At 37.6% G+C, this 115343-nt stretch carries 89 protein-coding genes and 1 tRNA gene (1 of these 90 running past the window's edge); 41 read left to right on the top strand and 49 right to left on the bottom strand.

Annotation, left to right across the window (positions count from 1 at the left end; translation table 11 throughout):
* Positions 1-71: 71 nt before the first annotated feature.
* Both CGC47_RS08700 and aspA read right to left on the bottom strand, forming a co-directional pair.
* Positions 72-147 (bottom strand) — tRNA-His (locus tag CGC47_RS08700).
* 180 nt (positions 148-327) lie between these two features.
* Entirely contained in the window at positions 328-1722 is a 1395-nt protein-coding gene (aspA, locus tag CGC47_RS08695) for an aspartate ammonia-lyase (protein ID WP_095900246.1), read from the bottom strand.
* 156 nt (positions 1723-1878) lie between these two features.
* Between aspA and CGC47_RS08690 the strand changes: the two genes are divergently transcribed.
* From CGC47_RS08690 to CGC47_RS08665, 6 genes are all read left to right on the top strand, one after another.
* Entirely contained in the window at positions 1879-2523 is a 645-nt protein-coding gene (locus CGC47_RS08690; RefSeq protein WP_095900245.1) for a Crp/Fnr family transcriptional regulator, read from the top strand.
* Between the two features lie 263 nt (positions 2524-2786).
* Entirely contained in the window at positions 2787-3335 is a 549-nt protein-coding gene (locus CGC47_RS08685) for an RNA polymerase sigma factor (protein ID WP_041999434.1), read from the top strand.
* Positions 3322-3795, top strand: coding sequence for a hypothetical protein (locus CGC47_RS08680; protein WP_041991367.1), 474 nt, complete (start codon positions 3322-3324; stop codon positions 3793-3795). Before CGC47_RS08685 ends, CGC47_RS08680 begins: the two co-directional genes overlap by 14 nt.
* A gap of 85 nt (positions 3796-3880) precedes the next feature.
* Complete coding sequence (locus tag CGC47_RS08675) at positions 3881-4984, top strand: hypothetical protein (RefSeq protein ID WP_041999431.1); 1104 nt, start codon at positions 3881-3883, stop codon at positions 4982-4984.
* A 317-nt stretch (positions 4985-5301) separates the two neighbouring features.
* On the top strand, positions 5302-6024 hold the full coding sequence (locus tag CGC47_RS08670; protein WP_041999429.1) for a head GIN domain-containing protein: 723 nt from the start codon (positions 5302-5304) through the stop codon (positions 6022-6024).
* A gap of 123 nt (positions 6025-6147) precedes the next feature.
* Complete coding sequence (locus tag CGC47_RS08665; protein WP_095900244.1) at positions 6148-8523, top strand: outer membrane beta-barrel family protein; 2376 nt, start codon at positions 6148-6150, stop codon at positions 8521-8523.
* 236 nt (positions 8524-8759) lie between these two features.
* On the opposite strand, the gene CGC47_RS08660 is transcribed toward CGC47_RS08665, so the two are convergent.
* The 5 genes from CGC47_RS08660 to CGC47_RS08640 form a co-directional block, all read right to left on the bottom strand.
* Complete coding sequence (locus tag CGC47_RS08660; protein WP_172458716.1) at positions 8760-10718, bottom strand: OmpA family protein; 1959 nt, start codon at positions 10716-10718, stop codon at positions 8760-8762.
* Between the two features lie 20 nt (positions 10719-10738).
* Entirely contained in the window at positions 10739-11662 is a 924-nt protein-coding gene (locus CGC47_RS08655) for a PorP/SprF family type IX secretion system membrane protein (RefSeq protein ID WP_095900194.1), read from the bottom strand.
* 104 nt (positions 11663-11766) lie between these two features.
* The gene (locus CGC47_RS08650; RefSeq protein WP_095900243.1) at positions 11767-21159 is read right to left on the bottom strand and encodes an Ig-like domain-containing protein; all 9393 of its coding nucleotides are present in this window, start codon (positions 21157-21159) and stop codon (positions 11767-11769) included.
* Between the two features lie 522 nt (positions 21160-21681).
* A complete protein-coding gene (locus tag CGC47_RS08645) occupies positions 21682-27156 on the bottom strand; it encodes an alpha-2-macroglobulin family protein (RefSeq protein WP_095900242.1) in 5475 nt (1824 codons plus the stop codon).
* Positions 27157-27257: 101 nt separating this feature from the next.
* Positions 27258-28148, bottom strand: coding sequence for a helix-turn-helix transcriptional regulator (locus CGC47_RS08640; RefSeq protein ID WP_095900241.1), 891 nt, complete (start codon positions 28146-28148; stop codon positions 27258-27260).
* 196 nt (positions 28149-28344) lie between these two features.
* Between CGC47_RS08640 and hemA the strand changes: the two genes are divergently transcribed.
* From hemA to CGC47_RS08625, 3 genes are all read left to right on the top strand, one after another.
* Positions 28345-29598 (top strand): glutamyl-tRNA reductase, encoded by a 1254-nt coding sequence (gene hemA, locus CGC47_RS08635; protein ID WP_041999582.1) that lies wholly within the window; start codon positions 28345-28347, stop codon positions 29596-29598.
* A 16-nt stretch (positions 29599-29614) separates the two neighbouring features.
* Complete coding sequence (hemC, locus tag CGC47_RS08630; protein ID WP_041999585.1) at positions 29615-30532, top strand: hydroxymethylbilane synthase; 918 nt, start codon at positions 29615-29617, stop codon at positions 30530-30532.
* Between the two features lie 417 nt (positions 30533-30949).
* The gene (locus CGC47_RS08625; protein WP_041988085.1) at positions 30950-31582 is read left to right on the top strand and encodes a 4'-phosphopantetheinyl transferase family protein; all 633 of its coding nucleotides are present in this window, start codon (positions 30950-30952) and stop codon (positions 31580-31582) included.
* Positions 31583-31657: 75 nt separating this feature from the next.
* On the opposite strand, the gene CGC47_RS08620 is transcribed toward CGC47_RS08625, so the two are convergent.
* Positions 31658-32479 (bottom strand): universal stress protein, encoded by an 822-nt coding sequence (locus CGC47_RS08620; RefSeq protein WP_041999588.1) that lies wholly within the window; start codon positions 32477-32479, stop codon positions 31658-31660.
* A 182-nt stretch (positions 32480-32661) separates the two neighbouring features.
* On the opposite strand from CGC47_RS08620, the gene rimP reads away from it, so the two are divergent.
* Genes rimP through infB form a run of 3 tightly spaced genes read left to right on the top strand, consistent with a single transcriptional unit; the run spans position 32662 to position 37236 of the window.
* The gene (gene rimP, locus CGC47_RS08615) at positions 32662-33129 is read left to right on the top strand and encodes a ribosome assembly cofactor RimP (protein WP_013996447.1); all 468 of its coding nucleotides are present in this window, start codon (positions 32662-32664) and stop codon (positions 33127-33129) included.
* Positions 33130-33143: 14 nt separating this feature from the next.
* Positions 33144-34382 carry a transcription termination factor NusA gene (gene nusA, locus CGC47_RS08610; protein WP_013996446.1) on the top strand — a complete coding sequence of 413 codons (1239 nt, stop codon included), beginning with the start codon at positions 33144-33146 and terminating at the stop codon, positions 34380-34382.
* A 25-nt stretch (positions 34383-34407) separates the two neighbouring features.
* Positions 34408-37236, top strand: a complete 2829-nt coding sequence (gene infB, locus CGC47_RS08605; RefSeq protein ID WP_041999591.1) for a translation initiation factor IF-2 — start codon at positions 34408-34410, stop codon at positions 37234-37236.
* A 69-nt stretch (positions 37237-37305) separates the two neighbouring features.
* Here infB and rlmB read toward each other — a convergent pair whose 3' ends face one another.
* The 3 genes from rlmB to kdsB form a co-directional block, all read right to left on the bottom strand.
* Entirely contained in the window at positions 37306-38049 is a 744-nt protein-coding gene (gene rlmB, locus CGC47_RS08600; RefSeq protein WP_013996444.1) for a 23S rRNA (guanosine(2251)-2'-O)-methyltransferase RlmB, read from the bottom strand.
* A 284-nt stretch (positions 38050-38333) separates the two neighbouring features.
* Positions 38334-39209 carry a succinate--CoA ligase subunit alpha gene (gene sucD / locus CGC47_RS08595; RefSeq protein ID WP_041913486.1) on the bottom strand — a complete coding sequence of 292 codons (876 nt, stop codon included), beginning with the start codon at positions 39207-39209 and terminating at the stop codon, positions 38334-38336.
* Between the two features lie 83 nt (positions 39210-39292).
* Positions 39293-40042 carry a 3-deoxy-manno-octulosonate cytidylyltransferase gene (kdsB, locus tag CGC47_RS08590; RefSeq protein WP_041999594.1) on the bottom strand — a complete coding sequence of 250 codons (750 nt, stop codon included), beginning with the start codon at positions 40040-40042 and terminating at the stop codon, positions 39293-39295.
* Positions 40043-40170: 128 nt separating this feature from the next.
* Between kdsB and CGC47_RS08585 the strand changes: the two genes are divergently transcribed.
* A complete protein-coding gene (locus CGC47_RS08585; RefSeq protein ID WP_041988074.1) occupies positions 40171-41088 on the top strand; it encodes an LLM class oxidoreductase in 918 nt (305 codons plus the stop codon).
* Here CGC47_RS08585 and CGC47_RS08580 read toward each other — a convergent pair whose 3' ends face one another.
* Positions 41089-42510, bottom strand: a complete 1422-nt coding sequence (locus CGC47_RS08580; protein WP_041999598.1) for an ATP-dependent DNA helicase — start codon at positions 42508-42510, stop codon at positions 41089-41091. It abuts the gene before it with no gap.
* A 122-nt stretch (positions 42511-42632) separates the two neighbouring features.
* Between CGC47_RS08580 and CGC47_RS08575 the strand changes: the two genes are divergently transcribed.
* The 3 genes from CGC47_RS08575 to CGC47_RS08565 are packed head-to-tail and all read left to right on the top strand — an operon-like array spanning position 42633 to position 44644.
* Positions 42633-43289 carry a hypothetical protein gene (locus CGC47_RS08575; RefSeq protein ID WP_041913484.1) on the top strand — a complete coding sequence of 219 codons (657 nt, stop codon included), beginning with the start codon at positions 42633-42635 and terminating at the stop codon, positions 43287-43289.
* Positions 43267-44100, top strand: a complete 834-nt coding sequence (locus tag CGC47_RS08570; RefSeq protein WP_095900240.1) for a DUF3822 family protein — start codon at positions 43267-43269, stop codon at positions 44098-44100. Before CGC47_RS08575 ends, CGC47_RS08570 begins: the two co-directional genes overlap by 23 nt.
* 4 nt (positions 44101-44104) lie before the next feature.
* Positions 44105-44644, top strand: a complete 540-nt coding sequence (locus CGC47_RS08565; protein ID WP_041999602.1) for an RsmD family RNA methyltransferase — start codon at positions 44105-44107, stop codon at positions 44642-44644.
* Positions 44645-44699: 55 nt separating this feature from the next.
* On the opposite strand, the gene CGC47_RS08560 is transcribed toward CGC47_RS08565, so the two are convergent.
* Both CGC47_RS08560 and CGC47_RS08555 read right to left on the bottom strand, forming a co-directional pair.
* Positions 44700-45533 (bottom strand): endonuclease/exonuclease/phosphatase family protein, encoded by an 834-nt coding sequence (locus CGC47_RS08560; protein ID WP_041999605.1) that lies wholly within the window; start codon positions 45531-45533, stop codon positions 44700-44702.
* 2 nt (positions 45534-45535) lie between these two features.
* Positions 45536-46219 (bottom strand): SDR family NAD(P)-dependent oxidoreductase, encoded by a 684-nt coding sequence (locus tag CGC47_RS08555; RefSeq protein ID WP_095900239.1) that lies wholly within the window; start codon positions 46217-46219, stop codon positions 45536-45538.
* A 230-nt stretch (positions 46220-46449) separates the two neighbouring features.
* On the opposite strand from CGC47_RS08555, the gene clpB reads away from it, so the two are divergent.
* On the top strand, positions 46450-49032 hold the full coding sequence (clpB, locus tag CGC47_RS08550) for an ATP-dependent chaperone ClpB (RefSeq protein WP_041999608.1): 2583 nt from the start codon (positions 46450-46452) through the stop codon (positions 49030-49032).
* A 95-nt stretch (positions 49033-49127) separates the two neighbouring features.
* Here clpB and CGC47_RS08545 read toward each other — a convergent pair whose 3' ends face one another.
* The 11 genes from CGC47_RS08545 to alaS all read right to left on the bottom strand — a co-directional run bounded on the left by CGC47_RS08545 (position 49128) and on the right by alaS (position 60135).
* Positions 49128-49874 carry a uroporphyrinogen-III synthase gene (locus CGC47_RS08545; protein ID WP_013996433.1) on the bottom strand — a complete coding sequence of 249 codons (747 nt, stop codon included), beginning with the start codon at positions 49872-49874 and terminating at the stop codon, positions 49128-49130.
* Positions 49875-49889: 15 nt separating this feature from the next.
* On the bottom strand, positions 49890-50468 hold the full coding sequence (locus CGC47_RS08540; RefSeq protein ID WP_231552256.1) for a DUF4271 domain-containing protein: 579 nt from the start codon (positions 50466-50468) through the stop codon (positions 49890-49892).
* A 96-nt stretch (positions 50469-50564) separates the two neighbouring features.
* Positions 50565-50966: a DUF4296 domain-containing protein gene (locus CGC47_RS08535; RefSeq protein ID WP_041999615.1), complete on the bottom strand. Its 402-nt coding sequence runs from the start codon at positions 50964-50966 to the stop codon at positions 50565-50567.
* Between the two features lie 6 nt (positions 50967-50972).
* Entirely contained in the window at positions 50973-52313 is a 1341-nt protein-coding gene (locus CGC47_RS08530) for a dihydroorotase (protein WP_041999617.1), read from the bottom strand.
* Positions 52276-53058 carry a polyprenol monophosphomannose synthase gene (locus CGC47_RS08525; protein WP_013996429.1) on the bottom strand — a complete coding sequence of 261 codons (783 nt, stop codon included), beginning with the start codon at positions 53056-53058 and terminating at the stop codon, positions 52276-52278. Before CGC47_RS08525 ends, CGC47_RS08530 begins: the two co-directional genes overlap by 38 nt.
* 108 nt (positions 53059-53166) lie before the next feature.
* Positions 53167-54177 (bottom strand): NAD-dependent epimerase/dehydratase family protein, encoded by a 1011-nt coding sequence (locus CGC47_RS08520; protein ID WP_042000755.1) that lies wholly within the window; start codon positions 54175-54177, stop codon positions 53167-53169.
* 56 nt (positions 54178-54233) lie between these two features.
* A complete protein-coding gene (locus CGC47_RS10800) occupies positions 54234-54485 on the bottom strand; it encodes a hypothetical protein (protein ID WP_052456140.1) in 252 nt (83 codons plus the stop codon).
* Between the two features lie 160 nt (positions 54486-54645).
* On the bottom strand, positions 54646-55350 hold the full coding sequence (locus CGC47_RS08510) for a class I SAM-dependent methyltransferase (protein WP_013996426.1): 705 nt from the start codon (positions 55348-55350) through the stop codon (positions 54646-54648).
* A gap of 13 nt (positions 55351-55363) precedes the next feature.
* Positions 55364-56500 carry an acyl-CoA dehydrogenase family protein gene (locus tag CGC47_RS08505; RefSeq protein WP_042000753.1) on the bottom strand — a complete coding sequence of 379 codons (1137 nt, stop codon included), beginning with the start codon at positions 56498-56500 and terminating at the stop codon, positions 55364-55366.
* A 41-nt stretch (positions 56501-56541) separates the two neighbouring features.
* Positions 56542-57411, bottom strand: coding sequence for a ComEA family DNA-binding protein (locus tag CGC47_RS08500; protein ID WP_042000751.1), 870 nt, complete (start codon positions 57409-57411; stop codon positions 56542-56544).
* Between the two features lie 87 nt (positions 57412-57498).
* Entirely contained in the window at positions 57499-60135 is a 2637-nt protein-coding gene (alaS, locus tag CGC47_RS08495; RefSeq protein ID WP_095900237.1) for an alanine--tRNA ligase, read from the bottom strand.
* Positions 60136-60282: 147 nt separating this feature from the next.
* Here alaS and CGC47_RS08490 point away from each other — a divergent pair, with 147 nt between their 5' ends.
* The 5 genes from CGC47_RS08490 to CGC47_RS08470 are packed head-to-tail and all read left to right on the top strand — an operon-like array spanning position 60283 to position 63436.
* Positions 60283-61260, top strand: a complete 978-nt coding sequence (locus CGC47_RS08490) for a M23 family metallopeptidase (RefSeq protein ID WP_042000749.1) — start codon at positions 60283-60285, stop codon at positions 61258-61260.
* Entirely contained in the window at positions 61261-61590 is a 330-nt protein-coding gene (locus CGC47_RS08485) for a MerR family transcriptional regulator (RefSeq protein WP_013996421.1), read from the top strand. It begins immediately after the preceding gene.
* A 24-nt stretch (positions 61591-61614) separates the two neighbouring features.
* Positions 61615-62211 (top strand): LemA family protein, encoded by a 597-nt coding sequence (locus CGC47_RS08480; protein ID WP_041988058.1) that lies wholly within the window; start codon positions 61615-61617, stop codon positions 62209-62211.
* A 2-nt stretch (positions 62212-62213) separates the two neighbouring features.
* Positions 62214-62657: a TPM domain-containing protein gene (locus CGC47_RS08475; RefSeq protein WP_042000747.1), complete on the top strand. Its 444-nt coding sequence runs from the start codon at positions 62214-62216 to the stop codon at positions 62655-62657.
* Between the two features lie 2 nt (positions 62658-62659).
* Positions 62660-63436: a TPM domain-containing protein gene (locus CGC47_RS08470; RefSeq protein WP_042000744.1), complete on the top strand. Its 777-nt coding sequence runs from the start codon at positions 62660-62662 to the stop codon at positions 63434-63436.
* Between the two features lie 408 nt (positions 63437-63844).
* On the opposite strand, the gene yidD is transcribed toward CGC47_RS08470, so the two are convergent.
* From yidD to kbl, 7 genes are all read right to left on the bottom strand, one after another.
* Positions 63845-64075, bottom strand: coding sequence for a membrane protein insertion efficiency factor YidD (gene yidD, locus CGC47_RS08465; RefSeq protein ID WP_041988056.1), 231 nt, complete (start codon positions 64073-64075; stop codon positions 63845-63847).
* Between the two features lie 45 nt (positions 64076-64120).
* Positions 64121-64594: a DUF302 domain-containing protein gene (locus tag CGC47_RS08460; RefSeq protein ID WP_052456139.1), complete on the bottom strand. Its 474-nt coding sequence runs from the start codon at positions 64592-64594 to the stop codon at positions 64121-64123.
* A gap of 115 nt (positions 64595-64709) precedes the next feature.
* Complete coding sequence (locus tag CGC47_RS08455) at positions 64710-65090, bottom strand: HU family DNA-binding protein (protein WP_013996414.1); 381 nt, start codon at positions 65088-65090, stop codon at positions 64710-64712.
* 883 nt (positions 65091-65973) lie between these two features.
* Positions 65974-67710 carry a TonB-dependent receptor gene (locus tag CGC47_RS08450; protein ID WP_095900236.1) on the bottom strand — a complete coding sequence of 579 codons (1737 nt, stop codon included), beginning with the start codon at positions 67708-67710 and terminating at the stop codon, positions 65974-65976.
* 24 nt (positions 67711-67734) lie between these two features.
* Positions 67735-70737, bottom strand: a complete 3003-nt coding sequence (locus CGC47_RS08445) for a tetratricopeptide repeat protein (RefSeq protein ID WP_095900235.1) — start codon at positions 70735-70737, stop codon at positions 67735-67737.
* Between the two features lie 150 nt (positions 70738-70887).
* On the bottom strand, positions 70888-72249 hold the full coding sequence (locus CGC47_RS08440; RefSeq protein ID WP_042000741.1) for an OmpA family protein: 1362 nt from the start codon (positions 72247-72249) through the stop codon (positions 70888-70890).
* Between the two features lie 101 nt (positions 72250-72350).
* Complete coding sequence (gene kbl, locus CGC47_RS08435) at positions 72351-73547, bottom strand: glycine C-acetyltransferase (RefSeq protein ID WP_044729694.1); 1197 nt, start codon at positions 73545-73547, stop codon at positions 72351-72353.
* 136 nt (positions 73548-73683) lie between these two features.
* On the opposite strand from kbl, the gene CGC47_RS08430 reads away from it, so the two are divergent.
* The 3 genes from CGC47_RS08430 to CGC47_RS08420 all read left to right on the top strand — a co-directional run bounded on the left by CGC47_RS08430 (position 73684) and on the right by CGC47_RS08420 (position 78070).
* Positions 73684-74808 carry a DNA polymerase III subunit gene (locus CGC47_RS08430; protein WP_042000738.1) on the top strand — a complete coding sequence of 375 codons (1125 nt, stop codon included), beginning with the start codon at positions 73684-73686 and terminating at the stop codon, positions 74806-74808.
* Positions 74809-74814: 6 nt separating this feature from the next.
* Positions 74815-75201: a hypothetical protein gene (locus tag CGC47_RS08425; RefSeq protein WP_041988047.1), complete on the top strand. Its 387-nt coding sequence runs from the start codon at positions 74815-74817 to the stop codon at positions 75199-75201.
* Between the two features lie 73 nt (positions 75202-75274).
* Positions 75275-78070: a 2-oxoglutarate dehydrogenase E1 component gene (locus tag CGC47_RS08420; protein WP_042000732.1), complete on the top strand. Its 2796-nt coding sequence runs from the start codon at positions 75275-75277 to the stop codon at positions 78068-78070.
* A gap of 75 nt (positions 78071-78145) precedes the next feature.
* Here CGC47_RS08420 and CGC47_RS08415 read toward each other — a convergent pair whose 3' ends face one another.
* From CGC47_RS08415 to CGC47_RS08400, 4 genes are all read right to left on the bottom strand, one after another.
* Positions 78146-78673 (bottom strand): thermonuclease family protein, encoded by a 528-nt coding sequence (locus CGC47_RS08415; protein ID WP_109861770.1) that lies wholly within the window; start codon positions 78671-78673, stop codon positions 78146-78148.
* Positions 78674-78853: 180 nt separating this feature from the next.
* Positions 78854-80086 (bottom strand): DUF3667 domain-containing protein, encoded by a 1233-nt coding sequence (locus tag CGC47_RS08410; RefSeq protein WP_082025313.1) that lies wholly within the window; start codon positions 80084-80086, stop codon positions 78854-78856.
* A gap of 109 nt (positions 80087-80195) precedes the next feature.
* Positions 80196-81494: a Fe-S cluster assembly protein SufD gene (gene sufD / locus CGC47_RS08405; protein ID WP_095900233.1), complete on the bottom strand. Its 1299-nt coding sequence runs from the start codon at positions 81492-81494 to the stop codon at positions 80196-80198.
* Positions 81495-81727: 233 nt separating this feature from the next.
* Positions 81728-82024, bottom strand: coding sequence for a thioredoxin family protein (locus CGC47_RS08400; RefSeq protein ID WP_013996401.1), 297 nt, complete (start codon positions 82022-82024; stop codon positions 81728-81730).
* Between the two features lie 236 nt (positions 82025-82260).
* Here CGC47_RS08400 and fbp point away from each other — a divergent pair, with 236 nt between their 5' ends.
* Positions 82261-83286, top strand: coding sequence for a class 1 fructose-bisphosphatase (gene fbp / locus CGC47_RS08395; RefSeq protein ID WP_095900232.1), 1026 nt, complete (start codon positions 82261-82263; stop codon positions 83284-83286).
* 55 nt (positions 83287-83341) lie between these two features.
* On the opposite strand, the gene CGC47_RS08390 is transcribed toward fbp, so the two are convergent.
* Together CGC47_RS08390 and gldJ are read right to left on the bottom strand one after the other, a co-directional pair.
* Positions 83342-84622: a UDP-N-acetylmuramoyl-tripeptide--D-alanyl-D-alanine ligase gene (locus tag CGC47_RS08390; RefSeq protein ID WP_095900231.1), complete on the bottom strand. Its 1281-nt coding sequence runs from the start codon at positions 84620-84622 to the stop codon at positions 83342-83344.
* Between the two features lie 76 nt (positions 84623-84698).
* Positions 84699-86351, bottom strand: coding sequence for a gliding motility lipoprotein GldJ (gene gldJ / locus CGC47_RS08385; RefSeq protein WP_095900230.1), 1653 nt, complete (start codon positions 86349-86351; stop codon positions 84699-84701).
* A gap of 360 nt (positions 86352-86711) precedes the next feature.
* On the opposite strand from gldJ, the gene pdxA reads away from it, so the two are divergent.
* The 6 genes from pdxA to pyk all read left to right on the top strand — a co-directional run bounded on the left by pdxA (position 86712) and on the right by pyk (position 92264).
* Positions 86712-87755 carry a 4-hydroxythreonine-4-phosphate dehydrogenase PdxA gene (pdxA, locus tag CGC47_RS08380; RefSeq protein ID WP_013996395.1) on the top strand — a complete coding sequence of 348 codons (1044 nt, stop codon included), beginning with the start codon at positions 86712-86714 and terminating at the stop codon, positions 87753-87755.
* A gap of 139 nt (positions 87756-87894) precedes the next feature.
* Positions 87895-88131, top strand: coding sequence for an acyl carrier protein (locus CGC47_RS08375; RefSeq protein WP_013996394.1), 237 nt, complete (start codon positions 87895-87897; stop codon positions 88129-88131).
* 100 nt (positions 88132-88231) lie between these two features.
* Positions 88232-89479, top strand: a complete 1248-nt coding sequence (gene fabF, locus CGC47_RS08370) for a beta-ketoacyl-ACP synthase II (RefSeq protein ID WP_042000757.1) — start codon at positions 88232-88234, stop codon at positions 89477-89479.
* Between the two features lie 8 nt (positions 89480-89487).
* Entirely contained in the window at positions 89488-90228 is a 741-nt protein-coding gene (gene rnc / locus CGC47_RS08365; protein WP_013996392.1) for a ribonuclease III, read from the top strand.
* A 129-nt stretch (positions 90229-90357) separates the two neighbouring features.
* Positions 90358-90819: an IPExxxVDY family protein gene (locus CGC47_RS08360; protein WP_013996391.1), complete on the top strand. Its 462-nt coding sequence runs from the start codon at positions 90358-90360 to the stop codon at positions 90817-90819.
* 2 nt (positions 90820-90821) lie between these two features.
* Positions 90822-92264: a pyruvate kinase gene (gene pyk / locus CGC47_RS08355; RefSeq protein ID WP_013996390.1), complete on the top strand. Its 1443-nt coding sequence runs from the start codon at positions 90822-90824 to the stop codon at positions 92262-92264.
* A 230-nt stretch (positions 92265-92494) separates the two neighbouring features.
* On the opposite strand, the gene feoB is transcribed toward pyk, so the two are convergent.
* From feoB to CGC47_RS08340, 3 genes are all read right to left on the bottom strand, one after another.
* Positions 92495-94612, bottom strand: a complete 2118-nt coding sequence (gene feoB, locus CGC47_RS08350; protein WP_095900229.1) for a ferrous iron transport protein B — start codon at positions 94610-94612, stop codon at positions 92495-92497.
* Positions 94609-94848 carry a FeoA family protein gene (locus tag CGC47_RS08345; RefSeq protein WP_041988034.1) on the bottom strand — a complete coding sequence of 80 codons (240 nt, stop codon included), beginning with the start codon at positions 94846-94848 and terminating at the stop codon, positions 94609-94611. The genes feoB and CGC47_RS08345 overlap by 4 nt, the downstream gene beginning before the upstream one ends.
* A 72-nt stretch (positions 94849-94920) precedes the next feature.
* Positions 94921-95595 carry an SCO family protein gene (locus CGC47_RS08340; protein WP_042000722.1) on the bottom strand — a complete coding sequence of 225 codons (675 nt, stop codon included), beginning with the start codon at positions 95593-95595 and terminating at the stop codon, positions 94921-94923.
* Positions 95596-95726: 131 nt separating this feature from the next.
* On the opposite strand from CGC47_RS08340, the gene CGC47_RS08335 reads away from it, so the two are divergent.
* The 5 genes from CGC47_RS08335 to CGC47_RS08315 all read left to right on the top strand — a co-directional run bounded on the left by CGC47_RS08335 (position 95727) and on the right by CGC47_RS08315 (position 100790).
* On the top strand, positions 95727-96053 hold the full coding sequence (locus CGC47_RS08335; RefSeq protein ID WP_013996385.1) for a nucleotide pyrophosphohydrolase: 327 nt from the start codon (positions 95727-95729) through the stop codon (positions 96051-96053).
* Positions 96054-96064: 11 nt separating this feature from the next.
* Positions 96065-97303, top strand: a complete 1239-nt coding sequence (locus CGC47_RS08330; protein WP_095900228.1) for a 3-phosphoshikimate 1-carboxyvinyltransferase — start codon at positions 96065-96067, stop codon at positions 97301-97303.
* A 180-nt stretch (positions 97304-97483) separates the two neighbouring features.
* Entirely contained in the window at positions 97484-97774 is a 291-nt protein-coding gene (locus CGC47_RS08325; protein WP_042000719.1) for an HU family DNA-binding protein, read from the top strand.
* 265 nt (positions 97775-98039) lie between these two features.
* On the top strand, positions 98040-99581 hold the full coding sequence (locus CGC47_RS08320) for an Rne/Rng family ribonuclease (protein WP_041913748.1): 1542 nt from the start codon (positions 98040-98042) through the stop codon (positions 99579-99581).
* A 180-nt stretch (positions 99582-99761) separates the two neighbouring features.
* Entirely contained in the window at positions 99762-100790 is a 1029-nt protein-coding gene (locus tag CGC47_RS08315) for an endonuclease/exonuclease/phosphatase family protein (RefSeq protein ID WP_095900227.1), read from the top strand.
* Here the strand turns inward: CGC47_RS08315 and CGC47_RS08310 are convergent.
* The 5 genes from CGC47_RS08310 to porK all read right to left on the bottom strand — a co-directional run bounded on the left by CGC47_RS08310 (position 100787) and on the right by porK (position 106555).
* Positions 100787-101830, bottom strand: coding sequence for an NAD(P)/FAD-dependent oxidoreductase (locus CGC47_RS08310; RefSeq protein WP_042000716.1), 1044 nt, complete (start codon positions 101828-101830; stop codon positions 100787-100789). The genes CGC47_RS08315 and CGC47_RS08310 overlap by 4 nt on opposite strands.
* Positions 101831-101903: 73 nt before the next feature.
* Positions 101904-102821 carry a type IX secretion system ring subunit PorN/GldN gene (gene porN, locus CGC47_RS08305; protein ID WP_041987679.1) on the bottom strand — a complete coding sequence of 306 codons (918 nt, stop codon included), beginning with the start codon at positions 102819-102821 and terminating at the stop codon, positions 101904-101906.
* Positions 102822-102839: 18 nt separating this feature from the next.
* Positions 102840-104396: a type IX secretion system motor protein PorM/GldM gene (gene porM / locus CGC47_RS08300; protein ID WP_095900226.1), complete on the bottom strand. Its 1557-nt coding sequence runs from the start codon at positions 104394-104396 to the stop codon at positions 102840-102842.
* Between the two features lie 30 nt (positions 104397-104426).
* Positions 104427-105113, bottom strand: coding sequence for a type IX secretion system motor protein PorL/GldL (gene porL / locus CGC47_RS08295; RefSeq protein WP_042000713.1), 687 nt, complete (start codon positions 105111-105113; stop codon positions 104427-104429).
* A gap of 68 nt (positions 105114-105181) precedes the next feature.
* Positions 105182-106555, bottom strand: a complete 1374-nt coding sequence (gene porK / locus CGC47_RS08290) for a T9SS ring complex lipoprotein PorK/GldK (protein ID WP_041913467.1) — start codon at positions 106553-106555, stop codon at positions 105182-105184.
* A 372-nt stretch (positions 106556-106927) separates the two neighbouring features.
* Between porK and asnS the strand changes: the two genes are divergently transcribed.
* Entirely contained in the window at positions 106928-108358 is a 1431-nt protein-coding gene (asnS, locus tag CGC47_RS08285; protein WP_042000710.1) for an asparagine--tRNA ligase, read from the top strand.
* Between the two features lie 48 nt (positions 108359-108406).
* Here asnS and CGC47_RS08280 read toward each other — a convergent pair whose 3' ends face one another.
* From CGC47_RS08280 to CGC47_RS08270, 3 genes are all read right to left on the bottom strand, one after another.
* Entirely contained in the window at positions 108407-109243 is an 837-nt protein-coding gene (locus CGC47_RS08280) for a formylglycine-generating enzyme family protein (protein WP_042000707.1), read from the bottom strand.
* 125 nt (positions 109244-109368) lie between these two features.
* Positions 109369-109884: an AAA family ATPase gene (locus CGC47_RS08275; protein WP_041990812.1), complete on the bottom strand. Its 516-nt coding sequence runs from the start codon at positions 109882-109884 to the stop codon at positions 109369-109371.
* A gap of 11 nt (positions 109885-109895) precedes the next feature.
* The gene (locus CGC47_RS08270; RefSeq protein WP_041990814.1) at positions 109896-111791 is read right to left on the bottom strand and encodes an amidophosphoribosyltransferase; all 1896 of its coding nucleotides are present in this window, start codon (positions 111789-111791) and stop codon (positions 109896-109898) included.
* A 335-nt stretch (positions 111792-112126) separates the two neighbouring features.
* Between CGC47_RS08270 and CGC47_RS08265 the strand changes: the two genes are divergently transcribed.
* From CGC47_RS08265 to CGC47_RS08255, 3 genes are all read left to right on the top strand, one after another.
* Positions 112127-113227: an OmpA family protein gene (locus CGC47_RS08265; protein WP_042000704.1), complete on the top strand. Its 1101-nt coding sequence runs from the start codon at positions 112127-112129 to the stop codon at positions 113225-113227.
* Positions 113228-113366: 139 nt separating this feature from the next.
* Complete coding sequence (locus CGC47_RS08260; protein ID WP_095900225.1) at positions 113367-114500, top strand: beta-ketoacyl synthase N-terminal-like domain-containing protein; 1134 nt, start codon at positions 113367-113369, stop codon at positions 114498-114500.
* Positions 114501-114560: 60 nt separating this feature from the next.
* A protein-coding gene (locus CGC47_RS08255; protein ID WP_042000701.1) for a DUF4982 domain-containing protein crosses the window boundary here: on the top strand, positions 114561-115343 show its 5' portion. It continues 1695 nt past the right edge of the window; the window shows 783 of its 2478 coding nt (coding positions 1-783); the start codon lies at positions 114561-114563; its stop codon lies beyond the right edge, outside the window.

Genomic DNA, 115343 nt, shown 5'->3' with positions numbered 1-115343 from the left:
TCCTAAAAATTTCTAACAGATAAAAATATAAGAAATCAAAAAAGGCTTACAATGATGTAAGCCTTTTTTATGGGTGGAATACCGGGCTCGAACCGGCGACCTTCGGAACCACAATCCGACGCTCTAACCAACTGAGCTAAAACCACCATTTGATTTGCAGGTGCAAAGATAATCTTTTTTTTCTATCTGCAAAACTTATTAAACAAAAAATATTTTATAATTTGATTTTTTTTACTCCTTTCATAAATTTTACCTCAAAACAAAAATATTAAAAAAGGCGATAGATTTAATAATCTATCGCCTTAAGACTAATTCTCTTTATGATAACTATATTCCTAACATATTTTTAGGATTTAAAATTTCATCCAATTTATCTTGCGAAAGCAATTGTTTTTCAAGCACCAAATCATAAACAGATTTTCCTGTCTCTAAAGCTTCTTTAGCTATTTTGGTACTATTTTTATATCCAATATAAGGGTTTAGTGCCGTAACAATACCGATACTGTTCATTACCATATTTCGGCATACTTCCCGATTTGCTGTGATTCCGTCAATACATTTTACTCGAAGTGTATCAATGGCTCTTTGTATAAATACTATTGATTCAATGATAGACTGGCAAAGCACAGGTTCCATTACATTGAGCTGTAACTGTCCGGCTTCAGCTGCAAAAGTTACCGTCAAGTCATTACCATATACTTTAAAGCAAACTTGATTAACTACCTCAGGAATTACAGGATTGACCTTCCCTGGCATAATCGATGAGCCAGGTTGCATTGGAGGTAAGTTGATTTCGTTTAGTCCAGCACGAGGTCCTGAAGAAAGTAATCTTAAATCATTACAGATTTTTGAAAGTTTTACTGCCATACGTTTTAAAGCCGACGAATAAATTACGTAAGACCCTGTATCGGGTGTAGCTTCCACTAAGTTGGGGGCAGAAATAAAAGGCTCTTGAGTAAGCTCAGCCAACTTTTCAGCACACAATTTCGCAAATTCCTTTGGTGCGTTAAGCCCTGTACCAATTGCCGTACCTCCCATATTGATTTCCAAAAATAAGTTGGCGTTATTATTCAAACGGGTAATTTCCTCTTCCATTGTAGCAGCGAAAGCCTCAAACTCTTGCCCTAAAGTCATCGGAACGGCATCTTGTAACTGTGTACGACCCATTTTGATTACATCGGCAAACTCCTCTCCTTTTTTACGAAAAGATTGCACCAACAACTTCAAATGCTCAATTAGTGTTTGATTCATTTTAATGATTGCCAACTTAACCGTAGTCGGATAAGCATCATTGGTGGATTGCGATAGATTTACGTGGTCGTTAGGGGAACAATTTTGATAATCGCCAAGTTCGTATCCCATAATTTCAAGAGCACGATTAGCGATAACCTCATTAGCATTCATATTTACAGAGGTTCCTGCCCCTCCTTGAATCATATCTACGGGGAATTGGTCGTGCATCTTTCCTGAAATAAGTTCATCACAAGCTTGAGATATGGCTTGGGTAATTCTCTGGTCAATCAAGCCTAATTGGTGATTGGTTTGTACGGCAGCTTTTTTCACATAGGCAATAGCTTTTACAAATTCTGGAAAGTCTCCCATTTTACTTCCAGAAATATAAAAATTATCTACAGCACGTTGGGTTTGCACTCCATAATAAGCCGTTGCGGGAACTTGCAAATCCCCTAATAAATCTGATTCTACACGATATTCTACTGACATTATTTTCCTTATTTTTTAATTCTACTACAAAGGTATTGCTCTTTTGAGTAATGGTTATAATTTTTAGGGTTAGTTTTTACACTCATTTACGTATAATTTCATACCTTGCCACGTGAAAAAAATCACACCAAAAGGTTAAAAATCCGTTGTGCTTTTATGTTATCGTCAGACATTTTTAAAAATCCGATTTTCAAAGTATTAAGTAGCAGAGAACGTGCCGTATTTCAAGCAAATACTACTTATTTAAAATTTGAAGAAGAGGAAATGTTTATCAAAGAAGGAAGTATGCTTTTTTCGGTGTACTTCATCGTACAGGGAATGGTAAAGGTTTGCGACCCCAAAAAACGGCTTTTCTGGATTTCAGGCACTAATGATTTTTTAGGGCTAATTTCTCTCTACACCGAAGAGCCCATTTTCTTTTCGGCTTATGCCACTAAAGATACTCATATCATACAGATTGATTTACACGTTTTTAAAAAATTCATTGCGACCAATCCGTTATTTTTAAACGCTGTATTTGCCCAAAATGCAACTGATTTTCGCAAAATCATTCAAAGTAGTATTACCTATAAAGAAACTAAAATCAGCGGAGCGATGGCTCATTTTCTGTTAGAATATTCTCAAAAAGGATTTTTAAAGCATCTCACACGTAAAGAAATGGGAGAAATGCTAGGATATTCGCGTGAAAATATCACTAAAATCATTCAAACTTTCATTCGCGAAGGTTACATTATTGAAAAAAACAAGCAAATTATCATTGCTAATCAATCGGCTTTGGAGCAACTCAAAAAATACGGATAATGTTTTTTCGTAGGATTAAGAATTATATTTTTGATTTTCAATGATTAAAATAGCTTTTTATTTAGTATATATTCAGTGGCGTAAATTTTTTGCAAGAGGTGATTATTTTTCGTTTGGTATCCTTTTAGTAGCTCTTTTCTTGTCTTTATATGCAATCTATCAGTTTGAATAGGCTTTTGATAAAGGAAAAAATTTTTCAAAAAAATCCTCTAATTTTGTAACAATCGTGTTTTGTTTGCATCTTTAAAACAAAAAGAAAGATTTTGACCAACCCAACTCAAATACTCATCGAAGCTTGTCGCCAAAACGACCCCAAAGCACAATTGGGGCTGTACAGGCAGTACGCTAAAGCGATGTACAACACCGCCTTGCGTATGCTCCAGCAGCAGGACAAAGCCGAAGATGCCGTGCAAGAAGCCTTCATAAAGGCTTTCCAAAAGCTGGACGAATTTCGAGGAGAAAATAACTTTGGGAGTTGGCTTAAACGCATCGTAATCAATGAGGCACTGATGATGATTCGGCAAGAAAAACAAATTAGCTATTTGGAAGAAACCTTCATCGACCCAATTGATGACAATGAGCAAGAAAAATGGAGCTTCCAAGAGGAAGAAGTAAAGATTTTACTTTATGCACTAAGTCTGCTCCCCGAAAAATTACGTGTTATCCTGAATCTTTCGCTCATCGAAGGATTTGATAATGAAGAAATCTGTGAAATTTTACATATATCCGATGGAAATTGCCGAACAACGCTTTCCAGAGCCAAAAAATCGTTACGTGAAACCATAGAAAAACTAAAAAATGAAAGAAAATAAATTTGACATATACGAACTTCCAAGCGGACACGAAGCCCGTTTCCTCGAAAAAATGGCAAAACGGCAATCAGAAACCGAAAAGCATCTCAAAATCAAACGACCAACGCTCAAAAAAGTGCTATATTGGAGTATATCTGTAGCTGCATCGGTTGTGGCAATACTTTTCTGGACTTCACAAAAGCCTCTAACGCTTCAAAATGTATCAGAAACAGCATACCAATCCGAGCAATACTATCTACCTATCATTCAGGAGAATATAAACATCATCAAAAATCATACAGAAAACAAAAAAATTACCGAAGATGCCCTCAAACAGCTCGAAAAAATGAATGCTGATTATCTTGTTATCCGAAATAAAATCATTAAAGAAGGACATAATAAACAATTACTCAATGCAATGGTTATCAATTTTGATACACAAATCAAATTTTCAGATAATGTGATAGCAATGATTCTCTAACAGATTTAAAAACAAGAAAAACATCACATAATCAAACAATAACATTTCAAGAAAACACAAAAACAATACATAAATTTCAAAAAATATGAAAAAGGTATTATTAATCATCGGTATTTTGTGGTTCGGAATTATCTCGGCAAGAGAAAATTCCCTACCTGATAGCAAAAATGACCTCTTTATAAGGTACAAACATACCGAAACAAAGACAATCCGCAAGGAATTTAAGGTCAGCGAAATGGCTTCACTTTTTATAGCCAACAAATACGGAACAATCACACTTGTAAGTAGCGAAAACAACAAAAATACTATCAATTTTGAAGTAGAAATTAAGGTAAGTAGCAATAATCCGAGCGATGCTCAAGAACGGATAAAGCAAATCTACGTGGATTTTTCAAATTCAAGCAGCAATTCCGTATCAGCAAAAACTATAATTAATGAAAGTTCATCGTTTTTTAAGAGTTTCGGACGTAAAAAATCCATCAGTTTTCAGATAAATTATAAAGTTTCACTCCCAGAAAGCGTAAAAATAGCACTGGAAAACGAATACGGAAACGTTTTTCTTAATAAAACGCTCAGTCCTTTGAAAATTGATGTGGATTATGGTTCAATCAACTTGGGGGAAATCCTTTCCGATGCTTACATTAACCTCGGATATTGCCAAAATTCCAACATCGAACAGATAAATAAGCTCAATTTAAACGCAGATTATTCGGGCATAACAATAAATACAGCAAACTATATCAGGGCAAAGTGTGATTATAGCGGTTTAAAAATCGGCAAAGTGAAAGAACTCATCGCCGAAGTTGATTATAACTCAATCCGTGTTGAAGATATAGAAAAAGGAGAAATTACTGCTGATTATTGTAGCGTTTCGGTTGGGAAAGTCTCCAAAAATATCACAATCCATTGTGATTATGGTGCTGTTAAGATAGAAAAAATCCTTCCTCAAACCAATTTTGTCAAAATTGATGCGGAATATGCAGCCGTTTTGGTGGGTTATCATCCAAATTGGGAGTTTCAATACACGTTTTTGAATTCGTATGGGAAAATCTCAATGCCGGAGAACCTTCCCTACACCAAAAAGAACATTCAAATGCTGGAAAGTTCAATTAGCGGACAGAAAGGCAACGGGAAAAATACATTTAACATCTCAAATGAATATGCAGGAACAAAAATCTATGAAAATTAGTATTCTATTTTTATGAAATTATATGCAATCCAACAGAAACGAAGCATCATCTGATAGAAACGAAGCATCATCCGATAGAAATAAACCACCATCTAATAGAAATGAAACATTATCCGATAGAAATGATGCACCATCTAACATAAATGAGTCATCATCTATAAAAAATGAAACTCAAAATAAAAAATAACTCATAAAAATAAGCACAAAACCCCATAAAAGCTATAAATTATCTCATTTTTTCAACTAAAAAACACTTCATTCGCTTCAAAATAGCAGAAAAACCATTTAAAATAATTAACCATTTAAATTAAAATAATATGAAACGATTTGCAACTATTCTATTTTTAGCTGTATTTTCAGTAAGTTACGGACAATGGTTTGGTAAAAAGACCATAAAAGATAACGGAAATATCATTACGAAAGAACGTCAGGTAGGCAATTACAATTCTGTAAGAGTAAAAGGCTCTTTAGATGTAATTTTACTTAAAGGTGAGGTAGGAAACGTACGTATCGAGGCTTCGGACAATATAGAAACTTATATTTTAACTTCCGTCGAAAATGAGGAAATCACCATCAAACTGAAAGACGACTTCAACTATAATTTAACACACAAATTACTGATATATGTCCCTGTAAACGAGCGATTGGAACAGATAATTTTATCCGGTTCAGGCGATATTTCAATGAGAGAACAGATAAATGTAGGCAATTTAAAATGCTTTCTGTCGGGTTCGGGAGATATTAACATTAATGTAAATGCCTCTCATCTGAATTTATCATTATTAGGTTCAGGCGATTTGATTGCTAAAGGAAATTGCCCAGAAATTGAAATTTCTTTAGTAGGTTCGGGTGATATTTCTACTGAAAACATCAAAGCTGAACGCGTTAAGGTTACTGTTTCAGGCTCAGGTGATGTAGATGTATATGCTTCCAAATCAATCAAGGCAAAAGTGTCAGGTTCAGGCGATGTTTCAGTAAAAGGCAAACCCGAGTTGGAAGATACACACGTTAGTGGTAGTGGAGAGGTCAGTTTTGAGTAGCAATTAAATCATTATCAGACTAAAAACATCGAAGATTTCAAAAAAGCCTTCGATGTTTTCTTAAAAAAGTAACTCGGTTTACACTCATTTTTTATCCAACAACTTAAATCAGAATAATTGCTTATGAAAAAATTCCTTCTCATTTTATATTTTTTAAGTGCTTTCTCTTACGGGCAAGATTTTTCGATTTCGGGCAAGGTAGTTGATGCTCAAACAAAGGAAGAAATGCCCTTTACTGAGGTAGCTCTGCAAGGAATATCCAACAAATCCGTTGAAATTGGCGTGGTTTCCGATGAAAAAGGACATTTCAGAATTAAAAACTTGCAAAAAGGAAAGTATTCAATCACATTTCACTTTGTTGGATACGAAAAATTCACAAAAGAAATCGACATCGAACAACATAAAACCGATTTAGGCGTAATTTCACTAAAGATAGCTTCTGAAAATCTGAGCGAAGTAGTCGTAGAGGGCAAACGTGCAGCACTTTCTTACAGCGTTGACCGAAAAACCATCAACGCAACTGCTTTTCCAGAGGCTTCCAACGCTATTGATTTGCTAACCAACGTACCTTCAATCCAAATCAGCGTCGAAGGCAAGATAAGTTATCGCGAAGGAGGTTCATTTAAGGTGTATATCAACGGAATAGCGGTAAAAAATGGCGAGGAACGTTTACGTACGCTTGAGGCTTCACAAATTGAAAAGATAGAAATCATTACCAATCCGTCCGCCCGATACAGCTCGGAAGGAACGGCAGGAATTATCCGTGTGTTGCTCAAAAAGAATCGTTTGGAAGGATATGCTATCAATGCTTCTGTGTTGGCTAACACCCTCGCTACAAACCAAATCAGTTTTTCGACAGATAAAAAGGGAAAACGAGGCGGTTGGCACACTTCCGCATATTTGGGACATTCAACCAACGCAAAAACGGATATGGAGACATTCAACCAATTGCAATCCAGCAATAAATTCTTTGAAATACACGAAATACGCAACTCTAAAAAACGAAATAGAAGTAATTTCTTTGAGTTTGGGTTCAATTATGATGTAACCGACAATGATTTTATTGATTTTTCGGTAAATCTGAAACCTTTACGTGACCGAGAAAGAGAAATCTCCTACATACGAACTACGGAAAGCATATTCGACCTAAATCGAAACCTAATCACTTCGGAAAAATCAACCAACAACAATAGTTATGCTTTTGATTATCAAATGGTGGGTGTGGATTTGGAATATAATCACTTTTTTAATAAAGATAAATCTCATTCACTGAAACTGACTTCGGGATACAATGTCTTCATAGGAAGTTCTGATTCTGAATATCGAAATGTGTGGACGCGTCCGTCAGAAACCATTGTCTTTGGAAGCATAGAAGCAGAAAAAAATGAAATCTTTACTTCTACGGAATTGGCTTACGAGTTGCCTCTGACCGAAAAAAGCAATTTGGAAGCAGGAATCGCCATAGAAACTGACTTCATTCCTGAAATTACCACAGAAAGCGGTATTTTTCACGGCGATAAAATAGGTATTCCTTCCTCCGATTTCCCAAGTAATCAGAAAATTAAATATGAACAAAACGAGTACGCCGCCTACGCCACGTTCAAAAGCAGTTGGAAGAAATTCGAATACAAATTGGGACTTCGGGTAGAGCATACACGACGTGATGTTTCCTACTCATACACCACCAACTCAGCGGTTCAGACTACCGATGTGTACCAAAAGAACTTTACCGATTGGTTTCCGTCCGTGCATTTGTTGTATAGTTTCTCGGACGATACACAATTAGCCGCCAATTACAGCCGTCGCATCCATCGCCCTGAATATTGGGCAATTACGCCCGTCTTTAAAATGGAAGACAGGTACACTTACACCAACGGAAACAGCCGTTTGCAATTCAGTTACACCGATGCTTATGAGGTGAATTTCAAAAAATCGTGGGGTAAGGATTTTCTTTCAGTGGAAGTTTTTGCACGTAATCAGCACGATTTCTTTGGGAATTATCGCCGTCCGTTTCGTGATAACATTTTGCTTATTACTCAGGAAAATTTGGGCGATTCGTGGTCGGTAGGCTCTGAATTGATGACAGGAGTGGATATTTTCTCTTGGTGGAATGTAAATGCTTCAGTGAGTGGTTTTTATTTCGAACAAAAAACAAACGTAGACGGCGTAAAAAATGATTTTTCACAATGGCGTTTTCACGGGAAGATGAACAACACGTTTAAATTTCCAAAGAATTTTTCTGCCCGATTGAATTGTGCGTTTCAATCTCCTATCACAAACCTACAATTTGAAAGCAATGCGATTTTCTTGGCTTCGGCTTCACTTACCAAAAGCTTTAAAGATAATCGTTGGCAACTGACACTTTCGGGCTGGAATGTATTCGACTCGTATCGACAAACCCAACAAAGAAACAGCGAAAAATTTGCTCTAAAGGCTCAAACCAGACACCAACCCTATGTGTCTTTTTCAGTGAAATATCAGTTCAATAATCAGAAGTAGTTGATACAGTTACGTCATATTAACAAAAAAGCTACTCCTAAAAAGACAACTTTCTATATATCAACCGGTATTTTCTATCTTCAAAAAGAGGATATAAATCCTCATCAAGGTCAAAAAAACCATAAAGCTTACCCAAATTAAGTTTAAAACCACACAGAAACATCTATATTATGATTCTATGTGGTTTCAATTATAATATTCGGAAAAATACTATTTCCTACCTTATCCCATAAATATTACTCCATACTCACGATAATAAACTCGCTTCTTCGGTTGGCTTGATGTTCCTCCTTGCTACAATCCACCCCATTGCTGCAATGGTTAGTAAGCTGACTCTCCCCATAGCCTCTTCCTGTTAATCGATCCGCACTGACGCCATTGGCAATCAACCATTTAATCGTAGATTTAACACGTCTGTCCGAAAGCGCCATATTGTAACTGTCCGAACCACGGCTATCCGTATGCGAGCGTACATCTATCTTCATCTTAGGATACTCCTGCATCACCTCCAATATCTTAGCTAACTGTACCGAAGCATCGTAACGAATATTCGACTTGTCAAAATCAAAATAAATGTTCTCTATCTTGAATACCTTAGCCAAATCATCCCCTTGCGTTACCTGAATCACCCGCGGTGTAAGCAATACCTCACAATAAAAATCCTTGTCCGTCTGCGATAACACCTTAACCTCTGCCGTTTCATAGCCCTCCTTAGCCCCTTTCACGTAGTAGTAAGGTTTGTAGCAATCCACTTCCTTAGCAAAGGCGAATGTTCCGTCTTGAGCACTTTGGATGCTGTCCAATGCCTCAAAATCAACCCCTGAAAGCGTCAATGAAGCATCCGACAATACCGCCTGTGTATGCGCATCCTTAACCACACCACGCATCAACTTCGTACAAGAAAAATATAACGGTACACGCTCATAAAAACTATAAATATCATCTTTACCCACACCTCCCGAACGATTCGAGGTTAAAAAGCCCACACGCGTGTCGCTGTCTATCACATAACAAAAATCGTCATCCGGACTGTTGGCAGGGCGACCAACATTCACCGCCTTACCTAAACTTCCGTCAGGGTGTATCTGTGCCGCAAAAATGTCCAAACCGCCCAAGCCCGGAAATCCATCCGAGGCAAAATAAAGGACATTATTCTTCGAGATAAATGGAAAAGACTCTCTACCATCCGTATTTACATTCTCACCTAAATTCTCCGGTTTACCATATCCTCCGCCTGATAAAATCTCCACACGGAAAATATCAGAAGCCCCACGGCTGCCTCGCATATTCGATGCAAAATACAAATACTTCTCATCCGGACTCAAAGCAGGGTGTGCCACACTATACACATTGCTGTTAAATGGCAATTCCACCGGTTTGCTCCAACGACCATTAGCGTCCTTGGTAGATTTCAATATCTTTAAAAGAATGGCATTATCACTATCCATTCCTACCTTCTTGTTGATGTAGTTATTACGCGTAAAATAAACCGTATTGCCATCAGCGGTAAAAACCGCCGTCGATTCGTTAAACTTCGTGCTTAACACCGAAGAAAACTCTGATTTTTTACTCAAAGCGATGCTATCGCGACGTGCCTCATACAAGTTGTAAAACGTCTCTCCCGTCCAATACGAAGTCGGTTTGAAAAGACTGTTGTTACTCGCAGCAAAAACCACCTTATCCCCATAAAATGCCGTACCATATTCCGAGTACTCCGTATTGATATCCACCAAATGCAAATCCATACGACCCGAATTCTTAGCAATCACCTGCTGATAATTGCGGTTCTCCTCGAATATCGTTCCGCGATTGTCTTCCTCCGTAAGGGCAATAAAGCGGTTCATCATCGCATCCGATTCCTCATAACGCTCTGCCGATTTAAGCGATTGCGCATAACGATAATAATACTCCGGCTTACTAATCTCATACTGCGAATTACCAAAAAGCTTTTCATACCAAACCAAAGCATTGCGATAATCCGCATTGAAATAATACGAGTTGCCCAAACGTTCCAACAACTCCTGATTCTCAAAACCCTTACGTGCTATACGCTCATAAATGCTAATGGCATCAACATAAGCAAAACTGTTGTAAAGCTTGTTGGCCTTTTCCAAATCCTTGTTCTGGGCATAAGAACCACTAAAGCACAACAGCCCAAAAAACAATACACTATATAATCTGTAACTTAATTTCATATCCTAACCTTTTATTACCCTTAGAAGAAACGAGGTGATACCACCTTCTTGTACGTCTTTATAAATTCATATCTTAAGAAGATTTCGTGAGAACCCGAATTATACTTCGACAATTCCGTAGTCTCAAAATCATAGCCATAACCAATAAACCAGCGGTCACTAATCTGAAAACCTGCCATAGCACTCACCGCTGCCGACCAGCGCCAAGCAGCGCCCAAGACAAATCTTTCATTAAACATAAAGTTCGCCGACAAATCCAACTGCAAAGGAGTACCATAAGCCAATTTAGACAAAGCCGCAGGCTTGAACTTTACAGAATCTGACAAATCAAAGACATAACCCCCTATCAAATAATAATGCTGTGTGTTCTTAAGTACAGAAATCGAACGATCATTACGAGAGTAAACATCCGTCTCCAATAGCGTCGGAACAGACAATCCCAAATACCAATTGTCCGAGTACCAGTACAATCCCGCCCCCACATTCGGAGAAAAAATACGATTATCACCTCCCGTGAATATATAATCCCCAGAATCCTGCAAACGCAACTTATTGTAATCAATATGGAAAAAACCTGCCGTACCCTTTATCCCAAAAGCCAACTTGCTGTTCTCCAAATTCAACGTGTACGAAAAATCAACCATCAAATTCGTGTCCGTCTGAGGACCTATCGTCTCGTGGTGAATCGACAAACCCAAACCAACATTCTTGTTCTTTATCGGCGTATGAAAACTCAAATTACTCGTCTTAGGAGCTCCGTCCAAACCTACCCATTGCGTACGATAAAGTCCAAACAAACTACCCACACCACGAGAACCCGTATAACCCGGATTAAACTGCATCGTGTTGTACATATACTGCGTGTATTGCGACTCCTGTTGTGAATATCCAAATACACTAAACATAAGCATTAAAATGAGTACAAATCTATTACTTCCCTTCATAACTGAATCTTTATTTCTTTTTTCCTTGTTCGATTTTTTTTCCTTTTCGTTTAGTTAAGCAAAGCCGAATGAAAAAACATCCGGCTTATGCTTATATATAAAAACTATCGCTTAATGTACAACCAACCCGCCTCACTATGCGTTTGATTTGAAGCATCGGTGTATTCCAATACATAGTAGTACGTGCCTTGCGGAAGTTTTTTATCCACATCTACCGTTACTCGTCCGTTAGAAATCCCTCTAAACAAGCGTTCCTTGTTGTTGTAACCTTCCGTTTCGAAGACTTTAACCCCCCAACGATTATAAATACGTACCTTATTTTTAGGATAACACTCAATACCGTCTATTACAAAACCGTCGTTAGTACCGTCTTCATTATTAGATAATCCGTTGTAGAAGTTCAGCGGACAACCCTTTATGATACGTACATAAATCTCAGCCGTAGCACAGCTACCCTTGCTCTTTTCACAGACCTCATAAGTTAGCGTATAAGTACCTTCCGTAGCTCCTTGTGGAATCGTCAAATGACCCGAACCATCTAAAGTCACTCCCGTAAGACCTCCATCAGATAACAGCGTAACACCACTCACCTGTCCTGAACTAATCGGTACTCCCAAATACGTATCATTGGTAAGTACACTACCCAATACACCTCCCACCATATTGCGAATTGGGGTGTTTGTAAAGTCATCATTATTAGCCACAATGCTCTCCGATTCATTTACCGTCAAATACACTGTAGCAACAGCGCAAGCCTCTGGTGTGCCATCATCACACAACTTATAAGTGAAACTATCTGGACCTACATAACCCATATTAGGCTTATAGCTAAAGGTTCCGTCGGCATTTAACACTACCACTCCTTTAGTAGCGCCCGACAATAATGTTGTCGTTTGACCATTTCCTTCAAGATCCACATCATTACTCAATACATTACCAGAAATCACTCTGTTTTTATCTCCGTTATAAGCATCATCATTAGCAAAGGTCGTATTGCTTGACGTATCGGATAAAATCAATACCCTTACCGTAGCTGTAGAACAAGCCTTATCCGTAGTGCGATTATCACATATCGTGTAAGTGAAACTATCTACCCCTACATAACCCGCATTAGGCGTGTAAATAAATTTACCATTGGACAACGACAAGCTACCATAAGACGTATGGCTCGGATGGCTCGTAATCTCAAAGGTATCCCCTTCCACGTCAATATCATTTGCCAATACCGAAATCAACACAGGAGTTCCTACCTTAGTGCGTACCGCATCATCATTGGCAAATACCGTATTAGCACTCGCATTAAGTTGCGCAAATACCCCTATCGTTAACGTTGCCGTAGCACAAGCTCGAGGCATCCCCTTATCGCAAACCTCATACTCATAAACCACAACTCCCGTAAAACCTTCCTTAGGCGTGAACACGTATGTACCATCCGAATTAAACACCAAACTATGACCCTGATGATTCGAAGCCGTTAGCAAACTAAATTCCAATGCATCCCCTTGAGGATCTTCATCATTAGTAGATACATTACCACTCACAGAAGTATTCAAATACGTATTGTTAATGTCAGAAATCGCCAATACCGTGTTTGATGATAATACCGTGATTGTTACCGTAGCTGCATCACAGTTCAACGGATTAGAGCCGTTCTCACAAATAGTATACGTCAATGTATATTCACCACTCGGTACATTATTAGCAACACTAACTTTACCATTCGTAGTATCTATGGTAATGCCCGTTGGGGTAATAAGCGGAGTAAGCGTTACCTGACCTACTCCTGTACCTATAACCACAGGCGTACCGTTGAGCTTGTCATTACTAATAACCGTCTGCGTAGTCGTGCCTCCCGATACTACCGGTCCTAAATCATCGTTATCAGCTACGATGCTGTTTTCAACCGTGATCGTTACCGTAGCTTCATCACAATTATCAGGGGTCGCTCCATTCTCACAAATCTTATACGTCAACGTATAAACTCCACTCGAAACATTCGTTCCTACCGTTACTTTCCCGTTAGTAGCATCTATCGTAATGCCCGTTGGGGTAACTATTGGAGTAAGCGTTACCTCACCCGTACCTGTGCCTATAACCACAGGCGTACCGTTGAGCTTGTCATTACTAATAACCGTCTGCGTAGTCGTGCCTCCCGATACTACCGGTCCTAAATCATCGTTATCAGCTACGATGCTGTTTTGAACCGTTACCGTTACCGTAGCATCATCACAATTATCAGGGGTCGCTCCATTCTCACAAATTTTATAGGTCAACGTATAAACTCCACTCGAAACATTCGTTCCTACCGTTACTTTTCCGTCGCCATTGAACGTAATGCCCGTTGGGGTAATGATTGGTGTAAGGGTCACCTCACCCGTACCTGTGCCTATAACCACAGGCGTACCATTAAGCTTATCATTACTAATAACCGTTTGTGTAGTCGTACCACCCGATACTACCGGTCCTAAATCATCATCTTCGGCGACTATGCCGTTTTGAACCGTGATCGTTACCGTAGCTTCATCGCATAAAGAATGTACTACTTTTGAACAAATTTTGTAATTAAAGCTATAATTACCACTTGGCGTTCCCGAAGCTACACGAACTATTCCTGTAATAGGGTCTAAACTTATCCCTGATGGTAATGTCCCTATTGGAGTTAAGGTTACGCTCACCGTTGAAGACAAAAATTCTCCATCATATTTGTCGTTGTTTAGCACACTACCCGTATTGCCCCCCGCCGACACCTCAAAATCATCATTATCAGCATTGATGTTTTTAACCGTAAAGAGTACTTTTGCCGAATCACAAATTGGTGGTGTAACATCTTTTTCACAAAGAACATAAGTGAAGGAATGTACACCCGTTGGAGTATCATTACCGATGGTTACAATACCGTTAGCATCAATGGTTACTCCGGTAGGTAATGCCGTATGCGAACTTATGGTAACGGTTTGCGAAGTTACAAAATGAGAATTTAGTCTGTCATTCTCAAAAATATCTATAGTATTGTTAGGTACTACACTGTAACCATTTAAATAATCTCCGTCATTATCGTCATAAGCAGAAATTATATTTCTAACTGTTAGGGTCACTGTTGCCGAATCGCATACATCGGGCAACACCTCTGAGCAAATCTGATACGTAAAGGTATAAACCCCACTTCTTACACTTTCTGTAATTTTAAAATCTCCTCCGGGTTCAATAGTTACTCCTGACGGTAACGGAGAGGTAATGGTTATTTTCAAATCGTTGTAATAGTCGAAGGCTTCTTCATTATTATACGTATCATTGTATAATATGTTATCTGCTATAAGTCCTGCGATATACGAAACTACATCGTTTTCCGCTTTAATATTTCTTACTTTTACCGTTATCGTAGCCGTATCACAAGGCGTATCGTTTACTTCTTCACAGATACGATAAGTAATCGTATATATCCCCGTAGGAACAGTGGAGTTAGTAAGTCGTATTTTCCCCGTTGCAGGGTCGATATTTACGCGAGCATCGGTGGTGCTCAGTTGCGTAATAGTAACATTAGCCGTAGTTGCCGAAAGCGTTCCTAGTACATCATTATCTAAAATACTGATAGCAGAAGTACGATGTGTACTTAATGCATCTACCTCAATAAGAGGGTCATCCACTGCATCAATGGTACACGTAGTATTGACCACAAAAGAGGTAGTTTCGGTACAAGTTCCGTTGGAAACCGTCATCGTATATGTAGTTCCAAAAGCAAAACCTGTAATGGTTGCCCCTGTATGGGTTATCGCTGCATCACTAAATGTGTAAGTATTAGCTGCATCATAGTTTGTAATGGTTACCGAACCACTATTTCCGCAAGTGGCCGTAACAGCATTTATGGTTGGGGTTGGTAAGGCTTTTACGGTAACAGTTTTGGTTTCTGTCAATGGTAATATACAAGTAGATTCTTGTGTTATTCTGATATCATCTATGGCTACATCATTCCATTTATCAGGGTACAATCTATTAATAAATTGTATTTTCAATTTGGTACTGTTCCTTGGATTTCCCGAAATTTGGAAACGATTCCATCGGTTTGGTAAAATATTTCCGTTAGGAATCGACGGAGTTTCATCCTGAGCCACTACCGTACCATTTTCATCTACCAAACGAACTCGTATCACTGGTAGTTTAGCATCTGGTGGTGCAGTCCATTGACTAAGACTGAAATAATAAAATTCAAGGGTTACTGGCGTATTAGATTCTATACCTGTTAGTTCTTTTTCATAGAACATCATATTAGGTACTCCTAAATTAGCTACCAAAAATCTTCCCTCATCATTTTTTCCGTTGGAAGTATGGTCATTGGGTCTTAACCAGCCATACCCCTGACTGGTAATATCGTCATACCAAGCACTATTTTTATTGGAAATTTCATAAGTATGAGCCCCAACATACGTAGAAACAAGAGCTCTACACTTTGGGAGTTTAACATCAGGACTACAAATCGCTGCCCCAATGCCAAAATCTTCATATAGTGCGTATTTCGTATTTTCTACAGAAACCAACGTCAAGGTTTGTGTACTTGTAACATTGTCTATTGTAACGTTATGGGTAGTAGCGGTTAAAGTTACGCTATGTAGCGTTCCGTTAAGGTTATAAGTTACGGTATCACTAACGTTTCCTGTTATGACAAACTGAGCAGTTCCACCCAAGCAAACCGCAGGGGTTAAGACTGTTACGGTTGGTGCCGTAGGCAAAGCTCTCACGGCTATTTTTATTGGCAGTTTATCACTCTCACAACCCTCTGCATTTACCTGACTCACATACTTGGTAAACGTTGTTTGGGTAGTTACGTTTAACGAAACACTTGGTGCGGTGGTTTCAAAAGTAGTTGAAGTTACCGTATCGTACCAACGTAACGTATGTCCTGCCGTTGGCGTTGCCACAAAGGTTGCTGTATCCGCGGAAGCACAAAATACCTGATTGGTAACCGCAGGAGGTGTCGGAACAGGAAGTGCTACCTTAGCTTGGAAAGGGGTAGAGGCTATTGTACAAGTTCCATTTCTAACTTCTAACTTATAACTAGTCCCGAGTACCATACCTGTAATGGTATTTCCAATTAGGTTAGCAGTGTTAGGGATTAAAGTATAGGTAAAACTACTATCATAATTGGTGATAGTAGCTGTTGTTCCGTTTATCCCACACAGCGCATCAGACAGGTGTACTGTTGGGGTTGGCAAATCGTTTACGGTAACGGTATAAACATTCCCCGTAGTTGGTATTGTTGGACAACCCGAAGCATTAGACACTGAAACCACACGTAGCACTTGGGTGGTGGTGGCATTACTTACCGTATGCGTATAAACACCACTTGTAGGTAAAGTGATGGTTGAAGCTACTCCATTTACTGTATAATGCACTTCTTCATTGGGGACTCCTGTGAAAGTAAATTTCACATCCTCACCACATTGAACTGATGATAAAGTAGTTACTGTTGGCACAGAAGCTGTCATTCCTTTAACTTCTACCTTTACAATATTCGTATACATAGGTACGTTACAAACATTTTCGACGGTTACCTCCACGAAGTAGTATTTTGCCCCCATACTTGCCGTAGATGGCGTATAGGTTGACGCCTCTCCCCTATTGAGCGTTTGAGCGTGTACTTGGGTAGCTCCTATCGTTCCGTTGTAGGTGCTTTCAAACCATTTGTAAATCATCTTACCTGCGGTTGGTGGTGAGGTTGAAGCCCCTAAAGCCGTTAACACCACCTGCTCACCCGAACAAACGATATGTGACACGGGTTGTGTAACAATATTAGTTTGATTGAAATTCAAGGTGATGTTTCTCCACGATGAAGGGCAACCACCATCTTCCATACGATAGCGATAAACTTCGGAAGTGGTAAGTGCATACGTATCAGGTAATTCTGATGAAGTTTCTACACCGCCTACCATACGAATTAGATAAACCTTTGGAGTTGAATAGCGTCCGAAAATTTGTTGTAGCCTTGCTCTTACATCTTGTACTGTTACTCCGTTGGCACAAGTATTATAGTTCAAATCCGCCAAACGAGGATCTTCTGTTCCGTCTGTTTTTTTGTAAGCCGCATTCTTGATAATTCTTACTCTGGCTATACTGGAACAATAATTGGCTCTATTTATTTTGTAAAAAATATCCCTACTGCCTGCAACAATGTGAAACTGATGAATGGGCGTATTACCTTGCTCATCGCTGAAAAACTCAATAACATCGGTGGTTCGTGCTGTATTTTGAACCTTAATATATTGTGTCAAATCGTTAAAATGATTCGCCTCAAAAGTTACAAAATTGGTTAGGTCACCCTCACAAACGTTAAAGGCAATAGCATTCGGAGAGAGGTCTTTGGGCGAAATATTTCGTTTAATCGTTAAAGTGGCGGTTTTGGTAGCCTCCAAACCACAAGCGTTGGAAATTGTATAGGTAAAGGTAAAGGTTTGTCCTTCCAATATGGGTATCATCTTGATGTGCAATGTCATAAGCCCGTTTTGTGAAACTGGATACGTTCCTGAAACCTCTCGGATAACACCGTTGGTATAGCCCGAAGCTGTCGCATTGTTATGCACTGTGGCAAATAAATTGGTGCGTATATCATAAGAAGCTTTTCCGTCTAATTCGGAAGCACACAACACCACATTGGTAGCATCACCTGTCAGTACAGGAACTGATGCGGTACTGCCCGTTAACTGCACCTGATATTCCGCAGGAATACACAAAGTGAAAGACGCATCTTTCGGAGCTACTCTTAATTTGTACTTATGAGCAAAATCAGTAGCTTGTAGATTGCTCACCTGCAAGGTAGGTGAATGGGATAAAATGGTGCTTGGGTCGTCTTCACGGAACCATTCATAAGTATAAGCTAACGACAAATCGGGTACGGAAAGGGTAGCCGAAGTGCCTTGGCAGTACTCGGTGCGGTCGGTGGTGATGACAAATGGCGTCATATTTCGGATTTCTACATCTTTGGTTTCCTGATTGCAGACATCTTCCACCGCAAATTTGTACGAAGCCGAAGGATTGGTTTCCGTGATAGTAAACTTCCCTGTGGTATTCGTAATAGGCACAAAAGAAGTATCCAAGGATCCTCCTACACTTCTGCTTAATATTTTATAGGTAAACGGAGGCGTTCCACCACTGGCGACCACCATAATTTGGTACTGATTCAACCCACAGGTAGCCCCTACGATATCCACCAAAGTAGGTAACTCCGAAGGAGCTTGGTATTCGCCTATCACTTTTAAACATTCTTCTGAATTATGAATAACATTAGTAAGCTCCACCACTCGATAACGGGAATAGAGCCTATATTTGTTATTTGCTAAACTTTTAGTTGCATTTTTCTTTTCACTTGATAAAAGATCACCATAAGGGGAGATATTAGGGTCAATCATATTTACCCAACGGGCTTGTGTCTTGTCATAACCTTGTAAGGAATATTTACGTTGATAGTTATCATTGGTTGCGTCATACAATTCCACCTGAACTTTACAACCTGTTACCATTGTAAAACGCACCTTAGGGTCGGGGGTTGGGAGGTGTACGGTTACTACTTTATTAACTACATCATCCTGACAATCAAAGCCTATTGCTGATAGAGTGTAAGTACCAAAGGGTAAATTGGTTATAATTCGTCCGCTTCCTAAGGTTATCAACTGGTCGTAGTCATATTCTTGGGGTACAGTAAATGTACCCGAAGTACCCGAAGCGGGCGTAAAGGCTGTAATACGGATTTTTTTAGGAATTTGTTCCTGATTAGCGGGTCTGAAAAGTATTCCATAACTTTCATTTTCACAATAATAGGTGCTATGAAACTGACTTGTATTGGGCACACCCACGGGATTTTGCAAATCGGTTACGGTAATTTGGCGTTGAACTTCAAAGCCACATTCTGCGTGTACGTAGGTGAACTTATAGTCTCCTAACAACAAATGAGGATAGCTCACTAATGGAAAAGCGGGCTTAGCTAACTGACCATATTTATAATATTTTCCTCCAAAGCGATGATTTTTTGTAAAACCTGCCGCCACGGGATCAAATCCTATGGGTGCTTCATCCAATACCATATATACAAATCTATGAAGCCATTCCACAGTGGCATAAATATAGGTTTTACCACAAGTGTCATACCCTTTATCAATTCTTGCCCAATGGTTAAAATCATCCTCTTTTGTTTTTACCTTCTCAATAAGAAGGGCTAAATTGTGTGTCCCACAGGCGGTGGTTACTTGGAAGTTGTGCGTCCAATTGCCTTTTTCAAACGGGATTTGCACTCCATCACCAAAGAAATTTTTATTACCTACTGTCGGTACATTGTGGTAGAAATAGACACTTTCTTGGTTATGATCATACCCTGCATAAGCTACTAATTCAGTTCGGTTGTTAAAACTACGGGTCATCGCATACGACACCCCACTAGGGGAAGTAAGCGTATAGGAGACCGTCATCGGGTAGGGAATAGCATCGGTATACCAATGGTTTCTTGCCATTTTTATACCACGTTGTAAACTAACAGCCCCTCGTCCACACTCATCAGTGGGTTTTATGTAAGAAGACCCTCCAATAGGTCCTATATAAAAAGCTTGACCATCAATTCTGAAACTTACGGTACGTCCTTGCCCACAGGCGTCTTTTACGTACATCGTGTAATTCCCCGCAGGTAAGTTTTCAAACACATTACTGCTTTGTTCGGGTCGGGTTTCAGGGCCAGAGGTAATTTTAAAAGTAAACGGATAGGACACCCCTTTGGTAATGTTTACAATGGCTCGACCCGTATTAGCCCCACAAAGTATAGGCTGTGCGGTGATGGCGTACTCAATTCCTGGCGGATTAGGTACTTTTGCATCTTTTACGGTTATCGTTTTTTCGTAGAATGTGTTGGAGTCCGTTTTCAACTCAGCACGAATAACATAGGTTTTTCCACCTTGTACGGTTTGCAAGTCGTTTCGGTCTGCGGTAGCGGTTTGAAAAGCGGTTTGCGTGGACAGTTTGTGATAAAAATTATAATTGTCGTTGCTATCGCCCATCATTTGGTAGTAAATTCCCCCTGAGTTATCGCAATACTCATCGCGCACACGGGTTTGCAAATGTACCTCCGTGATTGGTTTTACCTCAAAAGTAACATCATCTACTACCTTGAAACTACAACCACCTGCAATGGCGTGTACTTCAAAAGTGGTATTCTGGGTAAGAACCCCCACAGGAATGGTAACCATAAATAGCGTAGTGTCATAACTACCTGCAAACCACATTCCTGTGGCTTTGTTTATAGCAAAATAGGTTACACCGGTAGCCATACGCGAGTTATCCAAATAGATAACGGCATTACTACCCGATTCAATGGGTGAAAACACACTTGCCTTAGTCTGTTTAATCAGCCCATCAAAATACGCATCACAATCTCCCGAAGGCGTTGGTAAGGTCGTCGGAGGATTTCCCTGAGCCCACAGCATTGGGCTTACCAAAAAGAAAAATAGTTTGAATAATATTCGCATTGAGTTTAAAAATTAGTTCTTATTACTACAAAATGTATTAAAAGTATAGCTATACTCTATATAACACAAAATCCTTTTTTAAAACAAAAATACAATAATGAGCTTATATTGATCAATTAGGCTACAAATATACCAAAAAATGTTAACAATAAATAAATTTAAAAAAATAAGTTAAAAAAGATACAAAATTTCATTCCTATAGAAATAGAATAACATTTTTATAATCATTTTTTATGTTTTCACATATACATTAACGATAAATTAGCATTAAGGGTATGCATTGCGAAAGCGATGAAGTAATAGGGAAAGTAAAATCCCCCTTCCTCTGCCATATACTTATTTTCAAAGGATTACCCTCTTTAAAAGAAAATTTTAGAATGGGACAAATTGTATAAAGTTAGCTACATTTCTCAATGACTATATTTTCAAAGTAACTTCCTACTTTTTATTTTCATAAAAATAACCCCAAAACGTATTTTACATTTTGGGGGTATTCCATTTTTTTGAATTATTATAAAATCATTATTTTACAGTGACCCTTTTGCCCGAAGTACGGGTATTGTATCGGTTGTCATACATCGCTTCGGCAAAAGTACCTGGCAAGTAGTAGGCTCCTGCATATGAAGCATGTAGCTTCAAAACGATTTTCTTGGTTTCTCCTGCTTTAAGCGACATATAGAAATTGGCTCTATCATCACGGAAATCAGCATAATCAATGAGTGGAGCTTCGGTATTGTCAAAATCGGCATATCGCGTATTGATAATCTCCCAACCCGATGGAATGATTTGCGTTAAAGCTACATTTTCAACCCTTTCGTTGGTAATGTTCTTAATGCTAATGGTTGCCCAAATTTCGGTACCTTGAACCACCTCCGTCTCGTTAATGGTATTCCCTGAAGCGTTTTTGTAAGAGGTACTTACGGAAAGTCCGTTTTCCATAGCCAACTCTTTACCCACAGGTAACACTCCACTGGATATGAGCTTAACAAATAACGTTTGCTCGGAATCGTTTTTCACTTGCAAAGACGCATTTTCTCCTTTAACGTTCAACTCTTTGGATAGCATTGCCTGACTGGACGACAATTTTTCCGTTTTCCCATTGAGTGTGTACGAAGCGTTAAAGCTTTTACCGCTTTTATTTATTTGCACGTATTTTGCCATAGCATAAAGCGCATAAGCGGTAGTTTGCGTACTCATCCACTCAGAAGAAGATAGTTTTTCGGCAATTTCCAAAGCCCAACGGTTTGCATCTGTTTTTTTATCTATTAGTAAAGCCGTTTCCAAAGCCATCGCTTTATTTCTAACCTCCGAACCGTAGTAATAATTTCCGTCTAAACTAGTGTTTTGGAACAGTGCACCTGCTGTTTTCTTATGTCCCGAAACGGCATAAGCTGCTGCCAATAGGCGTTTTGCATTAGCCGAAATGTCTGCCGTTTCACGCAAACGATTCATCGCTGCTAAATCAGCGCTTCCAGCTAAGGCTAAGGTATATAAACGGTAGGCTTGAGCAAAATCATTTCCATATTCTGGTTTGAAACGCCATTGACGGGCTTCACTCTTTTGATAGTTCAACCACTTTGATTTACTTCCAGAAGGCAACGCAAATCCCTTTTTCTCGGCTTCAATGAAGAAGTGCCCTACGTACGAAGTACCCCAATCGTCCGCATAACGATTTCCTTTCCAATATGCAAATCCTCCATCGGAAAGCTGATTTTCAAAAAGTTTCGCAATGGCAACCGTAACGTTTCTCTGAATTTGTTGCGCTTTTTCATCTTCCATTTTTACAAAATCACCGATAAATAATTGTGGGAAAGCCCCCGAAGTGACTTGCTCCAAACATCCGTGCGGATACGTAATTAAATAATTCAAACGCTGATGTAAATTTACCCCTGGGAAACTTGAAATTTCCAATACGGTTTGATTGCTTCCTGATTCGCCAAACAAAGCCGCTTTTAAATCAACTTTTTGACCAGCAGAAATGGTAGCATTTTCAACTACATAAGTCACCGGATTAGGATTGTAAACATCCATTTCCACTTCATAGGTTGCCTTTTCATTACCCGAAGTCGCTACTATTTTTACCTTACCTATACCCGTTTGTGCAGTGGTTTCTAACTCAAAATACGCCATTTTTTCAGACGGATTATCGAAACGCAACGACTGTGAACGATTGCTAACCACTTTAAAATGATTGTTCGACTCTACCGAAATCGAAACATTTTTTACGTGGTTTTCCATAGCAAAAACAGTAACAGGGAGTGTAATTTTCTCACCCGGTACAGCTTTTCTGGGCAAAGAACCTAAAACCATTAACGGACTACGTACAGGCACCTCCGTTTTTTCGGCAAAACCATACGCATTTTCAGATACTTGTGAGGCAATTACCATCACCCTTGCCGAGCCAATATAATTTGGGATTTGAACCTCGTGAGCATCCGTTTTTCCTGCTTTGAGCTCAAAAGGACCTTTAAAGATGACAAAAGGTTTGAAACGATTGGCTTTTTGAGCCTCCGACCCCCCTAAATCTTCATCTCCACCTATACTAAGCACCTGATTTATAGTACCTCCGTAAGCTCCTATCACATCATTATAAACATCCCAAGTTTTTACTCCCAAAGCCGTTTTAGCGAAGAAGCTGTTCCAGGGATTCGGAGTTTTAAAACGAGTTAAATTCAAAAGCCCATCCTCTACAATAGCCAATGTATAAGTCATTGCTTTGCCCGACTTTTCACTCACCTTGATGGTCGTTTTCTGCTCAGGGCGCAATACCTCAGCCATTTGTATTTGAGGTTCAAGTTTAGTAGCTTTATCAACCACAGCAATGGGTAGAATGCCGTAAAGACGAATAGGGGCATCGTTTTTGGTATTTATATGTGGCTGTAAATAAGTTACATAAGCATACACATTAGGCGCCATTTTATTAGTTACTGATAGCTCAAAGGTTGTCTCCTTCTCAGCGGTCTCTACCCAATGCGTTTCCAGCACTTCACTTCCGTTTTCAATAGAAATAAAGGCACGCCCTCCTTTATCAGAGGGGAAAAACAATCGCGCTTTCTCATTTACACCATATTCTTGCTTATCCATACCTAAGGTAAGCATTGTGGCTTGCTCATTATTAGAGGTCTCTCTGGATTTTCCGTACCAATCTCCCCAATCAAAATAAATGGAAGTCCCTGCGTGATGCCCACTAGATTGGTCAGTAAGTAAAATGAAATATTTCCCCCAATCACCATCTGGAATGTTTAACTCAAACTGAGCTTTTCCATCGGAATTCGTATGGATTTGTTGGGAAGTATAAACAATATTACTTCGAGAACTACTATAAGTAGAAATATTTTGGTTAGAGGCATCCCACCACCAATTCCAACCTGTTTTATAAACCGTAACTTGTATTTTTTTGTTACGCAAAGGTTTACCATTTTCAGAAACCACTACAGTTTGGAAATTGTGTTTCTCATTGGTATTGTAATAATTGTATTTATTTGGGGTAGGTAGCGAAATACCCACATAACTTTCATAAGGTGAAAGGGTTGCCGAAGACACATCGGTGCTAAAATCACCGCCACTTTCGTTGGCTTTGGTAAGGAAATTTACCTTGAGCATTCCTGGTGAATTAAATTCTTCATTTTCAAAGACGAAATCAGCATTACCTTGTGCATCTGTTTTTCCGCTATAAATTGAAATTTCTTCACTTTCATAACGTTGAGCTTCATTATTAAAAATGAATTTTTCATAGCCCTTGAAAGTAGTTTTCATATTGTAAAGCTTCGCTTTCACATCAACCTGTGTATTTCCTGCTGGTGAGCCGTGTAACCACTTTACTGCCAAACTTCCTCTGCCACCTTCTGAAGAAATTTGTTTCCCGTTGAGGCTATTTTCAATCTTTAATCGGTTAGGTTTTATGGTTTCGATTTTAATTTGTTTGCCAAAGCGAGCCGCTCCTACAGCTATAGAAACATTCCAATTCCCGGTAGGTGCTTGGGGTGATGTCTTTAAGCTGAATTTGTAATGATTAGACGCGTTAGAAGGCTGCATTCGTTCGGTGATAACTTTTCCGTGCGGGTCAGTAAACACCAATTTGATAGGTAATTTCTCGGGTGATTTGGAAGCAAAATCATTCAAAACAAAGCCTACGTGGATACTATCACCAGGACGCCAAACTCCTCTTTCGGTGTAAATGTATCCGTTTAACCCTTTTTGAAGCCTTACTCCATCAACATCATATTTACTTACGGATTGTGCATAGTTATTGTCAATTTTAACATAAGTAGTATTGGCATCTTTCTTCACCACCGCAAAATAAGCATTGCGAGACAGATTTAGTGAAACTAAACCTTTGTTATCGGTTCTTCCTTCTTGAATTTTTTGCTGTTGATAATCATAAACTTCAACATTAGCACCGTGAACAGACTCAGTATTTATAATGTTATTTACCGCAAAAATAAAATTATTGGTTTGCCCTCTTTTAACGATCACCCCTAAGTCCGAAGCTAAAATATTAGTAGCCACCTGTTTGCCATAATAGTAGGCTTCTTCACACGGGTCATCACTGTCGTCCCAATAATAATCATAATCATCGTAATGACTAAAATAGTTATCCTTTTCTAAAGGTTCTTCATTGAAAGAAAGGTCTAATGGTTTTAGCTCTTCCCCGCATTGATATAGTGAGTAATTACGCTTGAAGTCAAGCTCTACTCTGTAAATAGCACCAGGTTCAGGAGTAATCAATGAAGACAAATCCAGAGCATACGTGCTCCATTGTTTGGAATTTTGCGCAGAGCCGTTATTCAGTACAATTACTTTTTTGGCAATGGGTCTTCCTACTCGAAGTAGTGAAGTTGCCGAACTTAAATCATTATCTTGTAAGAATTGTAATACGTTGTTTTCAAAAATACGATAAACGGTGGCGTCCACCGCACGCAAATTGATAGCTTTAAAATTGATTTTTAAATTTTCGGAACTGGGCAGAATAGTTCCATTACGCAGTAATTCTACTTTCGGTTTTGATTCCAAAAAAGAAACTTCAAAATCTTGACTTTCATTCAAACGTTTACCATAAACACTCTTAATTCCTTGGTGGACAGTAAGCTGATAATCTCCTATTAAAGGCGAATCGGTAAATAGTTTTAAAACATTTCCATTAACTCCGAAAGAAAGCGAAGCAAAGGCTTGTGTTTTAGTGTTTTTGAGTATCACCAATCCGTTAAAATTCTGATTTTTATCAAGAGGCTCGGAAAAGTTTATCCAATATTCCTTATTGGTATCAGAAGGATTAAAGGTTGAAATGACACTAAAATCACCATTGGCAGGAATGATTACCGAATGAGCTTCGGCATCGTCAGTTTTGACCCAATCGGTATTCCAAAGCAGTTTTAACGTCTGCTCTTCGCTGGTTCTTTGAATGCTATCCACAACGAAAGAAAAAACTCGTCCTGTACCTTCTTGAGCGAATTTTATCGGATAATTTTTATTGCCAATTTTCGCAACGAAAAAGTTTTTAGCCTCAGCACCAGAAACTTCATCAGTAGCCATAAAATTAGCGTTAAGAAAAAACAAGTTTTCATTATATGACTGTAAATCAAATCCATACATAGAAAAAACTTGTTCCATCGTTTTTGCTGAAAATCGGAATTCTTCCAAATTTTCAGCCACCGAAAATAGTTTTGCCAAATGAAAGGTGATTTGATATTCTTGTGCTTGTTCCAAACGTTTTTCAGGACGAAACTGCAACTTAGTGGACGAAACCGCAACAACTTCCCCTTTTACTTTAGGAGAAATTTCAAAAAGTTTTAAGTCTGAAATTTTTTTGAGTTTTTCCTCAGAAATTTCTTTGTTGAAAGTAATTTCAATAGGTTCTGCACTTGAGATAATTCCGCCAGTAAAAGCCGAAATATACTCCTTATACAGTAAAGGATCACTGTTTCCAGAGCCCTTACCTCCTCTATTACAGCCTACTAACACCACAAAAGCGACTAAAAAAAGAGCTATTTTTTTCATAAGTAAATTCTTTATAAAACTGGTGTAAAGGTATGAAAAAATTGCTCTTTACTAGGAAATTCAAAGTGATTTTTCTGTTAAAAATTTCAAAAGTAATGGTTTTACAAATTCATCAAGTATTTTTTGGGTGTAGTTCCGTACTTTTTTTTGAAAGCTGCAATAAAATGACTGGGGGTACTATAGCCCACTTTTAGGCTGACTTCATTGACGTTAAACTCATTGCTTTCCAACATCTTCCTTGCCAAATCCATTTTGTAGTCAAACAAAAAGGCATAAACCGAATCGCCATACACTTGCTTGAATCCTTCCTTCAATTTCTTGATATTCAACCCCACCTGATGCGCCAACTCGGGTAGCGAAGGCGGTTCTGCCATATTTTCTATGATAATTTCTTTGGCTTTCCTTATTTTTAAAATATTTTCTTCATCGGCAAGGAAAGGACATTGCTCAATATCGGTTTCGACAGAACGATTGAAATACAAGGTAAGCAATTCGTAAATCTTACTTTTAAGATAAAGAGGTTGCAGATTTTTCTGAAAATTAGCGTTAATCATTTGATGTAAAACCACCATAATAGAAGGTGAAACTTCATCTTCGGTGTAATATTTTTTATCTTTATTTTCTACTTTTAAAAAATCTACGTATTCAGCTTCATTAGAAAAAAGTGAATGAAATTTCTGTATCGAAATCAGTACTGAAACTACGCTTGATTTGGGTTCAATCTTCTGATGTAAAGGAAGTTCCTTTTGCGGATTATAAAGCAAAAGCATCTTACCTGCGGGTAACGACACTTGATACTGCCCCATATTGAACAGAAAATACGCTATCCCTTTAATATTGAAATGGAATTGAATATAATTCTGATAAACCTCGTGCTTGAACTCCACCATTTGTGCGCTATCATTTTGATTTTTTATAAGTACAATAGCATCGTCAATGATAAAAATTTCGGCAGTCCCTTGAGCGATATTTTTAAAAAGAGAAATGTTCATTAGCTACTTGTTTTATTTAGAAACATTCTATATTAAATCAATTACAAGCCTTGTATTTAGGGCAAAAGTAAGAAAACTTATTTATAATGATTCAAAAAAACGATAAAATTCACGATGCGTTAAAAAAAGTTCCTTTAGCGTTATTTCTTTTTTATTAAAGCCTCTAATTTTGCCTTCGAGTAATGATAAATTAGGTATGAATCAACATCATTTGTCAAAGAATAAAAGTTTTTATTGCGTAGGGCTAAGCTACAAAAAAGCAGATGCAGCTACTCGTGGGCTGTTTAGCTTATCGGCTCAAAATAAACAACTTTTATTGGAAAAAGCAAAATTCGAAGGCTTTGATGAGTTACTTGTGATATCTACTTGTAACCGTACGGAGCTTTACGGCTATGCCGAACATCCGTTTCAGTTGATTCAGTTGTTGTGTGAATTTTCTTGCGGTACGGTTGATGCTTTTCAGAAAATAGGCTACGTACGTAAGAATCGTGAAGCCGTTCAGCATCTTTTTGAGGTAGGAACAGGGCTTGACAGTCAAATTTTGGGTGATTTTGAAATTATTGGTCAGCTCAAACAAAGTTTCTCGCTTTCACGCCAATGTGGGGTAGCCAATGCCTTTACCGAACGATTGCTCAATAGCGTTATTTCCGCAAGTAAACGCATCAAAAATGAAACAGGGCTTTCCTCGGGGGCGGCTTCAGTTTCCTTTGCAGCTGTGCAATACATTTTACAACACATTCCTGAAGTTTCTCAAAAAAATATCCTGCTTTTCGGTTTGGGTAAAATCGGTAGAAATACTTGCGAAAATTTAATAAAACACACGCAAAATAAACACATTACTCTAATCAATAGAACCAAAGAAAAAGCCGAACAAATCGCTGGAAAGTTTAATCTGTTAGTTAAAGATTATAAAGATTTAGATACAGAACTAGCTAAAGCAGATGTTCTGGTAGTAGCCACTGGAGCGCAAACCCCTACCGTTTCCAAAGAAAATATTTCTGGCGGAAAAAAATGCCTAATTTTGGATTTGTCCGTCCCAAAAAACGTAAAAGAAGATGTTGAGCAAGTCGAAGGAGTAACTTTGGTGCATATGGATGCCCTCTCGCAAATGACCAGCGATGCAATGGAGCGTCGAAAAACGTTCATACCACAAGCGAAACAAATCATTAGTGAGGTTAGTAGTGAATTTTTCCAATGGTTGGACGGTCGTAGATTTGCTCCAGCCATACAAGCCCTCAAGTCGAAATTGGAAAATATGAAAAATGCAGAATTGGATTTTCAACGAAAAAAAATCGCCAATTTTAACGAAGAACAAGCCGAAATTATCAGCAACCGCATCATACAAAAAATCACTACTCATTTTGTAAATCATTTAAAAGATTCGGATACTTCGGAAGAGAGTGTGGCTTGGATGCAACAAGTTTTTCAGCTGGAAATGGCTGATATTTAACCTATCCGAATAATTTATGCAGAAGACAATACGAATAGGTACTCGAGATAGTGAGTTGGCTTTGTGGCAAGCAAATACCGTTAAAAATCAATTACAGAATTTGGGTTATCAAACCCAAATTGTTCCCATAAAGTCAGAAGGTGATTTGGTTTTAGACAAGCCCCTTTACGAAATGGGAATTACTGGTGTTTTCACCAAAACGTTAGACGTGGCTATGATAACAGGTAAGATTGACATTGCTGTTCATAGTATGAAAGACGTTCCTACAGCGCTACCCATAGGAATTGTACAAAAAGCCGTATTGCCTCGAGCCTCCGTACACGATATTTTAGTCTATAAAGATACTTTGGATGTTCTTGATAGGCAAACCATTATTGCCACAGGTAGCTTACGCCGTAAGGCACAATGGTTACACCAATTCCCTCATCATAAAGTAGTTGACCTACGTGGTAATGTAAATACTCGTTTACAAAAATTGGAAGAAAATGCGTGGCAAGGCGCTATTTTTGCTGCCGCTGGATTGGAACGCATCGGGAAAAAACCTCAAAAACATCAAGTGTTAGATTGGATGATTCCTGCCCCCGCACAAGGAGCTATGGTAGTGGTTGTAAATCAAAATGATACCTTTAGTTCAGATGCCGTAGCCAAGCTCAATGACCCTAAAACAGAAATTTGTACTCATATTGAGCGTGAATTTTTACGTGTGCTTGAAGGTGGGTGTACTGCTCCAATAGGGGCTTTTGCTCAAATCAAAAATGAAATCATATCATTTGAAGGCGCATTATTCTCTTTAGATGGCAGTGAAAAAATAGCGGTAAAAAAGGAAATCTCTATCAATAATTATTTTTATTTTGGAAAAACTTGCGCCTTAGAAATTCTTGAAAATGGAGGAAAAGCCTTGATGGACTCTATTTTTGAAGCAATGAAAAAATGATTTTTATCATATTTAGTATATTGACTTATAGGCTTTTTAGAGTAAACTCTTTTTGAACAATGATAAAATTGGGTTAAATCTGTTATAAAATCATAATATATATAAAAAGCTGAAAATCAGATATTTAAAAATAAATTTGTTTTTATCGAATCAAACCCAAAAACATAAAACACACATTTACAATTTATTACACGAAATGTTAATTCATTTTTACGCTCCTTTTTTTCACAAAAAAGAAAAAATCACGTAAAACGCTATAAATTGGGGAATAAATACGGTAGTTTAAGCTTTTATACATCCTTTTTTTAGTTAATAAAAGTTAAAAATTAATTTAAAAACATTTACTCTCTTGTAAGTCAATTGTATAGTAATCAGAAAATAGTTACCTTTGCCCTCTGAAAATTAAGAAAGTGAAATATGTTGTTATTGGATACGATTAATGTGGATAAGAATACACAGATTTACGTAAAAAAATCTGTGGAATCTTTGGAGGAATTGCAGCAAGAAGTGTCTTTAAGTAACGAAGAAGTGTCTAGGCTTGAACAGATAAAGCCTGAAACAGATAAAAAGAACTTTTTGTCTGTACGAAAAATACTTAAAATGAATGGTTATGCTCCTGGGGATTTGACTTATAATGAGCAAGGTAAACCATTGCTTAATGACGGTAAGTACATATCAATAAGCCACTCAAGAGATATGGTAGCTGTTGCTATTAGTAAAAATGAGGTAGGAGTTGATATTGAACTCAAACAAGACCGCTTCATTCAAATAAGCCCCAAATTTACACCGTGGAAGCCTGAAAACACATCGTTACTTAAGAGTAGTATTGTGCAAAAACTCACTATGATCTGGACGGCAAAAGAAGCCGCCTACAAAGCCTATGGTAAAGGCGACATTACAATAAATCAAATTCTGGTGAAGGACTTCTTCCCTAATGACACCAAAACAAAAGTAAAAGTGGCACCCAGTGAGGGAGAGGGTTCCTATTACAGAATTTCTTTTATGCAATTGGAAGACGACTTTGTATTGGCTTGTTGTTTACCCGCTTAAAAAACGATTACATTAAAAACTAAAAAAGTCAGTAATTTAAAAGTTACTGACTTTTTTGTCTTTCAATGGGTTATACTATAATTTTATAGTAAGTACAGGTTTAGTAGCGTGGTTTACCAAATCACCACTGATGCTTCCGTTAAAGAAGTGAGCGATGCCTTTTCTTCCGCTGGGGAACATACAAACCAAATCAATATCATTCTCGGCAACAAAGTTTAGAATTCCAGTTTCTATGCGGATATCATTGTAAACGTGAACCTTATAGTTTTTAAAACTTTCATTAGCGGCTAAAAACTTAGCTATTCTCTCGTTAATTTCATAGGTAGTTAAAAACTGATAAGGCGTATTGACAAAAACTAAATCAATTTGAGCATCAAACAACTTTGAAAATTCAATGGCTTTTTCAAAAGGTCTTATGAATCTTTCAGAAAAATCACAAGCAAAAACAATGCGTTTTACTTCTAATTTTTCTTCTGGGTCCTTGATAACCAAAACGGGAACAGAGGCATTTCGAACCACCTTTTCGGCGTTTGACCCCACAAAAATTTCCTTCAAACCCGAAGCTCCGTTGGAGCCCATTACCACCAAATCAATGTGATGTTTTTTTATCGCTTCTTCAACACTTGCTGCTAAAACGTTGGTTTCAACAATGTCTCGGATTTCAACCCCCTCGCTATCAAGGTCTTTCATAAGTTCTGCAAAACGTTGCTTTGACAGATTCAAAAAATACATCGCCTCAGGAATGGCTATTTGACTTTGGGTTGCCAAACGCATCGGAAGGTCAACAACGTGCAAAATAAAAACTTTTGCATTGTGCTTCTTAGCCAAAGAAATAGCTACTCGTAGTGAGGCATTTGATTTTTCAGAAAAATCGGTAGTTACAAGAATATTTTTCATAGCTGAATTATTTTTATAATTAAACAAATTGAACACCTTTTATCGACCATAAAGGTACGTAAAGTTTTGATAAAAAACAAAATAGTTTCTCAAATATTTTTGTAAATAAATAAAAAGCTGTATCTTTGCGCCATCAGAAGGAATTTTGAGGGGACGAGTAAGTCCCCTCTTTTTATACTATTATGGAATTTAAAAATAAGGTTAAACAACTCGTTGACAACGCACTACAAGAAAATCAAAGCTTGTTTTTGATTGATTTATCAGTATCGGCTGATTATTCGGTAAAAATAGTTATAGATGGTGATAAAGGTGTGGGTATTGACGATTGTATTGCACTAAGCCGAGCGATAGAACATAATTTAGACCGCGAAGAGGTAGATTTCTCTATAGAAGTAACCTCGTTTGGAGCTACTGAACCTTTTGTAAATGAGCGCCAATACCATAAAAATATCGGTCGTGAGGTCGAAGTAAAGACCACCGAAGGTAAAATTTACCAAGGTGTTTTAAAAAACATTACCGACCAAGAGGTATTGCTACAAACCACAACACGCGAACCTAAGCCCGTAGGCAAAGGTAAAATTACCGTTGTTAAAGAGCAAAAAATTGCACTCAATCACATAAAAGAAACAAAAGTTATCATTAAATTTTAATTTAAAATTGCAATATGGAAAATCTTGAATTGATAGAATCTTTTTCAGAGTTTAAAGACGATAAACTCATTAACCGAGAAACGCTTATGGCTATTCTGGAGGAAGTTTTCCGAAATACTCTGAAAAAGAAATATGGTTCAGATGATAATTTTGATATAATTATTAACCCTGATAAAGGAGATTTAGAAATCTGGAGAAATCGAATAGTGGTAGAAGACGATGAGGTAGAAGACCCCAATCAAGAAATTACCCTTACCGAAGCCCGTAAAATAGAACCCGACTTTGAGGTGGGCGAAGAAGTATCAGAAGAGGTAAAACTAAAAGACCTCGGGCGAAGAGCTATTTTGGCATTACGCCAAAATCTGATTTCTAAAATACACGAATACGACAGCACAACCATTTATCGCCGATTCAAAGATTTAATTGGGCAAATTTATGTGGCTGAAGTGCATCACATCCGCCATCGTGCGGTAATTCTTTTAGATGATGAAGGTAATGAAATTGTACTGCCTAAAGACAAACAAATTCCTTCGGATTTCTTCAAAAAAGGAGAACACGTTCGCGGAGTGATTGAGTCGGTAGAGCTCAAAGGAAACAAACCTGCTATCATTATGTCAAGAACTTCTCCTGATTTCTTGGAGCGCCTCTTTGAACAGGAAATTCCTGAGGTAATGGACGGACTTATCACCATCAACAAGGTAGTTCGTATCCCTGGAGATAAAGCAAAAGTAGCCGTTGATTCATACGACGACCGTATTGATGCCGTAGGAGCTTGTGTGGGGGTACGCGGTTCGCGTATTCACGGAATTGTGCGAGAATTAGGCAACGAAAACATTGATGTGATTAATTTTACGAACAACCCAAGTTTACTTATTACCAGAGCCTTAGCCCCTGCCAAAGTAAGTTCAGTAACTATCAATGAAGCTGAAAAACGTGCCGAAGTATTTTTACAACCCGAAGAGGTTTCAAAAGCTATCGGGAAGTCAGGGCATAACATTCGCTTGGCGAGTCAGTTGAGTGGCTATGAAATTGACGTATATCGTGAAGGAGTTACGATGGATGAAGATATTGATTTGGATGAATTTGACGATGAAATAGAGGCTTGGATTATTGAAGAATTCAAAAAAGCTGGATTGGATACCGCCAAAAGTATCCTTGAATTGGAGGTTTCTGACCTAATGAAACGTACCGATTTAGAAGAAGAAACCATTGTGGAGGTAATCAAAGTTTTAGAAGAAGAATTTGAAAAATAAATATTTAGGAGGTAGATAAAAGCTTATGAGTGAGGGTAAAGTTACAAGATTAAATAAAATTTTAAGGGAATTAAATATTTCCTTGGAAAGGGCTGTTGAATTTTTAGCATCGAAAGGGCACGAAATAGAAGCTTCGCCAAATACTAAAATTTCGGCAGAGGTATCGCAATTGCTTTCTAACGAATTCGATTCGGACAAAAGCAAAAAAGAAGCATCCAAAGAAATTGTTGAGGACAAACGCAAAGAGCGTGAAGCCATCCGCATCGAACAAGAAAAAGAAAATGAAGAGAAGCGCAAGGCTCAAGAACAGGAAGTTATCAAAGCTAAAGGCATACTTCCAGGGATAAAATCGGTAGGAAAGATCGACTTGAACCGTAAGAAAGACGAGGCTAAAGCCGAAAAACAACCTGAAGCTCCTGCTCAAACAGCTCAACAAGAAATAGAGCAAAAACCTCAACCCATTGAGGAACAACAAAAAGCTGAAGAAATTATACAACCAAAAATCGAAGAAACCCCAGAAGCACCTCAAGAGCAACCTAAAAAACAAAAACCTCAACCTCAAATCCCTCAAAATCAGAAAAAAGAAAAGGAAAATCCTAAAAAAGTTAAAAAAGAAGAAACTCAAGAGCCTACTGATAATAACGAAACTCCTGAAACTGGAGTTATTGAAACACAATATCAAAAACTTTCAGGTCCTACCATTGTTGGAGATAAAATTGATTTAAGTCAGTTCGAAAAGAAAAAAGGCAAAAAGAATAAAAAAGGAAACGCAAAATCAGGTACGGAAAATGATAAAAATACTGATGATGCGGAAAGTAAAAAGCGTAAACGCAAACGTATCCGTAAAGAAGAGGTAGCCACAGCAAACACTGGAGCAGGAAACCATAAGAAAAAGGACGGAAAAGAAGGCGGAAAAGATAAAAAAGGTAAGTTTTTTGCTAAAGTTGAACCTACTGACGAAGAAGTACAAAAGCAGGTGCGTGAAACTTTGGAAAAACTCCAAGGAAAAGCCAATAAATCAAAAGGCGCGAAATATCGTAGGGAAAAACGTGATTCCCACCGACTAAAAACGGAACACGAGTTGGCACAACTCGAACAAGAAGAAAAAATCTTGAAAGTAACTGAATTCGTAACTGTTGACGAAGTAGCCACGATGATGAATGTACCGATCAATAAAGTTATCGGTGCGTGTATGTCATTGGGTATTATGGTAACGATGAATCAGCGCTTAGATGCTGAAACACTAACCATAGTGGCTGATGAATTCGGTTTTGATGTGGAATTTGCCACAGCTGATATTGAAGAAGCTATTGCCACCGAAGAAGACCGCGAAGAAGATTTAAAACCACGCGCTCCGATAGTTACCGTAATGGGACACGTTGACCACGGAAAAACCTCCTTGTTGGACTATATTCGAAAGGAAAACGTAATTGCAGGAGAAAGCGGAGGAATCACCCAACACATTGGAGCTTACAGCGTTAAATTAGAAAATGGCGAACGAATTACATTCTTAGACACCCCTGGACACGAAGCATTTACCGCTATGCGTGCTCGTGGTACCAAAGTAACCGATATTGCCATTATTGTGGTTGCTGCTGATGATGATGTGATGCCACAAACTAAAGAAGCTATCAGCCACGCTCAAGCAGCAGGTGTTCCTATTATATTCGCTATCAATAAAGTAGATAAACCTACCGCAAATCCTGAAAAGATTAAAGAGCGTTTAGCAGGAATGAACCTTTTGGTGGAAGATTGGGGAGGAAAAATTCAATCGCAAGACATTTCGGCTAAAACGGGACTTGGCGTACAAGAACTTTTGGAAAAAGTATTACTAGAAGCCGAATTATTAGAATTACGTGCTAATCCCGACAAACTAGCATTAGGAACAGTGGTTGAGGCATCGCTTGACAAAGGAAGGGGGTATGTCTCTACCGTATTGGTAGAAGCTGGAACCTTGCGCGTAGGGGACTATGTTTTGGCAGGAACGAATTCTGGAAAAATTAGGGCAATGCACGATGAGCGAGGTAAAAAAGTTAAAACTGCTGGACCTTCAACCCCGATTTCTATTTTAGGGTTAGACGGCGCACCTCAAGCAGGAGATAAATTCTACGTGTTTGAAGATGAGCGCGAAGCAAAACAAATCGTAGCCAAAAGAGCACAATTGCTTCGTGAACAATCGGTACGCACACAACGACACATTACGCTTGATGAAATCGGAAGACGTATTGCATTGGGTGACTTCAAGCAGCTTAACATCATCTTAAAAGGAGATGTGGACGGTTCTGTAGAAGCCCTTACGGATTCTTTCCAAAAACTATCCACCGAAGAAATTCAAGTATCTATCATACACAAAGGGGTTGGGGCTATTACAGAGTCTGACGTATTGTTGGCTTCAGCTTCTGACGCTATTATCATAGGCTTTAACGTTCGACCTATGGCAAATGCACGTACTTTGGCTGAGAGAGAAGAGATTGATATCCGTTCTTACTCCATCATCTACGACGCTATCAACGATTTGAAAGATGCTATGGAAGGAATGCTTTCACCAGTGATGAAGGAAGAGGTTACCGGAACGGTAGAGGTACGTGAACTATTTAAAATATCCAAAGTAGGTACTATTGCAGGGTGTATGGTTACCGACGGGAAGATATTCCGAAACTCTAAAATACGTATTATCAGAGAAGGAGTAGTTATTTACACTGGTGAATTGGCTTCACTTAAACGCTTTAAAGACGACGTTAAGGAGGTTTCAAAAGGTTATGACTGTGGTTTACAAGTCAAAAATTATAACGACTTGAAAGAATGGGACGTATTAGAAGCCTTCCAAGAGGTAGCCGTTAAAAAGAAATTATAATCAATCATTATAAAAAACTCCCGTTAAGTTGCTCACTTAACGGGAGTTTTTCATTTGGATAATTTTCGTTTATTTGGAGATACGTTGTCGCAGTACTTCATACAGAAATACCCCACAAGCTACGGAAACATTGAGTGAACCGATTTCGCCCACCATAGGCAATTTCGCCTTCTCATCAGCGGTTTTCAGTAGTGCTGGAGCAATACCTACATCTTCTGCTCCCATAATGATGGCAATAGGTTCTGTCATTGATATATTATAAATAAGTTGGTCTGTTTTTTCGGTAGCGGCGATTACCTTAATTCCACTAGATTGTAAGAAAAACAAGGCATCTCTTAAATTTTCAACTTTACAAATGGGTACCTTAAAGGCAGCTCCTGCGGAAGTTTTTACCGTGTCGGCAGTAACAGAAACACTTCCTCTTTTAGGGATAATTATCCCTGAGACTCCTGTACAGAGAGCTGTTCGTATAATAGCTCCAAAATTACGAACATCGGAAAGATGGTCTAATACCAAAAATAGAGGGGAGTTCCCACTTTCAATGGTATTGAGTACCAAATCCTCAAAGTGATGATATTCAATGGGAGAAAGATTAGCAACCACCCCTTGATGATTCTTCTTAGTTAAACGATTTAACTTTTCTGTGGGTACATATGAAATAGCAATTTGTTCTTTTTCAAGGAGTTCTTTTAGTTGTTGGAATAATGTGCCTTTCAATCCTTTTTGAACAAAAATTTTATCAATTGTTTTTCCTGATTGTATGGCTTCAATTACGGCTCGAATACCGAAAATTTGATAGCTTTCTCTTTCCATAATGAATTGATTTTTTTTAAGAAGAGGTAAAGGTAACGATATTTCAGCAAATTTATAAGTAAGTTATTGTGAAATTCGATTTACGAAACTTACAAAATCGTTTTAATTCATAGTAAGCTAATTATAAAAGCATTAAAATAATTCTAACCACATTGTAAATGTAAGATAAACGTTTTGTTATCCTACTTTTACGTAACTTCTTCAAAATTTATTTATTATAAAAATGCCCCCAAAATTTTGGGGGCACTACATATAGGTTTTTATCCGTGTAATTTATGAAAATATTATTTTTTCATCACCTCAGCTACTTTCTCCCCGATTTTTGCAGGAGAATCAACTACGTGAATACCACAAGCTCTCATAATTTTCTTTTTTGCTTCAGCAGTGTCATCGGCACCACCTACGATGGCTCCGGCGTGTCCCATAGTACGCCCTTTAGGGGCAGTTTCACCAGCAATAAAACCTACTACAGGTTTTTTCGTGCCACTTTGTTGAATCCATTTGGCTGCATCAGCTTCTAATTGTCCGCCTATCTCACCAATCATAACCACACATTGAGTCTCAGGGTCATTGATAAGCAACTCAACAGCTTCTTTGGTAGTAGTACCGATGATAGGGTCACCACCGATACCAATGGCAGTAGTTATTCCCAATCCTTGGCGAACGATTTGGTCTGCAGCTTCATAGGTAAGTGTCCCTGATTTTGAAACAATTCCTACATTTCCTTTTTTGAAAATAAAACCTGGCATAATACCTACTTTAGCCTCTTCTGGAGTGATTACCCCAGGACAATTCGGACCAACCAATCGGCAATCTTTGTCCTTTATGTAATCCTTTACCTTAATCATATCTGCCACAGGAATTCCTTCTGTAATGGTGATTATAACTTTTATCCCAGCATCAGCAGCCTCCATAATGGCATCAGCGGCAAAAGCAGGTGGAACAAAAATGATAGAAGTATCAGCCCCGAGGCTTTCCACCGCTTCACGAACGGTATTGAAAACGGGTTTGCCCAAATGGGTTTGCCCTCCTTTTCCAGGAGTAATACCTCCTACTACATTGGTACCATATTCAATCATCTGCTCGGCGTGGAAGGTTCCTTCGCTCCCTGTGAAGCCTTGCACCACTATTTTAGAATTTTTATTAACTAATACACTCATTTGTCTTTTATTTGATTTAAGTAATGTGTTACAAGCAAAAGTATGTATTTCGCTGAGATTTCAAAAATAATATTCAAATATTTTTATTTTTTTTGATTTTGTTGTGTTTCTCTCCACAACTTTCTGGCTTTTATCAAGTCGGCTTCGGTATCGATACCTATGGTGGATTGCTTGGTGAGTGCCAGACGAATTTTAAATCCGTTTTCTAAATATCGTAATTGTTCGAGTTTTTCGGTTTTTTCGAGCATCGATTCGCTTAGTTGAGAGAATGCCATCAAAGCCGATTTACGATAAGCGTATATCCCGATATGTTTATGATAAAGCCCTGAATCGGGATCTCTTGGAAAAGGAATAAACGCTCGTGAAAAGTAAAGAGCATCACAATTTTTATTGACGACTACCTTTACATTGTTCGGATTGGAAATGTCTTCAGGGTTGTCGATTTCCTCCATAAGAGTAGCAACATCTACTTCTCTACACGAATCTTTTTTAAAAATATCTATCAGTAAACTTAACGATTCTTTTTGGGTAAAGGGTTCATCTCCTTGAACGTTTACAATGACATCTACATCTAAAAATTCACAAGCCTCTGCAAGTCGGTCGCTCCCACTTTGATGTTCTTTACGGCTGTAAATAACTTCTCCACCGTGCTCTTTTATGCTTTGCCCAATACGCTCATCATCAGTAACCACATAGACTTTATCAAACAATTGTGTGGCAACAACTGCCTGAAAAGTACGTACGATAACGGGTTTGCCCTCCAAGTCTTGCATCAGTTTTGCTGGAAATCGCGAAGCGTTGTAACGCGCAGGGATCATTGCTACTATTTTCATTATTGAGAATTTTATGACAAACAAAAATAAGTTTTTTTTTACATTTTAAGCTAAAAATTTGAAATATTTTAGCAATTAAACTGCTCTCATTTCGCGAATATGAAGTATATTTGTCGAAAATCGAGTCTATGTTAATTGATCCGCATCATCTTTCGGTAGGAATTATGTTTCCGATAGAAGCATACGAAGGAGCTGTTCCTAAAATGGAAAATCAAATAAAATTAGCCCAACAAGCTGAAGCTAATGGGTTTCACACACTTTGGGTTCGCGATATTCCTATCAACAACCCCGAGTTCGGAGATGCAGGACAAATTTACGACCCTTGGATTTATCTGGCTCACGTGGCTTCTTTAACCAAAACTATCAAGATAGGTACGGCAAGTATTATTCTACCATTACGACATCCGATATATGTGGCAAAAGCTGCTGCAAGTTTGGATTGTCTTTTCCCGAATCGGTTTCATTTTGGGGTAGCTTCGGGCGACCGACCCGTAGAATACCCTGCTTTTGACAAACCTTTCGAATTGCGTAGCGCTCATTTTTCGGAACATCTGAAAATGTTACGCGACTTTTGGAAGACTAGTTTCCCTGAATATAATAACGAATTCGGGACACTTCTCTCGGGCACAGGTGATATCATTCCTAAACCCTTACAAGGAACTATCCCTACCTATATCACTGGACACGCAGGAGGCATCAATTTAGATTGGATTGCTAAAAATGGTGATGGTTGGATATACTACCCCCGCGAATTTACCCTTACGGGAAAAATCGTGAAAAATTGGCAAGAAACCTTACAAAAAGAGGCGCTTCCCTATAAGCCTTATATTCAGTCGGTTTATATTGATTTGGATGAAAACCCCGATTTTGAGCCCTTACAAATCAACTTAGGCTTCCGATTGGGAAGAAACTACCTGATAGATATGTTCTTAACGCTGAAAAAATTAGGGGTTAATCACGCTATTTTGATGCTCAAAAATGCCACTCGACCTATGGATGTTATCCTTGATGAAATTGGAAAAGAAGTACTTCCGCAGCTACGATAACTAATATTCGTCATCTAACCAAAAATCTTCTTCCTTAAAGTTAATCAGATAGATTTTTTCAGTGGCTCGGGTAAGTGCCGTGTACAGCCATCGTAGGTAGTCTTCATTTACTCCGTCAGGCAGATAAGGTTTTTCAATAAAAACGTGTGCCCACTGCCCTCCTTGACTTTTATGGCAAGTAATCGCATACGAAAATTTGACTTGAAGCGCATTGAAGAATGTATTTTCTTTTACTTTCATATACTTTTTGTAAGCCGAGGACTCATCGGCATAATCTTCGAGTACTTCTTGGTAAAGGCGATTGGTGTCTTGAGCAGATAACGACGCCCATTCAGAGGCTAAGGTATCAAGCAGTAACACGGTATCAAAAGGCGGTTGATTGGGATAATCTATCAAACGGACATTTACCTCCGCAAACCGAAATCCGTATAAATCTTTATAAGTGTACACTCGAAGAACTTCCAAAGTATCACCATTGGCAATAAAATTCACCTGATTGGAACCTTTAAGCCAATAGTAATTATTTTTTACCACCATAAGCAAATCTCCTGAGGCTAATTCACTTTCCTGTCCTAAAATCACTTGACGTATCTGCTTGTTATACAGCACCGCACGCTTATTAGAGCGTACAACAATAGTGCTTTGCTCAACACCTTTAAGTGCATAACTATCTTGTATAGCTTCCTGTATTTCAACACCTTCGGTAAGCCAAACGATATCTTTAAACGGACGTATTTCAAAACGAAAATGGTTAGTAAAGTATTCAAAAAGGCATTCTCTAATCCGAGTGGCGTTATACAAAATTCCTGAATTTTTCTCTTGTCGAACTACCTCAGTAAGTTCAATATGAGTTACTTCTTTACCGTATCGTACTTCTAAGTTTCGGATATCCAAAGCAGGACTGGAAGTCATCGTAACGGGCGGAAGCTGTGCCGTATCGCCCATCAGAAGCAATCGGCAATTTTCTCCCTGATACACAAAACGCATTAAATCATCAAGTACTGAATCGCTACCTTCAAAACCGACATCAGCAATCATAGAAGCTTCATCTACAACAAATAACGTATTTTTATGTTTATTAGGCTTTAGCGAAAATAAAAGTCCGCCACTTTGATTTTTAGTATAATAAATATATTTATGTATGGTAAAAGCTTCTTGTCCTGAAAAACTGGTAATTACTTTTGCTGCCCTTCCGGTAGGAGCTAACAAAACGACTCTCTGTTTTATGAGCCCCAATTGAGCCGACAAACAATTGACGATGGACGTTTTTCCAGTTCCAGCAAATCCTTTCAGTAAAAAAAGTTTATTTTTTTGTGTTGCGAATAAAAAATCTGTAAGTAACTGTAATGCTACCTTTTGCAATGAGGTCGGGGTATGCTCAAAGGATTGTAATAGTGTTTTGTAAAACAATTGTTTATCCATCAAAAAAATATTTTGTCAAATTTATTGCTTTTTTTAGGATAAAATCTTTTTGAGTATGAAAAAAAAGTCGTACGTTTGCGTGTACCAGTCAAAAGAAATCGTTTAAAAAAAATATTTTAACAATGAAAAAAATTATTCAAATTGCACTTTGGGCATTATCTATTTTTTTCTGTTACATGATTGTAAGATCGGTAACTGCCCCTATCGAATTTAATAAAACCAAACAAAAACGCTACACAGCGGTTATTCATAGATTAAAAGACATACGCGACGCACAAGAGGCGCATCGGGTAGTTACAGGAAAGTATGCCTCGAATTTTGACGAATTGGAAAAATTTATCGAAACATCAAAGTTTACCATCACATCACAACGTGATACCAGTTGGACAGAATACGACAAAAGTTACCGAATTGATGTAATGAAGCAAGGAGTGGTTATTGACACCTTAGGATACGTTTCTGTGAAAGACTCTTTATTCAAAGACTCTGACCGATACAAAAAAATGCGTTTCGTTCCTTATGCTCAGAAAAAAGAACAAGAGTTTGTTATGAAATCGCAAATGATTGACAAGAATGGCTACAAAGTTTCTGTATTTGAGGCTTCTGTTCCGAAAGAAATTGTGCTTTGGGACTTGGACAAAGAAGCTGTTGCTCAGGAAACGCTCAAAAATACCGTTGATGATGTTAAAGGAAAAGATATTAAAGTAGGTTCGTTAGATGATGTAAACTCGAACGGAAACTGGCCTACATTATACGATGCAAAGACTTCAAGAAAATAGTATTATAAACACTTACTTTAAAGAATTGTCCATTCAAATTGATTTGAGTGGACTTTCTTTTTGCATTTTCAATCCTGCGTTAAATTGTATAGAATCAATCTATCACTTTAAAATTGATTTGAATCATACCAATGCGCTAGAAATGGAAAAGCAACTCCGTGCATTACTTTTTTCTGAAAGTGATTTACGGCAAGATTTTAATACCATTAAGGTACTACATAACAATCAGCTCTTTTCCCTTATTCCCAAAGCCCTTTTCACTGGAAAAGAATTTGCTTCTAGTTACCTGAAATACAGCGTTGAAACCAATCCTACTGATTTTGTAGAAATTGATGATATTGAGCCTTTAGAAGCCGTTAACTTATATGTGCCCAATACCTTGGTGAACAATATCCTTTTGGAACATTACGGATATTTTGATTATCAACATTTTACAACCTCTCTTTTGAAAATGTTTCTCACTCACTACGCCTCACACGAGCAGGAAGCCACCTATATGTACGTGGAACAAAGCTCATTCTACTTGGTGTATTTTAAAAATAAAAAATTACAATTCTTGAATCGTTTTCCTTATGAAACTATAGAAGATTTATTATATTTTTTGCTGTATTCGGTAGAGCAACTTGAGGTTAAAACGGAAAAAGTTCCTATTTATATTTCAGGAGAAATAACACGTAATTCTCTAATTTATCACGGATTACGTAAGTACATCCGAAATGTATATTTTATGAAAACCAATGCCAAACCACTATCACAAGGTATGGACCAAACCTTAGCTCGTCAGCATTTTTTACTAACGCAACAATTTTAATTTTATGCGAATCATCTCAGGCAAAAACAAAGGCAAACGCCTAATAGCCCCTCAAAAACTACCCGTACGCCCTACTACAGATTTTGCCAAAGAGGCTTTGTTCAATATTTTGAATAACCATTATTACTTTGATGAAATCTCGGTATTAGACTTATTTTCAGGCACTGGAAATATCAGTTATGAATTTGCCAGCAGAGGAAGTCAAAGCATCATTTCGGTGGATAGTCACTATGGTTGCGTACAATTTATTAGTAAAACTGCAAAAGAGTTGGAATACCCCATCACGGCTATAAAATCGGACGTGTTTGAATTTTTAAAAAAATCAAAACAAAACTTCGATATCATTTTTGCTGATCCTCCTTACGATTTTTCGATTGAAAAATTTTCTGAAATTGTAAATCATATCTTTGAAAACCAGCTCCTTTTGGAAGAAGGTTTGCTCATTATTGAACATACCAAACACATTGACCTATCAGAGCTTCCATATTTTTCTTACGATAAAAAATACGGAGGTAGCGTTTTTTCTTTCTTTGAAATGGAGTAAAACGAGGTTTTAAAAAATGTGATGATTTTTTAGTCTCAAGCTTAGCCAATAAGAATTAACGCAACTTTATTTGGGCAGTAATCGGAAAATGATCGGAAGGATATAACCCATTTATTTTTTTGTCAATTATCCTATAGTTTTTCGATTTCAAATATTTACTAATAAATATATAATCAATACGTTTAGTAGGAAGATTATTAAGGTCAAAAGCATTAAATGTAGCATTGTGATTATTATCTTCTTTCTTGAAAGTATCTTTAAGTATGGTTTGTATCGAGGCGATAGCCTTATTATCAGGAGTAATATTCAAATCACCTAATAGCAATATCGGGATTTTTGCCTTAATTAAAGGTAGCATTTTTTCTTGTAATAATCGAGCGCTTTCTTGTTGGGCTATTTCACCTTCGTGGTCAAAATGCGTGTTGAAAACATAAAACGACACTTTCCCCATTTGAAGTTTCACCCAAGTCGCGATACGATTGCAACAAGTAGCATCCCAACCTTTTGATGGCTTTTCGGGAGTTTCAGAAAGCCAAAAATAACCACTATCCAGCAATTGAAATTTATTCGTATTGAAAAAAATAGCCGCATATTCCCCTGCTGAGTCACCATCATCTCTTCCGACTCCAACAAATTGGTAATCAGAAAGATGATCTTCAAGATATGCTACTTGATGCGCCAAAGCTTCCTGCACTCCTAAAATATCAGGATTTTGCTCCTTTATCACCTGAATTACTTTTTCTTTTCTATCGCCTTGTGTCCAAGCATTTTCTTTGTCGTGAGGGTTATCGTAACGAATATTATAGCTCATCACGGAAACAGATTGTGCCTGAGCCACCACGCCAAATAATAATCCAAAATAAGTGAGTGTATTTTTAAAAACTTTCATTTTCAAGGTGTTGTATTTGAAACTTGTATGAGTTTTCCATTAAACCATCTATGTCCGTTTAGTGCAAAATTAGCTATAAATTCAGCCATTTGCTCCGGTGAAGTATTCGCTTGATAATCGGGAAAAGCCTCTTGAAGCATCTCAGTTTGTACTGCCCCCAAAGCTAATGTATTGAAAGCTATTTTTTTATCTTTATATTCTTCGGCAAGTAGTTCCATCAAAGTAATTAAAGCGCCCTTTGATGAGCTATACGCGGCTAAGCCCGAGAACTTTAAACTTCCTTGAACCCCTCCCATACTGCTTATAGCAACTACGTGACTTTCAGTAGGCATAAAAGGTAAAACTACTTGGGTAAGATGAGCCACACCAAATACATTCACTTCATATACCGATAAGAAATCAGAAGAAGTAATTACTTCAAAAGGTTTGTTTACCAATTTTCCAGCATTATGAATAAGCACATCTACCCTACCCCATTGTTCTTTTAAAAATATTGAAAGTTGCCCCAAACTGGTTCTGGAAGTAATATCAAAAGGTAAACTCTGAATGCCTTGATGTTTCAAGGCTTGTATCGGGGTTTCATTACGTGAAAGTGCCAAAACCTGATGCCCAGCCTCTGCTAATTGTTTTGCTAATGCAAGTCCGATACCTCTACTTGTTCCTGTAATAATGATTTTTTTAGCCACTACAAAACTATTTTAAGACGAGCAAAGATAATTATTTTTATATTTTTTATGCATTTATATCTGTAAACAACCATCAAATATGACAATTTGTCATAAAAATAAATTACAAAATGAACTGATAATGAATAATTGCACTTGAAATCAAAAAAACAACAAGACAAAAAGTCATTTATTTTTTAATGGTATAAAAATTGACTATACATCACCGAACACACAAAAACATTAGGACTATGAATTTTAACAATTATACCATCAAATCGCAAGAAGCCGTACAACGAGCCCAGCAAATAGCTCAAAGTTACGGACATCAAGAATTGCAAAACGAACACTTTTTCAAAGCCATTGAAGAAGTTGACCAAAACGTATTGCCTTTCTTACTTAAAAAACTGAATATCAAAAGAGAGCAACTCTCAAAAGTGTTAGAAACTGCCTTACAAAGTTTTCCAAAGGTTAGTGGCGGACAAATGTCGCTCTCACGCGAAGCAAATACAATGCTCAACGAGGCGGCAAACATCGCCAAAAAAATGAATGACGAATACGTTTCCATTGAGCATTTAATTTCAGCTATCTTCAAGTCAAACAGCAAGATAGGACAATCTCTTAAAGACCAAGGCGTTAAAGAAAAAGACCTTGAAAAAGCCATTCAGGAATTGCGTAAAGGTGAACGCGTAACTTCGGCTTCCGCAGAAGAAACCTACAACTCGCTTAACAAATACGCGAAAAATCTCAATCAAATGGCGGATAGTGGCAAACTTGACCCCGTGATTGGGCGTGATGAAGAAATCCGTCGTGTATTGCAAATCCTTTCTCGACGAACCAAAAACAACCCAATGCTCGTAGGAGAACCTGGAGTAGGAAAAACTGCCATCGCCGAAGGATTAGCTCATCGTATTGTTCAAGGAGATGTTCCTGAAAATCTGAAAGATAAATCCATCTATTCTTTGGATATGGGAGCCTTGATTGCAGGTGCGAAATACAAAGGCGAATTTGAAGAACGACTAAAATCCGTTGTAAAAGAAGTTACTTCGTCAGACGGAAATATCATTCTTTTCATTGACGAAATCCATACGCTTGTGGGTGCTGGTGGTGGCGAAGGAGCAATGGACGCTGCCAACATTCTCAAACCTGCTTTGGCTCGAGGCGAATTACGTGCTATCGGAGCCACAACATTGGACGAATATCAAAAATATTTCGAAAAAGACAAAGCCTTAGAGCGTCGTTTTCAGAAAGTTATGGTAGAAGAACCCGATACAGAAAGTGCCATTTCTATCCTTCGTGGAATTAAAGAAAAGTACGAAACGCATCACAAAGTTCGCATCAAAGACGAAGCCATCATTGCTGCCGTTGAACTTTCCGAGCGTTACATTACCAATCGTTTTCTGCCCGATAAAGCGATTGATTTAATGGACGAAGCCGCTGCAAAATTGCGTATGGAAATCAATTCGAAACCCGAAGAATTGGATGTTCTCGATCGAAAAATAATGCAGTTAGAGATTGAAATTGAAGCCATTAAGCGTGAAAATGATGAGCAAAAACTCAAAATGCTTTATGCCGATGTAGCCAATTTGAAGGAAGAGCGAAACGATATTTTCGCCAAATGGCAAAGCGAAAAGAATGTGATTGACGAGGTGCAAACCACCAAAGAAGCCATCGAAAATTACAAACTTGAAGCTGAAAAAGCCGAACGCGAGGGCGATTATGCTAAAGTAGCCGAACTTCGTTATGGAAAAATCAAAGAAGCCCAAGACAAATTGGTACTTCTTCAAGAAAAATTAGACGAAGCACAAGGTAATTCCCTTATAAAAGAGGAAGTTACATCGGAAAATATCGCCGAAGTAGTTGCCAAATGGACAGGAATTCCTGTAACGAAAATGTTGCAAGGCGAACGCGAAAAATTACTGAAATTAGAAAGCGAACTGCACAAACGTGTCGTAGGGCAAGAGGAAGCCATCGAAGCCATTTCCGATGCTATCCGCCGAAGCAAGGCAGGTTTACAAGACCCGAAAAAGCCTATCGGTTCGTTCCTTTTCTTGGGTACAACTGGGGTCGGAAAAACCGAACTTGCCAAAGCCCTTGCCGAGTATCTATTTGACGATGAGAATGCTATGACGCGTATAGATATGAGCGAATATCAAGAACGCCACGCCGTTAGCCGATTGGTAGGAGCTCCTCCTGGGTACGTGGGCTACGACGAAGGTGGACAACTTACCGAAGCCGTTCGCCGAAGACCTTATTCAGTAATTTTGTTGGACGAAATCGAAAAGGCTCATCCCGACACGTTTAACATTCTGTTACAAGTACTTGACGAAGGGCGACTTACAGACAACAAAGGGCGTACTGCCGATTTCAAAAACACCATTATCATTATGACCTCCAACATTGGTAGCCATTTGATACAAGAAAGTTTTGAAAAATACGCAAATGACCTTGAAAAAGCCACCGAAATTGCCAAAGATGATGTCTTGCAATTATTGAAGCAATCGGTTCGCCCTGAGTTCATTAACCGAATTGATGATATTGTGATGTTTACGCCACTCACTCGCGAAAATATCCGAAGCATTGTACGTTTGCAATTGCGTTCTATCATCAAAATGGTAGCTCGTGAAAATATTTTGCTTGATGCTACCGATCAGGCGATTGATTATTTAGCAGAAAAAGGCTTTGACCCTCAATTTGGAGCTCGTCCCGTAAAACGAACACTTCAAAAAGAGGTACTTAACCGACTATCTAAAGAAATTTTGAGTGGTAACATTCACAAAGATAAAACTATTCTATTAGATGCCTTTGATAATCAATTAGTTTTCAGAAATTAAAATCAAAAAGGAAAGAAATATTCAAAAAACACTGAATATTTTGAATGTTGTTAGATAAAAAAGGCTACCTTGTTGGTAGCCTTTTGATTATTAGATTATTTTTTGTTCACTTTACTAATATATTGTTCCAAAGCCATTGTCATAGAAGGAACTCCTGGGGCGGGTGCTTTGATATCAATATTCAACCCAGCCTCTTGAGCAGCTTTCATCGTGGAATCACCAAAAACAGCTATACGCGTTTTCTCTTGCTTAAAATCAGGAAAATTCTTAAACAGCGATTCAATGCCTGAAGGACTGAAAAAAGCTAAAATATCGTAATCAATCGCTTTTAAATCCGATAAATCACAATGTACGGTACGATAGAAAACCCCTCGTTCCCACTTGATTTTCAAATCATTCAATGCAATTGGAATTTCAGGTTTCAACACATCTGACCCTGGAAGTAAAAATTGCTCATCTTTGTATTTTTTCATCAAAACGAGCAAATCCGCAAAATCTTTTTTACCTACATAAATCTTTCTTTTTCTGTAAGTTATATATTTTTGTAAATAAAAAGCTACGGCTTCGGATTGGCAGAAGTACTTCATCGTATCAGGTACTTTGAAGCGCATCTCTTCCGCAATTCGGAAATAATGGTCAACCGCTTTACGACTGGTCAGAATGATGGCTGTGAATTTAGTTAAATCTATTTTTTGTCGTCGAATATCTTTTGCTGTTACTCCTTCCACAGCAATAAAAGGTCTGAAATCAACCTTAACCTTTTGATTTTCTATAATTTGAGCATAAGGAGAATTCTCCGCATTGGGTTCTGGTTGTGAAACTAAAATAGTTTTAACTTTCATTTTTTTTAGTTTAGTTTAAACAAACTCAAGCCCATACATCAGGAAAACATACGGTGCTATTTCAAAGGTGCAAAGATATAAAATAAAATAAATCAAATAAGGTTTTATTTTTAATTGATTTGTTTTTATAAAAGTAAACCAACTTAACAAATTAATAATCAATAGTATAAAAAAAAGAAAGTTAAATGAGTAAGCATTCAAAATTTGTACATATACTACCAAAAACAACAAAATGACTGTTAAAAAAGAGGCGTAACTCGAATAAATAATCCGATTATATATGTAGCTTTTTCCAAAATATCTTAAATCAAAAAGATGAATTAAATTTTTCTGAAAAAAATATTTCAACCCCAAAAAGCCTAAAAGTAGTAATGCTAGGTCTAAAAAATCTACTCCTGTGATAAAAGGTAATTTTACGTGATAAAACAAAAGCCAAACATAAACTAGCAAACTCAAAGAAATCCATTGCAAAACCAATGAAATAAAAGTAAAAATGTGTATTTTCTTTTCCTTTTTTTCGTAAATAACTACAAAACGATTGTTTACTGGAAGTTTTAAAAATTCAGTAAATCGATTGGGAAAAGACGCCCTCATCAGGGCAAGTACTGAAAAAATCAGCAAAAAAACAACAAAAACCCACTGGGGCAACACACCTGTATGTATCTCTATACCTTCCAATAGTTGTAATGATTATTCTTGAATTAATTCTGCGTTTTCTTTTCTAATTTTTTTCATATCACCTGATAATGAATCTTTTTCTGAAGAAAATTGCTTTTTATTCTCTTTCAATCGTTGTTCCACCGAATTCATCATCCGATTGTACACCTTAGGAATCGAGGCATAATACACCATACTTTCCGCCAGTTGAAGGCTATCAATGGCATATTTTTCATAGATAAGCTGTGTGAAGTTAGCCTTTTGTTGCTCCATATAAGTATAGTCTGTACTTTTGATAGCATCTAAAAGCATAAGGTCATACATAATTTTTTCCATTTGGCGTTCGGAAATCAAATTTTCAGGCTTAGGAATGATGTTTTGCCGACATCCGAAAAGCGTCAAAATCAAAAAAAGCACAATAAATAACTGTTTCATAATACTTTACCTATTGAACATAATTCGTTTTCCGTATGGTATAGCAGTAACTATCCCGTTTTGATATGCTAAAAATCCGTTGACAAAAGTATGGGTTACTCTGGCTTGAAAAGTTTCATTTTCAAAAGGAGACCATCCGCATTTGTACAAGATATTTTCTTTGGTTACCTGCCAAGGCGAATTGACATCTACGATAACCAAATCCGCAAAATATCCTTCTCGGATAAAGCCTCTTTCCTTCACTTGAAATAAAATTGCTGGATTATGGCACATTTTCTCCACCAAAGTTTCAATGGTAATTTTACCTTGTTTCATTTTTTCAAGCATTGCTATTAAGGCGTGTTGCACTAACGGACCACCCGAAGGAATTTGTGCATACTTTTGATTTGATTTCTCAGACAAGGTATGCGGGGCGTGGTCGGTAGCAATTACATCAAGACGATTGTCAAGCAAGGCTTCCCACAAGGCGGCTCTATCGGAAGCCTTTTTCACGGCAGGATTCCATTTTATAAAGCTTCCTTTTTGGGCATAATCCGCATCAGAAAACCAAAGATGATGCACACAAACTTCAGCAGTTATCTTTTTATCTTTGAGAGGAATATCGTTTCTGAAAAGTGCCGTTTCTTTTTCTGTAGAAAGATGAAAAACGTGCAAACGTGCACCTGTTTTTTCGGCCAAAGCCACCGCCTTTGAAGAGGATAAATAACAAGCCTCATCACTGCGAATTATAGGATGTTGCTCAACAGGAATATCCTCACCGTAAATGGCTTGTTGTTGTGCTAAATTCTGCCGAATGGTTTGCTCATCTTCGCAATGTGCAGCAATAATGGCATCGACATTTGAAAAAATGGTTTCAATAGTCTTTTCATTGTCTACCAACATATTACCTGTAGAAGAGCCTAAAAAAAGTTTGACCCCTGCACAAACGTTTTTTTCCAACTTTTTCAGTTCTTCCAAATTGTCATTGGTTCCTCCTAAGAAAAATGAATAATTCGCAAAGGAAGTCCGAGAGGCAATGTTGAATTTTTCTTCAAGATACTGCAAAGTAGTGGTTTGAGGTTGAGTGTTGGGTTGCTCAAAAAAAGTAGTTACCCCGCCGGCAACGGCTGCTGCACTTTCGGCGGCAATATTGGCTTTGTGAGTGAGCCCTGGCTCGCGGAAATGCACCTGGTCATCAATCACCCCAGGAAGAACGAAATCACCCTGAGCATCAATAACTTGCACATTACCTTTTAGCGTTATTTGCGAAGCAATTTTTGAAATACGCCCATTTTCAATGAGTATATCCGAATGAGAGATTTGTCCTTCGTTAACTATTTTCGCATTGACTATCAGATATGTATTCATATTTTCTCGAAGTTTTATATTTTTTGAAAAGATGCTTTAATCGCATCGAAAAAACACCAAAAATGGCTTCTTTGATTACCCCTTTATTGATTTTGGATTCGCCATTGACCCTATCGGTAAAAATAATAGGAATTTCAACAATTTTATATTTTTTCAAATAGGCTTTGTACTTCATTTCGATTTGAAAAGCATAACCCACAAACTGAATTTTATCCAAATCAATGACCTCAATTACCTTACGCGAATAACATACAAATCCGGCAGTGGGGTCGTTGATGGTCATTCCTGTAATTACCTTAACGTATAGTGATGCTCCGTACGAAAGCAAAACACGTTGCAGAGGCCAATTCACTACATTTACCCCTTTTACATATCGCGAACCGATAGCCATATCGTAGCCACATTTGGCACAAGCCTCATAAAGTCGGCATAAATCAGCAGGATTATGCGAAAAATCGGCATCCATTTCGAATATATAATCGTAAGTGCGAGACAACGCCCACTTAAAACCGTGTACATAAGCCGTTCCCAAGCCTGATTTGCCAGTTCTTACCTCCAAAAAAAGACGTTCGGGAAACAATCGTTGCAAGTTTTGAACACAAAGTGCCGTACCGTCGGGCGAATTATCGTCCACCACCAAAACATCAAACGAAACAGGCAATTCAAAAACCGCTCGAATGATGGCTTCGATATTCTCTATCTCGTTATAAGTGGGGATGATAACTACATTTTTGTGTTCCGACATAAGGAGCAACGATTTGAATTAAAAGGCAAAAATAACATATTCAAAAAGAATGAACCATTAAAGTTTTAATAATTTTATTTCTTACCTAATTTTTCTCTTATTCCGAAATCATTTTCCGAATTCGGATTTAAAATCATCAGTTATTTTTTGAAGTGTTCGGTTAAGTGGTGTGTACGAAAAATCAAGGATTTGGGTGATTTTTTCGCCATTATAAGCAGAAATTGTACTTAATGATTGGGCATTATTCAAGGTCAGCTTTCGCTTTTTAATTCGTAAAAAACTAAAAAATCCATCTAAGATAGCTAAAATTACCAAAATTGTATACGATATTTTTCGCTTTGGAGGCTTTTTACCCAATTTTTCGGCAATTGAAGTAAGTAATTGTTTGTAAGTGATATTGCTTTGGTTTAAAACAAAACGCTCATTTTTAATGTCGGACTGCATTAGTTGTATCATCGCTCGGGCAACATCATCGGATGAAACTACACCCGTTCCACCCGTGGTATAATAGGGCAATCCGTCGTTTATTTTACTAAAAATCAAAGAAGAAGGAGCTTCCCAAAATCCGCTACCCAAAATAACAGCAGGGTTTACCACTACCACATCTACCCCTTCTTGCGAGGCTCGCCATACTTCCATTTCTCCGCCGTGCTTACTGATAGCATAATCGTGGTTGTTATCGTCAGAATTCCAATGTGAATTTTCATCAATTCCCTTCGCTCCTTCTTTGCCGAGAGCGGCTACAGAACTCACATAACACAACTTTTTGATTTTAAAATCAATACAAAGATTCACCACATTTGCCGTTCCTTCAATGTTGATTTTGTACAGTATTTCGGCATCTTGGGGGTTGAAAGAAACAAAGCCCGCTGCGTGAAACACTTGAGTTATCCCCTTAAAGGCGAGTTCTAATTCGGGAATTTGAGTAATATCGGCACGAACCCATTCTATTTTTTCAAAAAGTTGTTGCCCTTTTGAGGTTTGAAGCAGAAAAAAACGTCTTACCTTTTCCAAAGCAGAAATATCACGATAAATAGCTCTAATTATCTGTTGATTTTCAGCAAGATGAAGCAGTAGATGTCCGCCTAATAATCCTGTACCTCCAGTGACTAAAATCATAAATAACTCAGATGAATAACCTCACAAATATACATTTTTTACAGCGAAAACAAGGTTTATTCGGCACTGATAAATGTGATGCCTTTATAGGACTTTAAAATATCAAAAAGCCGTTGTTTGCTTTCCGCAGTGATATGTTTTAGGCAAAACGTTTTTTCATTACCATTATTTTTGATTATTTTAAATCCATAAGACTGAAACACAATGGTTTGAATGTCGGATACCATATAATTTTTGCCAAAAAATGAGTTGATTTTGATGAGAAACCCCATTTTGTTCCATTCAAAATAATTTCTAAACCAAAACATTTTTGACAAGTAAATCGTCAGAAATAAATAAAAAGAAACCCTCAAATACTTATTCTGCCACAAAACGAAATTAACAAAAAACAGCACCAATATCAAAACAAATAAAAACAGTAAAGCCTTGTTTTTCTGCACATTTAAAAAAACAATTTTTTTCATATCTCTACACGCTTAATTTTGCTAAATAATCAAAGTGTTTGCCTTCTTTGAGCAGTTCACAATCAAGCCCCACCGAAAAAGCCACATTTTGAAGCGTATTGTAATCAACATACATCCACGCAAAGGGAACTTCTTTTTCGCCTTTGTAACTCACTTGATAATCTACTTCGCCATAATAATCAAAATGAAGTGGCACACAATAAGTTCCATCTTCTTCTTGGTCAAACATATAGATAATATCTGAAGAGTCGGTCAGTATTTGTCCGCCTTGGTTGAGTAGTGATTTGAGTTTGGTGTAAAAAGTAGGCATTTTTTTGAGCCGTCCGCACATTCCAGCACCATTCATCAAGAGCAAAATAGTATCGAATTTGCCTTCAATGTTCATCACATCGGCAACAGAAACATTTTTTAACCCACGCAACTGACAAGCCTCCACCGCTTTGGGCGATATATCTACCGAAAAAACGTCTAAATTTCGCTGATTTTGCAAGTACAATCCGTGGCTTCCAGCTCCACAACCCACCTCAAGTACCTTACCTCGTGCCATTTGCAGTGCCATTTGCTCTAACTCGGGCATTTGGTCAAAGCTGCGAAAAAGATACGAAACAGGTAAAAAATCTTCTTCCGAAATGGTAGTTTCGGTTCGGATATCTTCCGTATGCCTGCCAAGTTGGTAATCCAAAATGGCTTGTCCGAAAAGATCCTTCATTATCGATTTTGAATTAAATAATATTTCGGGAAATCACTAGTTTTTGAATTTCGGTAGTTCCCTCGCCAATGGTACACAACTTTGAATCGCGGAAGAATTTCTCTACTGGAAAATCCTTAGTATAGCCATATCCGCCGTGAATTTGTATGGCGTCGGTAGCCACACGAACACAAACTTCTGAAGCATACATTTTTGCCATAGCCCCTAATTTGGTAACATTCCTTCCTTCATTTTTTAAAAATGCGGCTTTATGAAGCAACAATTCCGAAGCCTCTATCTCGGTTGCCATATCCGCCAGCTTGAAGGCAATACTTTGGAATTGGAAAATAGGTTTGCCAAACTGTTCACGCTCTTGGGCGTATTTTACAGAGGCCTCATAAGCCCCCTTAGCAATACCTAACGCAAGAGCTCCAATGGAAATACGTCCGCCATCTAAGATTTTCATTGCCTGAATGAAGCCTTCTCCCACCTCACCCAAACGGTTCGCGTCTGGGATTCGGCAATCTTGAAATACTAATTCGGCAGTTTCACTGGCACGCATTCCTAATTTATTCTCCTTCTTACCGCTACTAAATCCGGCAGTGCCTTTTTCAATAGCAAAAGCGGTCATTCCGTGATTATCTCCTTTTTCGCCCGTACGTGCAATAATGACGGCAATATCTCCTGATTTTCCGTGAGTAATAAAATTTTTTGTGCCGTTAATTACCCAAGTTTCGCCCTCTTTACGAGCTACGGTATGCATTCCTTTAGCATCAGACCCCGTATTGTGCTCGGTAAGCCCCCAAGCGCCAATCCACTCCCCTGAAGCCAATTTAGGTAACCATTTGCTTTTTTGGAATTCATTCCCAAAAGAAAGTATATGATTGGTGCATAATGAATTATGTGCTGCAATAGATAAGCCAATTGAAGGGTCAACTTTTGAAATCTCTTCTATAATGGCGATGTATTCGTGATACCCCAAATTTGAGCCTCCGTACATTTCGGGCACTAAAACCCCCATAAAGCCCATTTCACCAGCTTTTCGGAAAACATCTACTGGAAATTCCTGAGCCTCATCCCATTGCATAATATACGGACGAATGTATTTTTCTGCAAAATCCCTTGCCGACTCGGCAACCATATTTTGGGTTTCTGAATAGTCAAAAATCATAATTACAAAAACTTTTAGAGCCTTAACTCGGTTAAAATTATCTAATCGTGAATTTGCAAATATAACTGAATTCGTTTAATTTTTACCTCATCAAACCCTTCAATTTGCAATAAATCGTTAAAATGAAGAATATTCCCCACTTCTGAACGCAAACCAATGAGCTTTTTTGCTAAATCAAAATCCATATACGGAATTTTAGCCAATTCGTACAACCCAATAGTGTTGATATCTTGTTTTTCAATAGAAGGAGGCGTCTGTATTTCAAATTGTAGCATTATGCGCTCAACAACTTCCTCCTCAAGTCCATACACCTCTTTGAGCTGCGAAATTTCAGAAAAGCCCTGTATGCGTTGTTTGTATTTCAAAATCCGTTGTGAGAGCACCTTACCTATACCATAAACTTTCATCAAATCCTCCTCAGTAGCTGTATTTAGGTCTTTTTTAGGCGCTTTTGAAGTTGGCACGGAAGTCTTATCGAATGATTTCTTTTGTTTTTGGGTATTTTTCACCCATTCGGGGAATTTAAAATAGGGCGAAATTACCGCTAAAAGACTATCCGATACTTGAGTGACTTGCTGAAATTCACTGGCAGAATGAACAAACTTGCCTTGCTTTCGGAAAGTATGCAAGCGATCAATTTCTTCAGTGGTCAATCCCAAAACATATCCTCGATAATCAGTAATAAAATTAGGGTTAAAGGCAAAAACACTGTCTTTCTTAACCTCTTGCTCAAGATTTTTTAAAGAATCTAATTGCTTTTTAAGCGTAACAAATTCGGTACTTTCACTTTGAGGCATTTTTTGAAAATCCACCCAAAAATAAATGCACTGAACCACAACGATAAGCACCAACAAAACAAAAACTCCTTTGCGCTGGTCGGGTTGTAATGAAAAAAATCCTTTTTTGTACATCTTGGAATTTTTAAGTGTTTTTCTTGAAAAATCTGCTCAAAAATAAAAAACGGACGCAAATTTGCTCTCATTTACGTCCGTTTCCTCTTAATTTAAAAACTCAATTGCTTTGCTTAAAGCCTCCTCGATACCTGCTGGATTTTTACCTCCTGCTGTGGCAAAGAAAGGTTGTCCGCCTCCGCCTCCGTGAATGTATTTGCCCAATTCGCGAACTACTTTCCCTGCATCTAATCCTTTTTCAGAAACTAAGTCTTTGGATATGTAGCACAATAACAGAGCTTTGCCGTCTTCTTGCTCTGAGCCAAATAAAATAAACGCGTTGGGCACTTCATTTCCTAATTGGAAAGCAAGGTCTTTTAAATTGGCAATGTCTAAATTCACTTTTTGCGACAGAAAAGCTATTCCGTTTACCTCCTTAAATTCATTTTTTAGGTTAGATTTGAGGTTTTTAGCTTGTTCTTTCTTTAAATTTTCAAGTTCTTTTTGCAGACGTGTGTTTTCTTCTTGCAGATTTTCAACAGCTTTAAGCGGGTCTTGTGCGTTTTTCACTAATTGACGAAGTCGGCTTACTATGGCTTCCTGTTCTTTGAAGTACGCCAAGGCTGCTTCTTGTGTGATGGCTTCAATTCGGCGAATTCCTGAAGCTACTGCTCCTTCCGACAAAATTTTAAAATACCAAATATCTCCCGTATTTTTCACGTGTGTTCCTCCACAAAGCTCTTTGCTCTCGCCAAACTGAATCATACGAACCTTATCGCCATATTTTTCTCCAAAAAGAGCCATCGCTCCAGCATCCATCGCCTGTTGTATAGGAATGTTGCGGTGTTCCTGCAAGTCTATTTTTTGCTGAATTCGCTCATTGACACGTCTTTCAATCTCTGTGATTTCCTCTTGAGTAAGTTTCTGAAAATGAGAAAAGTCAAAGCGAAGATGTTTTAAATCGACCAACGAACCTTTTTGCTCCACGTGTGTTCCTAAAACCTCGCGAAGTGCCTGATGCAAAAGGTGTGTCGCTGAGTGGTTTGCTTGTGTAAAGGCTCTTCCTAACGGATGTACTTCCGCTTTGAAAGGGTCGTTGAGATTATCTGGCAAAGTCTCAGAAATATGAATAATCAGGTTGTTTTCTTTCTTAGTATCAACAATATAGGTAATACCCCCATTTGCCGATTGTAACGTACCTTTATCACCTGCTTGTCCTCCACCTTCTGGATAAAAAGGCGTTACATTGAAAACCAATTGATAGAAAGTACCATCTTTTTGGCTTTCTACTTTCCGATATTTTACCAAACGAACGATAGCCTCCAACGTGTCATAGCCAATGAATTCCTCTTCTTCATCGTCACGTAAAATCACCCAATCATCGGCTTTTACCTGTGCAGCAGCTCGGGAGCGTTCTTTTTGTTTTTGAAGATTTTCCTCAAAGCCTTTTTCGTCCAGCGTTAATCCTTTTTCAGAAAGAATGAGAGCTGTAAGGTCGATAGGAAATCCGTAAGTATCGTAAAGTTCAAAGGCTTTACTTCCAGAAAGTTGATTGTCCGAAATGTTGTTTATCATCACATCGAGCATCAGCAGTCCTTGCTCTAAGGTACGCAAAAAAGAGGCTTCTTCTTCTTTGATGACATTTTCTACCAAAACTTGCTGTTTTTCAATCTCTGGGAAAACTTCACCCATCTGTAAAGCTAAAGTTTCCACCAATTTGTAGATAAAAGGCTCTTTTTGATTTAAGAAAGTGAAACCATATCGGATAGCACGACGCAAAATACGACGAATAACATAACCTGCACCGTTGTTGGAAGGTAGCTGTCCGTCGGCAATGGCGAAAGAAACGGCACGAATATGGTCGGCAATTACGCGAATGGCAATATTGATTTGGTCTTCCTCAGCGGAAACATTATTTCCTTTGATGTATTTATGTTGTGTAATTTCTTCAATTCGTTGAATGATAGGAGTAAAGACATCAGTGTCGTAGTTAGATTGCACGCCTTGCAAAACCATACAAAGTCGCTCGAAGCCCATTCCTGTATCCACGTGCTGAGCAGGTAATTTTTCGAGTGAGCCGTCGGCTTTGCGATTGAACTCCATAAACACATTATTCCATATTTCGATGACCTGAGGGTGGTCTTGATTGACCAAATCACGCCCCGAAATTTTGCTTTTCTCGCTTTCCGAACGTAAATCCACGTGGATTTCAGTACACGGACCACACGGACCTTGATCGCCCATCTCCCAGAAATTGTCTTTTTTATTTCCAAGAAGAATGCGGTCTTCAGCAATGAGTCCTTTCCAAATATCGAATGATTCTTGGTCGAAAGGAACATTATCTTCTTTACTTCCTTCAAAAACAGTTACGTATAAGTTTTTCTTTGGAATTTTGTAGACTTCAGTTAGCAATTCCCACGCCCACGCAATCGCTTCTTTTTTGAAATAATCGCCAAATGACCAGTTGCCCAACATCTCAAACATTGTGTGATGATAGGTATCTTTCCCAACTTCTTCTAAATCATTGTGTTTTCCAGATACGCGAAGACATTTTTGAGTGTCGGCGATACGTTTACTTTTGGGTTTTCCATTACCTAAAAAATATTCTTTGAACTGGTTCATACCTGCGTTGGTGAACATCAGTGTGGGGTCGTTTTTGATAACCATAGGTGCAGAAGGTACAATCAGATGCCCTTTGCCCTCAAAAAATTTCAAAAACTCTCGACGTATTTCTTGTGAAGTCATCATTATTTATTGTGTGTTTTATATCCGTTTTTTATAAATTTTGTTTTTACCAAATTCTTTTTATAACTTTGTGTGCTGTACTGCTGTATTTTTGCGAATTTATTTTACAGAACAATTCAGCATACAAAAATAGTATTTTTTTAACTTATGAAAAAAGTAAAATATTATTACGACCCTGAAACGTTATCGTACAAGCGTATTAAAAGCAGAAAGCGAACAAAAGTAAGAAATATTGGCTTATTTTTGCTAAGTTCTCTCGTTTTTGGTGCAGTAGTAATGTTTTTAATGGTGAACACGCGGTTTTTCTATACTCCTCGTGAGCTTACCCTACAGCGTGAAGTAAAACAATACGAAACGTACTTCCAGATTCTCAACAAGAAAATGAAGCAAATGGAAGAAGTATTGGCAAACATTCAAGACCGCGACAATAATATCTATCGCTTGTACTTTGAAGCTGCACCAATTGCTGACGAACAACGAAAAAGTGGGTTTGGTGGAGTCAATCGGTATGAGCATCTTGAAAAATATAACAACTCTGATTTGCTTATCAATACTACCAAAAGACTTGAAATTCTACAAAAACAATTAGTCGTTCAATCAAAATCATTGGACGAAATTACCTATTTGGCTCGGGAAAAAGAAAAGCTACTGGCAGCCATTCCTGCTATACAACCCATTCAAAATAAAGACCTTACTCGAATGGCTTCAGGATACGGATGGCGAACCGACCCCTTTACCAAAGCCCGTAAATTTCACTACGGAATGGACTTTACCGCACCTCAAGGTACGCCCATTTATGCTGCTGGGGACGGCGTTATTACTCGTGCCGATGGCAATGCCGCAGGTTACGGTGAGCATATCCGAATTGACCACGGATATGGTTACGTAAGCCTATACGCTCATTTAAGTAAATATAATGTTCGAGTGGGGCAAAAAGTAAAACGAGGCGACATCATAGGCTTTGTAGGAAATACGGGACGCTCTCAAGCTCCACACCTTCACTATGAAGTGCTTAAAGATGGTGAACATATCAATCCTGTACACTTTTACTACGGAAGTTTAACCACCGAAGAATATGCTGAAATGTTGCGTATCTCGGCACAAGAAAACCAAACCCTAGATTAGATGAAAGTGCAATTGCCTGAAAAACGCTACTATACCATAGGCGAAGTGGCAAAAGCTTTTGGGGTAAACACATCGCTTATCCGATTTTGGGAAAAAGAATTCGAGATTATTAACCCTAAAAAGAATGCCAAAGGAAGCCGGAAATTTTCTAAAGAGGATGTAAATACTTTAGAGCTAATTTATCATCTGGTAAAGGAAAGAGGATTTACCTTGGAAGGAGCTCGGCAAAAGCTTAAGGAAGAAAAACAAAAAACGCTTTCCAATTTTGAAATCATTAGTAAATTGGAGCGTGTAAAACAAGCCTTAATGGCTCTAAAAAATGAACTTTGAGAATAATTTTAAAAATGAATAAATATGAAAAGATGGTTACCTCTTATTGTTATTGTAGGACTTTTAGCACTGTTAGTATTTTGGGGCATTGGCGTGAGCAATACGATGGTGGAAATGAGTGGAAACGCCCAAAAACAATGGGCTAATGTGGAAAGTGCCTACCAAAGGCGAAGTGATTTAATCGGTAATTTGGTAAAAACGGTTCAAGGAGCAGCAGATTTTGAACGCGGTACATTAAAAGACGTGATTGAAGCACGTGCCAAAGCTACTTCCGTAAATATTGATGCTTCAAACCTTAATGCCGAAAATATGGCTCAATTTCAGGAAGCTCAAGCTGGACTTTCTTCAGCACTTTCAAGGCTTTTGGTTTCTGTGGAGCGTTACCCTGACCTAAAAGCAAATCAGAACTTTTTAGAGCTACAATCGCAAATTGAAGGCACTGAAAATCGTATCAACGTAGAGCGAAATCGCTTTAACGAAACGGCAGGAAACTACAACATCTATATCCGAAAAATCCCTAAAAATTTCGTAGCAAGTATTGCAGGGCACGAGCCAATGGCACTTTTCAAAGCCGACCAAGGTGCTGAAAAAGCCCCTAATGTTGAGTTTAATTTCAAATAACAATGAATATCGAGCAGTTTCTAACCCCACAAGAAGAGCGAGAAATCATTCGTGCCGTTGGCGAGGCTGAAAAGGAAACCTCGGGGGAAATCCGTGTGCATTTGGAAAATACCACCTCAAAAGACCCTTACCTACGCGCTATGGAAGTCTTTGAAAAACTGGATATGCCACTCACCGCCCAACGCAACGGCGTATTGTTTTATTTCGCTGTAGAAGATAAAACTTTCGTTATTTTTGGCGATAAGGGCATCAATAATGTGGTGGAAGATGATTTCTGGGAAAGCACAAAAGACGAAATGCTCGGCTACTTCCGTGAAGGAAAATTCAAAGAGGGTATTGTCGCTGGAATACGAAAGGCAGGAAAAGCTCTTCAAAAGTATTTTCCGTATTGCGCTAAGGAAGATGTGAATGAACTGACTGACGATATATCAAAAGGAAATATTTAACGTTGAAAAAATACCTTTACATAGTATTATGCTTGATTACCGCTACGGGCTTAGCGCAATCCGTGCCTAAAAAATTGTTCGAAAACCGAGCGGTTCAAGATTATGTGGGTTTGCTAAATGAAAGCCAACAACAGGCACTCAATACCAAACTCATTCAGTATGCCGACTCTACCTCCACAGGCATTGTTATCGCCATTGTAAGCGATGTAGAAGACGACATCAATTTTCAGGCCGCACAGATGCTTTCGCAGTGGGGAGTCGGACAAAAGGGAAAAGACAACGGCGTACTGCTGCTTATGGCGGTAAACCAACGCAAGATAGCCATCTCAACGGGTTATGGTGTGGAAGAATTACTAACCGATGCTTTAAGCCGACGCATCATTGAACGAGACATCTTGCCTCATTTCCGAAATCAAGACTATTATTCGGGGTTCGAGCAAGGGACTTCCGCCATCATTGCCGTGCTCTCCGGAGCGTACAAAAACGAGGCTTCGGGCAATAGCTCAGGAATTTTTAGTGGCTTCGCCTTTTTGATTTTTGTAGGATTCATCGCACTGATGATAATTCTTGCTTCCAAAAAGGGAAGAAAAGGCGGAGGAAATGACAAATTCGGCGGAGGCGGTTTTGACCTCGGTGATTTTATCCTACTTAGTGGCTTGGGCAGACGCTCCTCTTCGGGCGGAGGCTTTGGCGGCTTCGGTAGTGGGGGCGGACTCGGAGGCTTTGGTGGCTTCGGCGGAGGTATGGGCGGCGGAGGCGGTGCCAGTGGAAGCTGGTAATACCACTTGTACACTCTTTTTCTTATTCAAATATTTATAAATATACACCCATTACCTTAGGTTTCTATTCAAACCACAATGGTAATGGGTGTTTTTCTTTTCTTACCTTTCGGTAAAGCAACGTACCGAAGGTTTACTTCCTCATTTTTACTCACTTTCTTTCTGCAAGGATTTGATAAAAATCATCAAATTTGTTTTTGCGTAAGCACTTATGCAATAAGCCCCTATGAACGTATTCTTTAGATATTATCTAACAAACTATTTAGTGTAGGGTATTATAGAGCAAACCGCTATGATATAAGAAAAAAGGAAAAAGCCAATGAGCTTTCCTATAAAAGCCCTTTATCTTTTGTTATAAATATAGGTAGCCATCTAGGAAAAGAAAGTCAGTATTTAACAGCAATGAACTTACGGAACGGGGTCATAGCCACTGCCTCCCCACGGATGGCAACGAGCAATGCGTTTGATCGCTAAGTATCCGCCTTTGAAAAGTCCGTGTTTTTTAAGAGCCTCTAACGTGTATTGCGAACAAGTAGGCGCATACCGACAAGCCGAAGGTGTAAAGGGCGAAATAAACAACTGATAGAAGCGAACAAGTACTACAAAGGGAAAAATCAGTATTTTTTTAAGCCATTCCATTGGTAATATCCTATTAAATGTGATAAAAGAGCCTTTGTAATTGGTTTATTTTTCCATTACCGTTTGCTCAATAAGACGTATCATTGTATTTTCTATCTGTTTTAACGATGCGTGTAGCTGGGCATCATTTGAAGAGAAGTATTGTTTTGCCAAAGGTACTAATTTTTTGAAATGCACATAAACCTGAGCTGTTCCTTCCTTTTTAAAAACGAGGATTTTCAGAGGCAACTCAATGGCTATTTCAACATTCTGCTGCATTAAGGGCGTACCTGCCTTGGGGTTTCCTACCAGCAATACGGTGGCAGAAGTAAGTGGCAAACCTACTTTTTCGGCGTGTGCTGTGTGGTCAATTTCAGCAAAAAGGGTCAGATTTTTCTCCTCAAAGGTCACTTTAAGCCGTTTTAGAGTCTCATCGAAATCATAGCTACTAACTACCGAGTGAGAAGTAGTACAAGTATCTTGCGAAAACAAAGTCGTGGGCAGAAGTAAACTCATAAAAAGCAGTAAAAAAGTACGCATTGGTTTTATTATTTTATACTTATTGATTGATAAAAAGATTTTGCTTGTAATTTTAGTAAGTTGGTTTTGCAAAAAGAAGTCCGCCATGTGCTTTGGCGGACATTAAAGGTTCAACTTATAACTTCTTAAAGGTGGCTAACTTTACCATATCGCTTAGCATCTTGCCAGGACGGAAAAGAATATGACCACTCTTAACTTTGGTAGCATTCACTTCCTCTTCTTTATCGGAAGGAAGCCCCGAGAGCCCCATTTGTAAGGTAAAGTACTCCCCTACGTGTACAATGTGCCCTTCGGAAAGGTCTTTACTGACTTTGGTAAACACCGTTTCAAGTACCGCCAAAATATCGGCTTTGGATACGGTGGAAACTGACGAGGCATAGTCAGCCAAGTCCTGCAATCGGGTTTCGCCATCACCTACGGCTTGTGGATACCACTTAGCGGGTTCATCACGCTTCTGGGGATTCTTTTTCTGTACTGCTTTGAATTTAACAGCCATAATCTTTAATTTTTTTGTTTACTTACTTCGTTCTTTACGAAGTGTTACCTCGCTGAACTGCCCCCTACCCTTATGGGTAAAATACAATTTTCAGCTTTCCTTACTTTTACTGCAACATCAATCTGATGAAAAATATTGCGTAAAATACTCACTAATGTCGCTTTCTTTTTCATCGTACCGATGTACTCTTAATTAAGAAAGCTACATTGTCATCACTTGTTCCTTAAAGAAAACAACCGATGAAGCTCTGGATAATGCGATAATTTTAAAGGATAAAATTACCCATAACAAAAAGACTAAAAAATAACTTCCACAAATTACCTTTAAAAAAAGCTCAGCATCTTTTGATAAAAAGATACGTATCTTTTAGCAAAAAGCTTAGCATCTTTTCAATGAAAGCTTATCATCTTTTCAATGAAAGCTCAGTATCTTTTTTACCAAAGAAAACAAGCTTTTTAATGAACGCTTGGTCAAAAATAAAATATTTATACGTAAAAAGCAAATTATCAGTAGTTTTTATTTGAGAAGCAAGAAACAAGGGGCAAGTTACAAGGAAAAAAAGAGCAAGTTACAAGGAACAAGGAATTGAAAGGAAAAGTAAAAAGGAATAAGGAGGCAAAACTACAAGAAAGCCGTTTTAGCTACTTGGGTTTCGTCTCCTTATTCTTTGGATTTTGGCTGTTTGAAACTTAAAACTTCCCTCCCTTTATCCTTTGTACTTTATCCTTTATCCTTATCTTATAGAATACATCCCCGCTCTTCGAGCCGCCCCTTCAAAGGGGCAATGGGTGTAACACACTTGGGTTTTGATTACTTGAAACTTAATCCTTCCCTCCCTTTATTCTTTGTACTTTATCCTTTATACTTACCCCTTCTGCCTTTGTTAGAGTTTGAACTGATATTTGATTCCACCCAAAAATTGGATGCCTTGAACGGGATAATAATGCCAATGCTGATAATTATCGGAAAGGATATTGTTTATTTTAGCAAAAATTGTCCAGCTATTTTTAAGGGTATAATCGGCGTGAAGATTTAAGTCGATATAGCTTTTGAGAGTCACTGCAGACGGATTTGTTGCTCCAAAAATTGGGTAATCCAAATCCTTACGTTTGCCTATAAAGAAAATATCAGTGCCTACAAAAAGCTCATCAGTAACTTTAAAATCGGTGTAAAGCGACCATTGGTTATGGGGTAAGTTCCAAGCCTCTGGTTGGTTTTTAGGGGTGTGTGTATTTACTTTTCCCTTTAGGGTAAAGAAAGCGATACGCTCGAAGTTTCCGCCGAGTTCTACGGTAAAGAAAGCTTCGTCCACTTGGTCGTAAATTACGTTAAAGGCATTGTAATGCTGATAGCCAAAAGTCGAAACCGAAGGCTGGTATTGGGTAACGAACATCGGTAAATTTTCATATCGCTTGTATCCGCCTTGCAATTGGTACGAAAGGTTACTGTCGATTTTTCCTTTGAGCCCTACTGAAAAATCAAAATTAACATCGGTTGGCGCTAAGGTTAAAGTAGGGGAAACAAACGGATTTTCTTTGGTAAAGGTGCTAAATGAATTCTGTTGCATCATTCCTCGAGCCGAAGCACTACCGATGATGTAGTCGTCGAGCAATCGGTAGGAAACTTCCACATCGGGGTAAAGTCCGTGCTCACTCTCCTGCGTATTGGAACTGGCGTAAGCAAAGCCTATCCCTGCCTTCAAGGTCAAATCGGCATTGGTATAATGGTAGGCGGGGTTCAGCCCAAAGAGCATCCAATTGTTTTTCAGTGCCTCGTTGTTCGAATAGCTTTGATTGAATTTTCCGTTCAGATAGTCAAAAAAGGCACTAAGCCTGAACGTTTGTTCTTTTTGGGTAAGGTCAAACTCAAAAGCAGGTTTTATGATTAGATGCGTTTCTGATGTTTTATAATCGTCAGTCAATCCTACGAAAGCAAACTCCACTCCTTTAAAAAAAGATTTATGGCTATTGAAGTAGCCTCTTGCCCCATAATCAATATAGGCTTGAGCCGTGTTGTTCAGTGCCGAAAGTTCAGCATCGGTGTACACCCCCTTTTTAACGCCGTACCAATTGTGCAAACGCCGCCCGCCATTGAGCTGTATGCCAAAATTAAAATCACTATTAAGAAAGTCATAGCCCAATGTGGCTTGTGTTTGGGCAAAGTTACTTTTCGGAACTACATTCTCAACATTTGCTGCCGAAGACAGATGATTAAAAAGTACCGAAAAAGTGCTTTCCTTAGTGGTAGGAATTGAAAGGGAAGCATCGGCATAAAGCGTGGTGTAATTACCAAAGCCCAAAGCCGCATACGAATTGTTATAGACCGATTTTCGGTTTTTTAATACCGTAGCTGCCTTTCCCTTTTCAGGAACGAAAGTAGAGGCAACGGGCACCGAATAAATCGAGTAGTTGATTTGCTTTTTTGCCAAGGTTAAGGAATCTTTCAAATTGGCATCTTCTTTCTTCTTATAGGCGTCGGCAATGGTAGGCGTGTATGATTTGACCACGTTTACCTCCTTAACCCCTAAGTCTCTCTTACCGTTTTGTGCTTGTAAGAGTACGGGCATCGCCCCAAAAACGGTGAGTGTAGCTATCTTGATTGTTGTATATAATCGACTCATTTGCTGATATTTTTAAACATTACACTATAATTCAACCGACGAATTGCTCTTGGCAGCCTCTGCCTTCACTATGCTCAATTCTTTCTGTGCCTGGTCAACTACCTCGGGGTAACCTGCAAAATTCTTGATGACGTTTTCCAAGATGTAAGTGGCTTGATACGTATCGTTTAAGGCATAGAAATTCTTCGCCATAATCACCAAACTTTTCGCAGCATACTCTTTGTACCCGCCATATTCTTTAGCCAATTTCTGTACGACCTCATTAGAGGCTTTGTAGTTTTGTTCTTTATTTTTGAAATAAGCATCGTAGTAGAGTGCCTCTGCCGCCAAACTTCCGGTTGCGGTTTTTGCAACCTCTTGATACGCCTTTTTGGCCTTAGGCTCATCACCGGTTTGAATATACGACCTTGCCAAAATACGCTGAGCATCGTTTTGAATACGTCTATCTACTCCGCTTTGCGAAAGTACCTTATTGGCATAGGTAATTGCCTTTTGATATTGTTTTTCTTGATAGGAAATCTGCATCAAGTTGGATTGTGCATATATCTGATTTTGTGCAATGGCAGATTTGTTTTCCAACTGCTCCAAAAAGGATTTTGCCTTAGCCGACTCTCCCTTATCCAAGTACATTTGGCTTACTCTTGCCAAGGCTTGTTCCAAAAACTCACCCGTACCAGCTTCAATCACCTTTTCAAATAAAGGTAAAGCCTTGTTCTTATCATTCTGTTGGTAATAGAGTTGCCCCAAATAGAAACGAGCATTATTAACCAACACCCCTTGCGGATATTGACTGATGTACTTTTCAAATCCGGCAATGGCTTCTTTGTGGTTTTGTTGCAAATAATGTTTTTCAGCAGACTCATACGAGGCAATATCAAGTTCAGCATCTACTACCTTTACGTAGCCTAAGCCTTTTGCCCACGAAGCGTACTCATCTACCTTACCGATATCTTTATAGATGAGAAAGGCAGTTGCCACAGCTTGATTGGCTTCGGTAGTGTTGGGATAGTTTTTAGCAATCTCTTTAAATAGGGCAAGGGCACGGGCATTATCCCCTTTGTTATTGTACACCAACGCCTCACGAAGCATAGCCCGTGGTACAAGCTCTCCGTTTTTATACTCGTTTTTAAGTTGGCTATAATACTGAAGTGCCTTTGTGGTATTGTCTTCACTCACGTAGGTATTCCCGAGTTCAAATAGGGCATTTTGCCTTAAATTAGAATTTTTATACCGTTTGATAAAAGCCTCCAAATCTTCTATCTTTCTTGAAACACGATTAACAAACCCATAGCTGATGGCTTTCTGAAAGGCGGCATAATCCTCATCTACGGCTTTACTGCCAATTGCCTTATTATAAGCCTCCATTGCTGGCCAATACTTCCCTTCGGCAAAATAGCTATCTGCCATACGCAGGTACGCATCATTCTCCCAAATCGCATTTTTAGGATTCGATTTCAAATAAAGCTCAAAATTTTCTATAGCAGTAGCATATTGTTTCAAGTTGAAGTTTACGTAAGCCAAGTTATAGTAGATATTTTTAAATTCCGATGTGGTTTGAGCCTTGGGATGCGCAAGAAACTGAGTATAGTATGTTTTGGCTACCTGAAAATCCTTTAACTGGTAAGCACATTCGCCACTCCAATACAAAGCACGTGCAGCAAAGGTATCGTTGCCCTTTACCTTTTGAAGATATGCTAGTGCAGGTTGGTATTGCACCTCATTGAAGAGCTCCAATCCGCGATAAAAAACCACTTTCTGATAAATTTCCTTATCCTTAGGCTGAGTGGACTTTTCCAGCAAGTCAATGGCTGCTTGATAATCCCCCGAAGATACATAAGAGTCTATCAACAAGCTTTGTATCTCTTCCTTATGGTCATTGGGGTAATTTTTTGAATACGCCAGCAGAACACTCGGCACACTTTCGTACGGATTACCAATATCATAACTCAAACGAGCGTAATTCAGATGGGCGTCTTTTTTAATCTGATCATTGAAATCCATTTGATAGGCATTTCTGAACGCATTGAGTGCTTGTTGCTTCTGATGGGTGTTTAAGTAGCATTCTGCCAAATGATAGTAAGCGTTTTGAGCAACGGCATCTTTCCCACTCACAATTTTATTAAACTGCTCAATGGCAAGGTTATAATCTTTATTTTTATAGTAAACGTATCCTAAATAATAATAATCGGTATTGGAATAACGTCCGCGCTTACCTTTATATGCTTTCAAATATGGTAACGCCTCATCGTATTTTTGCAAATTGAAGTAACTCTCTCCTATGATTTTATTTATTTCTGAGAGTTCCTGCGGATTTTTCGTTTTCTGTTTCTGTTTTAGTCCTTCACTGATGGCTTGTTCAAACTTGCCTTGCTTGAAATTCATCGCTGCCTGAAAATAAGAAACATTCTTGTTGAGTTGTTCATCTTCTTGGACTCTTTCGAAATAAGTAGAAGCTGTAGAATAATCTTCCGAGTCATACGCAATATACCCTAAATAATAGTTGGCTTCAGCGCCAAATTCTTTAGAACCCCGAAGTTGGCTGAAATATTTCTCGGATTCTTTTCTTTTTCCGCCGGTAAATAAAGCGTAGCCCTTTTGAAAATTAAAACGGTCTTTGTCTTGCCAATGCACATCCGTAGGATTTACCTTATCGTACCATTGGAGTGCCATTTTATAATTTCCTTGCCCAAAATAATAATCGGCGATATCAATATAAGCATTTGCCCCAAAAGGAGAGTCAGGATATTTTTCCATAAAACGTTCCATAAGGTTTTCTGCCCCTATTTCACCTGATTTGATAGCTGTCAAGGCTACGTAGTATTCACACTTGCTCTTGATTTGAGCATCATTAGTGTTTAGAAGTTCCTTACGGAACAAATGTTGTGCGGGTTTGTAAAGTTTACGATTGTACAAAGACATCGCCTTCTGAAAGTCGGCTTGGTCAGTGGTAGTTACCTCTGTGGATTGAGAAAATACACTTTGTAATAAAAGCCCAAAGAAAAATAAAGAGAAATAAAATTTACGCATCGTATGAAATTTTCAGTCCTCAAACCTACAAATTTTGAACAACTCCTACAACTATTAAACAAAATTTTAACCTTAATAAAAGAAGTCATAAAAAAAAGGAGCACCTCAAGGGCGCTCCTTTTGAAATGTTTATCAATTTAACTTTTAGAATTACTTAACCAAGTTGATTTCAACACGACGGTTAAGAGCTCTTCCTTTTGCAGTTGAGTTAGAAGCAATTGGTTTGCTTGGTCCGAAACCTTTTGCAGTTAAACGATTTGCATCAATACCTTTTTCAATCAAGTAGATTTTCACGGCATTAGCTCTTTCGTCAGAAAGTCTTTCGTTAAGTGCTTTGCTTCCTGTGCTATCAGTATATCCTTCGATAGAGAAGTTTGAACTTTTATATTTGTTCAATACAGTAACGATTTGATCTAATACGGTAGCAGACTCTGGTCTGATTTTTGATTTACCAGTTTCAAACAAGATTGTTTTAGCGTAGCTATTCAATGAATCTTGAACTTCTTTAGTTACTTCAGGACAACCTTTGTTAGCTTTTGTTCCTGCCTCATCTGGACACAAATCATCTTTATCAAGAACACCATCATTGTCTCTGTCTCTGTGAGGACAACCTTTGTTTTCTTTAGGACCAGCTTCATTAGGACAAGCATCATCTTTATCAGCAACTCCGTCACCGTCAGTGTCAGGACATCCGTTGAATTGTTTCAAACCAGCTACTTCTGGACAAGCATCATCTTTGTCAGCAATTCCGTCACCATCAGTGTCAGGACATCCATTGAATGCCTTTGTACCTGCTTGTTCTGGACAAGCATCATCTTTATCAGCGATTCCGTCACCGTCAGTATCAGGACATCCGTTGAATTCTTTCAAACCAGCTACCTCTGGACAAGCATCATCTTTGTCGAATACACCATCTCCATCAGTGTCTTTACCACCAAATTTGATAGCTACACCCACTGAATGTTGGAAATAGTCAAAACCTGTAGTGTTTGTCCAATCACGGTTATAAGTAGTTTGTAGGTTTAATCCTATGTTTTCTGTGAACCAGAAGTTAGCTCCACCGCCACCTACAACAGTGAATTTGTTAACATCGTCAATGCTTGCGTAACCTACACCTGCTTGTGCATAAGGATCAAACCAACGAGCACCAGACCATAAGTTGTTGATGTGATATTTACCACGAGCATCTACTCCCCAAAAAGCTTGGTCAACTTTTGCATCTCCTTCTTGGTAAAGGTATCCTTTTTCAATTTTGTTCAAAGAACCAGAAACCTCAGCAGAGAACCCTGCTCCGATATATCTTCCTACTGAAAGTCTTGAAATTGCAGGAAGGATATTCAAATCTTTTGGTCCAGCCCAATCTTTGAAGAAATCACCTATTTCGTGAGGACCACGAACATCCACTGAATTAACTCCAAACCCGATTACCCACGGATTGTTTGCATCTTGCGCTTGAACCCCTACTGTTACCGCAGAAGCTAAAGCTAAAAAAATCACTCTAATTTTCTTCATACTTAAAAACGAATTTTTGATTACTACTTTTTGGGGGGCAAGTTAAGTATTTTTTTGATATAAAATTCAAAACTAGCCACTTTTTTTATTAAAATTAACACTTAACGTATCACTCCTAACTCCTTGCCTACTTCTGTAAAAGCTTTAATTGCCTTATCTAGATGCTGTTGCGTATGTGCCGCAGATAATTGTACTCTAATACGGGCCTTATCTTTAGGCACTACAGGATAGAAGAACCCAATCACGTAAATGCCTTTCTCTAAAAGTTTATCTGCCATTATTTGTGATATTTTGGCGTCATAGAGCATTACGGGAACTATGGCACTATCCCCTTCAATTATATCAAAACCTGCTTCTTTCATTCCTTTTTTGAAATAATTGGTATTCCACTCCAATTTATCCCTTAAAGAGGTGTCTTTAGAAATCAAATCAAAAACCTTAATAGAAGCCCCTACTATGGCTGGTGCCAACGAATTGGAAAACAAATAAGGTCTTGAACGCTGACGCAAAATTTCAATAATTTCTTTCTTACCTGTGGTATATCCACCCATAGCACCACCAAGAGCTTTGCCAAGAGTTCCAGTAACAATATCCACACGCCCCATCACTTTTTTAGCCTCTAAAGTACCTTTTCCTGTCGCACCAATGAATCCAGCTGCGTGGCATTCATCGACCATTACCAAAGCATCATATTTATCAGCTAAATCACATATTTTATCAAGCGGAGCGACCACACCATCCATTGAGAAGACACCATCGGTTACTATGATTTTAAACCGAGCGTTAGCGGCAGAAGCCTCTTTCAACCTTTCTTCTAAATCTGCCATATTGCTGTTTTCATACCGAAAACGCATTGCTTTACACAAACGCACACCGTCAATTATAGAGGCGTGATTTAGCGAGTCGGATATGATAGCGTCTTGCGCAGAAAATAACGGCTCAAAAACACCTCCATTAGCATCGAAAGCCGCCGCGTACAATATAGTATCTTCAGTTCCATAAAAATCAGCGATTTTCTTTTCTAACTCTTTATGGATATCTTGCGTACCACATATAAAACGCACTGAGGACATTCCAAACCCGTGTGTATCAAGAGTTTCTTTCGCAGCCTGAATAACCTCAGGATGAGCAGAAAGCCCCAGATAATTATTTGCACAAAAGTTGATTACCTCTTGCCCTGAAGCAATTTTAATTTCTGCACCTTGTTTTGAAGTTATTATTCGTTCTTTTTTATACAATCCAGCCTCTTCAATGTTTTTTAGTTCGGCTTGAAGATGCTCTTTTATTTTTCCGTACATAATGTGGGATTCAATTGACGTTTAACAGCACAAAATTACAAAATTCTTTTGGTACCATCAAAACAAATTACGAATGTTTTTCAGGCATATTGCTTCTAATGAGAAAAAGAATTACTTTTGTTATTTTACAACAATTATGACTTTTGAAGATATCATCGGTTACGAATCCGTCAAAAAACACTTGAAAAACAGCATTCAAGCCAACAGAATCGCTCACGCTCAATTATTTGTAGGTCCTGAAGGATGTGGCACACTACCTATGGCAATTGCCTATGCTTCCTATATTTTATGTCAAGAAAACGAAACTTGCCTTGCAAAATGTCGGCATTTTTCGCACCCCGATTTGCATTATATCTTCCCCACAGCAACTACTAATAAAGTAAAAAAAGACCCTGTAAGTTCCCTTTTTACCGACGAATGGAAAGCTTTTATAGAGCAGCAGCCCTATGGTAGCCTCTTCGATTGGTATATTCACTTAGGAATTGAAAATAAACAAGGTAACATCAGTGTCAATGAAGCAAAAGAAATCAGCGCCAAACTCTCCCTTAAAGCCTTTGAGGGCGGTTATAAGGTAATGATTATCTGGATGGCGGAAAAGATGAATACCGAAGCAGCCAATAAATTACTCAAATTATTGGAAGAGCCTCCTACTCAAACTATCTTCCTTTTAGTTACAGAAGATGAAAATGCCATTTTAGAAACTATAAAATCACGATGCCAAATACTTCGATTTCCTCCTTTGGGAGAAAACACCATAAAAGAAGCATTACAGAAAAAAGGAGTTATCCCAACCGAAGCTACCAAAATAGCACTTCGAGCACAAGGAAATTACAATAAGGCACTTTCCTTTTTAAACAATAGCGGTGAAGATGATATTTTTGAAAAATGGTTTATCTTATGGGTGAGAACTGCTTTCAGAGCAAAGGGAAACAAAACCGCCATACACGGATTATTGCAATGGAGCGAAGAGGTTGCTGCTACAGGACGTGAAATGCAGAAACAATTTCTGATGTATTGCTGTGAAGTTTTCCGACAAGCGCTTCTTTTAAATTATCAGTCAGGCAGTTTGGTTTACACGCAGTTTAAAGACCCCTCTTTCCAGTTACAAAAATTCGCTCCTTTTATTCACGGAAAGAATATTGAGCCAATTCACAATCAAATTGAAGAGGCTTTCCTGAATATCGAACGAAATGGAAATGCCAAAATGATTTTCACTGATTTATCTATCAAATTAACTCGATTGCTACACACTCCAAAGTAATTTTTGATGAAATACGCACTGATTTTTTCGTTACTTTTTCTGTTAATTACCTTCGGATTTAGCGCCTTTGAAAAAATTGTAGATTTTAAATCCTCGGTAAATTACTATCAATCTTATTTTAAGAATACCTTTATCGGCAAACCTATAAAACCGATTTTGATGGTCATCATCATCTTGGAAAGTATCGCTTCTGCGCTACTTTTAACTGGAATTGTAGAAGCAGTTCTTGGCTACAAAATATTCTTTGGCGAGTTAGGTGTTTTTTTAAGCACCTCAATATTATGTATTTTCCTGATAGGACAACGCCTTGTGAAAGACTATGAAAGCGCCCGAGGCATTGCCCTATATTTTCTAATTTGTTTCGCCGCATTCACACTAACAGCTTTGACCTGAAATAAAAAACAAAAAAAGTAAAAAATATAAAACTAAATTATATCTTTGTCTTTACTACCAATACATATATGATATGGATAAATATTCTTTTTTGAATGCCGCAAGTACGGCTTATTTTGGAGAACTATACGAAAGATATCTTGAAAATCCAGATGCCATTGAACCTAGCTGGAGGGCTTTCTTCCAAGGTTTTGACTTTGCACAGGAAAATTACGGATACGAACAAGCCGTTGAAACGGTAGTCCAGCAAATCTCAAACGACACCGAAGGCAGTTTCGTTTGTGAAAAACTACAAAAAGAGTTTAAAGTAATCAACCTTATCAACGGATACAGAACTCACGGACATCTGTTTACCAAAACCAACCCAATACGTGAGCGAGAACTTCATAAACCTGATTTGAGTATCGAAAATTACGGGCTTACCCCTACCGATTTAGATACCGTTTTTGATTCCGCTAAGGAAATTGGGTTACAGCCTACTTCACTTCGTAACATCATTGAACAACTCAATAAGATATTTTGTGCCTCTGTGGGCATCGAATATACCTACATTCGTGAGCCCAAAACCATAACGTGGATTCAAGAACGTTTGCAAAAAAATGCAAATCAGCCTAATTTCAATAAAAACGAAAAAATACAAATCCTTAATAAACTCAATGAAGCCGTTTCTTTTGAAAACTTTTTACACACTAAATATGTAGGGCAAAAACGTTTTTCTTTAGAAGGTGGCGAGGCTATTATTCCAGCTTTGGATTTTGTTATCAATACTGCTGCGGAACAAGGTGTTGAACATTTTGTAATGGGAATGGCGCATCGTGGTCGCTTAAATGTACTTGCCAATATTTTAAAAAAATCACCTCAAGATATTTTTTCAGAATTTGACGGAAAAGATTACGAAGTTGAAAATTTCGATGGAGATGTTAAATATCATTTAGGATTAACTTCCGAAAGGGTTACCCCTTCGGGCAAAAAAATAAATCTAAATTTAGCTCCAAACCCTTCGCATTTAGAGACCGTTAGTGCTGTTATCGAAGGAATTACACGTGCTAAACAAGACCGCTATTTCCCTAATGACATTTCAAAAGTATTACCCGTTGCCATACACGGCGATGCTGCCATTGCCGGGCAAGGTTTGGTTTACGAGGTGATTCAAATGGCGAAATTAAAAGGCTTTAAAACTGGAGGAACCATTCATATCGTAATCAACAATCAAGTTGGATTTACCACCAATAATACCGATGCGCGTTCGGGAACCTACTGCACCGATATCGCCAAAGTGACCAATTCGCCTGTACTTCACGTAAACTCGGACGATACAGAAGCCGTTGTACACACTTTTCTTTTTGCTCTGGATTACCGAATGACTTTCGGTACCGATATCTTTATTGACCTATTGGGCTATCGAAAATACGGACACAATGAGGGCGATGAACCTCGATTTACACAACCTAAGCTGTATAAAATCATCGCAAAACACGATAATCCTAGAACCATTTACGCAAAAAAATTATCGGAACAAAGCATTATTGAAGAGGGTTACGTTGGCAACATTGAAGCCGAGTATAAGGCAAAACTTGAAGTGGACTTAGAAGCATCACGCCAAGAAACGCTAACAGTGATAAAGCCCTTTATGCAAGATGAGTGGCAAGGTTTTGAAATTGCCTCACAAGAAAAAATGTTAGAAAAGGTAAACACAAAATTCAATGCCGATGACTTGTCAGAAATTGCTCAAATAATTACTGAATTACCCTCTGATAAAGGATTCATCAATAAAATAAAGAAAATTATATCTGACAGAAAAGACGGATTCTTCAACAACCATACCGTAGATTGGGGAATGGCTGAACATTTGGCTTTTGCTACGCTACTCACCGAAGGCTTTGATGTAAGATTGACTGGGCAAGATGTACAGCGGGGTACTTTTTCACACCGCCACGCTGTTGTTAAATCGGAAGATTTGGAAGAAGAAGTGGTAATGCTTGATCAACTTAAAAACAAAGAAAAATTTTCAAAAGGAAATTTTTACGTCTATAACTCTTTGCTGTCTGAATATGGGGTTTTAGGTTTTGAATACGGATACGCTTTAGCAAGTCCTAACACATTAACCATTTGGGAAGCTCAATTTGGTGATTTTTCAAACGGAGCTCAAATTATGATTGACCAATACGTTTGCTGCGGAGAAGACAAATGGAAAAATCAAAATGGCGTGGTACTATTACTACCTCACGGCTATGAGGGGCAAGGTTCAGAGCACTCCTCGGCACGTATTGAGCGTTATTTGCAACTTTGTGCAAACAAAAATATGTATGTTGCCAATTGTACTACTCCTGCCAATATTTTCCACTTGTTACGCCGACAAATGAAAACGGATTTCCGCAAACCTTTAGTCGTTTTCTCTCCGAAGAGCTTGCTCCGCCACCCAGAAGTAGTGTCTCCTATAAATGACTTAGCCAATGGGCAATTTCAAGAGGTTATTGATGACCCCAACGTTGACCCCAAAAAGGTTAAAACTCTAGTGTTCTGCTCTGGAAAATTCTATTATGATCTTAAAGCTGAAAGAGAGAAATTAGGTAGAGATGATGTAGCCTTGATACGTATTGAGCAATTATTCCCTTTGCCAACCCAACAAATCAAAGCTGTTATTGCTAAATACAAAAAAGCGGACGACTACGTATGGGCACAAGAAGAACCTAAAAATATGGGAGCTTACGGCTATATGCTGATGTATTTTGATTGGATAAAATGGCGGTTGGCTTGTGTTAGAGCCGCTTCCGCTCCTGCACCAGGAAGCTACACCCGTGACAGAAAATACCACCAACAAGCCATCAATGCAGTTTTTGATTCTAATATCGACCATCGCAAAAACTAATTTTTGCCTATGAAATAACCTCAAAAAGTAGAGACCAATTTTTTAAATTGGTCTCTACTTTTTTATGAAATTTATTTACCTTAAAAACACTTTTTTAGCAGATGATTTACGTTTTTGTGAGCGCCATTGCCAAGGTGGCGTAGGTGAAGCATCGTGCCAAAGCCCTAATTCCAAGTTACGTGCATTATCTTGAGCCTGAGAATATTGGTGGGAGTTATCATATTTTATATAATGCCAAGCCAATCCCGATTTTATCATTTCTAATCCTACATCGGAGATATGGTTGGTTTGTATTTTTACAATTTTCCTTCCATAACGGTCTGTATCAAGCACTTTCAAATAAATTTGTTTTCCGAAGATAAATTCGGAAAGCTTTTGTTTGGCTTTTTTACCGTACGGCTGTCCACTCTCTGGGGCATCAATACCGTGAATGCGCAAACGCATCTGCTGTTGTGCATCATTTAGCCCTACAAATGAGTCTCCGTCGGAAATACGAATGACTTTAACCGAAAAATCATATTTTTTTTGAATTTGGGCTACTTCCTCTTGCTTAGAACAAGAAAAAAGCAAAAAAGCAACCAATAATGAGTAGATAAAATGCATAGTTTTATATTTGATAAGTTTCGTCCGCAAAAATAATTCTTTAAAAAGACAAACAAAATAAGTCGTACGTGATTTCCCACATAGCATTGGAAGTTTGAGCTATTCCATAATCATAAGGTTTTAATTATTGTGAGCCTAACTCAAAAACGTTCATCTACCTTTTACAAAATCACCAAAACCTTATATGTACGCAACTGAAATAAGCCCGATGTAAAAAGCTATCAATAAGGAAATTATAAAGTACAAGGCAATTAAAAATATTGATTTTAACACGGTTATAGACTTTCTTTCTTGATACAAAACTCGGTTAGAAGTAATAAAATACACGACTAATCCAATAACAAAAAGTATGTACAACCCCCAAAACAAAGCATTTAGCCCTGTGATTAAGAATATTCCCATCAAAATACTGGTAAACAGGTATATCGTTGAATGTAAATGCAATGAATGAATCAGGTGTACGTATAGTTTTTTGTGCTTTTTACGAAAGAAAATAAGTAGAAGTAATGATACAAAAGGCATCATTAAAATAATGGTATAAGAAGCGATTGACAAATATTTATTTATTTCTTTATCAATAAATTCAGTCATTTGGGTTACATTTCCGAAAGAAAACACCCCTGTTTTATGAATGAGATTTTTAAGTTCAATTTGTTTGAAATATCCTAACTTTTTCCATTTGGTTGTAACTAACGAATCTAATTTTGCTTTGTCGTCATATACCAATTTCAGTTCTTTACGCGTAATTTGATGATTTAATATGAGAATGGTATCAAATTGAGGCTTCTTTTCCAGAAAAATATCGTAGGAAAGGAAACTTTTTTGTGTCCCGATAGAAAAATTATTCTCTGAAATGCCCACTCGGAAATCTGAAAGTACATTTTTATTTACCAAATTGTAGAAATCCTCCTTTTTAGTTCGATTCCATTTTGTTTTGTATGCAAAAACGCTATCAATAAATGATTTTATTACATCAGAATTGGCGTTTTTGAGTCTGTTGTATTCTTTTTCGGAGATATTTAACGTTTCCGAAGCGATGACTTGGTTAATTCGGTTTAATATTTTTCGAGAAAAATCAGAATGTGAGGCTTTCTGAAAAGAAAAACTCATCATTACAAAGAAAATGAACGAAAAAAACAGATACAATTTGAAAGGAGGCACAAATCGAATGCGTTTACCTTCAACGTATTGTTTGGTGATTTGCCCAGGGCGTAGCAGAATTGTTTTTAAGCTATTCCATATTTTGTTGTCAAAGTTTATGAACGATGCGAAAAAATCGTTCAATAATTCTTTGATAGAGTGGTTGTTGTAATGATTTTCTTGTCCGCAATTGGGGCAAAAGTTATCCCTTGCGGAAAGCATTGTTTGGCAATTCGGGCATTGGGAGATTCGTTTTCGTGTTTTTATCCCCATTTTTTAAAAAAAACAGCTATTTTACTAAAAATCAATAAGAAAAATATTACTAAATAAATACTGGAGAGGTTGTCCAAAACTTTTTCAGACAACCTCTTTAAGTACTTGATTATAAATTGATATTCACACCTAATTTTTTGGAAACTAACTGACTTACGTAATCCTTCAATGCGGGAATTTTTATGGTATCCAAAACGGTATTGGCAAAAGCGTAAGTCAGTAACGCCTCACCTTCTTTTTTGGGAATACCGCGGGCTTGCAAGTAGAATAAGGCTTCTTTGTTAAGTTCTCCTACGGTACATCCGTGAGAACATTTTACATCATCTGCGAAAATTTCGAGCTGAGGTTTGGTATTGATGTTTGCCTTATCGGAAAGTAAAATGGTGTCATTTTGCTGATATGCATTGGTTTTCTGAGCAATTTTTTCTACCATAATTTTCCCATTAAATACACCAGCGCTTTTATCAGAAAGAATAGTTTTATAATCCTGATGGCTTTCGCAATTGGGCTGAGCGTGATTCACCAAAGTATAGTGATCAACGTGTTGGTTATCAGAAAGAATAGTTATTCCCTTTAAGGTAGATTCTAAATGCTCTCCGTGATGGAAAAAGTTTAAATTGTTTCGTGTTAATGCACCTCCAAATGAAAAAGTATGTACAGAAGCATTGCTATTTTTCTGTTGTGAAATGTAAGTATTGTCAATAAGTGAAGCTTGTTGATTGTCATTCTGTACCTTGTAATAATCCAGTAAAGCATTGTCCTCAACAAAAATTTCAGTAACCGAATTGGTAAGCATTGGTTGAGAAGAAAGGTTCTGATGTGTTTCTATGATTTTAACTTGTGCATTTTCGCCTACTTCAATAATATTACGCGGTTGTAAACAAAGGGAAATCTCCGTATTAGAGGTAACAAAAAGTAATTGAATTGGTTTTTCAATCACCTTATTTTTAGCCACATAGATGCATATTCCTTCTTGAATAAATGCCGTGTTTAATGCCGTGAAAACATCATCTTTACGAGTTTCTTGGTTCAGGTGCTTTTCTGAAAACTCCTTCCCTTTGTCTGATTTTAAAATTTCGCTTAAAGGTGAAATCAAAATTTCGTCCGAGTTGATGTCAGACAATTCATCATTGAAAAAACCATCAACAAATACCACCTTATAACTATCTGTTTCTAATAAAAAAGGCTGAATTTGTTCGACAGATACTTGGTTTTTAACACTTTGTACTATTTCAAAATTATGATTTAGTAAGTCTTTTAAGGAAGTATATTTCCAAGCCTCGTCTTTTCGGGTAGGGAATCCTTTCTCTCTAAAATATGCAATCGATTGGTTACGAGTATTATGTAAAAAATCTTCTCTGTTTTGAAATTTATCAAAAGAAGACAACCATTTTTCTTGTAAATTCATTTTTAAAATCTTCTGTTTGTGATTGTAATATAGTATTAGTTAGCTACTTTTTCAGAAAAAATTTCTTTCTGTAAAACCAGCGCAAAGGTCTGTAATTTTATGTATAAAATAAAATATTTTTGGGAAATATATGGCTACACAATTCCTTGTAGAAGAAAATAAGCGTCAGTAAAAGCATAAACAATCCACACTCTGAAAAAAGTGTTTTTTAAGAAGATCGTCTTTTTAGTAGATTATGCGTATTTTCTCAATTCGTGTGTGAGAGTATCGCTATCCTGAAAGCCTTGTTTACGCCAAACCATTTCAAAATTATGGTACATAATCAGCGTAGGTAACATATCAATTTTCAGAGCTCTAGTAAGTTCTTTATTCTTATCAACATCTACCTTTATGATTTTTGCCTCATCGCCCATAACAATAGTGGTCTCTCGCAACACGGGATTCATTTGCATAGACCCATCGTGCCAATCTGCAAAAAAACAGATCAGTACAGGCACATTCACGTTAATGATATCACCAAACTTTTCCATAAGTAGTATAAATGCAGGTACCAGCCACAAAAGTAATATTTTTTATTTTATAATTATTATATTTATGGCTTAAAAAATAACGTATTGTATTTACAATACTTCATTTTTATGATTTTTTAAGATTTTAAGCCGCTATCAGTATGTGTTTTAATGTATTATTTTCGAATCCTTTTAATAATTTTTCGATGATTTTGCTTACCTTTGAGAATGCTAACACAAACTAATTTTAAGATCTTATGAAAACATACCAAACTATGGGTGAATTTATCATCCAAAATCAGAAAGATTTTTTATATTCCACCGGTGAACTCACCCGATTGCTGAGCTCAATTCGATTGGCTTCAAAAATGGTAAATCGGGAAGTAAATAAAGCTGGATTGGTGGAAGATATTTTGGGAGATGTAGGCAGCGAAAACATTCAAGGTGAAGTACAAAAAAAATTAGACGTTTTTGCCAATGAAATTTTCATTAAAGCACTCACTAAGCGCGAAGTTGTTTGCGGAATAGCCTCTGAAGAGAACGAATTTTTTATCCCAGTCGAGGCCTCCGAAAATAGTCATTTGAGTAAATATGTAGTACTTATCGACCCACTCGATGGCTCAAGTAACGCCGATGTAAATGTAACTGTGGGAACTATTTTTTCTATTTATAGACGCATTAGTCCAGAAGGTTCACCAGTACAGCTGGAAGATTTTTTGCAACCTGGCAATAAGCAAGTCGCTGCTGGGTATATTGTGTACGGACTCTCTACAATGATGGTATATACCACAGGACGAGGTGTTAATGGCTTTACTTTAGACCCCTCCATCGGAACATATTATCTTTCTCATCCGAATATAAAGTTCTCAGAAAATGGCAATATTTATTCGATAAACGAAGGAAATTACATTCACTTCCCCCAAGGAGTAAAAGATTATATCAAATATTGCCAAGCTCTGGAAGAAGACCGCCCTTATACTTCACGCTATATAGGCTCTTTAGTATCTGACTTTCACAGGAATATGCTAAAAGGAGGGATTTACATTTATCCCTCTGGAACGCGTACTCCACAAGGAAAACTCCGTCTTTTGTATGAGTGCAACCCTATGGCGTTTTTGACCGAACAAGCTGGTGGCAAGGCTTCAGATGGTTATCAACGTATTATGGATATTGAGGCTACTCACTTACATCAAAGAGTTCCTTTTTTCTGTGGTTCTGTAAAAATGGTTAATAAGGCAGAGGAATTTATGGCAAAATATCCTGAAGACAAACCTAAATATTAAGCAATAAGCGAAACTAATGCTATTGATTAGTTTCGCTTATTTTATTTGATTGGCTTTATTCTATATCTAAAATTCGTTCCAGAGCCATAGCACGTGAGCCTTTGATTAAAAACAAAGTTTGTGTATAATTTTTGAACGAAAACTTATCTTTAAACTCATCTAAATTTTTGAAAGTAGGATAATTAGTTTCTATTCTGGAAAAATTTTCTCCAATGAAAAAGACGGCTTTCCAAGGATATTGAGCTATAAAATCAGCTATGTTTTGGTGTTCCTCAGCTGTTGAAGCTCCCAATTCGAACATATCACCAAGTATGAGAACTTTTTGAGCAGATTTCATTGCTAAAACATTTTTTATCGCCGCTAACATACTGCTGGGATTAGCATTATAAGCATCTAAAATTAAAGTATTTTCCCCTTTTTTAATTAGTTGACTCCGATTATTTTTGGGTACATATTTCTCAACACCTCGTTTGATAGCCTCTTCTGACATTTTAAAAAAACGCCCAAAAGTAATTGCAGCAACAACATTCGAAAAATTATACGTTCCTACAAGATGCGTATTGATTATCTTTTGGTTGTATCTAACTTGTATAGGAGAGGCCTCTTCCAACGTAACAAACACGTTTGATGCCTCACAAAACTGGCTACTGAAACCATATCGGTTTTTATAGCTTTGAGTAGCCTCTACTTGTATAGGGTCATCATAATTTATAATGATTGTTTTTTCTTTATTTTTAAGATAATCGTATAGCTCAGTTTTAGTTTTAATCACTCCTTCAAAACTACCAAATCCTTCCAAATGAGCCTTGCCAAAACTGGTAATATACCCATAATCAGGTTGAGCAATATCACACAAAAATGCAATTTCTTTAGGATGATTTGCGCCCATTTCAATTATGGCAATATCCGTTTTGGCGGTAATGGAAAGCAAGGTAAGTGGCACGCCTATGTGATTGTTCAGATTGCCACGTGTAGCAACTACTCGAAAAGATTCGGAAAGTACTGAATTTATTAACTCTTTGGTGGTCGTTTTTCCATTACTGCCTGTAATGGCAATGATAAGTGTCTGTAGCTGTTCTCGATGATATTTAGCTAGTTGCTGTAAAGTGGTGAGTACATCGTGTACTAAAATCATTTTCTCAGAAGTTTTTACCTCTGGCTTGTCAATAACCGTGAAAGACGCTCCTTTTTCAAGAGCTTCATTGGCAAAATTGTTACCATCAAAGGAGTCGCCTTTAAGAGCAAAATAAATACTATTGGGAGTAATATTTCGAGTATCTGTGGATACTCCTGATGATTTTAAAAACAAATCGTATAATTTTTTTATATCTTCCATTTTGTTTGTTTTTGTGAGATGCAATAAAAAAACTCTGCTTGTTTTGCAGAGTTTTTCAATATTGAATGACCTTAACTTATCCTCTTGGTCGTTTATTAGCTTTTTGCGATTTTGAACCCACTCGGCTCATTGCGTTTCTAAACCCAATGTAATCCGTGGCAATATATTCAGGCAAATATCTTCTTTGCGAAGGATCAATCCAGTAAACGCGGTCTCTCCAAGAACCTCCTTTATAAACGCGAACGTTATCATCAATTAAAGTGGTTCTGTTAGCAGAACTATCAAACTCACGTTTCATCTTATCGCTTTCTTCATCTTTACCTACTTTATGTTTAGGCGAATTATACATCACGTTTTTAGAAGGATTGTTATCGGCGACATCTTGGTCTCTGAATAAGCGAGAAGAAGAGCGATCACCATCACGATAGTTTCTGTTGTCACTACGTGTAAAATTATATCGGAGATACGTTTCTTGCTCGTCCACAGGAACAGTTGCTAAATTTCCTGGAAGATTTCTAGCTACGATACGTCCGTTACTCAAAGTATCAAATTTGATGTTTTCGGTGGTTACCACCACTTGTTTCCCGTCCTCACCGATGGCGTGTTTCATATATACGTTTCCACGATAGTAGTTAAAATCATTGATTTCGTCATCTACAATTGGGCGATACACATCAGCAACCCATTCGGCTACGTTACCTGCCATATCATACAACCCAAAATCGTTCGGTGGGTAGGTTTTTACCGCAACGGTAATATCACCCTTATCATCAGACCACCCTGCCAATCCGCCATAATCTCCTTTTCCTTGTTTGAAGTTTGCCAATTGGTCACCTCTTGAACTCCTTTTGGTAGATCGAGTATAAGCACCATCCCAAGGATACTTTTTCTTACCTTCCAAAGTGTTATATTTACGGATACCATTCAAAGATTTGGCTGCGTACTCCCATTCTGCCTCAGTAGGCAAACGATATTCAGGCAATAATATTCCTGATGTTTGTTTGGCAAAAGTAGGTTCTCCATCTTTGGTTACTGCCTTCTTTCCTGCAAACTCGGTAGCTCTACCTCCATAAGCCTCATTAGGTGCATTCAAGTAAGTATCTGTACTGAAAGTACTTTGACCATCTACCTGATAACGGCTATTTTTTTCAATAAAGCCTGACTTTTCAAGCATCAATTCATTTACACGATTGGTTCTCCAATCGCTAAACTGAACAGCTTGTACCCAATTCACTCCTACTACTGGATACTCGGCATACGCTGGATGACGTAAGTAGTTGGTTACCATAGTCTCGTTATATCCCAATGAGTTTCTCCAAACCAAAGTATCAGGAAGAGCTCCTAAATAGATATTTTTGTACTGCGGATCATCTGGAGGATACACTTGTTTTAACCAATCTAAGTATTCCATATACATTAGGTTGGTTACCTCAGTTTCATCCATATAAAAAGACTGAACGTGTTGTTGCGTAGGGGTATTATTCCAATCACGCATTACGTCATCTTGCACCTGCCCCATAGTAAATGTTCCACCTTCAACAAACACTAAACCAGGAGCTGTTTCTTGCTCTTTAAATTTAGTATTATACTGAAAACCACCTTCTTTGGAGTTTATACGCCAACCCGTAGCACTTGAAACATTTCTGTCTGAACCTTTCTTACAGCCTACAAGAGTCATTCCCATTAAGGCTACAAATAACAAAGGGGCTTTAAACAAAACTTTTTTCATTGTAAACATCATTATTATACACTATGATTTCGGGGTGCAAGGTAAGAAAAAATATTTTATAAGCACACAACAAAAAAGCTAAACAAAACATATTTTTTAGTAAACAATGTGTAAAAATTACACTCACACCCATTTTTATTAACATTTATTTTGGAATTGCTTTTTTAATCTAATTTTTAAGCACAAAATTCATCTGGATTTAACAACTGAAAATCAGAGCCTAATTACAACAAATCTTTTTCTTACTCAAATGTTTTTTTCTTTCCAAAAACAAAATGAGTTGACGCTACCAAAAACATTTTTGTATTTTTTTGTATCGTAGATTTTGTATTTTTGCCCCTTGCGATTATAAATAGAAAAATGAAGAACGACTTAATAAAAGTAGGAATTTCTGTAGGCGACCTAAATGGCGTGGGTATAGAAGTAATCCTTAAAACATTTCAAGACAATCGATTATTAGAGCTATGTACTCCTATTGTATTTGGTTCAAACAAAACGATTTCTTTCCAACGTAAACACCTAAATATCAATGTTAATTTCCAAGGGATAGATCTTTTAGAAAATGCCGTTGAAGGCAAATTAAATGTACTAAATTGTTGGAAGGATTCACCGAATATCAGTTTTGGAAAAGAAACTCCTGAAGGAGGAAAATACGCATTCGAATCTTTACAGATAGCCACACAAGCGCTTAAAAATGACCTTATTGATGTTTTGGTTACGGCTCCCATAAACAAAAACAATATTCAATCGGAAACATTTAAATTTCCAGGACATACCGACTATTTGGCTCAAGAATTAGAAGGAAAAAGCCTTATGTTTATGGTAAGCGAGGAACTAAAAGTAGGACTTTTAACCGACCACGTACCCATTAAAGAAGTCAGCTCACATATTACTCCAGATTTGATTTCAGAAAAAATAAAACTAATTGACGAGTCACTAAAAAAAGACTTTTGTTTGCAACGCCCAAAAATTGCTGTTTTGGGGCTTAATCCGCATTGTGGAGACAACGGTGTGATTGGAGATGAAGACGATACGATTATCCGTCCAACTTTGCGAAAATTATTTGATGAAGGGTTTTTAGTTTTCGGACCGTTTAGTGCCGATGGATTTTTTGCCTCTGGAAATTACAAAAATTATGATGCGGTTATAGCTCCATATCACGATCAAGGTTTGATTCCTTTCAAAACCATTACTTTTGGCAATGGAGTAAACTTTACGGCTGGGCTTAAAAGAGTACGCACCTCACCCGATCACGGAACTGCCTTTGAAATCGCTGGAAAAGGTCAAGCCAATGCCGATTCATTCAAACAAGCCGTTTATACCGCCATCGACATATTCAAAAACAGAACCGAATATGAAGATTTACAGAAAAATCAATTGAAAACAAAATCCGATATAAAATAGAAAACAATCAAATAACTGATAAACAATACTTTATTTCTTCTATTGAAATAAAAAAAATATAGTTTGTGTTAATAAAAGTTTTGATTTAAAAAAAGTTTGTTATTTTTGCCAACAGTAAAAATTTAAAATTAGAAAAATCATGTCAGACATTGCATCAAGAGTTAAAGCCATTATCGTTGATAAATTAGGTGTAGATGAGAATGAAGTTGTATCAGACGCAAGCTTCACTAACGATTTAGGAGCCGATTCATTAGATACGGTTGAATTGATTATGGAATTCGAGAAAGAATTCGATATTCAAATTCCAGATGACCAAGCTGAAAACATTGCAACTGTTGGTCAGGCTATCAAATATATTGAAGAAGCAAAACAATAATTAGGCATTAACCTACTACTTAATTGTTAGAATAGAATACACTTGCAAAGCTAATTCTTTGTAAGTGTATTTCAAATATTCACTTAAAAATCATCAGTTTATGAAAACCAGACGCGTTGTTGTTACAGGCTTAGGCGCATTGACCCCTATAGGAAATGATGTAAAGGCATATTGGGAAGGACTCGTAAATGGAGTAAGCGGAGCTGCCCCTATTACGTATTTTGATGCCTCTAAATTCAAAACACGATTTGCTTGTGAGGTTAAGAACTTCAACGTTGAGGAATTTATAGACCGAAAAGAAGCCCGAAAAATGGATCGCTTCACCCAGTATGCTATGGTGACTGCCACTCAAGCTATGGAAGATGCTAACTTTGACCTTGAAAAGCTAGACGTTGACCGAGCAGGGGTAATCTGGGGGTCAGGTATTGGGGGATTACAAACCTTTCAAGATGAAGTAACTAATTTCAATAATGGAGATGGCACCCCTAAGTTTAATCCGTTTTTCATTCCTAAAATGATTGCCGATATTGCCAGTGGGCTTATTTCAATGAAATATGGGCTACGCGGACCTAACTTTACCACAGTTTCTGCTTGTGCTTCTTCAACTAACGCCATTATTGATGCTCTTAACTACATTCGATTGGGTCACGCCGATGTTATACTAACAGGAGGGTCTGAAGCCGCAGTTACTATCGCTGGTGTAGGTGGCTTTAATGCGCTACACGCACTTTCTACCAGAAATGATGACCCTAAAACAGCTTCAAGACCTATGGACAAAGATCGTGATGGCTTCGTACTTGGCGAAGGGGCTGGTGCTTTAGTTTTGGAAGAATACGAACACGCCAAAGCTCGAGGAGCCAAAATTTACTGTGAAATTGCAGGAGGGGGAATGTCTGCCGATGCACACCATATGACGGCACCTCATCCTGAAGGACTTGGAGCTAAAAATGTAATGCTCAACTGCTTAAGAGATGCAGGAGTACAACCCCACGAAGTAGATACTATTAACTTACACGGCACATCAACTCCACTAGGAGATGTAGCGGAATCAAAAGCCGTTTTAGATGTTTTCGGTCAGCACGCCTATAACATCAATCTGAACTCCACAAAATCAATGACAGGTCATTTGTTAGGAGCTGCAGGGGCTGTTGAGGCAATTGCTTCGGTACTGACTGTTACTCACGGAATTGTTCCGCCTACTATCAATCACTTCACTGACGATGATAACATTGATTCAAAACTCAATTTCACTTTTAACACCGCCCAAAAACGCGACGTTAGAGTTGCGATGAGTAATACTTTTGGATTCGGTGGACATAACGCTTGTGTATTGTTCAAAAAGCTGTAACTCCTAAAATGTGGAAGCTGAAAGAAATATTACCTTTTTCTCGTTTTAGAAACAAAAAGAAAGACAAATTCTTTCACGACAAATTAAAACTTTTGCTGGGCTTTGCTCCGAAAAATCTACAACTTTATAGTGAAGCTTTTACGCATCCGTCTTACCAATATTCGGGTAAAAAAAAGAGTTACGAACGTCTTGAGTTTTTAGGAGATGCTGTACTGGGCTGTATCATAGCTGATTATATCTTTTCGAATGCCCCAGAAGAAGACGAAGGTTATCTGACCAAAATGCGTTCAAAAATCGTGGAAAGACGGCACTTAAATCAAGTTGGCAACGAACTGAAACTTACCGATTTTTTACGTACTAATTTGTCTTTAGAACAGTTAGGAACTAATATCTCTGGAAATTTGTTTGAAGCGCTCATCGGAGCAATTTATTTAGACGGAGGTTATAAGCAATGCCATATATTTGTGAAACGCAAACTTATTGTTCCTTATATTAACTTAAAGAGTTTGGAAGGAAAAATTATTAGTTACAAAAGTTTACTTATTGAATGGTGTCAGAAAAACAAAAAATCTTTCTCCTTTAACACAACAGAGGATAATAATGACTGCTCAGGAACACGTTTTTTTATATCGAAATTAACGGTTGATAATTATGGTTGCTCTAAAGCGAGAGCTACATCAAAAAAGAAAGCTGAGGAACAAGCCGCTAAGCGTGTTTATTACAAAATAAAAGGTAGAAAACAACTTTAATACCCATCGGCTTTGAGGTTTGATAAATATTGATTTACAAACATTTCTTATCTTTCATAAATATTTTGCAATAAATTGTTAATCCCTCGTGTTTTTGCACAATAAATCATATCTTTGCCGAAAAATTAAATGATGGTTACTTATCGGTTATCAGAACCCTTTTTTGAAGAAAGTTTCGGGCTGATTGCCATATGTGCTCCATTGGAGGACTATCGTTTGGTTTATTTTTTAAATCAGTACCTAGAGGTATCTTTCTATAAAGATAATTCTGAAAATACAGAAGTGTACCAGCAAGGGTTTGCACACTATCTGTGGCGTAATCAGGATTCGGAAATCGTGTGGCGATGTATTGCTAACAAAATGGTAGTGGAAATTCCTTTGAAAAGGAATAGTTTGTTTAAAACGTCTGCTCAAACTCTTTTTTTGATGGAAGAATTAAAGCAAGTAGATTTCTTATTAAAAATAGAAAGTGATTATTGTAGTACAACTACAGCTGAACTTGTAAAAAGAATAGCTGCTATTCCCTTGGTTTCAGCAGCTTATGAGGTAAAAACAGAAATATTAAAATCGAAATATAAACTAATATTTTAAGTATGTTAAATACTAAAAAGACAAAAATCGTAGCCACACTCGGACCAGCTACCGATACCAAAGAAGTCATCAAAAATATGATTATAGCTGGTGTGAATGTTTTTCGTATCAATTTTTCACACGCTGATTACGAAGACGTTAAAAGACGTATCGGTTTCATTCGTCAAGTCAATGAAGAGTACGGATATAACACGGCTATTTTGGCTGACTTGCAAGGACCTAAGTTACGTGTAGGGGTTATGGAAGAAGATGTTCACGTATTTCCGGGAGATAAAATTACTTTTGTTACTGGTGAGCCCTTTGTGGGCAATCAGCATCGGGTTTATATGAATTATAAGGAATTCCCGATGGACGTACAACCAGGCGAACGTGTACTGCTTGATGACGGAAAGCTCATCTTCGAAATCGTAGCCACAAACCGAATCAATGAAGTAGAAGCCAGAGTAGTACAGGGAGGAGCGCTAAAATCTAAAAAAGGCGTAAATCTTCCTAATACTAATGTTTCTTTACCAGCCCTTACCGAAAAAGATATCCGTGATGCTGTATTTGCCATTTCTCAAGATGTGGATTGGATTGCCCTTTCTTTTGTACGTCACAGCAAGGATATTAAAGATTTACAGGAACTTATTGAGGAAAATGCGGGTTATAAAATACCTATTGTAGCCAAAATTGAAAAGCCTGAAGCCTTAGACAATATTGACAAGATTATGGCTCATTGTGACGGTATTATGGTGGCTCGAGGTGATTTAGGGGTTGAAATTCCAGCGGAAGAAGTGCCTCTAATCCAAAAGGAATTGGTCAGAAAAGCCAAATCGGCTCACATTCCAGTAATTATTGCTACTCAAATGATGGAAAGTATGATTACTAGCCTTACTCCTACTCGTGCCGAAGTCAACGACGTTGCCAACTCTGTAATGGATGGTGCTGATGCTGTAATGCTTTCGGGAGAAACTTCCGTAGGGGCTTATCCCGTACAAGTCATTGAGCAAATGAGTAATATCATCCGAAGTGTAGAGCATTCCACTTTAATAAAACTCCCTTTGGAATCACCTTTCATTCGTTCTAACCGATACGTAACCAATTCCATTTGTTACCACGCGGCTCAAATGGCAAACGAAATGAACGCTAAAGTCATTTCAACACTGACTAACAGCGGTTACACGGCTTTCCAAATCTCAGCATACCGACCCAAATCACATATTTTGGTATTTACTTCTAACAGACGTATTCTCACTCAACTGAGTCTGCTTTGGGGAGTTACCACTTTTTATTATGACCGATTTGTTTCCACCGATGAAACTATTGAAGATGTAAATCATATCGCGAACCAAAAAGGTTATGTAAATATGGGAGATATTATGGTAAGTTTAGCTGCTATGCCAATTCAAGGGAAAGGTATGGTAAATACGCTAAGAGTTACTGAAATTGACTCTTGTGCTATATAAATAGTGTCGATTTCGTTCAAAGAGTTATAAAATTTAGAAATAAAAAAATCCAGCAGTTTTTATCCGAACTGTTGGATTTTTCTTTTTTGGATATTTCCTCGATTCTGAAGTCTAAAAAATCCGATTTCTCCTACCGAAAAAGTATAGTTACATTTAACTTCTGTACACTCCAATCTGATATTTTTGATGTGATTTTTTAGTAAGTTTTGAAACAATAAAAAACAATACATCTATTTGATTATCATAAAGGCAAACATCGCGCTAATATAGGCAAGTGCTCCCATAAAAAACCATTGGAAGGCAGTCCATTTCCAGCTATTGGTTTCACGCCTAACCACGGCTAAGGTACTGAGGCACTGCATTGCAAATGCATAAAATAGCAATAAGGAAATCCCTGAAGCCAACGTATAAATTGGGGCTCCGTTAGGATGTTTTTCCTCTTTCATTCGTGCTAAAATGGTGTTTTTCCCTTCCTCTTCTTCAGTGTCCAAATCACTTCCTAAACTGTACACCGTAGCCAATGTACCCACAAAAACTTCACGAGCCGCAAAGGAAGAAAGTACCCCAATACTGATTTTCCAATCGTAACCTAAGGGTCTGAATATCGGCTCAATCCCTTTTCCTAAATTTCCTAAAAAGGAATGTTCAAGTTTGTAAGACTCTAAAAAATGCTGCGTTTGGTCTTCCGTCCAGTGGTTTTGAGTACTTAGTATTTGAGCTTGGCTTTCAGCAGCTCTGTATTTTTTACCCATTCCGTGAGAGCCTAGAAACCAAATAATTATAGATATCGCTAAAATGATTTTTCCTGCCCCTAACACAAAACTCTTGGTTTTTTCGAAAACAGTAATGGTAATATTGCGTAATTGAGGTGTTTTGTAATTGGGCATTTCAGCAATGAAAAAACTCTTATTTTTTCTGATTTTTAAGGTTTTATCTAAAATAAATGCTGACGTAAGAGCTGCTAAAAATCCTAGGAGATACAATCCAAACATTGTCAAAGCCTGATAACTTAACCCAAAGATATACCCCTGAGGAATCACTAAAGCTATGATAATTAAATATACTGGAAGCCTTGCTGAACAAGTCATAAAAGGAGTCACCAAAATAGTGATTAGGCGTTCTTTCCAACTTTCAATATTTCGTGCAACCATCACTGCAGGAATGGCACAAGCCACTCCCGAAATTAGTGGTACTACACTTTTTCCGCTCAGTCCAAAACGCCTCATCATATTATCCATCAAAAACACCACACGGCTCATATAGCCGGTCTCTTCCAAAATAGAAACAAATAAGAAAAGAATAGCAATTTGCGGAATGAAAATAGCTACTCCCCCAATACCTGGAATTACTCCTTGTGAAATCAATTCGTTAAAAACTCCCTTAGGAAGTGTGGTGGCTACCCATTCTGCAAAGCTCGAAAATTGTTGCTCAATCCACGCCATTGGCACACTACTCCACTCAAAAATCGCTTGAAAAATCAGCAACAATATCAGGATAAAAATCAGGTATCCAAAAATTTTGTGCATCAATATTTTATCCAACAAAGCACGTAAATTTTTAGCCTTTGAGGTATCAACAACATAAGTCTCTTTAAGAACAGTATTGATAAACTGATAGCGTAAAATCGTTTCACGTTGCTTCATCCGTTTTATTTCGCTATCGCTTTTTGTGTTTGCCCATCCGCTCAAATCAATTTCTTTGGAAGCCTCAACAATATCGACATTATGCGAAATAATTAGCCACAATTTGTAAGCATTTTCTTTAGGAAATTTTTGGGCGAGATTTTCAAAATAAGCAACGTCTAAATTATTGATGTTCAAGCAGGGGGTTCTGGTCAGCGTTTTGTAATTAGCAATAGCTTCTTTTAGTTCCTCAATACCTTGTTTGGTATGGGTACTGGTCAAAATTACACGTGTGTTGAGCCTTTCTTGCAAAACTTCTACATTGAGTGAAATTCCTTTTTTTGCCATTTGATCAGCCATATTCACCACCAAAATTGTCGGAATTTTCAAATCTTTTATCTGTGTAAAAATAAGCAGATTATGTTTGAGGTTTTCCACATCAGTAACGGCAACCACCACATCAGGAAAATACGGATTATTCCGATTAAGCAAAGAACCAACAGCAACTCTTTCATCTATGGAGTTTGCGTTAAGGCTATAGGTTCCTGGCAGGTCAATAATATCAGCATTACACGTGTGATTAAGTTTACATCTTCCTATTTTTTTCTCCACGGTAATCCCTGGGTAGTTTGCTACTTTTTGATTTAGCCCCGTTAGTACATTAAACAACGAACTCTTTCCTGTATTAGGATTGCCCACTAAAGCTACTTTGATTGTCTGCTTCATCTGTTGTCAATTTCAATTAATGCTGCCATTTCTTTACGTATGGAAAGATAAGTTCCATCAATATTTATGTATAGAGGGTCGTTGAAGGTAGCTTTTTGAATCATTTCGACTTCCGCTCCAGGGAAACACCCTAATTCAATAATTTTTAATGGAATACAATCAATATCAATATCTTTTATGATTGCTTTTTGTCCCTCTTCCAAATCGGAAATGTATTTTTTTGTAGAATGAGTCATTCTGTACCTTTAATTTAGACTGATTTGATGCAAAAATACAAGTTTTTTGCTTTCAATATGTTTTCCTTATATTTATTTTGTTTCTTGTTTAAGTATTTTAATGTCTTGAAGTAATTTTTTTATCTGTTGAGTATCGGTTCCGTCGTAAAATCCGCGTATACGCCGATTTTTATCTACCAATACAAAATTCTCAGTATGAATCATATCAAAAGGTCCGCCATCGCCATCTCCTTTAACCACCAAATATGATTTTCGAGCCATTTCGTAAATCTGTTTTTTATCGCCAGTGACCAAATTCCATTTTTGGTCATTTACTTTATTTTCAATAGCATACGCCTTAAGAATAGGAACAGAATCAATCTCGGGAGTAACTGTATGAGAAAGCAATAATACTTCATTTTCAGTTTTTAAGGCTTCTTGCAATTGAATCATATTTTTAGTCATTATAGGACAAATGGTAGGGCAAGTGGTAAAAAAGAAATCAGCAATGTATATTTTATTAGCATAGTGGTTTTGTGTAATGGTTTGTCCGTTTTGGTTCACGAACTCAAAATCAGCAATTGTATGGTACTTTTTAACGTGTTGTAGGGTGCTGTCCACCAACTCGTGATTTACCATGGCGGGCTGGTAAATAGGAAGTTTTTCTTGATGCTTTAAAGCATTATAAAAAAGTAACAAAATTGTCGCTGAGAGCAACAACATTCCAATGATGAAAACCTTATATTTGGAAAAAATATTTTTATTCATAAACTCAAAAATAAAACTCGAAACAAGAGCCAAAACTACAAAAATATAGTCATTTTACCGCTTAATCCTTCCATAAAAAAGCATTTTTAGTATATTTGCCTTATTCTGAACAATCATTATAAATGCGTATTATGAACATTAAAAATGCACAAATTGAAGTAGATAATTGGATAAAAAATCACGGTGTTCGCTATTTTAACGAGCTTACCAATATGGCGCAACTGACTGAAGAAGTAGGCGAAGTAGCCCGAATTATTGCCCGAAGATATGGGGAACAATCTGAAAAAGAGAGCGATAAAAATAAAGATTTGGGCGAAGAACTTGCCGATGTATTGTTCGTGGTACTTTGTTTAGCCAACCAAACTGGGGTAGATTTGCAAACGGCTTTCGACAAAAAAATGGACTTAAAAACCAAACGCGACCACGATCGTCATCACAATAACGAGAAATTAAAATAACTCCCTTTACGATGCAACTCCATCTTCCGCTTTCAAAACTCATTTCAGACATAACAATTACCCTTTCGGGTTCAAAATCCGAAACCAATCGCCTACTTTTGTTACAAGCCTGTTACCCTAACATTCAGATAAAAAATGGCTCGGATTCTGACGATTCCAAAGCGGTTATCGAAGCGTTAAACCAAAAATCGGGAATAATTGACGTGCATCACGCCGGTACAGCAATGCGTTTTTTAACGGCTTATTTCGCCTCGCAAAACCACGGAAAATCAGTGATTTTGATGGGTTCTACGCGAATGAAGGAACGCCCCATAGGTACTTTGGTTACAGCATTAAATCAATTGGGTGCTGATATTTGTTATCTGGAAAAGGAAGGTTTCCCGCCACTGCAAATCCACGGAAAAAAACTCCTAGGAAGTCAAGTGTGTGTTCCAGCAAACATTAGTAGCCAATTTATATCGGCTTTGCTTCTAATTGCCCCAAGCTTACCCCAAGGCTTATGCCTACAATTGGAAGGTAAAATTACCTCTACTCCTTACATAAAGATGACTTTAGCTTTACTGGAAAGCATTGGTGTACAGACAAGCTTTATCAATAATGAAATCAAAATTTCTCCCATCGAAAAAATACTTCCGCAGCAGATTATAGTGGAATCCGATTGGAGTTCGGCCTCATATTGGTTTTCCTTCGTAGCACTTTCAAAGGTTGGCACACGTCTGAATTTGAAAAATTTTAAAACTGACAGCTTACAAGGTGATGCTATTTTAACTGAAATTTATCAGGATTTTGGGGTAACGACTACTTTTGAAAAAGATAAGATTACCTTATATAAAGCAAAGCCACATAAAAAATCGTTTTTTAGTTATGATTTAGTAAATGCACCCGATATTGCACAAACCATAGCCGTTACTTGCTTCGGGCTTGAAATAGATTGTCAACTTTTGGGTTTACATACGCTGAAAATCAAAGAAACCGACCGATTAACAGCTCTAAAAAACGAACTATGCAAACTTGGTGCTCAAGTTACTACTTCGCAAGACAGTTTAAGCATTAAATGTAGTGATAGCATACAGGAAAATATCGCTATTGACACCTACAACGACCATCGTATGGCTATGGCTTTCGCTCCGCTAATGTTAAAAATGCCTATCGTTATCAATAATTATCAGGTAGTAAGCAAATCATACCCCGAATTTTGGAACGATATTCAAAGAGCGACATCAGTATCACTACCAAATACAGAATTTTGAATAAAACACTAAAAAACAACACTTTAATAAATAAAAAGACGTGATTTTTGTTTTTTATTACTTAGAGCAAACCTTTTAAAAGTGCTATTTGTTTAAAATTTAACCAATTAACTATGTTATTTTTATTATTAATTACTATATTTGCAACCTCAATGTATTAACAATTTAAAGAAATATAAAATGACAAAAGCAGAAATCGTATCAAAAATCTCAGAAAAATTGGGACTTGATAAGGCTGACGTACAAGCAACGGTAGAAAACTTTATGGAGGAAGTAAAAGCTTCTTTAGAAAGCGGTAACAACGTTTATTTGAGAGGTTTCGGAAGTTTCATCATCAAAACAAGAGCTGAAAAAACAGGAAGAAACATTTCTAAAAATACCACTTTAAAAATTCCTGCACACAACATTCCAGCTTTCAAACCTGCAAAAGTGTTTGTTGAAGGAGTAAAAGCAAAAGTAAAAGTTAAATAATTAATCCGATAAACGTAAATCTATGCCAAGCGGAAAAAAAAGAAAAAGACATAAGGTAGCTAATCACAAACGTAAAAAAAGAGCAAGAGCTAACCGTCATAAAAAGAAAAAGTAGTTTTATACTACTTTTTCTTGTTGAGAAACGTTCATTGAAACAAACAATTGCGAGTTATTCATTTAATAGTATGGAAAACTCGCAATTTGTTGCATTAAACTATGTTTAACGGAGTCTGTTTTAAGCAAACTCCCCAAAAAAATCCACAGAGTGAATAAAGAATTGGTTATACGTTCCGGTTCCTCTGATGTCGATTTTGCCTTATTGAAAGAAGGAAGACTCATTGAGTTACATAGGGAAGAGGACAACAATGATTTGGCTGTTGGAGACATTATGTTGGCAAAAATACGAAAACCCGTACAAGGGCTCAATGCCGCCTTTGTTGATGTTGGGTACGAAAAAGATGCCTTTCTCCACTACCACGACTTAGGCCCTCAGCTATCCACTTTATTGAAATTCGTGAAAAACGTAATTTCTGGAAAATTGAAAGATTTTTCACTGAAAGATTTTTCACTTGAACCCGACATCAATAAAGATGGTTCAGTAATGGAGGTGCTCAAAGCCAATCAGCCCATATTGGTTCAAATCGTTAAAGAGCCGATATCAACCAAGGGACCCAGAATCAGCTCGGAACTCTCCATAGCAGGAAGGTACTTGGTATTAGTGCCCTTTTCCGATAGAATTTCCATCTCTCAAAAAATTGAAAGTAAAGCCGAAAAAGAACGCTTAAAACGGCTCTTACAAAGTATAAAACCCAAGGGGTTTGGTGTTATTGTTCGCACCGTTGCAGAAGGCAAAAAAGTCGCAGAACTGGACAAAGACTTACAAGGATTATTCAACCGTTGGGTTTTGATGTGTAAGAAGATACATAAAGCGGTTTTCCCCTCAAAAGTATTAAGTGAAGTGAACCGAACAGGTGCTATTCTACGCGATTTATTCAATGATTCTTTTTCTGGAATTCACGTTGATGACCAAGCGCTTTACGAGCAAATTGTAAAATACGTGCGTGAAATCGCCCCTGATAAAGAAAAAATCGTCAAACACTATCGTTCTTCAATCCCTATTTTTGAACGATTTAACATAGAACGACAAATAAAAACAGCCTTTGGGCGTACCGTTTCTATGAGTAAAGGCGCGTATTTGGTTATTGAACACACTGAGGCACTTCACGTAATTGATGTCAATAGCGGAAATCACTCCAATAAGGCTAACAATCAAGAAAACACCGCATTGGCAGTAAACCTGATTGCAGCTACTGAAATAGCCAGACAATTACGCTTACGAGATATGGGTGGCATTATTGTGGTAGATTTCATTGATATGTCAGACACAGAGAACCGAAAAACGCTTTTCGATCACCTTAAGAAAGAAATGGCTGAAGACAGAGCCAAACACAAAATTTTGCCCCCAAGCAAATTTGGGCTTATTCAAATTACCCGACAAAGGGTACGCCCCGAATTAAACATCAAAACCTTGGAAGAAAACCCAAGTAAAGAAGGAGAGGTAGATGCTCCTATCGTTTTAGTTGATAAAATCAACTTAGAACTTGAAAACATTATTAAAGAGAACAGCTATAAAGGGCGCATAGTACTTAATGTTCATCCTTTTATTGGTGCATATTTAACCAAAGGACTGCCTTCCATTCGTTTGAAATGGTTTTTCGAATACAAACGTTGGATACAGGTGTTGCCCAGAGATGCTTACTCGTACCTCGAATATCGTTTTAAAACGAAGGAAGGTACCCCTCTTTAAATTCCTCCCGACTTTTGGGAAAATAAAAATACGATATAAAGCAGTACAAAAATTTTAATATTTGTACTGCTTTTTTTTATAAAATTAAATTCGCTACATTCAACTAACAGTAAGCCAAAAATAACATTGATTTTTTTAGATTTTGCTATTTTTGTCAACTCGTAATAAGCAGTATAAAATATGAAAAGCCTTTCTTTTTTTCAGAAAATCATTTTTATTATTAACCTTGGTTTTACTTTATTATTGCTTTTTTCGTACATTGTTCCTTACTTTTTCTCTCAAAAATTCCCAGAACTTTCATTATTTTCTCTGTTACTTCCTTTTTTACTACTAGTTAATATCGGTTTTTTTCTGTTTTGGACAGCACAGCGCAAAAAACAGGGCTTTTTATCTCTCTTGGCTATTATAGTAGGATATTCTCATTTAAGCAGATTAGTTCAGTTTTCTAAGCAAAAACCTCAAAATAAAGATGGTTTTTCGGTAATGTCATTCAATGTACGATTGTTCAATCATTATTTATGGCATCCGAACCCTAATTTAAGTCAGCAAATTCTTGATTTTATCAGTGAAAAACAGCCAGATATTTTACTAATTCAGGAGTTTTATGGCAATAAGAAGTACGAACCTTCATCTTCTATTTATCCTTATAAAAAAATCATTTATAAAGGACGAAAAGACAAAATCGGTCAAGCTTTTTTCAGCAAATTTCCAATTATATCCTCAGGTTCTTTAGATTTTCCTAATACGGCAAATAATGGCTCTTTTGCAGATGTTATAATCCAAAATGATACCATTCGGCTTTATAATTTGCATTTGGAATCATTACATCTCAACCCTGAGAAAAGTAAAATATTACACGAAAACTCAAAAGAACTGGTGAAGAATCTCGGCAAACGATTTGCCCTTCAGCACCAGCAAACCCAAATTTTTAAAAATCATTACCTACAATCACCCTACAAATCCATTGTTTGCGGAGATTTTAACAACACTGCTTTTTCAAACATCTACCGAGAAATTAAAGGTGACTTACTAAAAGATTCATTTGAAGAAGCAGGTTTCGGGATTGGTAAAACATTTCATTTCAAGTATTTCCCTTTTAGGATTGACTTTATTTTACCTCATAAAACTTTTTCGGTACACAAACACGAAACCTTTAATGATGGACTTTCTGACCATTTACCCGTAATGGCTGTACTTTCGCTGAATTAAGCAAATTTATAACGATTCACATCTACTTCTTTTTCAATGGCTACACCTTTGTATATGGAATCAGCTAAAAGTTTAGCTACATAAGGGGCTATCATAACACCACGAGTACCTAATCCGTTTAAAATGTATAAGTTATTATACTTTGGATGCTTTCCAATCAAAGGACGACGGTCTGCAACCGTTGGGCGTATCGCAGCCTCTTGATTTATAATTTCATAAGAACAATTGATAAGTTTTTCTAATTTTTGTATCAGTTCTTCTTTTGCTTTTTCGGTAGGATTTTCGGATAGATCTTCCCACTGGTAAGTCGCTCCAATCTTATAAAAATCATCTCCTATAGGAAAAATAAATCCGTCAGATTTTACAATTTCATTGATTTTCAGATTTTCAGCTTTAAAAGTAAGTAACTCTCCTTTACAAGGCTTCATCGGGACATTACCAAAAAAAGGATTTTTAACCACTCCAAATCCTTCACAAAATACAATATTTTGAGCTTTAATCCCTTGATAAGAAACTTCTTCATCTTCAATTTTTAATAGTTGATAATGAAACGTTTCCTCCAAAAGAATACCTTGATTACGCCATATTTCTTGAAGGAAATCTATCATTTCACGTATTTGAAGACGCCCTGTTTGACGTACTTTTCCAAAACCAAAAGGTGCTGGAACTGCCAAATTATACTGAGCAATAATATCAGTAGCAAGAAAAGTAGAAATCTCTGGTTTTTCTGCAGCTAAAAACCAATTATTTTGTTCTTCCACAGAAGCAAACTTACGCAGTATGGGCATAAATTCTATTATTTTATGTCCCAAAAAATCGGAAAGTTGACTATAAAAAGCATCCATTAAAGCAATTTGCTGATGTGCTTTCCAAGCCAAAGTAAATCTTTTGAGTATCATCGGATTGAATATGCCTCCAGCTATCATACTTGATTTCTGAGAATTATCTGTTATTACATAAAAGGTTTTATTTCTCTTTCGTAATTCTTCAGCAAAAGAAACCCCTGCCAAACCTGAACCTACAATGATAAAGTCGTACATATTTTTTGATTTTTCAAATAAAAAAACTGTTTCAAGAAGTTCTTGAAACAGTTTAAATGTATTGTTTAATTTTTTAATTCGCCCACATATCTTGCTCTCTATCACGAATCTTTTCTCGAATTCTGTCTGATTCTAACAACTGAAATAGTGAGTTATCGTGTATATAGTCCTTAATCGGACGATCCCCTTGAACGTTATCTTCCTTATAAATTACAGATGAAAACATACGCGAATTTAAAAGATGGTCAAACGAAAGCGGACGAGCTGAATTCTTGCGATTAAACGTCTTTGCTTCGTGTAAAATGTCTCTCACTGACGGATACCAAACCCAAAAGAGCTCTACTTGAGCATTTGAAACCTCCTCGCCTTGTGCCATATCCAAATCTCCTAACATAGAAACATCAGTAGCTACAGGGGCAATTCCCAATAAACGATATTTCAACTCACCTTGACGCTTATCAAAATACCAAAGTCCTCTGATACGATATTGCAAAATATCTTCAGGAGAAATTTCACGCTTAGTAATATACTCTTCGGTAATTTGCTCTCCTGCATTGAGTAATTCATATCCTGCATCTAACGTATCGACGCTCATCAAACTATGCTTGATTTCATCATACGTTTTCTTTTTAGTAAAATACGAATCAGCGTAAACCTCAGTGATTTTGCCAGATTTGATGTTTTCAATAAGCACATTGTAAAGCGACTTTCGGTAATCGCTCATATCCTCAGGATGAATTGGATACAATAGAGGAAAGTTAACTCTCTCATTCAAATCAATAACTTCCCAAACTTCTGTTTGCCAAAGAACATCCCTTTCATCAACATAACCATAAGGGAGGGGTCGGTCGTTATCGGCATCTATTTTTGCTTGGCTTTTCTCTTGTATTTCAGAAGGTAGCTTTGCATTCAACAAGTTCACCTGAGCTGTTGAAATTCCAGAAAAAGCAAAAAGAGCAACGCAAATTCCTATATTTTTCCAATTAAACATTTTATTCCTTTTTAATTATTAGTTTGTTATTTCAATAGATATCGGAGCCAATTTCTTCATATATCCTTCAAAACCAGGTGCTGACGCTGAAATATCTAATATTTGTACTATATCTCCACGCTTAGCTCTATTTAAAGCTGATTTTGCCTGATCATTGAGTTTATTACCGTGAACCACAATACTAGGCTGTCCTGGTATAAAAATTCGGAATTGTTTAACCACAGGCTTAATGTCGAAATCAAAATCTTCAAAAGTAGCATTTACAGTAGCTACAGCAAGGTTAGCTTTAGGTAATTTTACCGAACCAGCCTCACCCGCTATGGTTGCCACAGCACGAGGAATATCCTTTATACGGAATGTTTTTGATGATGAGAAACGCTGACCATCAATCTCTCCTGATACGTTAATAGTAACCTCACGCCCTTGACCAGGTTTCATTGTATAGCTGCTTCCTGATTTTTTGCTAAGTCCTGGAGCAGAAGCTGACATTTTATTATCAGGCACCCCTGGCATTGAAATGGTCATTGGGTTATTAACTCCACGATAAACCACATTCATCTTATCAGCAGAAATTACCGCAGCGTTAGGTTTAGGAATTGTTGAAAATACTTGACTTACAGGCACTGCTATACGTTTTCCATCTTGGTCAAAGTATAAATTACCCGTAATTTTATGTTCTCCAGCATTTCCTGCGCCCACTTTAAGTTTTACCTTACCATCTTCTATTTGAAACTCAGAAGCTGATAATTTTCTACCATCAAGCATCAATTCCACTTCGTTAGGACGTGTAGAGGCATCTTTACGACCTAATACAATGGCTCCGTCAAAAGATTCCCCTTGGTAGTAAGCCCCTTTCGATTGCTCAAGAAGTGTGGTATAATTTGTCATCGAAATTTGAGACTTCAACTGTCCTTTTAGCATTTCGGCATAAACCTCTTGCTCAGTAGCACGGATATCGGACTGCATCATTGACAATTTAGCTACAGAAGCAATATAAGGAAAACCTTCAAAGTTGTAATTAAGCCACTTACGGGTTACTCCTTCTCTATCTACTACATCGTTAGTATTAAAATTACCATCAATTTTACCTACCAATTCGCCGTAAGTACCTTCTTTTCCGCCTAGTAATTCTACTAATTGAGCTTTGTAGTCGTTTATTTGACGAACAAATTCCTCTCCTTCAGGTTTGTAATTATCTCCGACAAAGAATTTTTGGTCAAGATAATCCGATTTATCCATTACCTGATAGTCTTTTTTATCTTCACCAACTTGGTTCATTATTTCTCCTTTAATTCCTTCAATATAATTGTAGAAACTATCAGAAAGTTCTTTGACTTTTTTCGATTTTTGGAAAGCTTCAGCAAACTGATCAGGATTTTCAGCATTGTTTTGCTCCAACGCCTGAATTGCATTAATATTAGCATTATTTGCTTTCTCGTTAGACGCTTCCAATTTTTCATTCATCAAACCAAATGCACTAAGCACTTCTTTCCCCATATTCAAGGCGAGCATAGAGATGAAAACCAAATACATCAGGTTAATCATTTTCTGCCTTGGGCTATTTCCTCCTGCCATAATTATTCTTTAAAATTAAAACAAGTTAAATTATTTACCCATCGCAGATAACATTCCGCCATAAACCGAATTCAACGACTTCAAATTATCTTTAAAAGACATCATTTGCTCATTAAGTGAGTTCAAGTTATCAACAACCCCTGCTTGAGCAGACACTTGGTTTTCAGTTCTTTCTAATTGCAATTTGTACAAACTATTCAACGACTCCAAGTGAGCAGCTGCCATAGATAGTTCTTCACCATATTTATGGGTTGAAACCATCGCATCAGTAACAGGAGCGATTTCTTTTGCAGCTCCAGCAAAATTCTGGATAGAAGCACTCAAACTATGCATTAAGTTAGCATCTATTTGAGCCTCTGCAAGCAAATTATCTAATTTCTCTGACAACGACTCTTTTATAGCCTTGTCTTCCTCAGAAATTTGAGAAACAACACCTCTACCTACCAATTGATTTTGACGAGCTTCTCCTCCAACTAATTCAGGATATACCAATGACCAGTCGTACCCCTCCTCTACAGGTTCAAAAGCCGAAATAAAGAAGATAATTGCTTCAGTAATCAGACCGAAGGCTAATAAGAATCCTCCACCAAGTTTAAAGCCACCAAAATCAATCTCCCAATGCAGGATTTTGAAAAGTGCTCCTAAGATAACGATAGAGGCTCCTATACCATAAGCCATTTGAAAAATTTTCTTTGTTGTTTTGTTTGATTGTGCCATAGTATTCTAAATTTTATTAAGTTGCTTTATTTGTAAAATTATTCTGTTGTCAATATTTTTTGTGTTTTTTATCTGAAGCCTCTTGCTCCTTTAACTTTCTGAGTAGCATCAGTTCCCATATAGTCTTGTACTGTTCTAAAGCCGATGTAACTTCTGGCTGAATCTTGATATTCAAAATCACGGGTATGCACCTGAAGCATATACATTGGGTCTTTCCAAGATCCTCCACGAACTACTTTACGTTGATTTTTTTCATCATTTACGTTGGGATTCATCGTTGACATATACTCATAAGCGTTAGGATCGTAAGTCGTGTTAGTCCATTCAGCTACGTTCCCCGCCATATTATACAGATTATAACCATTAGGTTCGTAAGATTTAGCCTCCACAGTATATAAGGCATTATCTGCTGCATAATCTCCTCGTAAAGGCTTAAAATTTGCTAGGAAACAAGCTCTGTCATCAGTGGTATAAGGTCCACCCCAAGGGTAAGTACCGTTTTCAAGTCCTCCTCGAGCGGCAAACTCCCACTCTGCTTCAATAGGCAAACGAAAAGCGTTTACCACATCATCATTCTTAGATTTCAAATAAGCATTTTTATTTATGGTTCTCCACTCACAAAATGCTCTTGCTTGACCCCAAGTAACCCCCACAACAGGATATTCGCTATACGCTTCGTGCCAAAAGTAATCATTATGCATCGGTTCGTTATAAGAGTACTCAAAATCACGAATCCATACTGTAGTATCTGGATATATCTTCACGAGTTCCTCTCGGATATAGTCTTTTCTAGCGCCACGTTTACGTGCCGCTTTTTCCATATCCATAACCTGATATCTGAAAACCAATTGCTCTACATCAAGAGGTCTTTTTCCGTTGTAAGCCTCATCCATAGGGATATACATTTTATCCATAACCTCAGCATAGTTCTCATCAGGATATTTATTTTTATCCCAAATGATTTGTGCCTTAGGATTTAATTTTCGCCCCTTTTCGCCATCTACGCTATAATAGTTATCGTACATATATTTGTCGTAAACGCTCATATTTTCGGAGTTAGAATCTAAAAAAGCGAATTCTCCAATACCTCCACTTCCAGGACCTTGACCCATATCCTCTGCCATTAAAGCCAACTTGGTTTTGATAATGGAATCTCTCACCCAATAGACAAACTGACGATACTCACTATTAGTAATTTCCGTTTCATCCATATAAAATGAACGCACAGTAACTGTTTTATTTTGAGCGTTTGAGCTACCGGATTTATCATCATCAGCATTTCCCATTACAAAAGCCCCCCCAGGAATAAGTGTCATTCCATAAGGCTTAGGTTGCTTCCACTTTTTACCCTTAACTCCAACAAGCTCTCCTTTATTGCTTCCCTTACCACAAGCAGCAAGTATTGCAATCATTACCATAAACAGAGATATCTTCCTAATCATAAACCTAAATGTTATAAGTTCCCTTTTTTCTATTTTAGGGCACAAACGTACTTATTTGTTTTGAATTTTACAATGATTTAGGTGTGTAAATTGCGCGATAAGGCTAAAGTTTAACAAAAAGTTTTGTATTGATTAACAGCTCAGCTTATAATCATTAATGTTTTTTAACATCGGAGTTTCATTGAGTTACCCTTATTTGAACCGCTTTTTTTGAGCTAATATAGAATATGTGTAAATTTTACACATATATTACTTTCAACAGTAAAATGAAAATAAAAAAAATTGATACCTTTATTTTGTCAAAAAAGTTTGATATTTGCATCTGGTAAATGAAAATAAATGTAATTATTGGTAATTTTATATTGAATCAGTATGCATATTAGTATCAATCAAGTAATTAAAGACTCTCCAATAGGTCAAAAAATAACTCTAAAAGGTTGGGTTCGCACTTTCCGAAGCAATCGTTTCATTGCTTTGAACGACGGCTCGACTATTGAAAATGTACAAGTAGTTGTAGATTTCGAAAACACCCCTGAAGAACTGCTAAAACGCATCACTACAGGAGCAGCCATTGAGGTAAAAGGCTCGGTTGTGGAAAGTCAAGGAAAAGGGCAATCTATTGAAATACAGGCAACAGAAATTCATATTTTAGGAGATTCCAATCCAGAGGAATATCCTATTCAGCCTAAAAAGCATTCTTTTGAATTTTTACGCGAGAATGCACATTTAAGGGTTCGTACCAATGTTTTTGGAGCCATTATGCGGGTTCGTTCGGTGTTGGCATTTGCCATTCACGATTATTTCCAGCAAAATGGATTTTTCTACGTAAATACGCCTATCATTACGGGAAGTGATGCCGAAGGTGCGGGAGAAATGTTCCGTGTTACGACATTAGACGCTAAAAATCCGCCACTTACCGAAGAAGGCAAAGTCGATTTCAAAAAAGATTTCTTCGGAAGAGAAACCAATTTAACCGTTTCAGGACAGCTTGAAGGAGAAACTTTTGCGATGGCTTTGGGCAAAATTTACACGTTCGGACCTACTTTCCGTGCCGAAAATTCAAACACATCACGTCACTTGGCGGAATTCTGGATGATTGAACCTGAAGTGGCTTTCCTCGACCTTGATGGCAATATGGATTTGGCTGAGGATTTCATTAAATATGTGTTGAAATACACTCTTGAGCGTTGCCGTGAAGATATTGAGTTTCTCAACAAACGTTTCTTGGAGGAAGAAAAAACAAAACCGCAAAACGAACGTAGCTCAATGTCACTTATTGAAAAGTTGGAGTTCGTAATCAATAATGATTTCAAACGAGTAAGCTACACCGAAGCAATTGATATTCTGAAGAATTCAAATCATAATAAGAAGAAAAAATTTCAATACATTATTGATGAATGGGGTGCCGATTTGCAAAGTGAACACGAGCGTTACTTGGTAGAAAAACATTTCCAAAGCCCTGTTATCTTGTTTGATTATCCAGCAAAAATCAAAGCGTTTTATATGCGACTCAACGAAGACGGAAAAACAGTTCGTGCAATGGATATACTATTCCCTGGTATTGGCGAAATTGTAGGTGGTTCACAACGTGAAGAGCGGTACGATGTTTTGATTGAAAAAATCAAAGCTATGGGTATTGACGAGCAAGAATTATGGTGGTATTTGGATTTGCGAAAGTTCGGTACGGCAGTGCATAGCGGTTTCGGACTTGGTTTTGAACGCCTTGTGCTATTTGCAACAGGAATGACCAATATTCGTGATGTGATTCCTTTCCCAAGAACACCACAAAACGCTGAATTTTAATATTACCACATCCATAAAAAATAGGCTCAATTTCTAAGGAAATTGAGCCTATTTTTTATCGTTCAAATTCTTCACTTCCACAAAAACCACCCGAAAACCAACGAAGATTTGCCCCAATGCATTGCGATTATCTCTTCTGGCTATGCGTATATTCATTTTTTGCTGATTGTAATGCCCTCCACGTGTAACTTTATCCTCTGGATACGAGTGGTTGCTTGGTGTCTTGCTCATTATTGCCATAAAAAACGCACTGAAAACAGAAGGTTTTTCTTTTTTCTCTTCTGTATTCCCGAGCTTATAGTCATACGACGTGAAATCATCTTCGCACCACTCTGAAACATTGCCATTCATATCATAAATACCGAGTTCATTAGGTTTTTTCTTACCAACTGGCTGAAGATAATCTGTATTTTGCCGATGCCAAGCTACTTCATCAAGCGTATTACTCCCCGCATAAGTGTACTTTTGAGTTTTATTTCCTCCATGAGCTGCATATTCCCATTGTTCTTCCGTAGGTAATTTGCCTCCAACCCATTGAGCGTACGCATTTGCTCCGTACCACGATACCAATACCACAGGATGCTGTTCATATCCCTTTTTGGCGATGTACTTGCCGTTTACTTTTTCAATCTGGCTCCAACCTTCTTTTAGTTCTATGTAAGGAATGTCGCCATTCATCTGATTGCCTTTTGCATTTAGGAATTCGGCATATTGTGCATTAGTGATTTCGTATTTACTTATCTTAAAAGTTTGTAAAAATACCTTATGTTGCGGATGCTCAATGGTTTCTCCTTCCGATTTTTGACTTCCCATCAGAAAAAAACCTCCTTCTACCAAGATTTTATCCTTTTCTGGGTAAGTTCCTTTTATTTGTGCTTTTGTCATTGTCGCAAATGAAACAAGAAAAATAAAAAATATTTTGTGATGCATAAATTATTATCGGTTTTTTACAGAAAATAATTACTTCTTTATAAAAAAGTAGAAAGGACAAGTTAGTTCTTGTCCTTTAATTATTTTTCCAAAATTAGTTCTATTTTTGAAAATAGTTCCCTGACACATTCTTCTATGGTTTTATGCGAAGTATCAATCTGTATTCTATTTTCAGTCCAATTTTCGTAATGATATTCTGATATAGCTTCCCAATTGGGTAATTTCAAATTTTCTATTTCAGATATTCGATTAAAAACTCGCCTATGGTGTTCCTCTTTATCTGAACACACAATTTCAATGTTAATTAGAAAAGAATTTGTGTTATGAGCTATATTTTTCCATTCATCACGAGTTAAGGTGATTGGGTTGCAACAATCAGCAACTACATTCATTCCCAATAGTAAATTGTCTTTGGCGATTCGATATGCCATTCGATATCCTTCTCCTTCTACATTAACATTACACAAGTCACGAAGCCCTTGCTCAATGGTATCTATACGAAGATACACTGCAATAAATTTTGATACTATCCATTTGGAGAGTGTTGATTTTCCAGAAGCAGGAAGTCCTGAAAAGACAAATAAAATAGGACGCATAACTCACCAAATTAGTACGCTCTATCTTTTTTCCCTTCATAGAAGTTGATAAAGGCTCTGTTTACTACGCGGTTTCCGCCATCGGTGGGGTAATTGCCCGTAAAATACCAGTCGCCCAAGTTCTGCGGACAAGCCTTATGCAAATTTGCAACCGATTGGAAAATAATCTTCACGTCGATTGAATAATCTTTCGGTAGTAATAGTTCCGTGATTTTGTCAGTGATTTCCTCATCGGTAAAAGGCTCATAAATTTCCTTGACGTAGTTTATCACTTTGTCGTCGCTCAAATGCACCTGTGCGATACATTTTTTATACACTTCTTCGATGATGTTATATGTGCCTCTTTCTTTGTGCAGTTGCAAGGTAGCTTCAAAAGCAATCAAGTCCTCCAATCTCGCCATATCAATTCCGTAACAATCAGGATAGCGGATTTGTGGAGCGGAAGAAACTACTACAATCTTTTTCGGTTTTAGGCGTCCCAAAATGTTGAGAATGCTTTTCTTCAAGGTCGTGCCTCGAACAATACTATCGTCGATGATTACCAGATTGTCGCCCTTTTGCACTGAACCATAGGTGATGTCGTACACGTGAGCTACGAGGTCGTCCCGAGAGCTGTCCTCCGTGATAAAGGTGCGGAGTTTGGCGTCCTTAATGGCTACTTTCTCCTTTCGGATTTTTTGGGATAAAATCTCGGCAAGTTTTTCTGAAGAAATGTCTTTTTCGGCTAAAATCTGTTGGTGTTTGAGTTTATTAAGATAGCTGTCGGCTTCCTCCACCAATCCCAAATATGAAGTTTCTGCCGTGTTCGGAATATATGCAAATACGCTATTTTTTAAATCATTATTGATAGATTGTAACACTTCGGGAAGTAATAACGCTCCCAGTTTTTTACGTTCCAAATAGATTTCTTTATCGCTTCCACGAGAGAAATAAATTCGCTCAAACGAACACGCCTTTCGTGGCAACTGCGGAATGATTTGCGTAACGGACGTGCTACCATCTTTCTTGATGATGATACCCGAACCTGGCTCCAATTCGTGGATTTGTTCAAACTCCAAATTGAAAGCCGTTTGAATAACGGGGCGTTCCGAAGCGATGACTACTACTTCCTCATCTTTGTAATAGTACGCTGGACGGATACCTGCTGGGTCACGCACCACGAAAGCATCTCCGTGACCTAAAATCCCTGCCATTGCGTAACCTCCGTCCCATCTTCGAGCTGATTTTCGTAATATTTTTGCCACGTCCAGTTCATCGGCAATGCGTTTGGAGGCTTCTACCTTTGAAAGACCTTCTTCTTTAAATTTCTGATAGAGTTCTTCCACTTCCGTATCCAGGAAATGCCCAATACGTTCCATAACCGTAACGGTATCAGTGTTTTCTTTTGGATGCTGACCCAATGCCACCAGTCGCTCGAAGAGTTCTTTAGCATTGGTCATATTGAAGTTTCCTGCCACAATTAGGTTGCGTGATTGCCAGTTGTTTTGTCGCAAGAAAGGATGTACATTTTCGATGCTATTCTGCCCGAAAGTTCCGTAACGCACGTGCCCTAAGTACACCTCACCAACGTATGGAAGGAGTTTTTTTTGTGCTTGTACGTCTTCTTTTAAATCGGGATTTTCTTTTAAGAGTTCGCTAATTCGCTGATTTACCTGCGTGAAGATATCTTGTATGGGTTGCGGTTGATTGCTTCGTACACGACTGATATAGCGTTCGCCAGGTTGCATATCGAGCTTTATGGTTGCCAGTCCGGCACCGTCTTGCCCTCGATTGTGTTGTTTTTCGAGCATCAAATACATTTTATTGATGCCATAGAAGGTTGTTCCGTATTTTTCTTTGTAAAAACTTAAAGGTTTTAGCAGTCGCACCATCGCGATGCCACATTCGTGTTTGATGTTGTCGCTCATTGTTTTTATTGAGTGTTAGCGATTAATTGTTTTAATAGTTAGCCTTATTTTGCTTGCAAAAGTATAGATTTTCCGTAAAATAGCACCAGATATAATCCTAAAAAATCAATTTTATAAAAACAAAAAACGCACCAAAAATAGTGTTCTACATTTTCTTTTTTGACTTTAACTACCCACAGAATTAAAACTTTGATCTAAATTAATCGGATTTATTAGATTATTTTTACTTAATCACCCAAAGACCTTAAATATTAAATATTTATTAAAATGTTTTTTTGACAGTTTTAAAAGACTACCTTTGCGGTAAGATTAAAAAAGATAAATTAATTAACAACATGAAAAAAACAACTTTAAGCCTAATTGCTTTAACCATTTCTGGTGGTTACGTTTTTGCTCAAGATTTACCTTCAAATCCGGCACCTGGAAAATGTTACGTGAAATGTATCACTAAAGACGAATTCCGTGAAGAGACTGAAACTATTGAAGTTTCTCCTGCTTATTCAAAATTAGAGGTAATCCCTGCTACTTACAAAACTATTGAAGAAAGAGTTTTAGTAAAAGAAGCTAGTAAAAAATTAGTGTATGTTCCTGCTGTTTATGAAACAGTTAATGTTCCTTACGTTCAAAAAGAAAAAGGAAGTGCGCTAACTGTAGTACCTGCTGCATTCGGAAAGGATGTTAAGACTTTGGAAGTGTTCCCTAAAACTTCAGGATGGGAGTACAAACATTTAGAAAACTGCCCTTCAATCAATAAAGATGCTTGTGTTACTGCGTGTTTTGTTGAAAGACCTGCTCGTTACGAAAATGTTAATATCACCACTTTGGCTAAAGATGCTTACACCAATGAGACTGAAATCGCTGAAGTTAATGCAACTTTCAAACGTCAAGTAGTAAAAACTCCTGCAAGAGTAGAAGAAGTTGAAATTCCTGCAGAATATGCTACTATCAAACGTCAAGTAATTGATCGTCCTGCAAGTACTCGTAAAGTAGAGGTTGCCGCTGAGTTTAAAACAGTTAGCAAACAAGTGTTGACTAAAAAAGGGGGAGTTACTGTTTGGGAAGAAGTAGATTGTAAGTTACTTGAACCTACAATGTTACCTATTTTCTACGAATACAATAGCGCTCGTTTGACTAAAGATTCTGAAAAAGTAATTGATGATGTTTTATTGCCTTTGTTAAGAGGTAAAAATACAAGTGTTGAAATTATGTCACACACTGACTCAAGAGGTAACGACCAGTACAATATGTCTTTATCTCAACAAAGAGCTAATGCTGTTGTTAACTATTTAGCTACCAAAGGCATTCAACGCTCAAGAATGATTGCTAAAGGATATGGTGAAACTCGTTTAATTAACAGATGTGCTAATGGCGTTCAATGTTCTGAAGAAGAACACCACAAAAATCGTCGTACTGAGTTCCGTATTTTGGGTGAATAATAATTAAATCATTCATAACTAAAGTTTGTTTTAGGATTAAACAATGTGAGCGATGCAAGTAGAGATATTTGCATCGCTTTTTTATTGCCTCTTGTTGCAAAGATGATTACCTTTGCTGGAAATCTATTTTTTTAGTTTTATGAAGATTTTTATAACGGGAATGGGCTCGGTTTCAGCTTTAGGTAATGATTTTAATTCAACTACTGAAGCCTACCGAAATTCAGATACTTACATTAAATATGATGCCCCTCCCACGGCTCCGCTTTGTTCTTCAAGCAAAAAAGAAATTGAAACTCTAAAAAACTTATATCCAGAGTACAAAGGACTAGACCCCTCCGTCTTATTTGCTATTATAGCTGCCCGAAAAGCGGTACAACAAGCACAGTGGCGTGAAAACACTTTTGGAATAAACATCGGCTCCTCTCGAGGTGCCACTTCCCTCTTTGAGCAACATTATCAATATTTTCTCACACACCAAAAATGTGCTACGTTGGCTTCTCCCTCCACCACATTAGGAAATATTGCCTCGTGGGTAGGACAGGATTTGAAAAGTGACCGTTTCGAAATGTCGCATTCCATTACGTGTTCCACTGCGTTACACGCCTTAGTCAATGGTATAGCTTGGCTTAAAAGTGGTATGGAAAATCGCTTTTTAGTTGGCGGAAGTGAAGCTCCTTTAACGCCTTTTACCATAGCTCAGGCTCAAGCCTTAAAAATTTATAGTAGTCTGAATCAGCCATACCCTTGTCGAGCAATGGATATGCAGAAACAACAAAATACAATGGTTTTAGGAGAAGGTGCAGCCGTTTTCTGTTTGGAAAAAGAGGAATCTGCAAAAGCATTAGCTCTTATCACTGGGGTGGGATATGCCACCGAACCCATTGCTCACAGTGTAGCCATCTCAGCAGACGCTAAATGTCTGCAAAAATCAATGACTATGGCACTGAAAAATCACGATAAAAACACCGTCGATGTTATTGTTACCCATACTCCTGGGACTTTAAAAGGCGATAAAGCCGAATTAATTGCCGTACAAAACGTTTTTGGTACAAATATTCCAGCTTTAACCAATAACAAATGGAAATTAGGGCATACCTACGGAGCCAGTGGAGCTCTTAGCCTTGAAATGGCGATTCTTATGCTAAATTTACAAGAATTTTTTCCAGTGCCTTACATTTCTTATACCAAGACACCTCAAAAAATAAATAAAATTCTTGTAAACGCTGTTGGTTTTGGTGGAAATGCCGTTAGCGTGGTTTTAGAACGTAAATAAATTGTTATCTTTGAGGTCGAAAAATAGATTGATAAAGTCTAAACTGATAATTTTAAGCCAATGAAAAACATATTTTTATCAACCATTTTAGTGGGAATGAGTTCCCTGAGTATCGCACAGACCTCGCAAACTCTCGAAAAGAATTGGAAATTCACGCGTGAGGACAACAAAAACTTCTCGCAAATTTTCGTAAATGACAAAAAATGGCAAAATGTAGTTGTGCCTCACGATTGGGCTATTTATGGTCCATTCGATATCGAAAATGACGTACAACGCACCGCCATCAAGCAAGACGGACAGGTAGCTCCCATAGAGCATTCGGGGCGTACGGGCGGACTTCCGTTCGTAGGTGTGGGTTGGTACCGAACCTCGTTTGATGTGGCGGATTTCAATTCCGACAAAAAAGTTTTCATCAAGTTTGACGGAGCAATGTCCAACGCCGAAGTATTCGTAAACGGGCAAAAAGCAGGGCAGTGGCATCACGGATACAACACTTTTTTCCTCGATGTTACTCCTTTTGTGAAAGCCAAAAACAATACGTTGGCGGTTCGTTTGGAGAATTTGACCCAGCAATCGCGTTGGTACCCAGGTGCAGGACTCTACCGAAATGTACACGTGATTACTAAAAACAAAACACACATTCCTATTTGGGGAATTCAGCTAACAACCCCTGAAATTGAGAAGAATTTTGCTAAAATTCAGCTAAAAACCGAAATAGAAAGTGAAAATCCGTCTAACATTGAAGTAGAAACCGAAATTTTTAACCCGAGAGGAGAAAAAATCGCTTCCGACAGAAAAAAATACGATGAATTTATTATCAATAATAAAATTCAGCAAGATATT

Source organism: Capnocytophaga canimorsus (assembly GCF_002302565.1).
Taxonomy (GTDB): Bacteria; Bacteroidota; Bacteroidia; order Flavobacteriales; family Flavobacteriaceae; genus Capnocytophaga; species Capnocytophaga canimorsus.
Note: the sequence above shows the minus strand (reverse complement) of the source record. Positions and strands in the feature narration are given on the sequence as shown.

Excerpts from the sequence above, each read along its gene's own strand:
- yidD (WP_041988056.1), bottom strand. The coding sequence starts at position 64,075 with ATGGAATGGCTTAAAAAAATACTGATTTTTCCCTTTGTAGTACTTGTT.
- CGC47_RS08340 (WP_042000722.1), bottom strand. The coding sequence starts at position 95,595 with ATGAATAAAAATATTTTTTCCAAATATAAGGTTTTCATCATTGGAATG.
- CGC47_RS08510 (WP_013996426.1), bottom strand. The coding sequence starts at position 55,350 with ATGAAGGATCTTTTCGGACAAGCCATTTTGGATTACCAACTTGGCAGG.
- CGC47_RS08620 (WP_041999588.1), bottom strand. The coding sequence starts at position 32,479 with ATGAAAAATATTCTTGTAACTACCGATTTTTCTGAAAAATCAAATGCC.
- CGC47_RS08585 (WP_041988074.1), top strand. The coding sequence starts at position 40,171 with ATGTTAATTGATCCGCATCATCTTTCGGTAGGAATTATGTTTCCGATA.
- CGC47_RS08415 (WP_109861770.1), bottom strand. The coding sequence starts at position 78,673 with ATGCATTTTATCTACTCATTATTGGTTGCTTTTTTGCTTTTTTCTTGT.
- CGC47_RS08565 (WP_041999602.1), top strand. The coding sequence starts at position 44,105 with ATGCGAATCATCTCAGGCAAAAACAAAGGCAAACGCCTAATAGCCCCT.
- CGC47_RS08690 (WP_095900245.1), top strand. The coding sequence starts at position 1,879 with ATGTTATCGTCAGACATTTTTAAAAATCCGATTTTCAAAGTATTAAGT.
- CGC47_RS08655 (WP_095900194.1), bottom strand. The coding sequence starts at position 11,662 with ATGAAGGGAAGTAATAGATTTGTACTCATTTTAATGCTTATGTTTAGT.
- CGC47_RS08500 (WP_042000751.1), bottom strand. The coding sequence starts at position 57,411 with ATGTACAAAAAAGGATTTTTTTCATTACAACCCGACCAGCGCAAAGGA.
- CGC47_RS08545 (WP_013996433.1), bottom strand. The coding sequence starts at position 49,874 with ATGAAAGTTAAAACTATTTTAGTTTCACAACCAGAACCCAATGCGGAG.
- porK (WP_041913467.1), bottom strand. The coding sequence starts at position 106,555 with ATGATTAGGAAGATATCTCTGTTTATGGTAATGATTGCAATACTTGCT.
- clpB (WP_041999608.1), top strand. The coding sequence starts at position 46,450 with ATGAATTTTAACAATTATACCATCAAATCGCAAGAAGCCGTACAACGA.
- CGC47_RS08265 (WP_042000704.1), top strand. The coding sequence starts at position 112,127 with ATGAAAAAAACAACTTTAAGCCTAATTGCTTTAACCATTTCTGGTGGT.
- CGC47_RS08375 (WP_013996394.1), top strand. The coding sequence starts at position 87,895 with ATGTCAGACATTGCATCAAGAGTTAAAGCCATTATCGTTGATAAATTA.
- CGC47_RS08580 (WP_041999598.1), bottom strand. The coding sequence starts at position 42,510 with ATGGATAAACAATTGTTTTACAAAACACTATTACAATCCTTTGAGCAT.
- fabF (WP_042000757.1), top strand. The coding sequence starts at position 88,232 with ATGAAAACCAGACGCGTTGTTGTTACAGGCTTAGGCGCATTGACCCCT.
- CGC47_RS08540 (WP_231552256.1), bottom strand. The coding sequence starts at position 50,468 with ATGAGGGCGTCTTTTCCCAATCGATTTACTGAATTTTTAAAACTTCCA.
- CGC47_RS08645 (WP_095900242.1), bottom strand. The coding sequence starts at position 27,156 with ATGAAAAAAATAGCTCTTTTTTTAGTCGCTTTTGTGGTGTTAGTAGGC.
- CGC47_RS10800 (WP_052456140.1), bottom strand. The coding sequence starts at position 54,485 with ATGTTTTGGTTTAGAAATTATTTTGAATGGAACAAAATGGGGTTTCTC.
- pyk (WP_013996390.1), top strand. The coding sequence starts at position 90,822 with ATGTTAAATACTAAAAAGACAAAAATCGTAGCCACACTCGGACCAGCT.
- rnc (WP_013996392.1), top strand. The coding sequence starts at position 89,488 with ATGTGGAAGCTGAAAGAAATATTACCTTTTTCTCGTTTTAGAAACAAA.
- CGC47_RS08480 (WP_041988058.1), top strand. The coding sequence starts at position 61,615 with ATGAAAAGATGGTTACCTCTTATTGTTATTGTAGGACTTTTAGCACTG.
- CGC47_RS08570 (WP_095900240.1), top strand. The coding sequence starts at position 43,267 with ATGCAAAGACTTCAAGAAAATAGTATTATAAACACTTACTTTAAAGAA.
- hemC (WP_041999585.1), top strand. The coding sequence starts at position 29,615 with ATGCAGAAGACAATACGAATAGGTACTCGAGATAGTGAGTTGGCTTTG.
- CGC47_RS08440 (WP_042000741.1), bottom strand. The coding sequence starts at position 72,249 with ATGAAGAAAATTAGAGTGATTTTTTTAGCTTTAGCTTCTGCGGTAACA.
- CGC47_RS08390 (WP_095900231.1), bottom strand. The coding sequence starts at position 84,622 with ATGGAAGATATAAAAAAATTATACGATTTGTTTTTAAAATCATCAGGA.
- CGC47_RS08420 (WP_042000732.1), top strand. The coding sequence starts at position 75,275 with ATGGATAAATATTCTTTTTTGAATGCCGCAAGTACGGCTTATTTTGGA.
- CGC47_RS08490 (WP_042000749.1), top strand. The coding sequence starts at position 60,283 with ATGAAAAAAGTAAAATATTATTACGACCCTGAAACGTTATCGTACAAG.
- CGC47_RS08450 (WP_095900236.1), bottom strand. The coding sequence starts at position 67,710 with ATGAGTCGATTATATACAACAATCAAGATAGCTACACTCACCGTTTTT.
- porM (WP_095900226.1), bottom strand. The coding sequence starts at position 104,396 with ATGGCAGGAGGAAATAGCCCAAGGCAGAAAATGATTAACCTGATGTAT.
- fbp (WP_095900232.1), top strand. The coding sequence starts at position 82,261 with ATGAAAACATACCAAACTATGGGTGAATTTATCATCCAAAATCAGAAA.
- asnS (WP_042000710.1), top strand. The coding sequence starts at position 106,928 with ATGCATATTAGTATCAATCAAGTAATTAAAGACTCTCCAATAGGTCAA.
- CGC47_RS08410 (WP_082025313.1), bottom strand. The coding sequence starts at position 80,086 with ATGGGGATAAAAACACGAAAACGAATCTCCCAATGCCCGAATTGCCAA.
- CGC47_RS08360 (WP_013996391.1), top strand. The coding sequence starts at position 90,358 with ATGATGGTTACTTATCGGTTATCAGAACCCTTTTTTGAAGAAAGTTTC.
- CGC47_RS08530 (WP_041999617.1), bottom strand. The coding sequence starts at position 52,313 with ATGAATACATATCTGATAGTCAATGCGAAAATAGTTAACGAAGGACAA.
- aspA (WP_095900246.1), bottom strand. The coding sequence starts at position 1,722 with ATGTCAGTAGAATATCGTGTAGAATCAGATTTATTAGGGGATTTGCAA.
- CGC47_RS08270 (WP_041990814.1), bottom strand. The coding sequence starts at position 111,791 with ATGAGCGACAACATCAAACACGAATGTGGCATCGCGATGGTGCGACTG.
- CGC47_RS08560 (WP_041999605.1), bottom strand. The coding sequence starts at position 45,533 with ATGAAAGTTTTTAAAAATACACTCACTTATTTTGGATTATTATTTGGC.
- nusA (WP_013996446.1), top strand. The coding sequence starts at position 33,144 with ATGGAAAATCTTGAATTGATAGAATCTTTTTCAGAGTTTAAAGACGAT.
- CGC47_RS08640 (WP_095900241.1), bottom strand. The coding sequence starts at position 28,148 with ATGAACATTTCTCTTTTTAAAAATATCGCTCAAGGGACTGCCGAAATT.
- CGC47_RS08505 (WP_042000753.1), bottom strand. The coding sequence starts at position 56,500 with ATGATTTTTGACTATTCAGAAACCCAAAATATGGTTGCCGAGTCGGCA.
- CGC47_RS08425 (WP_041988047.1), top strand. The coding sequence starts at position 74,815 with ATGAAATACGCACTGATTTTTTCGTTACTTTTTCTGTTAATTACCTTC.
- CGC47_RS08525 (WP_013996429.1), bottom strand. The coding sequence starts at position 53,058 with ATGTCGGAACACAAAAATGTAGTTATCATCCCCACTTATAACGAGATA.
- CGC47_RS08535 (WP_041999615.1), bottom strand. The coding sequence starts at position 50,966 with ATGAAACAGTTATTTATTGTGCTTTTTTTGATTTTGACGCTTTTCGGA.
- CGC47_RS08650 (WP_095900243.1), bottom strand. The coding sequence starts at position 21,159 with ATGCGAATATTATTCAAACTATTTTTCTTTTTGGTAAGCCCAATGCTG.
- CGC47_RS08325 (WP_042000719.1), top strand. The coding sequence starts at position 97,484 with ATGACAAAAGCAGAAATCGTATCAAAAATCTCAGAAAAATTGGGACTT.
- CGC47_RS08680 (WP_041991367.1), top strand. The coding sequence starts at position 3,322 with ATGAAAGAAAATAAATTTGACATATACGAACTTCCAAGCGGACACGAA.
- CGC47_RS08260 (WP_095900225.1), top strand. The coding sequence starts at position 113,367 with ATGAAGATTTTTATAACGGGAATGGGCTCGGTTTCAGCTTTAGGTAAT.
- CGC47_RS08455 (WP_013996414.1), bottom strand. The coding sequence starts at position 65,090 with ATGGCTGTTAAATTCAAAGCAGTACAGAAAAAGAATCCCCAGAAGCGT.
- kbl (WP_044729694.1), bottom strand. The coding sequence starts at position 73,547 with ATGTACGGAAAAATAAAAGAGCATCTTCAAGCCGAACTAAAAAACATT.
- CGC47_RS08625 (WP_041988085.1), top strand. The coding sequence starts at position 30,950 with ATGTTGTTATTGGATACGATTAATGTGGATAAGAATACACAGATTTAC.
- CGC47_RS08445 (WP_095900235.1), bottom strand. The coding sequence starts at position 70,737 with ATGCGTAAATTTTATTTCTCTTTATTTTTCTTTGGGCTTTTATTACAA.
- CGC47_RS08485 (WP_013996421.1), top strand. The coding sequence starts at position 61,261 with ATGAAAGTGCAATTGCCTGAAAAACGCTACTATACCATAGGCGAAGTG.
- rlmB (WP_013996444.1), bottom strand. The coding sequence starts at position 38,049 with ATGGAAAGAGAAAGCTATCAAATTTTCGGTATTCGAGCCGTAATTGAA.
- CGC47_RS08430 (WP_042000738.1), top strand. The coding sequence starts at position 73,684 with ATGACTTTTGAAGATATCATCGGTTACGAATCCGTCAAAAAACACTTG.
- sufD (WP_095900233.1), bottom strand. The coding sequence starts at position 81,494 with ATGAATTTACAAGAAAAATGGTTGTCTTCTTTTGATAAATTTCAAAAC.
- CGC47_RS08460 (WP_052456139.1), bottom strand. The coding sequence starts at position 64,594 with ATGCGTACTTTTTTACTGCTTTTTATGAGTTTACTTCTGCCCACGACT.
- CGC47_RS08675 (WP_041999431.1), top strand. The coding sequence starts at position 3,881 with ATGAAAAAGGTATTATTAATCATCGGTATTTTGTGGTTCGGAATTATC.
- CGC47_RS08345 (WP_041988034.1), bottom strand. The coding sequence starts at position 94,848 with ATGACTCATTCTACAAAAAAATACATTTCCGATTTGGAAGAGGGACAA.
- infB (WP_041999591.1), top strand. The coding sequence starts at position 34,408 with ATGAGTGAGGGTAAAGTTACAAGATTAAATAAAATTTTAAGGGAATTA.
- gldJ (WP_095900230.1), bottom strand. The coding sequence starts at position 86,351 with ATGAAAAAAGTTTTGTTTAAAGCCCCTTTGTTATTTGTAGCCTTAATG.
- CGC47_RS08665 (WP_095900244.1), top strand. The coding sequence starts at position 6,148 with ATGAAAAAATTCCTTCTCATTTTATATTTTTTAAGTGCTTTCTCTTAC.
- CGC47_RS08275 (WP_041990812.1), bottom strand. The coding sequence starts at position 109,884 with ATGCGTCCTATTTTATTTGTCTTTTCAGGACTTCCTGCTTCTGGAAAA.
- CGC47_RS08660 (WP_172458716.1), bottom strand. The coding sequence starts at position 10,718 with ATGAAATTAAGTTACAGATTATATAGTGTATTGTTTTTTGGGCTGTTG.
- CGC47_RS08315 (WP_095900227.1), top strand. The coding sequence starts at position 99,762 with ATGAAAAGCCTTTCTTTTTTTCAGAAAATCATTTTTATTATTAACCTT.
- hemA (WP_041999582.1), top strand. The coding sequence starts at position 28,345 with ATGAATCAACATCATTTGTCAAAGAATAAAAGTTTTTATTGCGTAGGG.
- rimP (WP_013996447.1), top strand. The coding sequence starts at position 32,662 with ATGGAATTTAAAAATAAGGTTAAACAACTCGTTGACAACGCACTACAA.
- CGC47_RS08330 (WP_095900228.1), top strand. The coding sequence starts at position 96,065 with ATGCAACTCCATCTTCCGCTTTCAAAACTCATTTCAGACATAACAATT.
- CGC47_RS08310 (WP_042000716.1), bottom strand. The coding sequence starts at position 101,830 with ATGTACGACTTTATCATTGTAGGTTCAGGTTTGGCAGGGGTTTCTTTT.
- CGC47_RS08475 (WP_042000747.1), top strand. The coding sequence starts at position 62,214 with ATGAATATCGAGCAGTTTCTAACCCCACAAGAAGAGCGAGAAATCATT.
- pdxA (WP_013996395.1), top strand. The coding sequence starts at position 86,712 with ATGAAGAACGACTTAATAAAAGTAGGAATTTCTGTAGGCGACCTAAAT.
- CGC47_RS08670 (WP_041999429.1), top strand. The coding sequence starts at position 5,302 with ATGAAACGATTTGCAACTATTCTATTTTTAGCTGTATTTTCAGTAAGT.
- CGC47_RS08575 (WP_041913484.1), top strand. The coding sequence starts at position 42,633 with ATGAAAAAAATTATTCAAATTGCACTTTGGGCATTATCTATTTTTTTC.
- feoB (WP_095900229.1), bottom strand. The coding sequence starts at position 94,612 with ATGAAGCAGACAATCAAAGTAGCTTTAGTGGGCAATCCTAATACAGGA.
- porN (WP_041987679.1), bottom strand. The coding sequence starts at position 102,821 with ATGTTTAATTGGAAAAATATAGGAATTTGCGTTGCTCTTTTTGCTTTT.
- porL (WP_042000713.1), bottom strand. The coding sequence starts at position 105,113 with ATGGCACAATCAAACAAAACAACAAAGAAAATTTTTCAAATGGCTTAT.
- CGC47_RS08280 (WP_042000707.1), bottom strand. The coding sequence starts at position 109,243 with ATGACAAAAGCACAAATAAAAGGAACTTACCCAGAAAAGGATAAAATC.
- CGC47_RS08520 (WP_042000755.1), bottom strand. The coding sequence starts at position 54,177 with ATGATTTTAGTCACTGGAGGTACAGGATTATTAGGCGGACATCTACTG.
- sucD (WP_041913486.1), bottom strand. The coding sequence starts at position 39,209 with ATGAGTGTATTAGTTAATAAAAATTCTAAAATAGTGGTGCAAGGCTTC.
- CGC47_RS08335 (WP_013996385.1), top strand. The coding sequence starts at position 95,727 with ATGAACATTAAAAATGCACAAATTGAAGTAGATAATTGGATAAAAAAT.
- CGC47_RS08400 (WP_013996401.1), bottom strand. The coding sequence starts at position 82,024 with ATGGAAAAGTTTGGTGATATCATTAACGTGAATGTGCCTGTACTGATC.
- alaS (WP_095900237.1), bottom strand. The coding sequence starts at position 60,135 with ATGACTTCACAAGAAATACGTCGAGAGTTTTTGAAATTTTTTGAGGGC.
- kdsB (WP_041999594.1), bottom strand. The coding sequence starts at position 40,042 with ATGAAAATAGTAGCAATGATCCCTGCGCGTTACAACGCTTCGCGATTT.